Here is a 91,248-nt window from a genome sequence, read left to right as displayed (position 1 = left end):
ACCGGACCAACACCCAGAACCTGGCCACCGCAGCGCCGTGGACCACACCCTGGCTACCCGAGGGTTACGGGAAAGAACACTGGCCAGGGGCTTAGCGAAGACCGAGTCCACTGCGATCCCGCTGGGCGACGACCTGTGGATCGTGTTCATGTACATCGCCGGCGGCAGCCTCAGGCTCTACCGAGGACTGTCCGAGTCTCGAGGCGATCAGGGATTCCCCGAGCGGTGCGGTTCCGTTGTCCAATCGGTCATCGCCGACTGGAACCCATGGGGACCAACACCGCGACGCCGAACCACCCGGCAGTTCATCAAGGACATCGTTGGTGCTCGCTGCGGCGAGGTGTTGGATTGGCTGCCGACCGCGCCAGCACCGACCGGGCTCGATCCGCGATCGTTCCTGGACGGCGACCACGCCGGGATTCCAATCCAGAACGTGCTCACCGGCAACGCCCACGGGGACTTGAGCGCACGCAACATCCTGATCAAGGCCAGCCCGGGCGCCGCGGCCGGCGACTTCCGGCTCATCGACTACGACCATTTCGCGGCCGACGCGGCCCTGGCGAATGACCCGATGCATCTGCTGGTAGCGCTCGCACTCGACGAATACGGGGAGGTTCGCAGCAGACCCGGCAGCTACATCGACGTCATCGTCAACCCGGACGCTGCGGTCCCGCGCCAGCTGAACGACTTCCGCGACATCAGCCGGGCCATCCACGAAGCCGTCAAGTCCAGCCTCGACGAGGAGCTCGGGTTCGGCGGAGAATGGGCGCCACAATGCCAGCTCGCACTGGTCGGGGCCGCCCTCGTTCACCTCGGCCGCACCTTGCATCTCGACCCGCAACCGCACATCGCGTCCGAGGAACTGCAGCAGGAGGCCAAACAGTGGTGCTACGACCTCGCTGCCGCCGCGGCGACCAGATTCCTGGACGAGCACGCCGGCCACGGGCGCAGATCGGATTCGCGGGCCCTCCCGGCCCCGACCTCGGCCGCGTCGGGCAGATCCTTGAACACCACGGTCACAGATCGTGACCAGCCGCCGGTCGCGGTGACCGAGCTGCTCGGCCGCGACGAGCAGCACCGCAGACTGCACACACGGCTGACCGACGGCCGCTGCGGGATGGTGCTCCTGCGCGGGTTACCCGGCATGGGGAAGACGAAGCTACTCAACGTCACCCTCCGGGCCATCGAAACGGACAACCGGACCGCATCGGACGTACGGATCCGTGAGCACCTCGCCACCCGGGAACGGCGGCTGGACGTGCGTACCCTGATCGACCTCATCAGCGGCGAATCCCCGACGGCCGCACCGGCGGTCGGCATGTCGTCGCTGGTGCGGCTCGAGGCGGTCCTGAAAGATCTACGCCGGTCACCGGTCATCGTGGCCGTCGACTCCGCCGAGAACCTGCTCGACCCCCGCAACCGAATGATGGTCGACCGCGACCTCGACGAGGCCTTTGCGATACTCAGCGATGAACCAAACCATCGAGTGTCTGTCATTCTGGCGACTCAGCAGGAACCGGTCTCACCATCCGCGTTCGGCTGGCCCGAACACGAAGAGCCGATCGTGGTTGGCCGGGTACGACAAGACCAGTTCCTGGCCTTCCTGCACAGCCGAGATCACCACGGGATGCTCGAACTCGACCACCTGCCACCCGAACGGCAGCATCTGCTGTGGCAACGGCTACAAGGCAACCCTCGCCTCGGCGAACTGGTCTGCGCGATCGTCGGTGACCACGGCGCCGTTGATCTGCCGACCGTCATCGACGGGCTCCCACGCGGCACCGGCGACGCGGTGGCCGTGCATCTCATAGGACTTCTGACGGACAAGATCGACGGACGGCGGCGCGATGCCCTGCATGCCGTAGCCGCACTCGGCACACCGGTGCCGACCGATGCGGTCGCGGATGTGCTGATCGATTCCTGGCCGCCGGGCGAGGTAAGGCAGGCCGTGAAATCCCTCGTCCAGCGGCACGTGTGCCGCCGAAACGACCATGGCGACGTTTTCCTGCCACCCGCGGACGCCGGCATCATCATGGCTCGAATGGCGCCGGAAGCACGGCGTGAGCTTCGGTTCCGGGCGGCGGACGTGCTGACGGACCTGCGGACATCGACCCCCAGCAGCGTGGACGACCTGCGGTTTCACATAGCGGAACTCAACGCTCTGATCGACGCCGACGAAATGGATGCCGCACTCGGGCTGATCCACGAGATCGACGCGGTCCTGTTTCCCTGGAACTGCAGCTACCTGCTGCTGGAGCAGCGCCTGGCGGTGCGCGACAAGCTGAGCGAGCACGCGGACCAGCTGTCCAACGAGAACGCCCTGGCGGGCATCTACCTCACCATCGGCGAGTTGGAGGAAACCGACCTGGCCTACGGCCGCGCGCTGAAGCTTGCACAGAAGGCAGCCAGGGCATCCGACAGGGTGGCCTTGCAGAACAATCTTGGCCTGCTGAGTCTCGCGGCGAACCGAACCGAGTGGGCTCAGCTGGAGTTCGCGCACGCCCGCGATGAGGCGATCACGGCCGACGACCGTGCCGGTCAGGTCGGCGCCCTCGAAGGACTCGCCGACTGCCACCGGCATTACGGGGAGTATGAGGAGGCAATCGCCTGCGCGGTCACGGCTGTCGACCTTGCCGGGGACCAACCCTCACGGCGACTCATGCTCATCTTGAAGCTCGCCCGCTGGCACGCCGAACTGGCCGAGGTCGGCGCCGCGCGGAAGTGGCTGACCGTGGCGCAGCAGACAGCTGCCGGCCGGCGCGACGACACGCTGGCCGCGGCCTGCCTGGAAGGTGACGCGGACCTGCTACTCGCGGCAGGCCTCGACAACGGCGCCGTCGAGGAGGCGGTACGACGAGCGCACGAGGCCGTCGATCGCGCCATCAGCGTGGAGAACCCCTTCGTGCTGCGGCGAGCACGCACGACCTTGTGCGTCGCCCACCTGCGGCTGGGCCAGTTTGACGAGGCGGCGCGGCAGATCCGCCGCGCCTATCACTACCGCGGACCCAACCCGCCCCTGTCCGTGTTAGCCCTGCTCGCCCTCGTCACCCGGTTGACCGAACCCGTCGCGGCCGGGCCGTGGTTCGATCAGCTACTCACCCAAGCTACCGCACGCATCCGCGCCGACGCTCGAGACTTCTCCGCCCGAGATTTCCAGGGCTTCGCCCGATGCAGCCGCCTGCTCGAACGACGCGACGACATCGACTCGGCGGTCGAGTCGTTCCGGACCAGCGACCAGGACCGCGCTCACCGCCGGGCTCGCGGGCTGACCGCCCGGCTGAGGTTCATGCTGCGCACTCTCGATGCGTCCGGCGCGCCACCGGGACAGCTGGCACCGGTCATCGCGCACCTCACCGACGACACCTAGATCCAGCCCCATTCCCGCGCTCGCATGATGGCCTCGACCCTCGTGCCGGCCCCCATCTGCTGGTACAGCCCTCGCAGCAGGCGGAACATCGCTCGTTCCGAGTAGCCGCTCTGCACGGCGAGCTGAGCCACCGTCGTCCCCGACGCGAGTTGCCGAAGCCATGCCGCCCCGGCGCCCGGCGCTGGCGGCGTGCCAATTCCCGAACCCAGCAGCCCCGTCACTACCGCCGGCATCACCGACTGGCCGTCGATGGTGGCCTCAACTGTCCGCCGCAGTACCGGTGCGGGTGCTCCGCGCGGCAATATCGAACGAGCGCCAATGCGTATCGCCCGGGCGCCCAGCACCGCCGACTCACCGTCGGTCAGCGCAATAACCACCGGCGGGTCGGAAGTCTCGGCCAGCTGTGCCAGCAGACGCCAATCCTCCTCGCCGACTATGGTCAGCAACACCAAGGCGGACCTCCGCCGGGCCGACCACGCCACCAGGTCGGCCGGCATGTCGACCGTGTGCCCGGCGGCGGACAACACCGCCGCGACCCCGTGCCGAAACATCGGCAGCGGGTCGACGACCGCGACGCGGACGGCCACCGTGGCCCGATCCTCTCTTCCGCCGGATTGCACTCGGGAACAGGATCATCTCGTATCGTCCGCCGCCACGGACCGGCGCGACGCTGCCAGAACACGGCAGGAGCATGACCTCCGATCGGGCGTGGACCTGCGGCCACCCTGCTTCTTAGCGTCGTCGGTAACGACCGCGCAGGCGGAGGTGCTCATGGTTTACCACGGCGACCCATCCATACCCCAACCGCACGACATTCCGCCCGCGACACTTCAAGAGCTCGCCGACGGCAAGACAGACCCGCCCACCCCGGAGGCGGAGAAACTGATTCGCGAGCTCGCACACCGCCACCCGCAATGGGATGCTCGGCGTATCCATGCCAGAATCCGCGCGGACACCAACCGGCACGATGTCTCCATCGCCCAGGTCGCCTCGGTTCTGCTGGCGATGCGCGGGGACGGCGCGGCCACCGACGGTGCGAGTGCGCAGAGCCGGGCGGCCGATACTCCCCTCGAGTGACACCGCGCTGGCGCCGATGGTGGACACTAAAGGATGCCGACGCCGAACCCCCAACACAGCCCGCGTCCGGCGCACGAATTGATGAAAATCCGATGAGCCTCAGTCTCTCATGTGCCTCTCATGGCCCGCCTCAGTTCTCCCGTGCGATCCGCGCGTCCTCGTCGGCCGCCGCCAGCGGTCTCATCGGCGGCCGTGTCGTACTTCAGTGCGCAGCACACGTAGCACGCCGATGAGCAACGCTCGGATGCGTTCACAAGCTCGAGTGCTCGGCCAGGCAACGGCTCACCTCGTCCGCGTCAGGGTATTCAGGAGCACGGCGAGCATGCGTTCTCGTATGCGGTGGTAATCGTTCAGGTTCTCGCCGCTGCGACGTCGGCCCGAGACGAGACTGCTGACGGCATCGGCGGCCTGCACCGCAGTGGCCAGGCGCTCTTGGTCCACCACCGCGTTAACCTTCGCCTTGGCGCGGATGAGGCTGGCGGTGACCACGCGCACGACGGTGCCGGTGCGCTTGCGTCTCCTCCGGGGCCTCATCGGTGGTCGTGGCTATCTACGTCTGGCAGCGGAAGTAACAGGCATGGGCGGGTACGCCGAGCCTAGCGGCTGGCCTGCCCCGCCTTGGCGCCCCTCCGCCTTCCATGCATGTCCGGATTTCGCGAGGTTCGCGGCGGGGTGTCCGTCTGCATCACCAGTCGCGTGACTCGAGGAAGAGGCGGTCGTGACCGAGCTCGCCGAGAATCTCTGACTCCGCTGACCTGGCCAGCGCTTCGTAGAACTCGCGCCCGGCTGAGCCTTCAGTCAGCGCCGCGGCGACGGCCCGACTGCGATCCCGCTGTTCGAGGTGGTGGCGGGCCGGTGCACCGATCGGCCCGCCAAATCCGTCCTTGCGCACGGCGGCGTAGATGCCTCGACGCATCGCGCGCGAGCACTGGTCGCGATGCTCATCCGCAGCATCCAGAGCCTGGGTAACGAAGTCCGAATGGTCCCAGACGAACGTCCGGTGCGCGTATTCCAGAACCTCCCCGACAGCTCTGATGTAGTTCGCCGTTCCCGCCCCAAGTGCCCGACCGAGGACGACGAGGACGGCGTCGTCATAGGTCACCGCAACCGCCGCGAAGACGGCACCCGGCTCCAGCCCGCCGGTGCCGTCGAGGTTCTCGGCGACCCAGGTGATCGCGTCCCACAGAAGTTCACCAAACCGCGGCGAGCCACGGAATCGCAGCTCCTTGTGCCATCGATCGGGCAACGCGCGGTAGCCGGATATCCGTGGCCGGACCTCCGCCGCCGATCGATGCTTGAGCAGTTGCAGAACCTCGTCCGAGTAGGTCGCTGAGAGGTCGGCCAGGAAGGCCTGCACGGCGTATTCGTCGATCGTGGGAAGGCTTGCTATCTCGGCGAGGATGCGCTCGCGGTCGGTGTCCCCGAGATCCTCGTAGGGCAGGTAGCCGTGCTCGCCGAACGCGTAAAATACATGCTCTGCCACCGCTGGCGACTGGTCGAAGGAGACCGTCAGGAGCAGTTCGGTGGCCATCGGCCTGTCGTACTCGCTGATCTGGCGTACCACTTGAAGGGCTTGAAGCCGGACCACGTCGTCCTCGTACGCCAGCAACCGCTCCAGTATCGCCCGCTCCCGGGCATCGATGACCGCACGGCCGCCGCGGAATCGATGCAGGCCGGCGGCTGTCAGCCGTGTCAGCTCGAGGTCATCGCAGTCCAGGAGCGTTTCGATAGCCTCCCAGCCGGCGTCGGCGTCACTGAGCAGCAGCTCCCGCACAGCGACCGGTAGCAACCTGGTCAGCGAACCGGCCGGCTCATCGATAACGGCCCCTACCAGAGCTCGCGCGAGCGACGGCCGATCCTGCAAGAGGGCGTGGGCGAACGGCTCAGGGTTGGCGTCCCGGCCACTGAGCTCGGCGTCCTGCTCCGCGCGCAGGCCACGGCCAAGATTGTCCAGCATTTTGCTCTCCGCCCAGGTTGCGACGACCACACGAGCGAACGCCTGGCGCCTTTCGCTCCGGATCCGCACCGCCTCCCGAAAATCGCTCTCTCGTGGACCAGGTCTCCCGAGCCGTCGTGCAACGCCACCGCGAACTCGTGGTCGATGCCGTCCGGAAGAGCCTCCAGGACGGCGCGGGCTGCCGGCTTCGTCGCACCAGGGCCATGGCGGGCATGCCAGTTGAGGCTCTTCCTCAGGGCCACGCAGACGAGCGGGTCCAGGGTCACGGCGGTGACGACCTCGTGGAGCAAGCGCAACGTTTCCAGGAAGTCGAGCGTCCATCCGTCGAGCTGTTCGGCCGGGACGCTGTGCCCGGCAGCGGCAGGGGGGTATTCCAGCGCCTTCGCCACGACCTCGGCTGCGCGAGCGGCTACCCACCGGTCCGAAGATCGCAGCCCGTCCAGCACAAGGTCGACGGCGACCCGTCGCACGGCAATCACCGTCTCCCGAACCAGCAAGAGTCGCCTCACCGTCACGTTGAGCCCGTCGAAAGTCCTATCCTCGATCTGCGTGGCCAGCAGGGGCCGAAGAATCTCGAGCGGCGACACACTCGGACGGTGCTCTCGCCCCTCCGTCGTCCACCGCCCCACCGCGTCCACCATGGCGACGTTGAAGGCGACCGGCTTGAGCAGTTCGAATCCGGCAAGTTCCTTCAGTATCTCGGTGGGGTCGTCATGCTGCCGCTGACCGGTTTGCTGCGGTCGGCCAGTGAGTTTCCAGAGCAGATCAGCCGCGTCGGCGAGTTGATCGAACCCTGTTGCTGCCTTAGCCAGAATTGGCGGTACTGCCGCGAGGATTTCGCCACTGACACCGGGATCGATGTCGGCCAGGTGAGCGGTGCGGTAGGCACACTGGCTGATCCTCAGCAACGACGCTGGATGGTAGAAGTCGATCCGCCTCAAGCGTCGCAGCAGGATCAGCTGCTCTTGCGGATCAGCTGCTTCAAATGCTCTTGCGGATCAGCTGCTTCAAAGCGTTCGACCAGTGTTGCCCACAGCGAATCCACCAGCGAGGGCTGGACCCCACGTGCTGGATGGCGGATGTTCCAGTCGACACGGCCGGCGTTGCTTACCAGATGCAGCAGCGCGTCGCCGTCCACTACCTGGAGAATGCGGTCCAGGTAGCCGGTGGAGGCTCCGGACGGGAGTCGACGATGGCGTCGGTAAGGATGGCGTCGCCCAACAGATCGGGCACGATCCGCGCCGCGTCGACGCGGCGCAGCAGGATTCCGGAGTTCTCCAACTGCCGCACGTGAACCATCACCTGATCGAACGCTTGGCCAGTCAGCATCTCTGCCGCTTGCCGGAACTCTGGTTCGTTGAGTCTGCATGGCTGCAGGGCGGCAACAGTTCGTAGGACCTCACCTCGCACGGCGGGTTCGGCGATCGCCGGATCCGCGGTCAGTGCTCGCGCGAACCTCCTCATCACCTCGTCGCGCAACAAGCTGCTGTTGGTCATGAGGCTGGGATCGAGCTGGCCTTGCCGGATGAGTCCGCCGCCGACAACGATAATCAGTGGACAGTCGCGGCCGATCGCGGCGAGCCTTCGCACCACCTCCGGCTCGTGGCCCGTTCCCAGCACTGCTGCGGACAGATCGATCGCCTCCGCGAGCGACAGGTCGTCGAGCTGCAGGTGCGGAACGCTTGTGGGGTGCAGGCCGACGGGGTGGAGGTCGTTCATCAGTTGGTCGGCGCCGTAGGGTCGCGTGGCCAGCAAGATCTTCGTGGCCGGTCGTCGCCGGAGGATGCCGGTCACAGTGGTGCCGATGTCGGGCGACTCGTGGGCATCATCCACGACGACCAGAAGACGATCGGTCTGCGGGAGTACCTCGATGTCGGCTGGTTCCGCGGTGAACGACCGGTCGAGGAAACGCACCGTATACCCACGCTCGGCGGCGGAGTGCGCGAAAGCGCGGAGCAGCCGCGATTTGCCGATCCCGCCGCGGCCGTCGACCAGGGCGACGCTTTGTCTGTCGTGTGAGGTCTCACGAGATGCTTGACGGATTGGTCGCTGGAGATCGTTGACAGTCTCATGACATCGTTGACGGGTCGGGTTCAGATCCGTGGTGCGTGGATTTCGCTTTCCAGCGGGTGACTGGGTGCTGGCTGGTGCGGGGGTGGATGCAGAGTTCGGCGCCGTCGAGGGTGACCCGGAAGTGGGTGTCCTCGACGTGGACCGTGACGATGCTGCCGGCGTAGGTGCGTCCGATCCGCAGGGTCTGCCGGGCGACCATGACCTTCCCATCGTTGGGGACCTTGCGCTGGACGCTGGTCGGCCCGGAGGCCGGTGCCGGCAGCTGTGTGGTGGTCAGCCGGGCGCCGCGGAGGCTGGTGCGCTGGTCGGCGGGGATCGGCGCGGGAAGGGTTTTGACCAGGCGGCCGTCGTGGACGACATGCATTAGGTGGCCGTCCAGACGCAGGGTGATCTTGCGGCGATGCAGGTCCGCGCCGAGCCGCAGCCGGGTGCCGGCGAGGCTGGTGTATCCGTCGTTGTTGACGATGCGGTCGACCTCGACCACGGCCCCGGCGGGCAGCGCGACTGTAGTGGTCAGGGCCGGAGCGCTCGCTGGCGCGGGTCCGGCGGGGTGAGCGCCGCGCATCCGCAGTTCTTGCAGGTCGTCGGCGTTCAGGTTCGACGGCAGGGTTTTCACGAGGTCGCCATCGATGAGGATGTGGACGCTGTTCTCGTCGGCCCAGACATGCGCGTGCTGACCGCCCCGGGCAGCACCCATCTTGATGCGCTGTACCCGCGGCAGGACGCTGAGCAGGCCGCCCGCCGCGATGACGGTGTCGAACTCGACCGCCGGCGCCGAGGCGGGTAGCAAGACCGACGGTGCGCTCGTGGCCGGCGGTGAGACGTCGAGTGCCAGCGCATCCGCCCCGCGCGGCTGCGGGGACACGACGACGGCCGGGTTCGGTTCAGCGCCGGTGTTGGGCCTGAACAGGGTGGCCGGAGTAGCCATGTCCAGCGCCCGGGTACCCGCCCGCGCATGCTGCGCCTGACCGCCCGCTACGCGGACGCCTGGAACACGGCCTGGTACAGCGACCCCGACAAGCGCCTCACGCAGCAGCTGGCTGACATGCGCGACGCCCTGGACGCCGAAGGCCGCGAGCCGGCCACCCTGCGGCGTACGGTTGGCTTTGATTGCGCGCTGACCGAGCCGGACGCCCTCGCCCGCCGCCTCGATGCCTACGACGAGCTGGGCATAGACGACGTCATCATCGGCTTCGAACCCATCACCCGGGAGAAGCTCGACCTGGTCGCCGCCGCCACCGCTCTCCGCAACGGCTGACCAGCCGACGCCTCGGCCGATGCCCGGCCATCGGGGTCGACTCGGCGCCAGAGGGGACGGACCCTGGCCCGGATGCCGGTGGCGCCCGGCACGTCGACGGACGCCTGCAACATGAAAGTCGCTCGCCGAGCGTACGCGGAACAAGCGCTTGCGCGCTGTGCCGGGAATAGCTCCCCGATTAGGGCCCAGCCTCCTGGAAGGGTTTACGCAAACGCTTGCGCAAGAGATTGGCTGGGGTTACCTTTTCCGCGCTTCGCACGTGTGACGTGGAGTGACCCGACAGGGGTCGCGGCTGTGAAGGAGGTCAACGTGACGGTGAGCATCGGTGACGTCGCGGCCGCGGCCGGTGTCGCGCCGTCCACGGTCTCCCGCGCCCTACGCGGCCGCCCCGGCGTGTCCGAGCAGGTGCGGAGCCAGATCGCGCGCGTGGCGGCGGACCTCGGCTACACCGCCTCGCGCAGCGCGGCCAGGCCGGGCCGGTCCCGGTCTCCAAGCCCGATCTGCCCGTCGACGTTGAACCGGTGGATCCACGACCGCACCGTCCGCGGATGACAGCCGACACGCTCGCCGATCTCCGACACCGTCAACTGCTCCCGAGACAGTGCCACGATCGGTGCCCGCATCACCCAATCCCTCGGCGCGTGCCGCGCTGCCGCCAGCTTATGCACCTCGCCCGCTCGTCACCGTCCACAAGCAGGACGCGCGAACACCAGACGAGACATGACCACCCCGCGCCTTCCACGCGATGACCCCTACAACACAAATCATCACGTGAAGATGTCAATAACCGATAGTCATCCATTTGAGGTGCGACGCACCATTGCCCCAGTTTGGCTCGTATACCCGAGTTACGTCAATGTCAGCTGGGTAAAGTTGGCTACCACGATATCGGCGCCTGCCAGCTCAGTCTTTGAGTGAGAGGTGGATAGTCCAACTACTTTCATACCGGCCCTTCTTGCGGCTTCCACGCCCACCGGTGAATCCTCAAATACCAGACATGCTCGCGGCGCAACCACTAACTTCTCAGCGGTTTTCAGGAAGATCTCTGGATCCGGCTTCGCTTTCCCATGCTCCTCTCCTAACACCACATCGAAAACATCTTCGACTCCGAGTTCACGTAAGACCAGCTCCCTATTCTTCTGGGGCGAAGCTGTGGCGATGCCAAGCATTAACCCCCGCTGCTTCAACTGATCGAGGACGCCGCGCAGTCCCTTAACCTCACGAACACGCCCGGCGTGCATTTCCCGGTAAATGCTCTCCTTTTCATCAGCGCAGGCGGCAAGCTGGGTCCGATTCATTCGATCACCAAGGATGAGCGGTATGACTTGGTCGGTCCTCCGGCCCGAGAGTAGGTCCTGCAAATTGCTTTCCGACAACTGGACGCCGTGTCGTCGCAGGAACTCCCGCCATGCCCTTTCGTGGTAGTGAGTGTTATCTACAATGGTGCCGTCCATGTCGAATATCGCGGCCCGAATACCCGAAATTCTTATCGTTCGAGCTAGTGAAATGCGATCCATCGGACCTCCCCGAGTTGGCAGACGCCCGGTGTCGTCTCGATGCCCACGGTAGTCCGACGGAAGGCCGTCGAGAAAATTGAGGGCCTTCCCCCGATGATTGGCGAAGACCGCAGGATTTGAGTGCAACCCCTCCGCCGTTGATGCATCAGGAAGGATACGGCGCCGACAGCCAGCGCGAACACCACCTCCGGATTGCGGACAGCCGCAACGTTCGGTTGGCGAGTCGAGGTGCATACGCCGACGTTTGTACCTGCCGAGAATGCCATCCGGCGCGTCAGGCTGCGTGCTCGTACCCGCGGAGAAGGCCGCCGAGGCCGTCATGTCGGTGGATGGTCGGGTGGGCGAGCCGACCCGGGGCGGTGATTGGTCCGGCAGTCGTGCGAGTGGCCGGGCGTTGGCGATGGCCTAGTGCAGGCGGCGGGTGTGTGTAGACGACCTCGTACTCCGCGTAGCCCGTCGAGCGGGTGGCGGGTGTCTTGCCGACGCGGTAGAAATGGTGGCGCAGGAAACCTCCCTACGGGCTGCGCCGAGACGGCGGGCGGCATCCGGAGGTTTGAAAGCCAGCGCAGGCGGTGGCCGCCGGTACGCAGGTAGTTCGGTGAGTTTGTAGCTGTTGCCTGGATCAGACTTCGCGGCGGAGGCGCCCCAGCGGGGACGGGCTGCGTGAAAACGTGGGATGACCGGGAAGGCGGTGGCCTGCCGCGAGGAGTCGGTCCACGACGACGCCATCAGGGCGTTCCATGATGACTGGTAACTCGACAAATGCTTACCAGAACTCGGCATGTAGCGACCACAGACGGGCGAAGTCCATGTCGAGGCCCGCCGTGGTCAGCTTGCGGTGATACTCCTGGACCGCGGACCGCCGCTGGGTCTCGTTCCACTCGGGTCCTCCCCGGAGATGCCGGAGGGCGTCGAGAACCAGCGAGCGGAAACGTTCGACGCGCAGATAGACCTGGTAGTCCTCCCACCCGGTCTCGCCGTCGGTCCACTCGGGAATGGTGGCGAGCAGTGCGGACAGGACCTGTTTCTCCTGCTCCGGCGGAAAGCCGGCCCGGTGGACATGCGAGGCGACATCCCAGAGCGGGTCTGCCCAGATGGCGAGTTCCCAGTCGATCAGGGACAACTCGTCGCCCCGCGCCAGGATGTTCGTTCGCTGCAGGTCCCCGTGACAGAGCCGCGGCCGTCGATCGTCGCCGCGAATGACGTGGAGGGCGGGAGAGAAGGGCTGGTCCGGCAGGCCAACCGCACTCAGGAACGCTTGCTCGGCGGCGTCAGCGCCCTGATAGATCCGGTCCAGCCAGGAGAGCAGCCCGCCGAAGAAGTCGCCGTCGATCGCCGTCGCGGCCCAGGGCGACACCGGCAGCGGCTCGCCCAGATCCGCGGGATCCATGTCGTAGAGCCTCGTGAAGACCGTGGCGACGGTGCTGGCCAGGGATGCCGGCGCGGGAGTGTCCGGCGGCCGGATCGTGTCCAGCCGCTCCCCCGGGCACCAGCTCGTGACCAGGAAGTCCGGCTCGTCCGACTGGTGGACGAGCCTCGGCACCGGAAGACCGAACGGCAGCGCTTCGAGGATGGCGGCCTCACCGAACATGCGCGGTTCGACGTCGTACGACGGCGGCATCGGTCGCGGCAGCCTCAGGACATATCGCACGCCGTCGTGCTGGACAACGTAGTTGTCATGGTAGATGCCGGACAGTTTCGTGCCGCTGACGCACGATTCCTCGTAGAGGGAACGCCAGATCGCCGGCTCGATCATCTGTCCACGTCACTGATCGCCCTGGCGCGGATCCACCTGGATCTTGGGTCCCGGTCCCGCGTGCGCGGGGCGTTTCCCGGCCAGCACGTCCGCGACCTGGTCCAGCGCGACGGTGGCGCCGACCAGGAGATCGGTGGGAATCTGCCGGGTCGAGAACTCCCGGATCGTGGCGTCCAGTCCGGCGGACGCCGCGAGAATGCCGATCACCTTGATGTCCCCGATCACCACCTGCCGCAAGTCCACGACGCTGGGTGTCTCCGCGACCCCGACCAGCACGAGACGGCCGCTCGGGGTGACGTGACGCAGTGCCGTGCCGGGAACGTCGGCGCCGGTCGAGGTGTCGATGACCGCGTCGTACCGGGTATTCGGCTGCGATCCCGCGCGGTGGACCGCGTTCGCCCCCATCATGGTCGCGAGCTCCAGGGAGGTGGCGTCCAGCCCGACGACATCGACCGCCACCCCGCGGGCGACCAGGAAATGCAGCGTGAGCAGCCCCAGCGTGCCCGGGCCGTAGACGCATGCCGTGTTGCCGGGGCCGACGCCGGCCGCCTCCACCGCCCGCCACGCGCAACCGCCCGGCTCGACCAGGGCCGCGGCGGCGTCGTCCACACTGCCGGGCAGTTCGCGCAACGCCGTCGCCGGAACAAGAAGCTGCTCGGCTAGAGCGCCGGGCCAGTTGCCGCGGATGCCGATCTCGAAGCGGTCGTCGCACACGTGGTGCCGGCCGTTCCGGCAGCGGTCACACCGCAGGCAACCGAGCATCGTGTCACCGGTCACCCGCCGGCCGGGTTCGACCGTCGTGACGCCCGGACCGATCTGCGCAACCCGCCCGACCCACTCGTGCCCCGGAACCATCGGCGCGCGCTGGTCGCCGGACTGCAGATAGACCATGGTCCCGGCGAACAGCTCAACGTCGGTCCCGCACAGTCCGACCCGGGTCACATCGACGACGACCTGCCCGGGACCCGGCGTCGGCGGGTCGACCTCGGCGACCCGGCCGGATCGGGGTCCATCGATAACGAATGCACGCACGCTTCAGTATGGCGCCGGCCGCCGCTCGCGACGAACGCAACCATCGGAATGTCACCCCGCCGGGCGGGCGCCCTCATCGGGGCGAGGACTCTGCCGCGGGACCGGTGACTGCCGCGGGAGCATGGCGGCCGACCGCTCCTGCTCGGTCAGCTGCCGGAAGACGCGCGCCCGGGCTCGGGTGACGGCCGAGTCCAGGTCCGCGGAAGCGTCCCAGATGCGGACAGTCCGGTCGCGCGACGCGGTCACCACCCGCGTCCCGTCGGGCGACCAGGCGATGCTCTCGACCCAGTCGCGATGACCGTGCAGAATGGCCAGCTCGATGTGGTGCAGTCCGTGCCAGATGCGGGCGGTCCGGTCCTGGGAGCCGGTGGCCAGCCGGTCACCGGCGGGAGACCAGTCCACACACCGCACGTCGCTTTCGTGTCCTCGTAAGACCGCCACGGGATCGGCGCTCTCCGGGTCCCAGATCCGCACGGTGCGGTCCTGCGACGCGGTGGCCAGCCAGCGCGCGGCGGGCGCCCAGGCGACCGCGTTCACCTCGCCGTCGTGGCCATCAAGCACCCGCACCAACCGGCCGTCAGCCGTCCAGATCCTGGCGGTCCGGTCCCGGCCGCCGGAGGCGACCAGCGCGCCGTCGTGCGACCACGCGGTGCTGCGCACGTCGTCCTCGTGACCGAGCAGCACCAGGGGTTCCGGGGCGTCCTCCTCGTCGGTCGTGGGCAGCGTCCAGATCCGGACGCTCCCGTCCTGAGATCCGCTGACCAAACGGCGGCCGTCCGGCGACCAGGCGACGGCGAAGATCCACCGCTGGTGGCCGACGAGCAACCCGCGCGTCTCCCCCGTGTCGCTGTCCCAGAGCCGGATCGTCCCGTCGTACGACGCCGTAGCGATCATGGAATCGTCCGGCCGCCAGGCGAGCCCGCGGACGTCCTCGTCGTGACCTCGCAGGCAGTGCAACTCCGCGCCGTCCACCACCCGCCAGATCCGGGTGGTGAGGTCACGAGAGCTGCTGGCAATACGCGTCCCACCGGGAGCCCACCGTACGGCCTTGACGTCCGCGGTGTGCCCGCTCCATACCGCCAGCTCGTCGCCGTGGGTGGGGTCCCAGACCCGCGCGTAGCCGTCCTGCGAGGCGGTGGCGACGTAGCGGTCGTCGGGCGACCACGCGACCGTGAAGATCCAGCCGCGATGGCCCCGGAGCGTCGCCGTCTCCTCGCCGGTTCTGGCGTCCCAGATCACGCAGGACGCGTCGTACGATGCCGTGGCCAGGCGCGCGCTGTCGTTCGACCAGGCCACGCCGCGCACGCTGTCGGTGTGGCCGCGCATCACCGCGAGCAACCGGCCGTCGCCGGCGCTCCAGACCCGCGCGCAGCGGTCGCGGGAGCCGGTCGCGAGCTTCTCCCCGTCCGGCGACCACGCCACGGCGTCGACCTCGCGCTCGAGCTGCGCGAAGATGCCCAGAGGCGCGCCGTCCTTCGTCTGCCAGAGGCGCACCGTGTGGTCACGCGAGGCCGTTGCCAAGAGCTGACCGTCGGGGTGCCAGGCGACCGAGCGGACCTCGCGGGTGTGTCCGGTGAGAACCGCCGCGTCCCCGGCCAGGTCCCACAGCCGCGCAGTGTGATCGGATGCGGCGCTGGCCAGCAGCCGACCGTCCGGCGACCAGGCGACGCACTGCACCTCCGCCGTGTGACCCTGGAGCACCTCGGTGGGCATGCCGGTGGCCGCGTCCCAGACTCGTACGGTGCAGTCCCGTGACCCGGTGGCGATCCGCCGGCTGTCGGGCGTCCAGCTGATGCTCTGCACCTCGGCCTCGTGGCCCCGGCACACGACGAGCGGCTCCCCGCCGGTGGCATCCCAGATCCGCGCGGTGCCGTCCGACGACGCGGTCGCCATCAGGCGGCCGTCCGGCGACCATGCCACGGCGCGTACCCAGTCGTCGTGCCCGGCAAGCAGGCGGCGCGCCCGGCAGGCCGCCGCGGCGCCCAGCAGGGCGTGGTAAGCCATGCGCGTCGGCGCACACTCCTCGATGGCCGCCAGGGCGAGGAGCGCGGCCGTCTCCGGGTGCTGGTCGAGCTGCTGGAGCGCCTGGCGAGCCAGCGCCTCGGACCGGCGTTCCTGGGTGGCCAGGTCGGCCCGGCCGGACGCGTCGAGGAATTCCTCGACCTGCGGGTCGAGAAACGACGGCGGAAGCTCGCGCGCCCAGTGCTCGGCGAGCCGGAGCCGCTCCCCCGACATCAGGTACGTCGGAAGCCGGCCGAACCGCCGCCAGTCGGCAGCCAGGCGTTCGAGGCGGGCCATCTCGCGCAGCCGGTCCGCCGTGGCCTCCACCGCTCGACGCAACGGCGCCCACCAGCGGAGCAGCGCCTCGTGCGCCACGTCGACGATCGGGACCTCGCCGTCCACACCTGCCGTCAGCAGCCGACCGGCCACGAAGGCCTCCACCACACGCAGCTCCCGGGCGCCGAGATCGCTGCGCTTGAGCCGGCGGCGGGATGGCGTGTCGCGGTCCAGCGTGACGAACCGCAGCAGCGTCTCCAGCACCGGCATCGAGGGATCCTCGGCCAGCAGGGCCCTCCGGATCCGGTCGGCCCGGTTGCTGAGCGCGCCGGAGACGCCCTTGATCTCGCGGTAGTGATGCTCGGTGATCTCCCGGTGGGCGCCGGCCAGCACGACGAGCTCCCGCAGCGTGTACGCGAGCAGCGGCAGCGCGTCGCCGGTCGCCACGTCTTCGACCATGTGGTTGACCAGGTCGGGGGTGAAGGAGATGCCCGCCCGCTCCGCCGGCCGCTCGATGATCGCGAACAGATCTGCCCGCTCGAGCGGCGTGACCAGCACCGGCTGATGCATGAGCGGCCCGAACGGGCCGGACATCAGCTCGGTGAGGAAGTCCGAGCGCACCCCGCCGATGATCCAGAGGCGGTGGTCGGCGGCGAGAGCGCTACGGAGCAGGGCGGCGAAGGCGTCCCGGCGTTCCGGCGGGCAGACGGTGTGGAACTCCTCCAGCTGGTCGATGATGATCAGCACGGAGCAGCCGCGGCGTCGAAGCGCGGTCCGCAGCATGGCCACGGCCGGCGCCAGCCCGTCGGTCAGAGCGAAGTCCCGGCCGGCCGCGGCGGACTCCGCGCTCCGGCGTCGCAGGAAGCGGCGTCGCGGGGGCGGGTCGCCGAGCGCGGCCAAGAAACCGGCCTCCAGCGCGCCGACCGGATCGACGTCCGGAACGACCGGGGGAAGAACGATCCACTTACCGTGGCGCTCGGACAACGCGGGCACAACGCCCGCTTGAAGGAGCGACGTCTTGCCGACACCCGACGGACCCATCACCGTAAGAAAACGGCGACGGCTTGGCACCACAGGATGGAGCAACTCCAGAATTTCGCCAATCTCGACATCACGACCGAAGAAGACGGCGGCGTCCTTCTCGGTATGGGCTTCCAGTCCCGGATACGGTAGTCGGCGGCTATTCCACTCCGGTCGAGCCCGCCTGGGCTGCTGGGTGAAGCTCAGCATTACCTGCACGCCGACCAGGAGCACCAGAGCCGATAGCACGAGCGGAAGCGACCACGTGCGCAGATAGCGAAGCGGACCCTCGGGATCGCTGTCGGTCGCATAGTTCGTCGCGACCGCGAGCAGGGCGCCGAGCACCACGAACAGCACGTTCAGCGCAGTCGTGAGCGAACGACGTGACACCGTCCCTACCGCCCTCCACCCTCGCGTGTCGGCACGCTGCACATTATGCGCTGTGTAGTCAATCACGTACGATGAGACAGCTGCCGCTGTCGTCGGCGCAGGTAAGGACTGTGGCCACAGGGTCGCCGTTGGCAGGAAGGCTGACGTATGCGGGCATTGATCACGGGCATTACCGGCTTCGCCGGCAGCTACCTCGCGGAGCATCTGTTGGAACAGCCCGGAGTCGAGGTATACGGCTGGAAACGCTGGAACAGCCCGACGAGTAACGTGGATCATGTTCTCGAGCGGATACGCATGTTCGATGTCGACATCGGAGATCCCTACTCGGTACGGCAAAGCCTCGAGCAAACGCGCCCGGATCGGATCTTCCATCTCGCCGCGCGGTCATATGTGCCGATGAGTTTCCGAGCGCCGCACGACGCGATCCGGGTCAACGCGCTCGGCACGCTGGCACTGCTCGAGGCCGTGCGGCACAGCGATCTCGATCCGGTGATCCACGTCTGCAGTTCGTCCGAGGTCTACGGGCAGGTGCCTGAGGACGAACTGCCGATCACGGAGGACACACCGCTGCGCCCGCAGAGCCCGTACGGCGTGAGCAAGGTGGCCGAGGATCTCGTGGCGTATCAGTACCACATGTCCTACGGGCTCCGGATCGTCCGCAGCCGGGCGTTCACGCACGTCGGCGCCCGCGGCCGTGATCTGGTCGCGATGCCGGCGTTCGCCCGGCAGATCGCGGAGATCGAACTCGGCCTCAGAAAGGATCCGGTGATCCGGGTCGGAAATCTCGACTCGACACGGACGTTCGCCCATGCCCGCGACATCGCCTCGGCCTACTGGCTGCTCACCGAGCACGGGAAGGAGGGCGACGTCTACAACATCGCCGGCCAGCACACGTGCACAATCCGCGAGATGCTCGATGCCCTGATCGCCCTCTCGGACGTCCGGCCCCGCATCGAGGTCGACCCCGAACTGGTGCGCCCCTCAGACGTGACACGGCAGGTCGCCGACGTCAGCAAATTCCAGCGTGCGACAGGCTGGGAGCCAGAGGTGTCGTTCGAGAGCACCGTGGCCGAGGTTCTGGACTACTGGCGGGGTCAGGTCTCCCGCGCCGCCGATGGGCGGCGGTGAGATGCGGGCCGTGATCCTGGCCGGCGGCCGCGGCGAGCGTCTCCGCCCGTTCACCGACGACCGACCGAAGGCGATGGTTCCGATCGCTGGGAAGCCATTGCTGGCCTATCAGATCGACAGCCTCCGCCGCTGCGGACTCACCGACATCCTCCTGGTCACCGGTTATCGCGGTGAGCAGATCGCCTCGTTCTTCGGTGACGGGAGCCGGCTGGGTGTCCGGCTCGAGTATTTCGTGGAGCGTGAGCCGCTGGGGACGGCGGGCGCGCTTGTCCGGTTGCGCGCCGATCTGCCGGAGCAGATCCTCGTGCTTTACGGCGATCTAATGCTCGATGCCGACCTGTCCCGGTTCGTCGCATTCCATCGCGGTCATTCCGGGTCGTGCTCGATCGTTGTTCATCCCAACGGTCACCCGGCCGACAGTGACGTCGTGGTGCTTGACGCGAGAGACATGGTTCGCGACATTCTTCGCAAGAATGTGCCGCGTTCCCAGCCGTACTTTAATCGGGTGAGCGCCGGCCTGGTTCTGCTCGACCGTACCGCGCTGACGAATCTGCCTGAGGACCGCCCGCTGGATCTGGAATCGGATGTGCTGGTGCCCGCGATGGTTGCCGGCTCGCTCTACGGCTACCGCACTCCCGAATACATCAAGGACATGGGCACTCACGATCGTCTCGCGCAGGTCGAGAGAGATGTCGTGAACGGGTTGGTCGAGCGGCGCAATCTCGCGCACCCGCAGCGAGCCGTTTTCCTGGATCGCGACGGAACAATCAACGACCACGTCGGATTTCTGGTCCGGCCGGAGCAACTGCGCGTCCGCGACGAGGTCTACGAGGCGCTGGAACTGCTCAACCGCTCGGACTATCTCGCCATTGTGGTGAGCAACCAGCCAGTGATCGCGCGTAATCTGTGCTCGATCGAGCAGTTGAATGCAATTCATTGCCGTCTCGAGAGCATGCTCGGAGAGCGGCACGTCTATCTCGACGACCTGTTCTACTGCCCGCACCACGAGCACGCGGGATTCCCGGGGGAGAACAAGGCTTACAAGATCGTATGCGAATGCCGCAAACCCAAGACCGGAATGGTTAGGGATGCGGCGCGGCGCTATGGCATCGACCTCAGCGCGTCCTATCTTATCGGAGATACCACGGTGGACGTTCAGACCGGCAAGAATTCCGGGGTTCGCACGATCCTGCTCAGCACCGGCGAGGGCGGGCGCGACGGCAAGTATCCGGCCCGCCCCGACGCCCAGGCCGATGACCTACTCCAGGCGGTCACCCAGGTGTTGGCAGCTGCCGGCATGCGCCAATGAGTGGCCAGGATCGGGTGCCGAGGGCGGAGGACGCCACCGAACCGGAACGACTGGCGCATCTCAACGGCACCGTGCACGTGCCGCGTACCCGAGGCGACGAGGACCTGGAGCATCGCACCGAGGCCTACCTCGACGACCTCCGGGACGGGCTGGGAAACATCGGTGTCGCCGACGTGACGGCTGCTCTGCGCCGGCTGGATGGTCTGATGCGGCGCGGTGGCACGGGCTACATCATGGGCAACGGGGGCAGCGCCTCGACGGCCGCCCACTTCGTCAACGACCTCACCCGGGCCGCTCTGCTCGGCGGCCGGTCGAGTCTGCGGGTGTTCTGCCTGAGCGACAACGTCTCCACGGTCACGGCCGTAGCGAACGACTACGGCTACGAACACATCTTCACCGGTCAGCTGCGCAATCTCCTCGCCGGCTCGGACCTGGTCATCGGGATCTCGGCGCGAGGCAACTCCCCCAACGTCGTGGACGCGGTGCGTTTTGCCCGGTCCCGGGGCGTCGACACACTGGCGTTCGTCGGGTTTGACGGCGGAGTGCTGCGCCGGCTCGCGGACCACGTCGTCCACGTCCCGGTTCACGACGTGCGGCAGGTCGAGGATCTCCACCTCGCGGTCTGCCACATCATCTCGGCCCTGTTGGTGGAGGCGTGATGCTCGTCGTCACCAAGACCCCACTGCGGGTGAGCTTCTTCGGCGGTGGCACGGATCTGCCGTTCTACTACCGCGAGCATGGCGGCGCGGTGCTGACCTCGACCATCGACAAGTACGTCCACGTCTTCGCGCGGCCGCGCTGGGACGGCCGCATCGTGGTGCACGATGCGAGCGTGGACGTCGCACAGCGCGTCGACGACGTCGAGCACGCGCTGTCCCGGGAATGCCTGCGAGCGGCGGGATTCTCCGGCGGGATCGAGATCAGCTCGATGTCCGACGTTCCGACGGCGGGTTCGGGCCTGGGAGCGTCCAGCGCGTACACCGTCGGCCTGCTGCTCGCGCTGACGACCCTCCGCGGCGATCGGATGTCACCGGCAGACCTGGCCGAGCTGGCCTGCCACGTTGAGATCGACATGGTCGGATCGCCGATCGGCAAGCAGGACCAGTACGCCGCGGCGCTGGGCGGCTTCCGCGAGCTGCGCTTCGCCAAGGACGGCACGGTTTCCGCCACCCCGGTCGACGTCCAGGCCGGGCATCGGGCGGCCCTCGACTCGTGTGCGCAGCTGTTCTTCACCGGCCGGACCCGCCAGGCCGGCGCCGTGCTCCGCCGATGGCAACAAAGCCAGGGAGCCGGCATCACGTCGCTGCACACAATCAAGGCCGCGGTGCCGGCCGGACGCTGCGCCCTCGAAAGCGGGGACGTCGCGCAGATGGCGCGCCTGCTCGACCAGAGCTGGCGGCAGAAGCAACTGCTGTCCGGCGACGACGGCGATCCGGAGATCGGGGGCATGTACAAGCTGGCGTGTGAGTCCGGAGCGCTCGGCGGGAAACTGCTCGGCGCCGGGAACGGCGGGTTCTTCCTGTTCCTGAGCCCGCCGGACAGCCGGGAGAGCCTGCGGGCCGCGCTCGACGGGCACGATCCGATGCCGTTCACCTTTGTCGACGACGGCGCCACCGTGCTCGCCGACGAGAGAACGTCCGCCTGACATGGTCGCCGATCTCGTGATCGCGGCCAACCGCGGCCCCGGCGCGGGGCCCGGCGGACCGCCCGCGGCGGGCGGGCTCGCCGCGGTGATCTCCGGCGCAGTCAAGGACCGGGAGGCCGTCTGGATCCATGCGACGACCGAGGAGAGCCGATCCGGTTGGGGATGGACCAGGGAGGTGGTGCTCAGCCCGCACGATTACGAGACGTACTACAACCGCGTCTCCAATCGCGCCCTCTGGCTGTTGCAGCATCGGCTGGCTCACCTGTCCGCGAAGGAAGAATTCGACTTCCAGTTCCGCGAGGACTGGCGCGTCTATCAAGCGGTGAACTCGCGCTTCGCCGCCGCCTGCGACACCGAGTCGGCGCCCGGCGCACGCGTCCTGGTGCAGGACTACCATCTCGCGCTCGTACCGGCCCTGCTGCGTGACCGTCGCCCGGACCTACGGACGGCGCACTTCACCGCCTGCCCGTGGGTCGATCCGGAATACTTCGCGATGCTGCCCCGCCCCGCGCGCGCGGACCTCATCTCCGGCATGCTCGGCGCGGACCTGCTGGGATTCTCGGTGACGCGCTGGTGTGACAACTTCCTCGCCTGTTGCTCGGCAGCCGACCTCGACGTCGATCCCGGCGATCGCAGCGTGCTGGCTCCAGACGGCAGACGGGTGCCAGTGCGCGCCTTTCCGGTCGGTGTCGACGGCGACGATCTGCGGTCGCGTGCCCGCACACCGGAGGTCGACGCCCGCTGCCGCGAACTACGCGACCGCCTGGGCGATCAGCGGCTCTTCGTCCGCGTCGAACGGCTCGACCCGACGAAGAACCTACTGCGCGGCCTGGCCGGCTACGAACTGATGTTGGCGGCCGACCCGGCCCTGTGCGGCACGGTGACCTACCTGGTGCACGCGTATCCGTCCCGCCCGGGAATGCCGGAGTATCAACGGTACGCATCCGCGGCCCACGACCGAGTCCGGTACATCAACGACACGTTCGGCACGCCGGACTGGACGCCGTGCCTCCTCGATCTCGACGACGACCCGGCCGCCGCCCTGAGCGCACTGCGGACGGCCGACGTGATCGTGGTCAACCCCGTGCTGGACGCGATGAATCTGGTGGCCAAAGAAGGGCCGGTGATCGCGGAGCGCGACCCGGTGCTGATCCTGTCGGAGGGCGCGGGCGCGGCGGACGAACTCGGCCGGGCGGCATCCGTGGTCAACCCGTACGACACCGCCGAGCTCGCCGAAACCATGGCAGCCGCTCTGCGGGCCGACCCGACGGAGCGCGCACGCCGCGCCGCCGAACTCCGCGTCGCCGCGGTGGCGATGCCTCCCCGCGAGTGGCTCGCTGCCCAGCTTCGTCTGCTCCCGTCACACGGCTGACTTGGCTTCGCGGCGTTGGGCGGGATCAGCATCCGGCCGTCACGAACAGTCTCCGGTGTCGCGTCATGCCCCCCAGATGCCGCCAATGCCGCCCGGCCGACATCGTCCGGCTGCTCTGCGGCGGTGAAGAGTGCCAGGTGGGCGTCGCAGCTGTGACCAGGGACGACAGTGTCCTAGCAGCTGTCCGTCATGGTGTTGCGGACGACAGCGATCCTGATTCTCGGACTTGGTCCCTGCTCCGGACGCCATCGATATCGAGCTTGCGGTGCTACGCCATCAACCGATCGTGTTGCGTCGCCAGGTCGCACGGCCGCGTTACACCCCCGCCGACCGGAAGGTGCCGGCTCATGTTGGCGAGGCTGCTGCCCAGAGTGCGTTGGTCGGTCTTTCTGGTTACGCCAACGACGTGCAGCGCTGTCATCGCGAGTTCGTCGCTGGACGTATCGGCGGGTGGGTTCCCGTGGCTGTCGAGCTTGTCGGGGTCCAGGCCGCCGGCTCGGGGACATGTGCGCTAACTGGCCGAACACAGTGACCGTGCGCCTCTTTTCGGCAGCGGCCACGAACACCTACCACCACGAACACGGCGTCCTGGCCGGTGGCGGCGCGTTCCCATGTTGTACGGAACCCGCCTCGGATCGAGACCTGCGCTTCTGCTCCCCGCGTCTCCGGCGTGACCTGGGAATTCGTGACGCGGTAAGGAGCCCTCGATGGGCGCGCAGGCCCTCACGGTGGTTGACGGCGTCCTCTGGGAGGCGTTTACGGTTGCAGGTATGACGATTACCGACGGGGATCTGGCTGTCGCCGCGGCAACTGCGGGCGCGGCAGCCGTGCGGGCCAGGTATGGTGCGCCGCTTGAGCGCTACGCCAAGACCGGCACCGACTTCGCCACCGCCGCCGACCTGGAGGCCGAGCAGGCGATCCTGGATGTTGTCCGGGCGGCCCGGCCGGACGATGCGTTCCTCGGCGAGGAGGGCGGGCTGACCGGGTCGGGCGAACGGACCTGGCTGGTGGACCCGCTGTGCGGCACGCTGAACTTCGCAGCCCGTACTCCTCTGGTCGCGATCAACGTCGCGCTGCGCACCCCGGCTGGCGTCACCGCCGCGGCCGCGGTCGACCCGTTCGCCGAGGAGGTGTACTGGGTCGCCGAGGGCCGGGCCGGACTACGTCGTGACGGTGCGGCGGTGCCGCTGACGCCGTCGGCTGGGTCAAGCCTGGTCGACCTGGACCTGCCGGCCGCTGGAGCGCTCCGGTCCGTGACACCACGGCTGCTCACCGACCCGGCGTTCCTGGCCCGCTTCGACCCGCGGGTCATCTCCTCGACCCTCGCTGTCGTGTGGGTGGCATCCGGCCAGCGTGCGGCCTACGTCATCGACGGCGACGTGGTGGACAGCGTCCATTTCGCGGCTGGGATCGCGGTGTGCCGGGCAGCCGGGTGCGTGGTGACTGACCTACGCGGCGGGCCGGTCGGTGACGGACCGGGGCTGCTCGTGGCCGCCGACGAGGTGACGCACGCTGCGCTGCTGCCCCTGCTGGCCAGCGCCTTGACGGCCGCCTGATCGCCGATACAGTCCGAGCACGGTGACTGGGCTGCTCAGCAGCGGGCAGCCGTCGCGGGTTTGAAACGCACGCATTTCGGCGCGACCGAACGTCATCAGCCAGAGGCTCGCCGAGATCATCGCCGAGGAACGCATCACCCCGCAGACCATCGACAGATACACCGCCAGCCTGCGGATCGTCATCCGACCGGCCCTCGGCAAACTCCGGCTCCGCGAGTCCACCGTCGGCCGCCTCGACAAAATGCTCCGCACCGTCGCCGCAGACCGACCCTCACTAGCCAAGAACGCGAAAGTCGCCGCCGGCCAAATGTTCGCCCTGGCCGTACGCCGTGGCGCGCTCGGCACCAACCCGGTACGCGAAACCGGCCGCATCCGCAAACCCCGCCGCAAAGTGGTCGCCCTCGACCTGGAGCAGTTGGAAGCCGTCCGCGCGGCGATCCGAAAGTGGCAGCAGCCGACTCCCGGCAAGTCAGGACCTCGACACAACAGCGATCTGGCCGACATCGTCGACCTGCTGTTCGCCACCGGCGCCCGCATCGGCGAAATCCTCGCACTGCGGTGGGAAGACATCGATCTCGCCGCCAAGCACCCGACGCTGACCATCTGCGGCACGATCGTCTACGTCAAGAGCAAAGGCTTCTTCCGGCAAGAATGGCCGAAGACCGCAGCCGGCTACCGGACCGTCGTACTTCCCCGCTTCGCGATCGCCATGCTGCTCGCACGCAAGATCACCGCCGTGGACAACCCCCACGACGCGATCTTCGCCTCACGACGCGGCACCTGGCTGTCTCCGCAGAACGTCCGCCGCCAATGGCGCCAAGCCCGTACCGACACCGGCCTCGAATGGGTCACCCCGCACACCGCCCGCAAAACCGTCGCCACCCTCATCGACGAGGAAGCCGACGCCAAAGACGCGGCAGGCCAACTCGGCCACGAAGACGAATCGATCACCAAGAAGCACTACATCGTCAAACCGGCCGTCGCCCCCGACAGCTCCCACATCCTAGAGAAGCTCGCCCCCAAACACCCGAAACACGATCCCGGGAAGCCGTAGGCCGCCTAGCGACCCGCCAGCGCGACGCGCCGAATCTGATGGGTCCGGGCGTTTGCGGGGGGTTTTCGGGGGAGGATTCAAACACCCATAGATGACTATGAGGCCCTGATAGGCGTTGCGGCTGGTCAGGGCCTCATCTACGTAGCGGGGACAGGACTTGAACCTGCGACCTCTGGTTACCGAACAACTCCTCCGGACTTTGCATTGTCGGCAAGTCTGACGTTGAGCTGCTTGGATAACCCCGAGGTTAAGCATCCCTTTGCCACTGTCGATCAATGCTTGGGACTAGCTTTCGAGGGCTAATGGGGGTGCGCGGGTTCAGGCAACGATGACAAAGGTGCCCGATCTGCACAAAGCGGACCGATCGATAGTGGACCCGTTGAACGGGGCGGCTCGGTGGCCGACCAGCACCGGCGTCTTTCGGCAGGGAGGGCCGGTCGGCGGTCAGCGCCCTCCGAGGGAGCCTTGGCGAAAATCGCGTCAGGGCGAGCTTCCGTCGTGGGGCCAAGAAGCGGTGACCCCCTCCCGGTGTGCGCGATCCACGGTGCCCGTGTCGATAGCGCCTTGCCGGAGCAGCACGTGCAGGAGTTGCCCCATTGCCCCCGATGCTCCGGCGTTGACCTCGATACGGAGGTCAACGATGCGCTGGTGTTCGGCGAGCAGCGTTATGAGGCGGTTGACTGACGGGCCGTCCCCGTGCCCGGTCGTGAACGGGCGGAGAGTGTCGAGTGCGTCGTCGATGCGGCCTTGCTGAACGAGAAGGTCGGCCAGGTCGCTGGCGGCCAGGTCGGCACCTGGTCCGCGTTGGTCGCTGAGCCACTGGACGCCCTCGTCGAGGCGGTCGGTGGCGGCGAGGTACCGGGCCCAGCAGCCTGAGGCATACCAGGGGTCGGTCTGGGCGAGGCTTCGGAGTTCCTCCTCGCGGTCGGCTTTGACGAGCAGGGCTGGCAAACGGCCCGCCGCGAGATCGTCACCAACGGTGGCGCGGGCTTTCAAGTGGTCGATAGCGCTGCCGAGCTGACCCTGTTCGATCATCAGCTCGACAAGCTCCTGCGTTGCGAACCAGTTTCCCTCGGCCTCGAGTTCTCGAAGCTGGTCGATGTCGCCGCGCTCTGCGGCGAGAGTGGCGAGCCGCTGGTTGGAGGACCACTCACCAGTGGCCGCTCGATCCCGGAGTAAATCGATCCGGTCACATGTCACGAGTAGATCGATCAGGTAGTCGTCAGCGAGTTCGACGTGAGCCGCTGCGTGTGCTGTCACGATTGCGATCGCGGTGTCCGGGTCACCATGATCGGCGAGTGTGCCCGCAACCCGGCAGGCGATGTGTCCGCCACGGACGATCGTCAGGTCTCCAGCCGCCTCGGCCGCTTTGTCGCCTGCATCGGCGCGTTCTTGGAGTTCAGAGACTCGGCCGTGTCGGATCAGCAGGTCGACCAGATGGTATGGGGCGAGGCTGTCACCACGATCGGCGCTGGTCGCGAGCAGGGTGATCGCTTGGTCGACTTGCTGGCGGCTGGCCAGCGCTTCGGCGAGCCGACCGCGCGCCAGCCGGTCGCCGGCGTCGGCCCGGTCGCGGAGCTGCGAAAGGTGGTGGTCATCACCGTCGTGATCGATCAGCCAACCCACGGCGAGCTGGTTGCCGCGCCCTGCGGCGGCGCGTACCTGATCGAGGTCGGTTGCCCCGAGTAGCTCGACGAGCCGGCAGCCGGCGACCAGGTCACCGTGTTCGGCTGCCTGCCGTAGACCGGCAACATCATCGATGTCGGCCATCAGCTCGGTCAATTGGCCCAGAATGTAGGTGGTTTCCCTAAATGGGTGCAGTGCCGCGATCGCCTGCCGTGGACTTCGGTTGGCGACGATGTCGGCAAAGCGGCGGGCGGCGCCTTCGTCTCCGGCGGCGGCGAGTTTGCTATACAGCGGTATCGCATAGGTGTATCGCCAGCGCGTGTCCGCGCTGTACGCCAGCCGCCGGATGTCGACTGAGTCGGTGGGAAAGCTGACGAGCGCCTCCCAGGCAGTCTCGGGCAAGACCGCAGAACGGCGGGTCTCAAAGCCGCGTTGCAGCAGGTAGTCGGCGACACGGTAGCCGACCACTTGGCCCATCACGCCGCCGCTGTCTGGGATCAGCGCTGAGGCCGCGCCGCGCACCTTCGCGGTCGCGTAGGCCAGGGCCCGGTCCAGCCAATCGGCGGACGCGTCGGCCTGCTGGACAGAGGTGAGGTACCCCGGTACCGCTGCGGCCAGGTGTTCCCTCGCAAGCGGTGCCTGCATGCCGAGCCGACGAGCATCGACAGCGGCGGTAATCACAGCCTCTCCATACGGATCATCGGCGTGTTCCCAACGACGTTGCAGATCCGGACCCGCCGCCAAGACCTGAGTCACGCCAGGATCGCTCGCGCGTACCGCGAGGTCGAGCCGGCCATCGACACGGGCAAGGTCCCTGGCCCGAGCCATCTCTGTCTCCGTGAACGCAGCAGCAACGGCGACTGTCGTCGCCAGATCCAGAAGCGCCCGATTGTCAGCTTCAACCGCCACGCCCACGTCCGCCGTGGCCATCCGCGCGTCGTACTCCCGCGGCCAGATCGTGCCGACGACCACCACACCCGCCGCCAGAAGCGCCCGAACCGTCGCCGCAGTCAGTCGCTGCGGGCCGTCGAGGTAACGCTGCAACTCGTCAAGCCAGACCACGGTCCGCGCCGGTCGAGCCTGAACCAGGGCAGCCACCTCGGCACCGAGCGCTGGGTACAGCAACCACCAGTCGGCCATCCGCGACCTGAGCGCCTCGCACAGCATCCGAGTCTTCCCCACCGACGAACCACCCACCAGGAGCAGGAAACCACCGCTGCCGGCAGCTTCATCGAGGAAGGTGCGGATGGCGTCGTCAACGTCGCGGGCCACATACTCGGGAAGATCATTGTCCTGATTGCCAGCCACGATAGCTGCGTGGACTCCCAGCCGTCGCGGTTCAGCGTCGCGAACGCGGACCGCACTGGCCGGGCGCGGCAGATGCGCGGTGGACGCTCGTTCCCACGCGGCCAACCACCCTGGAATCGCGTCGGACGGCACCTCACAGACCAGCAGAAACGTACGGAACGTTTCCTGCTGCGGCAACGTCTTACCCTGCTCGATATCGCTAACGGTGCTGCGCGCGAGCCTGCCCGACCCCGGCGGAAGGCGGCCTGCCGCACGCGCCATCCGCTCGATGGACAGGCCACACCAATGCCGAAGCGCCCTCAACGCGGTGGCCAGCTCCGCGCGGGTCTCAACACCCGACGGGTCGAACGGGCCAGGGGCGCCGGGAAGCTCCTTCACCGTTGCTCACTGCCTCCTCTGCCGAGCGCTGGTCACTGCCAACCCAGCCTAAAGACTCACACGACGGACCCGACGCCGCCGGACCCCACCGCGTGGGGCGTATCGACTCCTCCGCGATCCTCCGGCGCTATCGCCGGAGGCCCCTGCCTCGCGGTGCCATGGAACCATCAACGGGAACCCGGCCGGTCCCCAACTCATCGCCCCAGAGGGGACCACCATGCACTGGCAGACCATCATCGCCACGACCGGGGACATCGCCAACCTGATCAACGCCATCACTGCGCTCATCCTGGTCATCACCAACCGCAGCGGCGACGGGACATCGCCTAACAGCAACCCGTCCGAATAGCCCGACCGGTACGCCGGTGTATGACTTGTCGGGGTCGACGACGGGCATCTGGACGGCAAACGAGCTCGACGGCTTGGTCGCCGTCGAGCTGGTGGACACCTACCGTCGCTCGTTGCGTGGTCACGCCAGCCCGTAGGTTGCTTCGATGATCAACGTGCCCCTGGCGGCGCACCGTTCTGTGACGTGTACCCAACCTGGCAGCATGCCGGCCCTCAAGCTGCGATTGAGGGCCCGACGTAGTCGCGATCGGGTCCACCGAAGGCGGTGGCCGGACATCCTGGCGATCGACGCGACGTCGGGGCAGGAAGCCAAGCTTCCTGCCCCGCTGGATGGGTGCGCCGACTACGCCGGCGCGCCGGTCAAGTCGCGATTATCGGCGCGGCTGGCGGGCTGTCCACATAGCCCGGCGGCAGCTCCACGCCGAGCGTGATCGCCTGCTGCCGCAACGCGCCCGAGGTTGCAGCATGGCGTACATTCCGGAGTTGCTTGGCCGTCAGGCCGTAGCGGCCGCGAGCATCGTCGTCGTTCAGCGGACCCAACGCAGACCTACCGTCGGCACACATCCGCAACCACAGAGCCACCCAGTCCCTGATCGTCGCGGCCGTCGCCGGCACCCGGACACCAGTACCTTGCGGCTCATCGCCATCCGCCTTGCCCGGCTTTGACGGCGCACGCGGCGTGGGCTCTACCGACAGGGGCGCAACGGCCCGCGGCAGCGTCGGAGCCTCAACCGGCCCGGCTGGAGCGCCCGACCACGGCCCAGGTGCGCTCACCGTCACAATCACCTCGCCAGCCCCGGACGTCGCGGCAGCGGCCGTTTCCGGCCGCTCCGTGGCCGCCTGCAGTTCCTGCTGCCGCTGCTCCGCCGCCAGGGCCTCCTGGTGGCGGCTGACGATCTCCGTGTCCCGGACTGCCCGCTTGAGCGCCCGGACCCGGTCGAGGTTGGCGATCGCGTTCAAGACCGTGGCCGGCGTTCCGTCGGCCGGCGGGTAGTTGCGCCAGGCCACCGCCGCGCAGAAGGTGTTCGTGGGCCAGGTGAGCCAGCGTGCCCCGAACTTCGGGTTGCTGCGCTTGACGTGAGCCGCGCCTTCCTCGAACTGCGCGAGGAACTCGTGCAGCATGAGCATGCCGAACAGGCTCAGCAACGCCACGTAGCCGCCCGCGACGACATTGTGATCGCTGTGGGTGTACTCGTAGGCGAAGTTCACCGTCGCCGAGGCGATCGCGGCGCCCCACACCACCCGGTAGCAGCGGTCCGGGGCCTTGCTCAGGGGCACCGCGCGGAACGCCAGGAACGCGAACGTCACGCTGACGCCGTCGAGGGTTCCCGGGACCAGGTATTCCCAGCCACCGCGCCAGCCCAGCACCTCACGCCCGAAGGCGATCAGGCCGTGGAAGGAGCCGGCCAGCACCATCGCCCAGAACAGCCCAGCAGGAATCAGCGCTGCCACCGTCAACACCGTATCCCTCGGCCGGGTGACACCGCCGGCAACCAGTTGCGGGTCGGCAGCGCGTTGACCCGCTCGGCGTATCCGCCGCCGCGTGGTCGACCACGTCATGAGGGTGGCGACGAGATTGGCGGCCACCAGGACCATCCAGACGCCCGACGGCACCTGCTCAGCGAGCGCCGCAACCCTCCCCCACGCGCTCATCGAACACCCGCCACCGAATTAGCCAAACTTTCAGCCGACACCAGCCGACGGCCCGTTACCGCTACCAGCACCACCGTCGGTACGGAAGCGTCCTGGTAACCGCAAGCTGCCAGACTCGCTGCGCGGGCATCTGACCGCCTGCGGTTACCAGACCAGCCGGCCGCGGCAGCAGGGCCGGGACAAAAAAACGGACATATGGTGGTTGTATGCATGATTGACCTCCATCTTGGAGGCCCCGAAGCGGCGCCGCTCCCCACCAACCTTGTTGGGGAAATTGTTGGGGAACGACGCCGGACCTATCCGTCCCAGGCCGGACCGAGCCGGATGCGCTCAATACGCAGCCGCAGCTCAGAGGCCCTTTTCACGACTGGAGCCGATCAAGCCGGATGAACTGAGCGGTTCTTCCAAACTGATTACGCGAGTTCGATTCTCGTCGCCCGCTCCACGAAGAAGCAGCAGGCCGGCTGCGGCAATTGCCGAGCCGAGTCCGGCGGCGATCAGAAAGACCTGGTCGGCGGCCGCCGAGAGCACTGCGAGGGCCACCGCGGAGCCCACCTGACTCGAGGTGTTCGCCAGTCCACTGGCGATTCCGGTGTCCGCCGGCGGCACCGCGGTGGTCGCCACCGCCATCAGGGCGGGAAAGACCAGGCCGATGCCGAACGCCACGATCAGGGTCGGTCCGAGCAGCCCGCCGAGATAGGTGCTGTGCGCATCGGCGGCCGCGAGCCACCCGAAGCCGGCGACGAAGGCGGCCCCGCCGAGCGGCACGCGCGGGCGCGCTCCGGCGGCGAAGCGCGCGACCACCACGAACGTCACCGCCGCGGGGGTCTGCCCCAGTCCCGCCTCCAGCGCGCTGTAGCCCAGCACGTTCTGCATGAACAGTGACGTGAAGAACCACATCGCGACGACGATCCCGCCGAACACGACCAGCACAGCGTTGCCGGCGGCCACGCCGCGGATCGCGAACAGCCGCAACGGCACCAGCGGATGGGTCACGAACCGCTTCTCCACCAGCACGAAGACGGCGAGCAGCAGCAGACCCGTGAACGCCGGCCCGGCGGCCCGCTGCATGACGCCGTAGACGAAGGCGGCCAGTCCCGCTGTTCCGGTCAACGCGCCCACGAGGTCGAGCGGCTCCCGGGCCCGGGCCGGCGCGGCCGCCAGTGACGTCAGCGCCATGGCGATCAGCGCCGCGCCGATCGGCACGTTGATCAGGAAGACCCAGCGCCACGACAGGCCGGTCGTGAGGATGCCGCCCAACACTGCTCCGACCATGCCGCCCACCCCGCCCGCCGCGGACCAGGCGCCGAACGCCCGGGCCCGCTGCGCGCCGGTGAACCGGAAGTTGATGACGGCCAGGGTCGCCGGGGCCAGCATCGCGCCGCCCAGACCCTGGGCGACGCGGGCGCCCACCAGCATCCCAGGGGTGGCGGCCAGGCCCGCGGCAAGGCTCGCCGCGGAGAACAGCGAGAGGCCGGCGACCAGGGTTCGGCGGTGGCCGAACAGGTCGGCGGCGCGGCCACCCAGCAGCATGAAGCCGGCGAAGGCCAGCAGATAGCCGTTCACCACCCAGGTCAGGCCGGCGGCGGAGAACCCCAGGTCGCGCTGGATCGAGGGCAGGGCGACGTTGACGATCGAAACGTCCAGGATCACCACGAACTGGCCGGCGCACACCAGCCAGAGAATCGGCCGTACGGCGGTCATGGTCATGTCGGACTCCCCGTTGCTAGGATTAGTTATGCGCATAATAGTTATGTGCATAACTAATTTCGTCAAGGGAGCGGTCATGGACTTCGAGCACGCCGGCGCCCTCAATCAGGCCATCCGGCTGCTGAGCCTGAGCCATCGCGCGCGGGCCGCGACGCTGCTCACGCCGCTCGGCCTGCACCCCGGCCAGGAGGCACTGCTGCTCGAGCTGGACCGGTCCGGTCCGCGGATCCAGGCGCAGCTCAGCGAGGCGCTCGGCTGCGAGCCGCCCAGCATCACGCTCATGACCCGCAAACTCGAGGCCTCCGGCCAGATCCGCCGGACGGCCTCCCCCGGCGACCGGCGCGCCAGCATCGTCGAGCTCACCGACAGCGGCCGAGCCCTGGTCGAGCAGATCAAGCAGCTCTGGCGCGGGCTCGCCGACGAGACCGTGGCCGGGCTGTCGCCCGAGATCAGGGCTGCGCTGCCGGGCATCCTGACGACGATGGCCGAGAACGTGAATCAGTCGCGCTAGGACCGCAGCTCGCGGGTGAGAACCGCGGGCGTGCGGCCGGTCTCCTGCCGGATCGAGCGGGTCATGTGCGCCTGATCGGCGAAGCCCGTGCGGACGGCCAGATCGGCGAGGTCCGGGGCGTCCGGCAACTCGTCCAGGGCGGCGCGAACGCGCAGGCGCCGGCGGTAGGTGCTCAGCGTGCAGCCGGTCGCGCGCCGGAACATGCGCGACAGGTGCCAGGGAGACCAGCCGACGGCCGCGGCCAGCGACGCCAGATCGTGGGCCGGGTCGGTGTGCAGCCGGGTGCGGACCTCGTCGATCGCCGCGGGCGGCCCCGACCGGCCCGGGTCGGCCGGGAGAAGGGCATCGATCAGCTCGGCGGTGAGATCGGCGCGGTCCGGCGCAGCCGCGGACACCATCCTGCGATGGAGCAGGTCGGCGACCGGGGAGACACGCAGTTCAGTGCCGGCGTGGGCGAAACGGTCGGCCAGGTCGCCGGCGACGGCTATCGACGTACAGACGTCGGGGCCTTGGGGGTGAGCCATCCGCTGGGTCTCCCCCGGGCGCTGGAGATAACCGGCGGTCACGTCGGCCACGGACGAGCGCCCGTCGGCGACGCGGAGAAAGACGCCCCGGCGGACGAGGACCAGAGAGGCGGCGCCGACCTGTTCCTCGGGACCCCAACCCGCGCGCGAAAACCCGGGACAGCGGACGGCAGCTACGCGGGCGAAGGACGTCTCCACGAGGACGCTGTGGTCGAGCACCGGTTCACGGTAGGCCGGGGGTACGACAGTTCGAGGACGGCAAGAACGTTCAAGACCGGGGCGGGGTTGCGGCCCCAGGCTGGTGGCATGACTTTGGCTGAGGAGCTTGTCGCAAGTGGACCCTGGGTGGGGCACGAGCAGGAGATGGACCTCTACGGGCGGCTGGTCGGGACCTGGGACGTGACCAACCGGTACTTCGTCGAGGAGCGGGACGAGTGGGTCAACGGGACGGTGGTGTGGACGTTCGGCTGGACGCTCGGCGGGCACACCGTGCAGGACGTCATGTGGTTCACCACGCCGGGGGCGGACGGCTATCCGCAGCGGATCACCGGCAGCACCGTGCGGCACTACGACCCGGGCGCCAAGAGCTGGGCGATCGTCTGGTTCTCCGGGCGCGGGACGGCCTTCAAGCTGACCGGCCGGGCCGGGGACGACGGCGGCATCTTCCAGGAGGGCACGCAGCCGGACGGGCGGCCGATCCGGTGGCTGTTCACCGACGTCACTGCGGAGAGCTTCCGGTGGGTGGGCCTGGTGTCCGACGACCACGGGGAGACCTGGCGCGTCAGCCAGGAGATGCTGGCTCGCCGGCGCGATTGAGTTGGGGCACAGCGCCGGGCCGCCACCCGGCGCTGTGCCGATTCAACACCGGCGAAGAGGAAGAACTCCGACGCCGGTGAGTTTCTGGCGCCCCCTCTGGTGGGGCGTGCCGGCGGATCCGGGAGCACTTCCAATCTTGAAGGTTTCCAGTAATCCGGCCGCCAACGTAACGCCCACCTTCGATGCGCGTCTATTAGCGGGTCCTTAAATCTGACCCGGGATTAGCAAGTCGTCACACAGGGCAATCAGCATCCATGACGCTGTCTCCGGAGGAGCGGCCGGAGCGAGAACTGCCGCCCCAGCCCCCGACCACACCCGCCGATCTGCCCCTGCCCGTGGACGGAACAGGCGGGGAGATTGCGCCGCCGCCCGGAGTCCGGCAGCCGTTCACCCGGGTGCGGGCCGCCTGGGTCGGCGTGTGGGCCGGGATCGTCGTGGTGATCCTGCTGATCATCTTCATCGGGCAGAACACGGCGCCCGTCGACGTCCACTTCCTCTGGCTGGACGGACAGATCCCGACCGCATTGGCGCTGCTCATCGCCGGCGTGGGCGGAGCGATCATCGCGGTGGCCGCCGGCGCCGCACGCATCGTCCAACTACGCCGCATGATGCGCCGCGACCACTGAAGCGGGACGAGAGCCCTTGACATGTGACCTTTTGGTCTCATAACTTGGCGTCATGGACGACGACGACCGGGTGTTCAAGGCGCTGGCCGACCCGAGCCGCCGGTTTCTGCTCGATCTGCTCTTCGAGCGCGACGGGCGCACCCTCACCGAGCTCGAGTCCGAGCTCGCGATGACGCGCTTCGGCGTCGCCAAGCACCTCAAGCTGCTCGAGGAAGCCGGTCTCGTCGTGACCCGCCGATCGGGCCGGGAGAAGCTGCACTTCCTCAACCCCGTGCCGATCCGGCTGATCCACGACCGATGGATCGACAAGTACACCGAGCACCACGTCACGACTCTCATCGATCTCAAGCACGCGCTGGAGGAAGAACCATGAGCGAGGCAACGCAGGTCTACCGGGTCTGGATCAAGGCGACACCGGAGCGGATCTGGGCGGCGATCACCGATCCGGAGTGGAACTCGCGGTATGCGTACGAGTCGCCCGGTTACTACGAGTTGCACCAGGGCGGCTCGTTCCGGCAGGCGGCGACCGACGAGATGAAGCAGTTCGGCAAGGCCGGCGGGTTCGAGGTGCCGGACACGATCGTCGACGGCAAGGTGCTCGAGGCCGATCCGCCGCGGCGGCTGGTGCAGACCTGGCGGATGCTGATGGACCCGACGACCGCGGCCGAGCCGTTCACGACTCTCACCTACGAGATCGAGGACGCGAAGATGCAACCGGGCGTGTGCAAGCTGACCGTCACGCACGAGCTGACCGGCGCTCCGGCGACCGCCGCGATGGTGGCGGGCACCGAGGACAGCGGAGCCGGTGGTGGCTGGGCGTGGATCCTCAGCGACCTGAAGACGCTGGTCGAAACGGGTAAGAACTTCACCGGATGACGCAGCTTTACCGGTCCGGCCCGCAGGCGTTGCGGAGCCGGGCCGGTAAGGTCCGGCGGATGACCTGGCTCTGGACCTCACTCATAGTGATCGGCGCTGCCATGATCGTGGCGGCCTTCTGGCCGAACCTGCGCCGCCGGAAGGACAAAAACGAAAACGAGGAAGGCGTCGACTAGCCATTTCCACCGGGCTGGCACACTACCAAGGGTGAGCGACGAAGAGCTGGAGACGTACAGCCTCGTCGAGCTTGCCGTCGACCGGCTGCGGCGGGACATCCTGAGCGGACGATCCGATCCCGGCGAGCGACTCGTCGAGGAGCAGCTGACCCGGCGCCTGGGCATCAGCCGGGCCCCGTTGCGCGAGGCCATGCGGCTCCTGGCCCAGCAAGGGCTGGTCGAGCACATCCCGCGCCGCGGCGCCCGGGTGGCGACCCTCTCCGACGAAGACGTGCGCGAGCTCTACGAGGTCCGCGACGTTCTGGAGCGGCACGCGGTGGCTGCCATGCCGAAGCATCCCGATCTGACCGGCTTGCGGGCCGCGCTCGAGGTGATGCGCAAGGCGACCGAGGCGGACGACCGCCTGGAGCTGGCCAACGCGCATCGCCGCTTCCACACCGAGGTGGTGCGGATCGGCGGCAACAAGCAACTGGCCGGCCTGTACGAGTCGGTCCTGGTGCGGATCCAGCTGTACATGGCGGTCAACATGCGCCGGGAGGCGGAGACCGCGCGGGCCGAGGACGGCGTGCTGCGGCACGAGCGGCTGTTCGCGGCGGTCGAGGCGGGTGACGCCGACGGCGTCGTCAGCGCGCTGACCGACCATGGGGCGCGCACCTATCTGACGTAGCGAAACCGCCGCGTTACAAGACCGGGCGAAGAACGAAACAGGATTGTCGACAATCGACGATGTGGACGTACACGAGGTCGTCGAGGAAACGCTCGCCCGGCTGAGCGATGGTGACGGGGTCTGGATCAGCTCCTTCACCGCCGCTGAGCTGCACGCCCGCGCCGACGAGATCGATCCGGCCCGGCCTCTCGCCGGGGTGCCGTTCGCGGTCAAGGACAACATCGACGTCGCCGGGCTGCCCACTACGGCCGCCTGCCCGGACTTCGCCTACCGGCCGGAACGCAACGCCCCGGTCGTCCAGCGCCTGCTCGACGCCGGCGCGATCGCGGTCGGCAAGACCAACCTGGACCAGTTCGCCACCGGGCTGACCGGGGCCCGCTCCCCCTACGGCTCGCCGGAAAGCGTCTTCGGCGGCGGGCTGATCTCGGGCGGATCCAGCTCGGGAAGCGCGGTCGCGGTGGCCAACGGCGCGGTGCGGTTCGCCCTCGGCACCGACACCGCCGGCTCCGGGCGGGTGCCGGCTGCCCTCAACGGCATCGTCGGGATCAAGCCGACCCGCGGCCTGCTCAGCACGCTCGGGGTGGTGCCGGCCTGCCGGTCCCTCGACTGCGTCTCGGTCTTCGCCCCCGATCTCGGGACCGCCGACCGGGTGATGCGCACGGCCGCCGGCCCCGTTGCCGGGGACCCCTGGTCCCGTACCGGAAGAAGGCCGTTGATCTCGGCGCCTCGGGTAGGCGTACCGGAAAGCCTCGATTTTTTCGGTGATGCCGGGCAGGAGAAGGCGTTCGCAAGGTTCACCGGCGACGTCACCGTCGACATCGGACCGCTGCTCGAGGCAGGTGACCTGCTCTATCGCGGCCCCTGGGTGGCCGAGCGCCTGGCCGACCTCGACGACTTCCTGAAAACCCACCCCGACTCGGTCCTGCCGGTCACCCGGCGCATTCTCGAGACGGGGTACGCCTTCAGCGCCGCCGACGCCTTCCGCGCGCAGCACCGTCTGCGGGAGCTGCGGATGGCCGCCGACTGGATCTGGCAGAAGACCGACGTGCTGGTGCTGCCGACGATCGGGACCACCTACACGCATGCGGAGATCGCCGAGGATCCGATCGGCCGCAACCTCAACCTCGGCCGGTACACGCAGTTCGCGAACCTGCTGGACATGGCCGCCGTGACCGTGCCGAACGGATTCACCGCCGACGGCCGGCCCGCCTCGCTGACCCTGTTCGGCCCGGCGTTCAGCGACGAGACCCTGATGCTCTTCGCCCGTTCCCTGACCGTCAACGACAGCACGGCACCGCCCAGGACATCACCGCCGGCGGCGGCCGGCGGAACTACCGGATGAGAGGAGCGAACTGATGACCGCGATGATCGGGCCGGTTCAGGCCAACCCGTACATGTGGCCCTACGACGGGGCGGTTCCCGTATCGAAGACCGCGCTGATCTGCATCGACTGGCAGGTCGACTTCTGTGGCAAGGGCGGCTACGTCGACTCGATGGGTTACGACATCGAGCTGACCCGGGCCGGGCTGCCGGCCACCGCCAAGCTGCTCGACCACGTCCGTGGCCTGGGCATGCTCGTCATCCACACCCGCGAAGGCCACGACCCGGACCTGTCCGACCTGCCGCCGAACAAGCGGTGGCGGTCGGCGCAGATCGGGGCCGAGATCGGCAGTGACGGACCGTGCGGCCGGATCCTGGTGCACGGCGAGCCGGGCTGGGAGATCGTCCCCGAGGTGGCGCCGGTGGCCGGCGAGGTCGTCATCGACAAACCGGGCAAGGGCGCTTTCTATGCCACCAACCTGGATCTGGTGCTGCGCACGCACGGCATCACCCACATCATCCTCACCGGCATCACGACGGACGTCTGCGTGCACACCACCATGCGGGAGGCCAATGACCGCGGTTACGAGTGCCTGATCCTCAGCGACTGCACGGGGGCCACCGATCCGTCCAACCACACCGCGGCGCTGCACATGGTCACCATGCAGGGCGGCGTCTTCGGCTGCGTCTCCACATCGGACGACGTGATCGCGGCTACGGAGGTTTGAATGCCTACAGTGGACGCCCAGCCCGGGCCCTTCTCCTTTGATCCGGACAGCACCGCGCTCGTCGTCATCGACATGCAGCGCGACTTCCTTCTCCCCGGCGGCTTCGGCGAGAGCCTCGGCAACGACGTCTCTCAGCTGCAGAAGACGATCGAGCCGCTCGCCGCGCTGATGGCGGCCTGGCGCACGGCCGGTCTGCCGATCATCCACACCCGCGAGGGCCACAAACCCGATCTGTCCGACTGCCCCCCGGCGAAGCTGAGCCGCGGCGCGCCGAGCATGCGCATCGGCGACCCGGGGGCCTTCGGTCGCATCCTGATCCGCGGCGAATACGGCCACGACATCGTCGACGAGCTCCAGCCGATCGAGGGCGAGACGGTCATCGACAAACCGGGCAAGGGCGCGTTCTATGCGACCGAATTGTCCGACATTCTGGAAAAGGACGGGATCAAGTCGCTGATCGTTACGGGGGTCACGACCGAGGTGTGTGTGCACACCACGGTCCGTGAGGCGAACGACCGCGGCTACGAGTGCCTCGTCCCGGCCGACTGCGTCGGCTCCTACTTCCCCGAATTTCAGCAGGTCGGCCTCAAGATGATCGCCGCCCAGGGCGGCATCTTCGGCTGGGTCGCCGAATCCCCCGCAGTGATCGCCGCTATTCAGGAGTAGATATGAGCACAGAAACGGCCGCCAAGCTGCCGTATTGGGTTCGCGGAGACACGAACGCCTTCTTCGGCTTCGGCGTCAACGTCCTGGTCAACGTCCTCACCCTCACCGGCCTGTGCATCGGCGTCATCAAGATGCCGCCCGGCGACGTCTTCGGCATCGTTCTCCCCGCGCTCGGCATCGCCCTGGTCGCCGGCAACATCTACTACACGTACCTGGCCCGGCGGCTCGCCGCCAAGGAGAACCGCACCAACGTCACGGCCATGCCGTACGGGCCGAGCGTCCCGCACATGTTCATCGTGATCTTCGTGATCATGCTGCCGATCTACCTGCGGACCAAGGACCCGATCCAGGCGTGGACCGCGGGCATCGCCTGGGCCTTCATCATCGGCGTCATCGTGCTGATCGGCGCGTTCGTCGGACCGTACATCCGCAAGTACGCCCCCAAGGCGGCGATGCTCGGCACCCTGGCCGGCATCTCGATCACGTTCATCTCGATGAACCCGGCCGGCAACATGTTCAAGGCCGCCTGGATCGCCCTGCCGGTCTTCGCCCTGCTGCTGATCGGCCTGCTCACCGACATCAAGCTGCCCTTCAACTTCCCGATCGGCCTGGCCGCGCTGCTGATCGGCACCGCGATCGGCTGGATCGGCGGGGCGATGAGCGCGCCCGACGTGACCGCCGCCGCGAAGGACATCGCGTTCGCCTTCCCGCACCTCAAGTTCGACCTGCTGATCGACGGCCTCAAGGACATGGCCCCGCTGCTGGCCACCGCCATCCCGCTGGGCGTTTACAACTTCACCGAGGCGATGACCAACGTGGAGAGCGCCGCCACCGCCGGCGACCGCTACAACCTGCGCAGCGTGCTCCTGGCCGACGGCGCGGGCGCGGTCATCGGCTCCTGCCTCGGTTCGCCGTTCCCGCCGGCCGTCTACGTCGGCCACCCCGGCTGGAAGGCGGCGGGCGGCCGCACCGGCTACTCGATGGCGACCGGCGTGGTCATCGCGCTGCTCTGCTTCTTCGGTCTGTTCGGCCTGCTCGGCGCGATCTTCCCGACTGCGGCGATCGTGCCGATCCTGCTCTACATCGGCCTGCTGATCGGCGCCCAGGCGTTCCAGGCCACCCCACGGGCGCACGCGGCGGCGGTGGTGGCCGCGCTCGTGCCGAACATCGCCCAGTGGGTCACCGGCATGATGGACAACGCGCTGTCGGCGGCCGGCACCTCGGCCGCGCAGGTCGGCACGGACGCGCTGGCCGGCGCCGGTGTCGTCTACGACGGCCTGAAAACGCTCGGCGAGGGCGCCATCCTGGCCGGTCTGGTGCTCGGCGCGATCGTCGCGTTCATCATCGACAAACGGTTCTGGCACGCGGCGATCTTCGCGGGCTCGGGCGCGGTGCTCACCTTCGTCGGCCTGATCCACGCCGCGAAGGTGCAGTGGAACGCGAACGGCCAGGTCACCCTCGGGTACCTGTTCCTCGCCGTGGTCTGCGTGCTGTTCGCGCTCACCAAGCCGGCGCCGCGCGAACCCGACGCCGAAGAACTGAAGCTCCTCGCCGAGGAGTTCGAAGGCAACACCTTCACCGAGGCGCCGGAAGGCGGCGTCCCGGTGCCGGCCAAGGCCTGACGTCCCGCGGCGGCCCGGCTCAGTGCCGGGCCGCCGCACCCGTTGCAACAGAGGGGAACGAGCGTGGAGATCGATCGGCCGGACGTCATCGCCGAGGTCGGCGCCGCTTTCGAGGCCTACGAACGCGCCCTCGTCGCCAACGACGTCGAGGGCATCCTCAGCTTCTTCGCACCCCGCGCCCTCCGCTACGGCATCGCCGACCAGCAGACCGGCCTCGAGGAACAGGCCGAGTGGCGGCATGCGCAGGGCGACCTGCCGCCGGGCCGTCGTCTCAAGGACACCGACATCCAGGCGTACGGCGTGAGCACCGCGATCGTGACGACCCTGTTCGGTTATCCCGGCAGCGACGTGCTCGGCCGTCAGTCACAGACCTGGGTGCGGTTGCCCGAAGGCTGGCGCATCGTGCACGCCCACGTCTCCGAGCCGCTCAGCTGATCTGACCGGCCACCCAGTGGTAGGCGTCCATCACCCATTGGGTCTGCTGCAGGTCGGCGACGCCGACGCCGGCCAGGAACAGCGCGGTGACCAGGTGCGAGCCGCGGGCGGTGCGGCGCCGGCGGCCGAACTGGCGCTCCAGCACCACGTAGCCGACGACGCGGGCCAGGCAGAACACGCCCACGGCGACGGCCAGGGTGACCGCGAACACGATCAGCGGGGTGCCGAGCGGACCGCCGCCGGACAACGCCCAGATGCCCCAGCAGACGAACGCGAACAGCACCGCCGCGGTGGTCCACTCGCTGCCGCGGCGCAGTTCGCTCCAGCGCCAGGTCATGCCGTGCGGCGCACCCGGCGCCTCGGCGCCCGGCCAGCCGATGCCGGTCGGCTCGTGCTCGGCGTAGCGCTGCGTGTGGTGCGGCTGCGGGTTGACCTGCGCGCGGCCCCGGCTGAACGGCGCCGGGTCGGCCGGCGGTGGCGGTGTCGGCACAGTGCCCGGCGCCGTGGGTTGGTCGGCCCACGGATCCTGTGGTGGCATGTCGAGCGTCCGCTCAGACCACTGCGGTTGCTCCGGCATACGGATCCCCCTCTTCGTTCCGGCCCCCACAACGAGAGTAGCGAGCCAACAAATCGTTCGCCGTAGTGCGCTCGGTCCGTTACACAGATGCGCATGGACGATTCCGTGCGCCTGCGTCAGGCCACCGCTGACGACCACTCCGCGATCGTCGGCATCGAGGGCTATGTCTTCCACCACGACCTCGACGACGAGGCCCGCGAGCTCGACCGCCGCCTGTTCGAACCGGAGCGGTCCCTGGTCGCCGACGACGACGGCACGGTTGTCGGGCACACGACCGCGCTGACCCGAGATCTCACCGTACCGGGCGCGGTCCTTCCGGCCGCGCACGTGACCGGCGTCGGCGTGCTGCCCACCCATCGCCGACGCGGCCTGCTCACCGCGATGATGCACCGGCAGCTGACCGAGATCGCCGAGGCCGGCCGCGAGTCGCTCGCGGTGCTCTGGGCCAGCGAGACCACGATCTACCCGCGCTTCGGTTACGGTCCGGCGGCGACCCGGCTCCAGCTCAACGCGATGACCCGGGAGGTGCGCATCACTCCCGCCGCGCCGGCCCCGCGGGGACGGCTGCGGCTCGTCGAGCCGGCCGAGGCCGTCGAAGAACTCAAGAAGGTGTACGAACGGGCCCGCCCCCGCCGGATCGGGTGGTCGAGCCGCCCCGGCGCGTGGTGGGACCGCCGTGTCTGGGACCCATCGGCCTGGCGTGACGGCGCCACCACCCGCAAGGGTGTGCTCTTCGAAGGCCCCGACGGCCCCGAGGGGTACGCGATGTGGCGGATCAAGGACGACTGGGACGACTGGGGCCCCAATGCCCAGGTCCGGGTCACCGAGATCGTCGCCGACGACCCCGGGGTCTATGCGGAGCTCTGGCGCTTCCTGTTCGGCATCGACCTGGCCCGCAGCGCCACCTACGACTTCGCCGCACTCGACGAGCCGCTGCAATACCTGGTCGACGAGCCGCGCCGGCTCGGCCGGGGCTACGGCGACGCCCTGTGGATCCGCCTGGTCGACCTGCCGGCCGCGCTGGAGGCCCGGCGCTACCTGACCCCGTTCGACGTCGTGATCGAGGTGACCGACCCGCTGATCACGTCGAACAGCGGGCGCTGGCGCCTGACCGCCGGCGCCGACAAGGCCACCTGCGTGCGCACCACCGACCCGGCCGACCTGGCCTGCTCGATCACCGAGCTGGGCGCCGTCTATCTCGGCGGCACCACGCTGGGCGGGCTGCACGCGGCCGGCCGGGTGCAACGGCTGAGCGGCAACTTCCCGGCGCAGGCCTTCGCCTGGGAGCGCCTGCCGAATCCCATCGAGGTGTTCTGAGTGACCCCCGCGGCGGTACCGTCGGCGACATGGCCGAGCCCGAACGCCGACGCCGCCGCGTGCGTCCCTCCTCGTCGTCCGCCCCGGCGGATGCCGGACCGCCCGCGACGGACACGCCCGCCGTCCCGCCCGCCGGGAGCGCGGCAACGAGCGCGGTAGCCGACCCCGACGAGGTGCCGGCGGCTTCGGACCGCCCGCGCCCGGACCTGATCGACCGCCCCCGGCCGGCGGCTGCGGACAACCGGCCGGATGGCGCCGAGCGGCCCCGCCCAGCCGGAAACGGCCCAGCCGGAAACGGCCCAGCCGGAAACGGCCCAGCCGGAAACGGCCCAGCCGGAAACGGCCCAGCCGGAAACGGCCCCGCCGGAAACGGCTCGGACGGCGGCGAGCGGTCCCGGGCGGCTTATCCCCGGCGGCCGGCCGGTGGGCCGCAGCCGGGCGGGAACGGGCCGGGCGCCGCCGGGGACGACCGGGAGTCCGAGCGGGGCCTGCGCGGGCTGGTGGGATCCGGGTCGTCGCAGGTGAGTGTGGGTGCGGCGCTGCGTGCCCGGGACGCGGCCCGGTCGAGCGACGAGCAGCTCGAGGACGCCGACCGCAACCTGGTGATCGTCCGCCGCAATTGGGTGCCCCGCGAGGAGCTGCCCCGGAACCGTTAGGGGTGTCGGCCGCGGGCCGGGTCAGGCCGGGCCGGCAGCCGGGTGGCGGGCTTGCCACGCACCCGGCTGTCCGTGCGCCACGGGACTCGTCCCGTGGCGTACTTCAAAAGGTCTTCAGGACGGCAGATCCGGCAGCTGGCCGGTTTTTTCCCACTCGGTCAGCTGGCTGATGCGGCGGGCGTGGCGCGGGTTGCCGGAGAACGGCGTGGCCAGGAACATCTCGACGAACTCGGTGGCCTCGTCGAGGGTGTGCTCGCGGGCGCCGATGCTGATGACGTTGGCGTCGTTGTGCTGGCGGGCCAGCTGGGCGATCTCGGTGCGCCAGACCAGGGCCGCACGGACGCCGTCGATCTTGTTGGCGGCGATCTGCTCGCCGTTGCCGGAGCCGCCGATGACGATGCCGAGTGAACCCTCGTCGGCGACCACCTTGGCCCCGGTGTGCAGGCAGAAGGCCGGGTAATCATCCTCCGGGTCGTAGACGTGCGGTCCCACGTCGACGACGTCGTGCCCCTGCTTGATCAAGTAGTTGACGAGGTGCATCTTCAGTTCGTAACCGGCGTGGTCCGAACCCAGGTAGACACGCATGTCCTGAGTCTGTCAGAAGGTCAGTGCGCTGCGCAGCGAGGACGCGACTTGGTCGGTCGCGGCGCGTGCGGCGTCGATCACCGCGAGCTTGCGGGCGAAGCCGTGATTGACGCCCATGTAGCGGGTGTGCACCACCGGGACGTTCGCGGCGACCAGCGCGTCGGCGTAGTCGGCGCCCTCGTCGCGCAGCACGTCGTATTCGGCCGTGATGATCAGTGTGGGTGGCATGCCGGCCAGGTCGGGGGTGGCGAAGATCGCCACGTCGGGGGTGAAACGGGTCATCCGGTCGGGGACGTAGGTCTCCCACGCCAGCTTCATCGAGGCGCGGTCCAGGCCGTATTCGCCGAGTTCGGCGTAGGACTCCGAGGCGGTCATCGGGTCCAGCGCCGGATAGATCAGGACCTGGTAGTCGAGCGGGGTGGCCGCGTCGCGCTGCCTTCGGGCCGCGATCGTTGCCAGCTGGGCGCCGGCGCTGTCGCCACCGATCGCCAGCCGGGTGGAATCCACCCCTAGGTCCGACTTGCGGGCATAGGAGATGACCGTCTCGACGTCGTCGAGCGCTGCCGGGAAGACATGCTCGGGCGCCAGGCGGTAGCCGACCGACAAAACGGAAACACCAGATTTATCGGCTATCCGGCGACAGACCCGGTCGACCGTCTTGATGCTGCCGTAGCACCAGCCGCCGCCGTGCACGTAGACGAAGAGCGGCGCATCCGGTTTCGTCGCGTAGAGGCGGCACGGGACGCCGTCCGCGTCCACGTCGGCCACCACCGGCAGCGGGAGGGCCGGGCCGCACTCCAGGTCGACCGACTCCTCCATCGCCGCCCGGGCGAACGCGAGCCGCTCGTAGGGGTCGTCGAGATCGGCCGGTGGCCGGCGGCGGATCGAGTCCGCCGCCGTCACCTGTGGATGCAACATCAGTCGAGCTGGGCCAGGACGAGACCGCCGCGCGCCTTCGGGGTGAACCAGGTGCTCTTGCGGGGCAGCTTCTGCCGCTCCAGGTTGACCGCCACGAAGTCGTCCACCGTGACCGGCGCGACCAGCACGGCCAGCTCGGCACGGCCCGCGTCGACCTCGCCACGCAGCCACTGCGCCGAATAGTCACCGCCGATGTAGGAGATCCGCTTGTCACCCGGGTCGAGGCCGAGCACGTCGCCGAGCAGCTCCCGCTCGACCAGCGCATGGTCGAGGTTCTCCACGTCGGGCAGATTCTTGTCGACCGGCAGGACCACCGCGAAGGTGCGGCCGTCCAGGTAGATCTCGACCGTGCCCTTGGCCACCGCGTTCGACCGCTCGGTCACCTCGGCGCCGCTGTTGCGCAGCCGGGTCAGGAAGTCGTCGGGCGGCATCGGCAGCTCGCTGACCAGCCGGTTGTAGGGCTGGATGGCGACCGAGGCCGGGGTGGTGACCACGGCCAGGAAGCGCGGCAGGCGGCCGGTCTGGGCGGCCAGGCTGCGGTGGTTGCCGTCGGCCACCACCAGTTCGCCGCCGCCGGCGAGCGCGGTGAGCTCGTCCTGCAGCGGGCCGGGCCCGATCGGCCAGATGGCGTGGGTGCGGCCGGTCTGGTCGGTGTCGGTCGCGGCGGGGTCGCCCGCGGTCTCGGTGGCGGCCGCGAGGGCCGCGTGCAGCTCGTCACCCTTGGCGGTCTGCAGCAGGAGCACGGGCGAGAGAAGCGTGCTGAGCGCACCCGCCAGGGCGACGCGCTCCCGAACCTTCTCGATGAAGACCTCTTCGTTGCGGATGACCAGGCCGGCCTCGTCGGCGCTGGCGGAGATCTGGTCGGTGTCGACCATGCTCCACAGGCCGTACGCGGGGGCCTCGCCGGGCGCGGTGATGCGGTAGAGCACCACGACGTGCTCGGCCTCGGCGTAACTGCCCTCGGCGCGCTCCAGCGCGAGCCGGGCCACCGCGTCGGGCAGCGAGTCGGTGAAGGACTTGCCCAGGCTGTCGGGCGCGAGGTGCGGCATCTCGACGGCGAGAGCGCTGTGCGGGTTGGCGGAGATGATGGCGGTGATTTCGGCGTCGTCGGCGAACTCGTCGTAGTTCTGCGCGCCGGTTGCCCCGGTGGTGAGCCAGGCCCGGCTGATCGAATGCACGACCGTCGTCATGGCGCGCAACCTACCTGGTCGGACGTTGGTGCCGGGCGACCGGCATGTTCCCGCGTGACCTGGCTAACTGTGCTTTTCGCCACGCCCCGACGGGACGCTCCAGGGGCGTCGCCGAAACGCTCACCGGAGGCGCCACCATGGCCGCCATCTCGGGCGCCAGATTGGCCCAGTCCCCGCGGTGCACCGCAAAGATCGACGACGCGACCGTCTCGGTCTCGGACATCTGCCTGCCTCCGGTCGTTCATGTGGGCTTCCTACCCCCATCCAACGACCGGTAGTCCGCCTCGGTGGTGCGTTTGGCGGAGAAGGCTGCACTCCGGGTGCGCCTCGACCGGGCCGGGCCGCATAGTCTGGCGTTGAAAAGCTTGATGCGCTCTTAAGGAGAGTGGCTGTGGCCGGAGTTCGAAACTTGACCCAGGTGGAGGCCGCCGATCGCGCCCGCCTGCTCGAGGTGACCGGATACGACATCGCGTTGGATCTCACCGACGGGCATGGCAATCCGGGCGACGGCACCTTCCGCTCCACCACGGTCGTGACATTCCGGTGCATCGAGCCCGGCGCGGACACGTTCATCGAGACCGCCGCCCAGTCGGTGCGGTCGGCCACGCTGAACGGCAAGCCGCTCGATCTGACCGGCTTCTCCGCCGAGCGGGGCCTGACCCTGCGCGGGCTGGCCGCCGAGAACGAGCTGGTGGTCGACGCCGACTTCGCCTACTCGGCGAGCGGTCAGGGCCTGCAGCGCAGCCCCGACCCGGTGGACAAGGAGATCTACCTCTACAGCCAGTTCGAGACGGCCGACGCGCAGCGGGTCTACGCGTGCTTCGACCAGCCCGACCTGAAGAGCGTCTACACCTGGCACGCGACGGTGCCGAAGCACTGGAAGGCCATCTCCAACATGCCGGTGGAGTCGGTGGCCGAGGCCGGCCCGGGCGCCAAGACCGTGCACTTCCGGACGTCGGAGCGGATGAGCACCTACATCACCGCGATCTGCGCCGGGCCCTACCACGAGGTGCGGTTCACCCACGACGGCATCGACATGGGTTACTTCTGCCGGGCCTCGATGGCGCAATATCTCGACGTCGACGACCTGCACCTGGTCACCACGCAGGGCTTCGACTTCTTCCAGGAGCAGTTCGGCGCGCGGTACCCGCTGCCGAAGTACGACCAGCTCTGGGTGCCCGACTTCAACGCCGGCGCGATGGAGAACTTCGGCTGCGTCACGCACGCCGAGGCGCACTACATCTTCCGCTCGCAGGTCACCGACTTCGAGTACGAACAGCGGGCCAACACGATCCTGCACGAGCTCGCCCACATGTGGTTCGGCGACCTCGTCACCATGCGCTGGTGGAACGACCTGTGGCTGAACGAGTCGTTCGCCGAGTGGGCCAGCCACTGGTGCAACTCGGAGGCCACCCGCTACACCGACGCCTGGACCACGTTCCTGTCGGTGCGCAAGAGCTGGGGCTACCGCCAGGACCAACTGTCCTCGACGCACCCGGTCTACACCGAGATGCCCGACCTGGAGGCCGTCGAGGTCAACTTCGACGGCATCACGTACGCCAAGGGCGCCGGCGTCATCAAGCAACTGGTCGCCTACGTCGGTCAGGACTCGTTCCTCACCGGCCTGCGGGCGTACTTCGCCAAGCACGCCTGGAGCAACGCCACCTTCGACGACCTGCTCACCGAGCTGGAGTCCGCTTCCGGCCGGGAGCTGCGCAAGTTCGCCGCCCAGTGGCTGGAGACGGCGCAGGTCAACACGCTGCGCCCACTCGTGGAGCTGGCCGACGACGGCACCTACGCGAGCGTGGTCGTGCAGCAGGAGGCCCCGGCCGACTACCCGACGCTGCGCACCCACCGCATCGGGATCGGGCTCTACGACGTCGACGGCGACCGGCTGGTCCGCCGCGACCTGCTCGAGATCGACGTCACCGGCGAGCACACCGAGATCACGGCGCTGACCGGGGTGCGCGCGGCCGACGTGCTGCTGCTCAACGACGACGACCTGTCGTACACGAAGATCCGCCTCGACGAGCGGTCGATGGCCGCCGTGGTCAAGCACATCGGCGGCATCGACTCGTCGCTGGCCCGGGCGCTGGTCTGGAACGCGGCCTGGGACATGCTGCGCGACGCCGAGATGGCCGCCCGCGACTACATCACCCTGGTCTGCTCGGGCCTGCCCCGGGAGACCGACATCAACCTGACCACCTGGACGACCCGGCAGGCGGGCAGCGCGGTCGCGCAGTACGCCGACTCGGCCTGGCAGCCGGAAGGCTGGGCCGAGCTGGCCGAGCTGGCCCGCACCCAGCTGATCAACGCCGAGGCCGGCAGCGGCTGGCAGCTCAGCTGGGCCCGCGCGTTCATCACCGCGGCCCGGGACGACAACGAGCAGTCCCTGCTGCGCGGCTGGCTGACCGGCGAGGAGGTCCCGGCCGGTCTCGTGGTCGACACCGAGCTGCGCTGGAGCCTGCTGCAGGCTCTCGCGGCGCTCGGCTCGGTGACGCTCGAGGACATCGAGGACGAGCTGAACGGCGACCGCACCGCCAGCGGCGAACGGGAGGCGGCGATCGCCCGGTCGCTCATCCCGACCGCCGAGAACAAGGCGGCGGTGTGGGCTCAGCTGACCGGCGAGTCGGACATCCCGAACTGGCTCAACCGGTCGCTGCTGTCCGGCTTCCACAGCGTCAAGCAGGTGGAGCTGACCGCGCCGTACACGACGAAGTTCTTCGACGTGGTCGGTGACGTGTGGGCCCGCTCGGACTCGGAGCCGGCCCAGGAGTTTGTCATGATGGGTTACCCGTACCTGCAGATCAGCGAGGAGACGGTGGCGCTGACCGACGCGTGGCTGGCCCGGGACGGCCAGCCGGCGTCACTGCGCCGGCTGGTGGCCGAGGGCCGGGACGGCGTGGTGCGGGCGCTGAAGGCTCGCGCCCGCGACATCGCCGGAAGTTAGCCAGGTCGCCGGGGCCAATCGGACCGGATAGGGGGCGTCGAGCTTGACCGGCTCGGCGCCCTCGATGCTGTTCTCGGCACGGTAGCGGGCGGCGCCCAGGGCGTAGGTGTGCAGGACCGGGCCGTCGCGGCCCGGCTCGACCCGCCAGAACGCCTTGATGCCGGCCTCCGCGTACAACGTGGGCTTGAGGACGCGGTCGTAGCGCCGGGTCGCCGCGGTCTCCACCTCGACCACCAGCGCGACGTCGGCCGGGTCGCTCCAGACCGCGCCGGAGGACCGCGGCCGCAGCACCGTGACATCCGGCACCAGGTTGCTGCTGTCCATCGCTATGCCCAGCCGCGCGCACACCCACCAGCCGGGCGGGGCGGCCGCGCGCAGGGCGGTCACGAGGGCACGGACGATCGTCTCGTGCGGCTCGGGCGGCGGGGGCGAGGCGTGCAGGCAGCCGTCGACGATCTCGTAACGATGGCCGTCCTGCGGGAAAAGGTGGAGATCGGGCTCGGTCCAGACGCCGTCGGGGGCACTCCAGCGGACCGGCGGGCTCACAGCCTGCGTCGTCATCACACCTCCGTCTTTGGGGTGTACGCGGAGTGCAAGCCTACTAACAGCCGGTTGTTGCCGCCCGGTTTCCGGTTGATTTGGCACACGAAAAAGAGGCCCCGGATGGGGCCTCTTTCCGCTGTTACGACTCGGTCAGTGCCGGCCGGCGTGCGAGGCCAGCTGGTCGATCCCGGAAAGCACTCCACCGGCCAGGTCACCACCGGCGAAGGCAGCGGCCATCGACAGGCCGGCCAGTTTCGCGTCGCGGTCCGAGATGCGCTTGCGCGCCTCGTTGCCGGTGACGATCTCGAGCTTGCGCTGGTTGGGCGAGACCGCGATGAGCACGACGTGGTCGTGGTTCTCGATCTGCTTCTGCAGCTTCTCGGCGTGCTCCCGGACCGGGGTCTCCAGCTCGCCGATGTAGACGCTGAAGGTCAGGCCGGTCTGCCGGTCGGCCGCCCGCAACGCCTCGTCGAGGCGAAGCAGTTGCCGGGTCGTGAAGGGACCGTCGGCCAGCTCGGCGGAAACGCCCGGGGCCTGCTCCGGCGCGGCCGAGAGGGTGTCGCCGCCCGGCTTCTCCAGCGCGGTCAGCGGCTGCTCCGCGTGCACGTCACCAACTGTCACTTGCGCCTCCTGTCGAGCCGGGCAGGACGCGGATGCCCTTGACGTCCTCGAGGTTTCCGGCCTCGATCGCCCCCTGGGCGCCGTGCTGGCCGGGAACGGCCGCCGCGGTCACCTGATCCGGCGAGGCCAGGAACCAGGTGGGCTGGAAGTCGTACGGCCGGCCGGGGCGGTAGCGACGCGTGCGCCGGCCGCGGTCACTGCCGGCGAAGACGAGCGAAGCCACCAGCAGGATGACACCCGCCGGGATGATCACAAAGACCAGAACGGTGCTTGATATCGACAACCTCAACGCCCCCAGGCGCCTGTATTCCCAGTTGATCCGAACAACTGTCACGGTAGCGGAGAGCGAGTCGTGCCGGACCGTCGGGTGTCGAAACCGCAGTATCCCGCCGTCGGGATCTACGCAGTAATGGCATGGAGATGCGAAAATCACCCTCACGCGCCGTTCGTGCCCTCGTGCTCGCGAACGGCAGGAGGGGGAACTCATGCGCCTGTCCGTCCCCGCCGCCCTGTCGGCGCTGCTCATGGGCCTGTTCGTCCTGTTCCTGGAGGCGCCCGCGGCCCACGCGGCGGCCATCTATCTGGAGATCAACCCCAGCACGGTGCCGGCCGGAGACCAGGTCGGACTGCGCGCCTCGTGTGATGACAACCTCAAATCGGCCACTGTCTCCTCCGCACTGTTCGGCAAGGTCACCGTGTCCCCGGATTACGGCCAGCTCACCGCGACCGTGCGGATCTCGTCGAGCACCCGCCCGGGTGACTACAAGATCGACCTGAGCTGCCCGGACGGCAAGACCGCCTCGGCCACGCTGCACGTGGTCGCCAAGGTCGAACCGGCCCGCGGCCCGGCCACCGGTGGCGGCGGCATGGCCCCCGGCCGCAACGCCCCCGTCCTGATCGCCTCCGGGCTGGCCGTCATCGGCGCCGGCTTAGCCCTCTGGATAGTGACCCTGCGACGCCGCCGCTTCGGCTGAGACCGCCGATGCCCCGCCGACCGACGCCGACGACCGGCGCGCGGATGCCCGACTCGGTGCTGCGCAAGCGGCCCGCCCAGGTCATCGCCGCGCCCCCGCCCGGAACCATCACCGGACCACTGCCGCCGCCACCGTCGGTGCCCGGCCGGCACCCGTTCCGGGCGCCGCACCCGCGCCCGAAACCCAAGGCGCCGCCCCGCCCCATCCGCGGCAAACGGCCCTGGCCGATCGGGCTGATCGTGCTCGCTCTGGTCTTCCTCGGCCTGTTCATCGTGGCGATGGGCATCGGGGCCGCGACCAGCATCGACCTGCCCGACCTGTTCGGTGGCAAGGCGGCCGAGCAGGCGCCGCCGCGCTCCTTCCCGGTGCTCGACCCGAGCCGGCCGGAACGGCTCACCATCCCGTCCATCAAGGTCGAGGCGCCGATCCTCGAGGTGGGCTTGTCCGCCGACGGCACGTCGGTGGACGTGCCGCCGCTGAAGCGGCACAACGAGGCCGGCTGGTTCGACGGCGGGCCGACGCCCGGCCAGTTCGGGCCGTCCCTGATCGTCGGGCACGCCGACACCCGGTCCGGCCCGTCGGTCTTCTACGAGCTGCCCAAGCTGAAGGCGGGCCAGCGCATCGAGGTGTTGCGCGCGGACAACTCGGTGGCCGTCTTCGAGGTCAACTCGGTCGAGCACTTCGACAAGGGCAAGCTGCCGTTGCAGCGGGTCTACGGCGATTACAGCCGGCCGTCGCTGCGGCTGATGACCTGCGGCGGCAAATGGGTCGGCGGCAAGACCGGTTACCAGGACAACGTCGTGGTCTTCGCGTCCCTGGTCGACACCCGGAAGGCCTAGAAAAAGCTAAGCCGCCTCGACCTGTACGGTCGGGGCGGCAGGGAGGTCCAGCCAGTCAGCCCAGCGCGGGTCTGGCGTGCGGTGTCCGAGGACCCGCCAGGCCACCCCGCGTGGCGCGGCCGGCACCGAATGGAGCCGCCACCCCAGCTCGGCGGGTGTCTTGTCGCCCTTGCTGTGATTGCACTTGGCGCAGGCGGCCACCACGTTGTCCCAGGCGTGCAAGCCGCCCCGGCTGCGCGGGAACACGTGGTCGATGGTCTCGGCCGAGCCGCGGCAGTAGGCGCACCGGCCGCCGTCCCGGGCGAAGATCGCTCGGCGGGACAGGCCGATGTGGGTGCGGTAGGGAACCTTCACATACCGCGTCAGGCGGACCACTGACGGGACCGGGAGGTTGGTGTGCACGGAGTGCAGGATGCCTTCGCCGTCGGAGACACACTCCGCCTTGGCAGTCAGGACGAGAATGGTCGCTCGACGCACAGATACGACGCACAGCGGCTCGTAGGTGGCGTTCAGTACCAACGCGGATGAGCCCACTGTAGGTCGTATGTCAGGCATCGCGATCACCCTTCGGTGTAGGTGCTAGCAACCGCTCCCGCTGCATCGTGTCCATGGTTCCGTGCGCCAATAGTCCCTGATGAATGACCAAATTGCGAGCCCAATCCGTAGCCGTCCGGTAAACGTCTGAGGTCAGCGAGCTGTGTGCCACCTGAAAGCCGGCCCAGGTTCGCCCGGTACGGTGGCTCCCCGTGTTACTGCTCGCCCCGAACCCCAGCCCCTCGTCATCGACGCCGAGCGTCTTCACATCGATCGACGTGAATCAGCTCTGCAGCACCGACGGCAGCGATGCGCTGTGCAGCCGCGTCTATGACTGGACCGGCAATCAATGGCTCGCCAACTCCAGCTACTGGGTCATCGTCAAGCCGCTGCGGATCCTCGCCATCGTCCTGATCGCGATGCTGGTCCGCTGGCTGCTGCACCGGGCGATCCAGCGGCTCGCCAACAGCACCAGCCGGGCCTCGATGCCGGCCCTGCTGAAGCCGCTGAAGGAGCGGGCCGCCGCGGCCGCCGAGGAGGGGCAGTTCATCCCGGAGCGGCGCCGGCAGCGGGCCGAGGCAATCGGCTCGGTGCTGCGCAGCTTCGTCACCGCCGTGGTCTTCACGATGGCGGTCCTGCTGGTCTTCGGCGAGCTCGGCTTCAACCTGGGCCCGCTGCTGGCCAGCGCCGGCATCGTCGGCGTGGCCCTCGGTTTCGGCGCGCAGAGCCTGGTCAAGGACCTGATAGCCGGTCTTTTCATGCTGCTCGAGGATCAGTACGGGGTGGGCGACACGGTCGACCTCGGCGAGGCGGTCGGCGTCGTGGAGACGGTCGGCCTGCGGATCACCACCGTCCGGGACATGCGCGGCGTGCTCTGGTACATCCGCAACGGCGAGATCGTGCGGGTCGGCAACAAGAGCCAGGGCTGGGCCCTCGTGGTGATCGACATCCCGATCGGCTTCATCAATTCGGAAGAGGCCATCCGGGTGCTGCGCGTCGCGGCGGAGACGGTGGCCGAGTCGCCCGACCACCAGACCGAATTCATCGAGCCGCCGGACGTGGTCGGCGTCGAGCAGCTGACCGTGGACGGCGCGGTGATCCGGACGATCGCCAAGACGACCGCCGACGGCCAGGGCGCCGTCCAGCGGGATCTGCGCCGCGCGCTGATGGAGGCCCTTGAGGTGGCCGGACTCTCCGAACGCATCGCCACCTCTCGATTGATGCCGCGCAGCGCGGTGCCGCCGGCTTATTTGCCGCCTTCGGAACCGGATGAGGCGCCGAAGGACGCGGGCTGACCAGGGATTAGTACTCCCGGGGGATGGTCGGGGTCGGCTGTTCGGCCGATAATCCCGCCGTACGCCCTAGCATCGACTCGGACGATCGGGCAGAATCCGCTTGAGCATCTGCACATGCGGCATCACGTTCCGCCGGGCTCACCGCGGACGTGCCCGGCAAATCGTCGCGACCCGGCGAGCGCCGAGATCGATGGAGGACCTGGTGTCCGAACACCCTGCTGCACGGGGGGCTCACCGAGCCGCAACCGTGACGCAGCGAGACAATCCGGTTACATTCCGGGATGTCCTCGCCGTGCGTGAGTACCGCGCGATCTACGGGTCGTTGCTGGTGAACTGGATCGGCGACTACCTGACCAAGGCCGCCGTCACGGTTCTCGTCTACCAGCAGACCGAGTCGGTGCTCCTGTCGGCGGCAGCGTTCGGGGTCTCCTTCATCCCGTGGATCATCGGCGGCACGCTCCTGTCCGCGCTGGCCGAGCGATATCCGTACCGCCGGGTGCTGATCGTCGCCGACCTGGCGCGGATGGTCACCATCGCACTGCTGCTGATCCCGCACACCCCGACCTGGCTGATGCTGGTCCTGGTGTTCCTGGCCAGCCTCGGCATGCCACCCACCCAGGCGGCCCGCTCGGCGCTGCTGCCGCAACTGGTCAGCCGGGACAAACTGGCCACCGCGATCACCATCAACCAGACGACCACCCAGGCTGCGCAGGTCGTCGGCTACCTGATCGGCGCGACCATCGCGACCGCGATCAGCCCGCGGGTGGCGCTCTCCCTCGACGTGCTGACGTTCGCGCTCTCGGCGATTTTCATCGCCCGCGGCATCCAGCCCCGGCCGCCCGCCAGCGCCCGGGCCGAGCGCCGCCATCTGCTGCGCGAGTCCGGGGAGGGCTTCCAGCTGGTCTTCGGCCGGCCGGTGCTGCGCGCCATCGCCCTGATGGTGTTCCTGTTCACCATGTTCACGATCGTGCCGGAGAGCCTGGCCGCCGCCTGGGCCGCCGAGGGCAGCGGCGACTCCGCCGCCCGCGGCCTCGACCAGGGACTGATCATGGCGGCCAACCCGGTCGGCTTCGTCGTCGGCGGCCTGCTCGTGGCTCGCCTGGCCGGCCCCGCCCTCCGCGACAGGCTGATCTGCCCGTTCGCGATCCTCAGCTCCCTCGCCCTGGTCCCAGCCCTGTTCGACCCGCCGGTGATGGTCGTGGTCGCGATGGTCGCGCTGTCCGGCGTGGCCGGTGGCGGGCTGTCGCCCACCCTCAACGGCAAGTTCGTGCTGATGCTGCCGCACGGTTACCGCGCCCGGGCGTTCGGCGTGATCCAGGCCGGCATGCAGCTCTTCCAGCTCGCCGGCATCGTGATCACCGGCGTGCTGGCCGACCAGTTCCGGTTGCCGCTGGTGGTCGGCCTGTGGAGCATCGCCGGCGTGGCCGTGATGGCCTTCCTGGCGGCCCGCTGGCCCAGCCGGCGGGCGTTCTCCCGGGCCGCCGAGGCGGCCGCCGCCACCATGCCGCCGGTCGACGAGCCGGCCAGGCCGGTGGTGCCCGCGCCCTCCCCCGCCCCCGACGCGGCCGCGGTGGCGAGGACGACCGTCACACCCGAGCCGACCTGACCGGCTGGCAGGATGGACGGGTGAGCGCACCCTCCCCCACCCCTGACGAGATCACCTTCTACGAGGCGATCGGTGGCGAGCCCACGTTCCGCCGGCTCGTCGACCGGTTCTACGAGGGTGTGGCCGGCGATCCGCTGCTCCGCCCGATGTACCCGGAAGAGGACCTGGGGCCGGCCGCCGACCGGCTGACGCTGTTCCTGATCCAGTACTGGGGCGGCCCGAACACGTACTCGGCGAGCCGCGGCCACCCGCGCCTGCGGATGCGGCACGCGCCGTTCGTGGTGGACACCACGGCCCGCGACGCCTGGCTCACCCACATGCGCGACGCGGTCGACTCGCTGGGCCTGGAGAAGCCGCTGGAGACGCAGCTCTGGGACTACTTGGAGCGAGCCGCGTACTTCATGGTGAACGCCTGATCGTTTCTAAGAGCGCTGGTGGATCGTTTGAGCGGATGACAAAAGCTCGATCATCCGCGCTCTGGAGCCGCCCGAAATGCGCCGTCGAACTCTCGCCGCCGTCATCCTCGTCGCCGCCGCCGTGGCGTGCGCGCATCCGGCCGAGGCCGACCCGGCCCAGTCGTCGGTGGTCTCGGCCAACCCGGTCGATTTCACCCCGCACGTCCTCGACGGAACCGTCTGGAGCATGGCTCTGGTCGGCGACACCGTCGTCGTCGGGGGCGCCTTCACCAAGGTCGCCGACTCGAGCCGCCGACACACGTACGCCCGCAAGAATCTGTTCGCTTTCGGGCTGAACGACGGGGAGATCCGCTCGTTCGCCCCCGAGGTGGACGGCGCGGTCTATTCGCTGGCCACCGGCGGGGACACCACGGTGTACGCGGGCGGCGCGTTCAAGTCGGTCAACGGCACCTCGCAGCGCGGCATCACCCGGCTCTACGTGGGCAGCGGCGAGCGGGTCTCGTCGTTCACCGCGACAATCAACTGGGGCGACGTGCGGTCACTGCAGGCGCGCGGATCCATGCTGTACGCCGCCGGCACGTTCTCGGCCATCGGCGGGGGGAACCGGGAGGCCCTGGCCCGGCTCAACGGGACCACCGGCGCGGTCGACACCGGCTTCGACGCGAAACTGACCGCGCCCGGCCTGAGCCGCACCCGGGTCGAGCACTTCGACATCTCCCCCGACGGCCGCCGGCTGGTCGCGGTCGGGGCGCTGCTGCGGGCGAGCGGCTACGACCGGACCCAGATCGCCATGTTCGACGTCTCCGGGCCGCACGCGATCCTGCTGAACTGGTACACCGACGCGTACAAGCCGGCCTGCATGAAGGGCTTCGACACCTACCTGCGGCAGGTCAAGTTCGCGCCGGACGGCTCGTACTTCGTGGTGGCGGCAACCGGCCGGGCCTCGTCGCCGACCTCGCTGTGCGACTCGGCGGCCCGCTTCGAGACCATCGGCAACGGCCGGCACAACCCGACCTGGGTGCAACGCACCGGCGGCGACTCGCTCTACGCCGTGGCGGTGACCGGCAGCGCCGTCTACCTCGGCGGTCACCAGCGCTACTTCGACAACCCCTACGGCACCGACGCGAAGGGCCCCGGCCCCGGCGCGGTCGCCCGCCCGGGCATCGGCGCGGTCAGCACGATCAGCGGCCGCGCCCTGACCTGGAACCCGACCCGCTCCCGCGGCGTAGGCGTCCGCTGCTTCCTGGTGGTCCCGCACGGCCTGCTGGTCGGCTCGGACACCGACCAGCTGGGCCACGAGTACCACGGCCGCATCGGCATGTTCCCGCTCTAGAGCAGAGCGCCCTCGTCATGGAGCCAGTCGACGAAAGAGGTGGCCACCGCGGCGCCGCAGTCGAGCATCTCCACGACGAGGGCGTCGTGGGCGCCGGCGGCCAGGGGGACCTGGAGTTCGGCGTAGATCGGGAGCTGGCCGCGTTCGGTCGGGTCGCCCACATACGCCTTGCAGAAGCGGCGGGTGTGGTTCCACTCGTTGACCACGCGGTAGGCCCGGTCGGCCCAGTCGGGCGGGACGGTCGCATGCGGGCGGGCCCGCATCACGAGAATCTCGTCGTCCGGGCCCTCGAGGGTGAACAGCACCGCGTGCCGTTCCCACATCGCCAGCAGGCTGCCGCCGCCGTCGGCGAGGAACCGGATGTCGAGCATGTCGAGCGCCTTGCCGATACGCGCCAGCGTCACCGGAGCGATCTGCTCGGACTCTTCGGTCTTGACTGCGTCGGACGGAACAACCACCCGGCTCGGCTCGCGCTGAGCCGGAACTCCGACGCGAACGGTGCTCCGCACCGCCGAACCGCTATCAGAATCCGGCGCGTTGCCCGCGGCCGAACCCGGACGCCATGACCACCACGGCATCGTTGCGCACCTCACTCCCCAGCAGACCCACCGCCGGACGTAGCGAAGTGGATCCGGCTGCCGACGGTACCCGTACAGGTCGCGGAGGTCATCCCCCCAACCGGAGGGCGCGACCGGACGTCCGATACGGCATCACCCTTTCGGGTGACTCCCTATAGGCATAACGGTCAATTTGCTGACGGCCTGTAGCCAGGCAACTCCATATGGTGCGGAAAGTCCCACCCAGCGACCGGCCACCCTGACTCGAGTGTCCGGCACGTCGGCGCCTTCCGGCCCAAGAAAACCCATTCGTGAGATCGCCTGGACGAGCCGCTGTGACACCTCGACCGATCTTCCGTCCGGCGGCGTCACAACCAGAGCGACGTGGTCGAGCAGCGCGTCGCGTACCGCCCGCTGACCCACCGCCCGGCCGCTCAGGCCGCCCGCCGTGACCTCCCGCAGGGTGCCGGCCGCCGCGGCGGCCAGGCGGGTCAGCTCCGAGGCCGACACCGACTCCACCGTCTCGCTCGCCGGCGGCGGCAGCGGCCAGCGCCATTGGGCGTCCCGCAGCTCGGGCAGCCGATCGCCGCCCCCGGCCAGCACCGACAGCAGCTCCGAGGCCGACACCGTGGCGTCGTCCGGCCCGCGGCCGGCCACCTCGCGGGTGACCAGCACGTCCCAGGGCAGGCGGGCCCACAGCGCGGTGCGCCCGGCCGAGCCTCGCAACCTCACGGGCGCGCCCGGATCGAGCCTGGTCAACCGGGCCAGGAAAGCTCCTGCGTCGGGGATCCCGAGCAGGCCGTGCCCGCTCATGACTCGCGATAGGGCTCGAGGAACTCTCGCTCGGCCTCGGTCAACCGGCGCGGATGGCTGTTGGCCAGGTTGTACGGCACGCAGACCGACTTCGCCCGGCTGGCCAGCACGCCGTCGTCGAACAGCTCGTAGGACACGGTGAACGACGCGGCCCGCACCTCGGAGATCCACATCTCGATCCGGACCCGCTCGCCGTAGTCGATCGGCCGGAGATAGTCGATCTCGTGTCGGGCGATGACGATGCCCTCCTCGAAGGAGCCCAAGCCGTGCTTGCGGGCCCCGACGAAGAACATCTCGACGCGCGCCTCCTCGTACAGCGTGAGGAAGCGCGCGTTGTTGACGTGCCCGTACGCGTCCAGGTCGGACCAGCGCACGGACACGTCCGACACAAACCTAGTCACGGGTCAGCTTGCGGTAGGTGACCCGATGCGGGCGGGCCGCCTCGGCGCCGAGCCGGTCGATCTTGTTCTTCTCGTACGCGTCGAAGTTGCCCTCGAACCAGAACCACTTGTCCGGTTCCTCGTCGGTGCCCTCCCAGGCCAGCATGTGGGTGGAGACGCGGTCCAGGAACATCCGGTCGTGGGAGATGACCACCGCGCAGCCGGGGAACTCGAGCAGCGCGTTCTCGAGGCTGGACAGCGTCTCGACGTCGAGGTCGTTGGTCGGCTCGTCGAGCAGGATCACGTTGCCGCCGATCTTCAGCGTCATCGCGAGGTTGAGCCGGTTGCGCTCGCCACCGGAGAGCACCTTGACCGGTTTCTGCTGGTCCGGCCCCTTGAAGCCGAACGCCGCCACGTACGCCCGGGACGGCATCTCGACCTTGCCGACCATCAGGTGGTCGAGACCGTCGGAGACGACCTCCCACACCGTCTTGGTGCCGTCGAGGCCGGAGCGGTTCTGGTCGACGTACGACAACTTCACGGTCTCGCCGACCCGCACCTTGCCGGCGTCCGGCTCCTCGAGCCCGACGATGGTCTTGAACAGCGTGGTCTTGCCGACGCCGTTCGGGCCGATGATGCCGACGATGCCGTTACGCGGCAGCGAGAACGACAGGTGGTCGATCAGCGTCCGCCCGTCGAAGCCCTTCTTCAGCTTGTCGGTCTCGATGACGGTGTTGCCCAGGCGCGGGCCCGGCGGGATCTGGATCTCCTCGAAGTCCAGCTTGCGGGTCTTCTCCGCCTCGGTGGCCATCTCCTCGTACCGGTCGAGGCGGGCCTTGCTCTTGGTCTGCCGGGCCTTGGCGTTGGACCGCACCCACTCGAGCTCCTCGGTGAGGCGCTTCTTCATCTTCGCGTCCTTGCGGCCCTCGACCGCGAGACGCTGCGCCTTCTTGTCCAGGTAGGTCGAGTAGTTGCCCTCGTACGGGAACGTGCGGCCACGGTCCAGCTCGAGGATCCAGTTGGCCACGTTGTCCAGGAAGTACCGGTCGTGGGTGATGGCGATGACGGTGCCGGGGTACTTCGCGAGGTGCTGCTCCAGCCAGCTGACGCTCTCCGCGTCCAGGTGGTTGGTGGGCTCGTCGAGCAGCAGCAGGTCGGGCGCCTCGAGCAGCAGCTTGCACAGCGCGACCCGGCGGCGCTCACCACCGGAGAGCTGGGTGACGTCGGCGTCCGGGGGCGGGCAGCGCAGTGCGTCCATCGCCAGCTCGAGCTGGGAGTCGAGGTCCCACGCGTTGGCGTTGTCGAGCTGCTCCTGGAGCTTGCCCATCTCTTCCATGAGCTCGTCGGTGTAGTCGGTCGCCATCTCCTCGGCGATCGCGTTGAACCGGTCGAGCTTGACCTTGGTGCCGGCGACCGCTTCCTCGATGTTGCCGAGGACGGTCTTCGAGTCGTTGAGCGGCGGCTCCTGGGCCAGCATGCCGACGGAGTAGCCGGGCATGAGCCGGGCCTCGCCGTTGCTGACCTGCTCCACGCCTGCCATGATCTTGAGAAGCGTGGACTTACCGGCGCCGTTCGGACCGACCACGCCGATCTTGACGCCCGGCAGGAAGCTCAGGGTCACGTTGTCGAGCACGACCTTGTCGCCGTGCGCCTTACGCGCCTTGTCCAGGACGTAGATGTATTGGGCCACGGTGTGCCCTACCTCCGTGATCATGATTTCTGGTGGCGGCCGAGGTGCCGAATGCAGGGGCAATCTTTCCAGGTCGCCTTCCGGCCACCTCCGACAACCCCGTCCAGGGCGTACGGATTCCCTCAGCCGACCGTCGACACGGCGTTGACCTGGGTCTTGCGCCCGTCCGCGAAACGCACCTCGAGCCGCTTCAGGCTGACCACGAACACGTTCCCGTTGGTCGCGGTCGCGCGATATTCGTCCTCGCCGTCGCGGACGACCTGGGTCAGGAAGAGCCCGTTGCGGCCCTGGATCAGCCGGCCGTCGTCCTGGTGGGTCTTCGACTGGAAATAGAGCGAACCCGCGCCGTCCTGGCAGATCCAGACGACGGTGTCGTTCTCCGTGGTCACCTTGAAGATCCGCCGCAGGTCGCTCGGAAGGCCCTTCTCCGTCGCGGTCTGGAGCGTCTCGTCCGGGCAGAGCGGCCCGGACGGCGCTGACGACTCATAGGTCCCGGTGACCACACCGGTGGTCGGAGTCTCCTGCGCCACCCGCAACTGATCGCGGTGCCGCTCGCCCAGCACGAAGCCGGAGGTCATCCCGATGATGGTCAGAAAAACGGTGGCAATGACCACAGGGAAGAAGATCGGCCGCCGCGGCGGGGAATGGTCATCGGACGATGTCACCGGCCCAGGATGGCACCCGGCAGCCACGTCGGTCCATCCCGGCCGCGCAATACTGGGCGCGCTCCGGCCTGCTACGCACAGTAGGCTCGGGGCGGGAACAGAAACGACCCGGAGGTGCACTCAGCGTGGCCGAACGAAGTTCCTTCGTCGTTGTCGCCAACCGTCTGCCCGTCGATGAGGTCATCAGCCCCGACGGCGAGAAGCAATGGCGTACCAGTCCGGGCGGGCTGGTCACGGCGCTGCATCCGGTCCTCACCGAGCACGGCGGCACCTGGATCGGGTGGGCCGGCGGCAACGGTGAGGCCCCCGAGCCGTTCGAGCTGGAGGGCATCCGCATCCATCCGGTGCCGCTGAGCGCCGAGGAGCTGGAGCGGTACTACGAGGGTCAGTCCAACGCGACGATCTGGCCGCTCTACCACGACGCCGTCGAGACCCCGGTCTACAAGCGCCGCTGGCGTGAGGCCTACCGGATCGTCAACCAGCGGTTCGCCGAGGCCGCGGCCGAGGTCGCCGCCGAGGACGCCACCGTCTGGGTCCAGGACTACCAGCTTCAGCTGGTGCCGGCCATGCTCCGTGAGCTGCGGCCCGACCTGAAGATCGGCTTCTTCCTGCACATCCCGTTCCCGCCGATCGAGCTGTTCATGCAGATGCCGTTCCGCGCCGAGGTGCTGCGCGGCCTGCTCGGCGCCGACCTGGTCGGCTTCCAGCAGCGGCTCGCGGCGCAAAACTTCGTCCGGCTCGCCCGGCACCTGCTCGGCCTGCGTTACGAGGGCCAGTCGATCCAGGTCGACGGCCGCAAGGTCAAGGCGGGCGCGTTCCCGATCAGCATCGACACCCGCGAGATGGAGCGGATGGCGGCCGATCCCAATGTGCAGGCCCGCGCCAAGCAGATCCGCGCCGAGCTGGGCGACCCGAAGACGGTGATCCTCGGGGTCGACCGGCTCGACTACACCAAGGGCATCGAGCTGCGCCTCAAGGCGTTCCGCGAGCTGCTGGCCGACGGCAAGCTCAAGGTCGGCGACGCGGTGATGGTGCAGGTGGCGACGCCCAGCCGGGAGCGAGTGGAGCACTACCAGACGCTGCGGGTGAAAGTGGAGCGCGAGGTCGGCCGGATCAACGGCGAGTTCGCCCGGGTCGGCGTCCCCGCCGTGCACTACCTCCACCAGAGCTACAGCAAGCAGGAGCTCGCCGCGATGTACGTGGCGGCCGACGTCATGATGGTGACGCCGCTGCGCGACGGCATGAACCTGGTCGCCAAGGAATACGTCTCGTGCCGCGCCGACACCGGTGGGGCGCTGGTGCTCAGCGAGTTCGCCGGGGCGGCCACCGAGATGCGGCAGGCGTTCCTGTGCAACCCGCACGACCCCGACGGGGTCAAGGACGCGCTGCTGCGCGCGGTCGCGGCCGAGCCCGCCGAGCTGAAGCGGCGCATGCGGGTCATGCAGCGGCACCTGCGGCAGCACGACGTGGCCGAGTGGGCGCGCACGTTCCTGCACGAGCTGGCCGCGGCGGCCGATCTGAAGGAGCCGGCCGCCGAGGCCGCCTCAGTCGAGGACTGACACGACGTCGCCGATGACGACCGTGGCCGGCGGGCGCAGACCCGCCGCCACGGCATCGTCGGCGACCTGCCCGAGCGTGCTGCGCAGCGATCGCTGATCGGGCGTCGAGCCCTCCTGCACCACGGCCACCGGGGTGTCGGCGGAGCGGCCCTCGGCGATCAGCCGGGCAGCGATCTTCGGCAGGTTCTTCAGGCCCATCATCACCACGATCGTGCCGCGCAGCCGGCCCAGCGCCGCCCAGTCGACCAGCGACTGCGCGCTGTCCGGGGCCACGTGGCCGGAGACGACCGTGAACTCGTGCGCGACGCCACGGTGGGTGACCGGGATGCCGGCCAGCGCGGGCGCCGCGATCGAGCTGGTCACGCCCGGCACGACCAGCACCGGGACACCGGCGGCGGCACAGGCCAGGACCTCCTCGCCGCCTCGGCCGAAGACGTACGGGTCGCCGCCTTTGAGCCGCACCACGAACTTTCCCTCGAGCGCGCGGTCGACCAGGATCCGGTTGATCTCCTCCTGCGCCGCCGACGGGCCGTACGGGATCTTGGCCGCGTCGACCAGCTCGACGTCCGGGCGCAGCTCGCCCAGCAGCAGCCCGGGGATCAGGCGGTCGGCCACCACCACGTCGGCCGCGGCGAGCAGACGGCGGCCCTTCAGGGTGATCAGGTCGGGGTCGCCCGGCCCGGCGCCGACCAGGGCCACCCCCTTGTGCTCGGGCGCCGCCTGCGGCGCGGCCTCGAGAGCGGAGGCAACCAGATCGCGTACGGCCATCGCGCGCCGCCGGTCGCCCCCATCGGTGACCGCCACCGTGACCTGCCCGTGCCGGGTGACGGCCGGGGTCCACGCGGTAGCCGCGTCCCGGTCGTCCGCCCGTACGCAGAAGATCAGGTGTTGCTCCGCGGCCTCGCTCACCTCGGCCGCCGCCGCGGGGTCGTCCACCGCCACCTGCACCAGCCAGGCGCCCTCGACGTCGGCCGGCTGGAAGCGCCGTTCGTGCCAGCCGATCCGCCCGGCATCCACGTGCCCGCGCAGGAACGGGGTCAGCTCGGGCGCCACGATCTCCACCCGGGCGCCCGCCGCGAGCAGCGCCGGAACCCGCCGGGTGGCGACCGCGCCACCCCCGACGACGAGGACCCGCCGGCCGGTCAGGCGCAACGCCAGCGGATAGAGGCTCATTTCTCGGACACTCCCGCCGAGTCGAACGTGGCGACCTCGTGCAGCACCCGCACGGCGGCCGCGACGACCGGCAGGGCGAGCACCGCGCCGCTGCCCTCGCCCAGACGCATGCCCAGGTCGAGCAGGGGCTCGAGGCCGAGGTGGGCGAGCGCGACGGCGGCGCCCGGCTCGGCCGAGAGATGCCCGGCGATCATGGCGGCGACGGCGTCCGGCGCGAACGCGGCGGCGGCGAGCGCGCCCGAGGCGGCGATGACGCCGTCGACGATCACCGGGACCCGGTGGGCGGCCCCGGCCAGGATGAAGCCGGCGATCGCCGCGTGCTCGAGGCCGCCGACCGCGGCCAGGACGCCGAGCGGGTCGGCGGGGTCGGGGGCGTGCCGCTCCAGCGCGGAAGCCACGACGGTGATCTTGTGAGCGTGCGTGGCGTCGTCGATGCCGGTGCCCCGGCCCGTCGCCTGCTCGGCGGTGCAGCCGGTGAACGCGGCGATCAGGGCCGCGGCCGGGGTGGTGTTGGCGATGCCCATGTCGCCGGTGAGCAGGATCTTCGCGCCGCCGTCGATGAGCTGCGTCGCGACCCGGATGCCGGCCTCGACGGCCGCCAGCGCCTCGTCGCGGGTCAGGGCCGGTTCGACGGTCATGTCGCGGGTGCCGCGCCGGACGTTGGCCTCGATGAGACCGGGGCCGGTCGACAGCGGCGTCGCCACACCGACGTCGACCACGGTCACGTCCGCGCCGGCCTGGCGGGCGAACGCGTTCACCACGGCGCCGCCGGCCAGGAAGTTGGCCACCATCTGCGCGGTGACCTCCTGCGGCCAGGGCGAGACACCCTGGGCGTGCACGCCGTGGTCGCCGGCGAAGACCGCGACGGCGGCCGGGGCCGGCAGCGGCGGCGGGCAGACCCCGGCCAGGCCGGCCAGCCGCACCGACAGCTCTTCCAGGGCGCCGAGCGAACCGGCCGGCTTGGTCAGGCGGCTCTGCAGCTCGCGGGCGGCGGCCAGGGCCGGCTGGTCGGCGGGGTGGATCGCCGCCACGGTCGTCTCCAGGGTCACGCTCGCTCCTCGATCACGTTGGTAAGGGTCGCCACGAAGGCGTCGGTGATCGCAGTGTCGCGCACCGCGATCCGCAGCCAGTCGGGGCCCAGCCCCGGAAAAGTATCGCCACGGCGTACCGCGTAGCCACGTTCGCGCAGCTCGAGACGTATTTTGTCGGCGCCGGGCAGGCGTACGGAAGCGAATGAAGCCGCCGGGGTCCCGGCAACCGTGAGGTTCGGCACGTGCGCGAGGCGGCGGAGCAGATGATGTCGCTCGGCCGCCACGCGCGCCGCGATCTCGCGTTCCGCGGCGATCGCGGTGGGTGACGCGCAGGCCTGTGCCGCGGCGAGCGCGGGGGTGGAGACCGCCCATAGCGGTTGCGCCGCGGCCAACGTGGGCAGCAGCTCGGCCGGGCCCAGCAGATAGCCGATCCGCAGGCCGGCGAGGCCCCAGGTCTTGGTGAGGCTGCGCAGGACGACCAGACCGGGAAGATCGCGGCGCTCGGCCAGGCTCTCCGGCTCGCCGTCGAAGCCGGCACGGAACGTGATGTCGGCGAACGCCTCGTCGACCACCAGCACGCGTCCGGGGCGGGCCAGCTTGGCAATCTCCGACGCCGGATGCAACACCGATGTCGGATTTGTCGGGTTGCCCAGAAAAACCAGGTCGGCGTCGTCGGGGATCAGGCCGGCGTCCAGCCGGAACCCGTCCTCCGCGCGCAGCAGGACCCGATGGACGTCGTGACCGGCATTGCGGAGCGCGGCCTCCGGCTCGGTGAACTGCGGGTGCACCACCACCGGCCGGCGCGCACCGCGCAACGCCTGCGCGAGCAGGACGAAGGCCTGCGCGGCGCCGGCGGTCAGCAGCACCTCGGACGGGTCGCGGCGATGCCGCGACGCCACCGCTGCCGTCGCTTCAAGATCCGAGGGGTACGCCCTGAGCTGGGTCAACGAATCGGCGATCGGCGACGACAACCAGGCCGGCATGGGCTCGTGCCGCACGTTGACGGCCAGGTCGATCAGACCGCCGCCCACTTCCGCGTCGCCGTGATGCCCAAGCTCGAACGCCATGGCTCCCAGGATGCCGCACGGTTTTCCTCGTCTCACTTCGGCCGTTTCGTGAGGACATGAACGCTTTTGTCATACCTTCGTGGGGTGGCTGCCGGAAAAATTGCTCCCCTGGTCCGAGCCGGCCTGATCGCGGGTCTCGTGATCGCCGGACTCGCCTACCCCCTCGCCGCCCTCGCCGGAATGGGTGTCAAGGCGGGCACCGATGCGCTCGCAGCCATGCCCGACGACCTCATCGAGGTCCCCACGGCACAAACCACTTATGTGTACGCCAACGACGGCAAAACCCTGCTCACGATGTTCTACGAGGAGCACCGCCGGCCCACCAAGCTGGCCGACATGTCCCCCTACATCGCGCAGGCGATCGTCGCGTCCGAGGACAGCCGCTTCTACGAGCACCACGGCGTCGACGCCAAGGGCGTGGCCCGCGCGTTCGTCGCGAACCGGCAGGCCGGCGGCGTCGCCCAGGGCGCGTCCACGCTGACCATGCAGTACGTACGGATGGCGCTGCGGGACAGCGCGCAGACGCCGAAGGAGGCGCTCGAGGCCACCGAGCAGACCACCCAGCGCAAACTCCGCGAGATGCGGCTCGCCGTCGAGCTGGAACACCGGCTCTCCAAGCAGGAGATCCTCGAGCGCTACCTGAACTCGGCGTACTTCGGTCACCGGGCGTACGGGATCTTCGCGGCCTCCCAGGTGTTCTTCTCCAAGGCCCCGAAGTACCTGGACCTCAACGAGGCGGCGCTGCTCGCCGGGCTGGTGAAAGCGCCGTCCGCGTACGACCCGGCCGGCGGCGACCAGACATCGGCGACCGACCGGCGCAACTACGTGATCGACCAGATGCTCAAGATGCACACGATCACGGCGGCGCAGGCGACCGGCGCCAAGGCCGCGAAGATCGAGCTGAAGCTGAGCACGCCACCGAACGACTGCCTGTCGATCCGGGAGAAGTACAACGACCGGGGCTTCTTCTGCGACTACCTCAAGGCGTGGTGGCGGGAGCAGCCCGCGTTCGGAGCCAGCCCCGAGGAGCGCGAGGAGAACCTGCGCCGCGGCGGCTACCGGGTGATCACCTCGATCGATCCGGCCATCCAGGCGTCGGCGATGAAGCACGTGCTGAACAAGGAGAAGATGCGCAGCCGCTTCGCGCACGGCCAGGTCATCATCGAGCCCAACACCGGCCGGATCGTCAGCATGGCGGTGAACCGGCACTACTCGCTGGCGCCGAACCCGAAGAAGAACACGAACTATCCGAACACGGTGAATCCGCTGCTCGGCGGCGGGCGGATGGCCGGTTACCAGGCCGGATCCACGTTCAAGGTGTTCACGATGCTGGCCGCGCTGGACGCCGGGATGCCGCTGAGCACCAGCTTCATGGCCCCCGAGCGGTACTACTCGAAATACATCACCGCACCCGGCCCGGCCACCTGCGGCACCCACTGGTGCCCGAAGAACTCCAGCAAGGCGATGACCGGCCGGCAGACCATGTGGAGCGGCTTCGGCAAGTCGGTGAACACGTACTTCGTGCAGCTGGAGGAGAAGGTCGGCGCGGACAAGGCGGTCGAGATGGCCGAGCGGCTCGGCCTGAACTGGCGCACCGACGTCGACCGCAAGCTGGCCAGCCCGGAACACGCGGCCGGGTGGGGTGCGTTCACGCTCGGCGTCAGCGACGTGACGCCGATCGAGATGGCGAACGTCTTCGCCACCCTGGCCGCCGAGGGCAACTACTGCGAGCCGCTGCCGGTCGACGCCATCCGCAACCGGGACGGCACCGACACCAAGTTCAAGGGACATGTGGTCGCGGCGCCGCGCTGCCACCGGGTGGTGAGCCCCGACGTCGCCCGCGCGGCGACGGACGCCGCCCGCTGCCCCACGGGCTACGGTTCAGCGCGCGGGTCCTGCAACGGGTGGGGAACTTCGCCGATGGTGTACGCCACGCTGAAGCGCCCGGTGGCCGGCAAGAGCGGCACCACCGACAGCAACAAGACCGCCTGGTTCTGCGGTTTCACCCCGCAGCTGGCCGGGGCGACGTTCGTGGCCGACCCCGACGATCCCAACGACTACGTGGGCACGAGCCGCTCCACGATCTCGAAATACACCTTCGCCGAGACGCTGAAGGATGCGCTGAAGGGTCAGCCGAAGCTCAAGTTCACGCCGCCGACCCGGGCGATGACCTACGGCGAGCGCGGCGGCCACCGATCCCGCTCGGACGACTCGGACGAGTCCCGGTCGGACTCCGATGCCGACTCCGATCGCGTCCGGTCGGAGGAGACCCACTCGGACGACCCGCGGCCGCGCCATCACCGATCGAAGAAGCCGCGGCCCGAGCACTCCCGGTCGGAGTCGCCGCGGCCGGAGCGCTCCCGCTCGGACGATTCCGGGACGGGTAATTCCGGCTCGGAAGATTCGCCCTGGGGCGGCGACTGAGCCCAGCAGTCGCTGGGGCCGGGCGGGGGCTCAGGCGGCCGGGGCCGACAGGATGCGGCGCCGGGGTGGGCGCCGCCAGTGCGGATCACGGCCGGCCAGGGCCAGCGCCTGATCGAGCAGGGTGGCCTCGCTGTCGGTGGGCACCAGCGGGCCGAAGAGGCCCGGGGTGCCATCGGCCGGCCCCTGGGACAGGAACTCGATCAGAACCTCGAGGGTGCGCGGGTCGGTCGCGTATTCCTGGCCGGTCGCCCGGGCCAGGTCCGAGCTGTGCATGACCAACTCGTTCATCGCGACGATGCCGAGGGACGCGGCCGGCATGGTCACGCCGCCCGCCTGGGACGTGCCGGTCCAGGAGGCCGGGTCTTTCCACGCGGTGGACAGCTCCTCCAGCAGGACCGGAAGACTGCTGCGCCAATGCCGGGAGAGGTGCTGGGCCGAGGGCGCCGGCGGCGGCCCGCCGGTGCCGGGCGCGTCGGTGCGTTTCCGGGCGGCCTGGGTGAACGCATAGGACAGGCCCATCAAATGATCGAGAAGGGCGGCCACGGTCCACTCGGGGCATGGAGTGGGCCCGGCCAGCTCAGCGTCGCCGATGCCCAGCAGAAGCGCTCGCAACTTACGAACCGGGGGGTCGAAATCCAGCGGCACACGATCGGCCACGGTCATCCTCCTTCGGGTCGTCGGTGTTAACTCCACGTTACGGGTGGGGTACGACACTTTCGGGCCCGAGGAGGGGCGTTTTCGCGGCTGAGCGGGTTTCCGATGCAACATTTTCCAAGCTCTTGACCACGGCGTGGATCAGAGTCCGGAAGATCGACGGATCAGGAAGCGATGATGTTCGCTGTGTCGGACAGGTCGGGAACGCTCCCCTGACCCGGCGCGGGCATCGGGGCCGGACCGGACTCCGGTGCTTGCCCAGGGCCGTGCCCGGGCCCGATGGCCGGCGGCCGCGGCCCGCTCGCCGGTGGCCTCGGGTGGCCGTGCGGCGCCCCGGGCGGTCCCGGCGGGAACGGCGGGCGCTGGCCGTGTGCCATCGGGGAGGCCGGCTGGGCGTACGCCACCGGCTGGTGCTCGTAGGACTCGTCGCCGGCGACCGCCGGGGAGGCCGGCTGACCATACGTTCCCGGCTGCTCGAACGGGCTGCGCGGCTCGAACGGGCCGTCGTCGAACGGGCCCTGCGCCTCGTTCGGCATCGCTGACGAGGCCGCCACCGGCACCGGGTAGGCGTGCGGGAGCGGGTGCGCGTGCGGGATCGGGTGCGGCATCGGCGCCGGCTGGGCATGCGGGTGCTGGTGCGGACCGTGCGACACCGGCACGGCCGGCCCGGCGATCGCGGCCAGCACCACCCGCTTGGCGATCTCGGGGGCGGCCGCCCAGTGCAGGCCCAGCTGGGAGGCATGCACCTGCCGCCAGACGAAGCCCTCGGGGTTGCCGCCCGACCAGGTCCACGCCGGCACCGAGCCGGCCCGCGGCGTGACGATCGCGCGGTGCTGCTTGTAGCCGGTGATCCGGGCGCCGGCCGGGGCCAGCAGCGAATTGGTCGGCGCGGTCGCCTCGCGGTAGCCGGCGACCGTCTGCTCGCCGGTGACCGCGGATGTGTCCAGCACCGCGCACATCGGCCGCCCGTCGAAGTCGCGGCCCAGCCAGGGCAGCGCCACGCCCTCGGCGACCACCGGCCAGCCGTCGTGCGCGAACTTCGCGACCGCGTTGCACAGCCGGCGATTGGCGGAGAGCTCCTCGGCGTACCCCTCGGGCAGGCCGGCGCCGATGATCAGCGCGCGCGTCCCGGCCGGCAGCGCCTCGTCGCGCAGCGGATCGACGACGGCCACGTCGGCGCCGGCCGCGGTGAGCAGCTCGGCGGTCTCGACGTACGTGTACGGCGCGCCCGGCCCACCGGCCAGCGCGACGATCGGACGGGGCCCGGCCACCTCGCCGCCCACCGCGTCGCCGGGCGTCCAGATCGGGCCCGGCAGGGCCGGCGCCCCGGCGGCCAGCGCCATCAGGCGCTCAAGATCGAGACCGGCGGCGATCGACTCGCCCAGCCGGCGCACCGCGCGGATCGCCTCGACCGTGCGATGCGCCACCGGCACCGGGCCGTGCGCCCGAGCGGGCAGAACGTTCGGCAGGTCGCCGCGGCGCAGCGCGCCCAGCACCGGCATGCCGATGTCGTCGAGCGCGGTGCGCAGCATCTCCTCGTGCCGGGGCGACGCCACCCGGTTGAGGATCACCCCGCCCAGGTGCACCATCTCGTCGAACATGCGGAAGCCGTGCACCAGCGCAGCCAGCGAGTGGCCCATCGCGGCGACGTCGACGACCAGCACCACCGGCGCGCGCAGGGCGGCGGCGACCGCGGCCGTCCCGTCCACCTCCGGCTGCCCGGTCAGCGAGTCGAACAGGCCCATGGCGCCCTCGATGACCGAGAGCTGCGCGCCCGACGCGCCGTGCGCGAAGAGCGGGGCGATGCGCTGCGCGCCCACCAGCCGCGGGTCGAGGTTGCGGCCGGGGCGACCGGCGGCCAGACCGAGGTACGCGGCGTCGGTGTGGTCGGGACCGACCTTGAAACCGGCGGCCGGGATGCCACGAGCCACGCATGCCGCGAGCAGTCCGACGGCGACGGCCGTCTTCCCGTGCCCCGACGAGGGGGCGCTCACGACCAGGCGAGGCTGGGCGCTCATCAATGCTTCTCCTGACGTGTATCGGCACGCACGTGAACAGCGCCGCCGATCGGGAGAGTACCCGGCTGCGGGAGCGGTCGCCCGGTGCCGGGTAGCCTCGCGGTGTGTACCGGTTCCTGCTGACGCCGCGCTGGCTGGGCGCCGCCGTGCTGACCGTCGTCGCTTCAGTGATCATGGTCATGCTCGGCAACTGGCAGCTGCACCGGTACCACGAACGCACTGCCATCAACGACCGGATCGACGCGGCCGACTCGACCCAGGCGGTCCCGCTCACGTCCATCCTGGCAGCGCCGTCCGGCGCCGGCACCGCGGGCGCTTCCCCTGGTAAAGGCCGGGCCTGGACGAAGGTCACGGTGTCCGGCCGCTACGACACCGCACACGAGATCCAGGCCCGCGGCCGCACCGTCGACAGCGACGTCGGCTTCGAGATCATCACGCCGCTGGTGCTGGCCGACGGCACCGCGGTGCTGGTCGATCGCGGCTGGGTGCCGGCCCCGCCGAGCGGCGCCAGCGCCGCGCCGACCGTGCCCGCGGCGCCGGCCGGCGAGGTCACCGTGGTGGGACAGGTTCACCTGTCGGAAAGCCGACCAGGGGCGATCGAGCACCGGGACGGCCGGCTGGACACCCGGCGGATCTCGGTCTCCCGGCTCGCGCACGAGATGCCCTATCCGCTGTACGGGGCGTACGTGCTCCTGCTGGAACAGACGCCGGCCAACGACGCGGCCTTCACCAAGATCCCGATCGACCACGAGGACGCCTGGCAGAACGGCGGCTACGCGGTCCAGTGGTGGCTGTTCTCGGTGATGGCGCTGATCGCCTACGGCGTGCAGGTGCGCAAGGAGGCGCAGGGCGACGGCAAGCCGAGGCCGGCGAAAAAGCCGAAGCTGCGCGACCGGGTCGCCGAGGCGGACCGCAAGCGCGAGGTTGCCCGGACCGCCGCGCTCCGCGAACCGGTGGACCGGGTCGAGGAAGCGGACCGGAAGGCCCGTCTCACCGCCCAGGATTAGGCCGTGTTTCAGAAAACGGTCGCGCTGCGGTGAGGTCCAGGTGTCGGCTGGGTGTGCGCCGGAATTGCCCGGATACCGGTGTTGTATCTGGGTGATTTCGGCGTGCGGCCAGGCGGCGGCTGGGCCACGCCGCAGCCCGGCCGTTTTCTGAAACACGGCCTAGGCTGCGCCGATCGACCGGACGGTGTCGATCGTGTCGGCCTCGCTCGCCGGCTTGTCGTCGCGGTAGCGCAGCACCCGGGCGAACCGCAGCGCCACCCCGCCCGGGTAGCGCGGCGAGCTCTGCACCCCGTCGAACGCGATCTCGACGACCTGCTCGGGCCGCACCCGCACCACCCAGCCGTCGTCGCCGGTGGCCAGCTCCTGGAAACGCGCGGTCTGCCAGCGCAGCAGCTCGTCGGTGAGCCCCTTGAACGTCTTGCCGAGCATCACGAAACCGCCGGTGGCCGGGTCGAGCGCGCCCAGATGCAGGTTGGACAGCCAGCCCTTGCGCCGGCCGTGCCCCCACTCGACGGCCAGCACGACCAGGTCGAGGGTGTGCCGGGGCTTGACCTTGACCCAGGCGGCGCCGCGGCGGCCCACGTCGTAGGGCGCCTCCAGCGCCTTGATCACCACGCCCTCCTGGCCGGCGGCCAGCGCGGCGGCGAAGGCCGCGGCCGCCTCCTCCTCGGTGGCGGCCGTGGTGCGCCCCACGAGCAGGTCGGCCGGCAGCGTGTCGGCGAGGGCCTGCCAGCGCACCCGGCCCGGCTCGTCGAGCAGGTCGGCGCCGTCGAGATGGAGGAGATCGAAGAAGTAAGGAACCAGGTGGGCGGTGGTCGCGCCCCGGGTGGCGGCCCGGCTCGACGTCTCCTGGAACGGGCGCGGGCGGCCGTCGGGGCCGAGCGTCATCGCCTCGCCGTCGAGCACGGCCTCGCGCAGCGGCAGCTTGCGGACGGCCTCGACCACCTCGGGCATCCGGCCGGTGATGTCGTCGAGGCTGCGGGTGAAGACGGCCACGTCGTCGCCGGAGCGGTGCACCTGGATGCGGATGCCGTCGAGCTTGACGTCGACCGCGGCCGGCGCGCCGGTGGCCAGCAGCGCGGCGCCCACGTCGGGGGCGCTCTGCGCGAGCATCGGGGTGAGCGGGGTGCCGACCCGCAGACGGATCTCGGCCAGCGCGGCCGCGCCGCCGGTCAGCGCGGCCACCGCGACCTGCTTGAGGTCGCCGGAGAGCAGCAGCGCCCGGCGCACCGCGACCAGCGGCACCTCGGCGGACCGGGCGATCGCGTCGGCGAGCAGCCCGGCCTGGGCGCCCTGCCGCAGCTCGCCGGAGAACAGGCCGATCAGCAGCCGCTGCTCGTCGGCGGTGGCCGCCCCGAACAACGCGCCGAGCAGCTCACGCCGCCGGGCCTGCGAACCGGCCCCGGCCACCACCGAGATCTCGGCGATCGCCGCGTCGACCGCGCCGACCGTGAGGGTCGGCTCGGCGGCCGGCGCCGGCCGGTCGCGCAGGCTCGCATAGCCGACGCCGGTCTGCCGTTGCCGCAGCTCACCGGCAAGATAGGCGGAACCGGCGGCGATCTCGTCGACGTCGAGCCGCCGGAGCGCGTCGGCCAGCAGCTCGATCTTGGCCTTGCGCCCGGAGGTTGCTGTAACGGCGGCAGAGGTGGCCGCCAGGTCTAGGAACCGCACGGGCCCATCCTGGCAGCCACCTCCGACATTTTCGCCCGCTCACGAAGCTCCCGACCCCCGGTCTCTTCGCGATGTGGGCGTTCCGCGCACTCCCCCCGTTGACAGGGCGCGAAAATCAGGCCGCGAGCGGCTCGGCGATGCGGAACCCGCGGGCCCGCACCGCGTCGGCGACGCGGGTCAGCTGGGCGTCGATGGCGCACAGTGTCTGGGAGATCTCGTCGAGGTGGTCGTTGAGGGCGGAGTCGTCCCATCCCGTCACGTCGACCTCGTCGAGCGCGCGCACGGCGGCGCGCAGTCGGACGATGGATTCGAGGCGGTCACGGGAGCGAAGTCGATCGATGGCGTGGCGCGGCCCGACGGGCATCGGACGCACCACCAGGGTCACCGAGGCAGGCACATCATTCGAACGCATGTTCGAGATCCTAACAGGATCGGCACCTACATCAAATGGCCGAACGCCTCCGTGGCGTCACCCGGAAGGGCCTGCGCGGCAACGAATCCGTCCGGCCGGACCAGGTACAGATGCCCTGGTCGCAGCGGTGTTTGCGGGGCCGCCGGGAAGATGTGGACCGGGATGCCGAGGTCGGGCGCCTCGGTCGCGGTCACTCCCCCGTAGGCGTGAACCTGCCACTGCAGCGAACGCAGCACGGCGAAGTTGTCGCCGGCCCACGGCAGGCGCCGGCCGACCACCGGATCACGCTCGCTCTTCGCGCCGGGAGTCATCGGGTAGTGGATCCGGATCTGGGAGACGTACTGGAAGAGGCGGGAGCCGCCCCGGGTCGACGGCACCAGGCGCACGCCCAGCGGCGCGGCCAGCGGCACGATCGCGCGGCGCAGAGCCCGCGAGACCCGCGACTGGGCGGTGATCGCGCCGAAGATCCGGTCGGTCGTGCCCACCAGCCGCTTCGCGACCGGGCGGCGTTCCGCCTCGTACCGGTCGAGCCAGGTGTCCTTGCGCCGGCCCCGCACCACGTCGGCCAGCTTGAAGGCGAGGTTGTGGGCGTCCTGCAGGCCGGTGTTCATGCCCTGGCCGCCGACCGGCGAGTGCACGTGCGCGGCGTCGCCGGCCAGGAAGAACGGCCCGTCCCGGAACTGCGCGGCGATCCGGTGATGCACCTTGTAGGTGGTGAACCAGCGGGCCTGGTCGTAGGTGACCGCGAACCGGCGCAGCCGCGGCCGGACGTCCTCCTCGGTGAGCGTGCCGTCGGAGTCGGAGTCGCGCACCAGGCCGATCAGCCGCCAGGCGCCGCGGCCACGCATCGGGAAGCCGAGCAGGAAGTCGTCGGTGCCGGGACGCACGTTGATCGCGCCCTCGACCATCCCGGCCGTAGCCAGCGCGTCGATCACGTAGAACCGGTGCGGGTTGGTGACGCCCTCGAAGTCGATCCGGCGCGCGCGGCGGATCGCCGAGTTGGCGCCGTCGCAGCCGACGCAGAAACGGGCCCGGATGGTGTCGTTGCCGGCCTTCGCCTCGACCCCGTCGTCGGTCTGCACCACCGCGGTCACCGGCGTCTCCCAGCGCACGCAGCCGCCGAGCTTCTGCAGGTTCTCGTGGAGGATCTCCTCGTTACGGCTCTGCTCGAGGATCTCGATATAGGGGTACGGCGTGACGCCGTGCCCGATCCGGCCGAGCGGCACCCGGCCGTAGACCCGGTCGAGGAAGCCGGGCGCGACCGCGTCGGCGCGCTGGGCCGCGGACAGCACGACGTCGCCGATCCCGAGCTGGTCGTAGATTTCGAGGCTGCGGGCCTGGACGACCAGTGCCCGGGATTCCCGGGTCGGGCCGTCCTTGCCGTCCACCACGATCACGTCGACCCCGAGTTTGACCAGCCAGTTGGCCAGCATCAGCCCGGTCGGACCGGCGCCCGCCACCAGCACGTCGCACGTCAGGTCGGCCATCGGCGACCCGCCTCCTTCAGCTCGTCAGCGCCTCCGCCACGTTTTTCAGCAGCAGGGCCTCGGCCACGCACACCCGCTCGAACTCGCCGAGGTGCAGGCTCTCGTCGGGGCCGTGCGCACCCGAGTACGGGTCTTCCACGCCGGTCACCAGGATCGCGGCCTGCGGGAACAACTCCTGGAAGGTGGCGATGAACGGGATCGACCCGCCGACGCCCATGTCGACCGGCTGGGTGCCGTCCCAGGCGGCGGCGAACGCGGCGCGGGCCGCGTCGTACACCGGGCCGGTCGCGTCGATCACGCAGGCCGAGCCGCCGGCCTCCAGGGTCACCTCGATCTGGGCGCCCCAGGGGACGAACTTCTCCAGGTGGGCGCGGACCGCCGCGTACGCAGACGTGGGGTCGTCGCCGGGCGCCAGCCGTACGCTGATCTTCGCCTTGGCACTGGGTTGAAGAGCGTTGGCCGCCTCGAAGGTGCGGGGCGCGTCGATGCCGAGCACCGAGATGGCCGGCTTGGTCCAGATCCGGTCGGTGATCGTGCCGTGGCCGATCAGCTTCACCCCGTCGACGACGCCACCCTCGTGGCGGAACCGGTCCTCCGGGTAGTCGACGCCGGCGCCCTCGCGGCCGACCAGCCCGTCGACCGCGACCTCGCCGTCCTCGTCGTGCAGGGTGGTCAGCAGGCGGGCCAAGGTCATCAGAGCGTCCGGCACGGGACCGCCGAACATGCCGCTGTGCACGGCACTCTTGAGCACCTTGACCTCGGCGAAGAGGTTGACGATGCCGCGCAGCGAGGTGGTCAGCGCGGGCTGGCCGATGTCCCAGTTGCCGGAGTCGGCGATCACGATGACGTCGGAGCGCAACGTGTCGAGGTGCGCGGCGATGATGTCGTTGAGCGAGTCGGAGCCGTACTCCTCCTCGCCCTCGACGAAGACCACCACCCCGACCGGCAGCTGGTCGCCGAACGCGCGCAGCGCGGCGACGTGCGCCATCACACCGGCCTTGTCGTCGGCGGCGCCCCGGCCGTAGAGCCGGCCGTCCCGCTCGACCGGCTCGAACGGCTCGCTCGTCCACAGCGCCGGATCGCCGGTCGGCTGCACGTCGTGATGCGCGTAGAGCAGCACGGTGGGCGCGCCGGCCGGCGCCGCCTTGTGGCCGATGACCGCGGGCTGCCCGCCGTGCCGCACGATCTCGGTCTCGAGCCCGCAGCCACGCAGCAGCTCGGCGACGGCCTCCGCGGACCGCTCGACCTGGGTGTGGTCGAAGCCCTCGAAGGCGATGCTCGGGATCCGGACCAGGTTTTCCAGGTCGGCACGGACCCCGGGCATCTCGCGCGCGATCGCGGCGCGCAGATCGGTTTCACTCAAGCTCATGGACCGATCCTAGGGGCTTATTCGGTGGAATCACGTCCTCGGCCGGAGGCCCAGTCGCGCGCTCCGCGGGCGGCCGAACCGGCCAGGTCGGCGGCGCCGCCACCGACCTTGCGCACCAGGCCGACGAGCGGGTCCTGCGAGTTGGTGAAGCTCTCCCGGTACGAGTTCGCGGCGGCCTTCACGTCGTCGGCGACCGAGGCGTCCCGGTCGTCGTCACGCCGCGGGTAGTCGCCCTCGAGGATCCGGGCGTAATCCCCGGCGTCGATCCATTTACGCAGGTCGGCGGCGCGGGCCACGGGCACCGGATGCGTGCTGCCGAGGGTCATGCCGAACTTGTGGATGCTGTCGCGCAGGTCGCCGCCGCTCTCGTATTCGGCGGCCTGCTCGAGGAACGCGGCCGTGTCGATCTGCGACAGGTCGCCGCCGCCGGCCAGCTTCATCAGCAGCCGCACCGAGGCGGCCGGGTCCTGACCGGCGAGCAGGCCGGCCCGGTCGGCGGAGAGCTCGGCCTTGCGCCACCACTCGAGCATCGCCGCGATGATGCCGCGCAGCGCCAGCGCGCCGATCGGCAGCCAGGCGATGTTCGTCGTCCAGGCGGTGAGGATCATCATGATCGTCTTGTAGACGGCATGCCCGCTGAGCACGTGGCCCAGCTCGTGCCCGAGCACCGCGCGCAGCTCGTCGTCGTCGAGTTTCTCCACCGCCGCCGTGGTGATCACGATGAACGGCTTGTTGAGGCCGATCGCCTGCCCGTTGATGACCGGTGACTGGCTGACGAACAGCTCGGGCAGCTCGGCCACGTCGAGGGCGCTCGCCGCCTCGGTGAAGCGCTGGTAGACGCGAGGGTATTGCCGGTGGTCGACGCGGATCGCCCCGGCCAGGAACTGGAGGCGGAAACCGCGCTCGTTCCACATGCCGAAGAACGCCTTCACCAGGTCGTCGAAGCCGCGCAGCTCACGCAGGGCAGTCAGCGCACCGCGGTCGGCCGGGTGTTCCCAGGCCCGCGAGCTGATCCCGGTCAGCGTGACCCGCCGCCGTACCGGACGGTTCTCCTCGTCGGTCATGTCCCCGCCTTTGCGAAAAAGTCGCCGCCGGTCGCCGCGGCGCCGTCGACGATCAAGTCGGCGGCAGCGGCGGTCTGGTCCTCGGCGAAGTGCCGGTCCTCGGCAGCACGCCACCGCTCAAGGTACGCCCGGAACGCAACGCTGTCGTCGCCGTCACGCTCCACGGCCCGCTGAAACCGCAGGTCAGGAGGGGCAACGACGAAAACGGCAAGGCTCAGCTCGGCCCGGATCCCGCGCCGCGCGGCGCTGACCCCCTCCAGGAGTACGGCGGGGGCCGGCTCGATGGTGATCTCGGGTCCGTCGAATGCTCGGCTGACCCAGTCGTACGGCCGGTATGTCGCTTTCGACCCCTGCCGCAGCGGCCCCAGCACCAGCTCCTCCAGTCGCTTCCAGAAGGTGAACTGGTCGTCCCACCCGTCGAGCAGGTCGTCGGTGTGCACGATCGGGGCGCCACCGAGCGCCGCGGCGAGCCGGCCCGCGAAGACCGTCTTGCCGGAACCGCTGGGCCCGTCGATCGCGGCCAGGCGGACCGGGCCGAGCCGCGGCGGCCGCGCGCACAGGGAGGCGGCCAGCTCCGCGAAGGTCTGCTCAGCCACCGGGCGCACCGGGCGGCACGAACGGCAGCCCAGCCGGCGGCCCCTGCTCGATGAGCCGCCACAGGGCGTCCGTGTCCAGGTGCTCCTCGACCAGGTCGCCGAGCACGTCGAGAGCGCGCTCGCGCACGTCCGCGAAGCGGGTGTCCGCCGCCACCACGAACCCACGCCGGCCGGCCAGCCGCGCCGCCGTGGTGAGGAACCGCCGCCGGAACTCGTCGTTCTCGAACGCGCCGTGCCAGTGCGTGCCGAACACGTTGCCGGCCACGGCGCCCTCCGGCCGCCCGTCGGCGTAGTGCAGCAGGGGTTCGGCGTCACCGGCCACGACGTACCCGTGATGGATCTCGTAACCACGCACCGGCGCACCCAGCCCGTCGCCCGTCGCTTCGGCCAGGGTCTTGCGGGCGGCGAACGCGATGTCCACCGGCAGCAGGCCGAGCCCGTCGACCAGGCCGGCGCCGCTCTCCACCTCGTCGTCGATGCGGCGGGCCAGCATCTGGAAACCGCCGCAGATGCCCAGCACCGGCCTCCCGGCCGCCACGTGCCCCCGGATCGCCTCGTCGAGCCCGCGCTCACGCAGCCAGCCGAGGTCGCTGACGGTGGCCTTCGAACCGGGCAGCACCACCAGGTCGGCGTCGGCGATGTCGCCGGGCTCGATCGTCAGCTGCACCCGCACACCCGGCTCGGCGGCGAGGGCCTCGGCGTCGGTGGCGTTGGAGATGCGCGGCAGCCGCACCACGGCGACCCGCAGCCACTCGGCGCCGTGCGGCGGTCCGGGGCGGCCGAGCGTGCGCCCGTAGGCGAGCGAGTCCTCGGCGTCGAGCCACACGTCGAGGTGGAACGGCAGCACCCCGTGCACCGGCCGCCCGGTGGCCGCGGTGATCATGTCGAGCCCCGGCTGCAGCAGGCCCAGATCGCCCCGGAACTTGTTGATGACGAAACCGCTGACCAGCGCCTGGTCCTCCGGACTGAGAAGCGCGACGGTGCCGAAGAGCGCCGCGAAGACGCCGCCGCGATCGATGTCGCCGACCACGATCGCGGGCAGGCCGGCCGCCCGCGCCAGGCCCATGTTCACGAAATCGCCGGCACGCAGGTTGATCTCGGCGGGGCTGCCGGCGCCCTCGCAGATCACCGCGTCGAACTCCTTCCTCAGGTCGGCGAGGGTCTCGAAAGCCGTGCCGGCGAGCCGCGCCCGCATCTCGCGGTAGTTGGTCGCGGTGACCGTGCCGACCGCCTCACCGAGCAGCACGACCTGGCTGGACCGGTCGCTGCCCGGCTTCAGCAGCACCGGGTTGAACCGCACGTCGGCCGCGATTCCGCAGGCCGCGGCCTGCATGGCCTGCGCCCGGCCGATCTCTCCGCCGCGCCCGTCGGCGCCGAGGACGACGGCCGAGTTGTTCGACATGTTCTGCGCCTTGAACGGCGCCACCCGGACCCCGCGCCGGTGCAGCCATCGGCAGATCCCGGCGGTAAGCACACTCTTGCCGGCATCCGACGTGGTTCCGGCGACCAGCAGCCCTCCGCTCATCGCGCGCCCCGACCGGCGGAATCCGACCGGCGACCGGAACGAGGCCGAAGATCGAGCGCGCTCCGCAGAGCGAGGTCGACCCGCCGGGCCGAACCGGCACGCGGAGTAAGAAAGCCTGATTGTTGAGCGGCCCCGAGATCGGGCGCCGATCCGAGGCGCCGAGCCCGGCCACCACGCCGGCCTGCCCGCCCGCTGAACCGAGCGGCATCTCCCCCGCGGACCAGCGCGACTCCCGCCGCGATCAGCGCGGCCGTCGCGCCCACCGCGCCGGAGATCCGCGCTGCCCTCCGCAGATGCACGGGTGATGGTTTGGGGCCGTCGCCCAGGAACGGGCGCACCTCGCTTCGTCCGAAATAGACGTTTCGGCCGCCGAGGCGGACCTTCAGCGCGCCCGCCATGGCCGACTCGCACTGGCCCGCGTTGGGCGACGGGTGGTCGTTCCGGTCGCGCCGCCAGACCCGCAACGTCTCGGCCGGCGTGCCCCCGGCCAGTGGCGACACCGCGATCGTCAGCAACCCGGTCAGCCGCGACGGCACCAGGTTGAGCAGGTCGTCGAGCCGCGCCGACGCCGTGCCGAACTGGGCGTAGCGCGCCGACCGATGCCCGACCATGGCGTCGAGGGTGTTGGCCGCCCGGTAGGCCAGCAGACCGGGCAGCCCGAGCAGGCCACCCCAGACCAGCGGCGCCACCACCGCGTCCGAGGTGTTCTCGGCGACCGATTCGACGGTGGCCCGGGCCAACTCCGGTTCGTCCAGTGTCGACGGGTCGCGCCCGCACAGGTGGTTGAGCCGGCCACGGGCGGACGGCAGATCGTCGGCGTCCAGGTGGCGCGCCATCACCCGGGACTCGTGCCGCAGCGTGCGCCCGCCGAGCACGGTCCAGGTGGCCGCCGCGACGAGCACGGCCCGCGCGGCCGGTCGCCCGCGGGTGGCCGCCGCCCCGGCGAGCCCCAGCAGTGCGGGCCCGCCGACGGCGACGGCCGTGAAGACGGCGCCGGACCGGCGATCCGGCGCGTACACCTTCTTCTCCAGCGCGCCGGCCGCCGTGCCGAAGCCGGCGACCGGGTGGAACCGTCCTGGGTCACCGAGCACGGCGTCGAGCAGAAAGCCGGCGATCAACCCGGCGGCATCCGCCTTGGCCATCCTCGATTTCCCCCTATGAACGGATATTACGGGCGCAGTTCGCACACCCAGACCGGGCAATCCTCCGCGTCGGGCGAAGGCTGGAACGGTACCGGCTCCAGTTGACCCCAGGCGATCGCGCCGGGTGCGCGATCCACCAGAAATTCGGTGACGATGGAGTGCAGGTCGCTGGTGGTCCGGTAGGGCGAGCCGAACGGCAGCTCACCCTGCCCGCACGAGCGGGTCGAGCAGCGCAACTGCCCGGCCTGCTCGTCATGCCAGACGTAGAACGTGGCCGGCCCCGCGAATTTCATGGCCACCACCTGGTCACGAAGCAGCTCTGCCGTCTCCTCGAAGGCGGCCACCACCTCGTCGGCCGTCATGCTTATGCGCTCGTGCGGCGGAGCGCCGAACCAGTTGGTGTTGACGTGCTCGGCGTCCTGGTCGTGCGGCGAGAGCACCAGCGTCTCGCCTGCAATCGCGCGGATCTCCTTCAACAGCACGGGTTCAGTCTGCCCGCCCCACTCGAGGCCGGCCCCACCGGGCACGTCGGCCGGGTGGCCCGATCCGGCGGGACGATCGGGCCACCCTGAACGAGTGAGTGAATCGGCGGGTCAGGCCGCAACCGGCTCCCGCTTCGTGCGGCGGGCGCGCCGCGGGGCGGCAGGCTGTTCCGCGACGAGCCGCTCCACCTCGAGCGTGAGCTCGTCATCGGACGGCTCGGCGGGCTCGGCCGGCTCCGGGAGCTCCGAGGGCCCCACCGGCTCGGCGAAGGTCGGCTCCTCCTCGGCCACGAGCGGCAGCCCGTCGCCGAAGCCGATCGGGGCCTCCTCGGCCGTGACCGGCAGCGACATCTCGCCGCCGATCAGCGCCTCCGACTCGGCGTCCTCGACGGCGCCGGTCGCCTGGGCGGACTTGTTGCGGAAGAACTGGCCCCGCCCGCGGGCCAGGTCGTGGCCGATCGAGAAGGCCTCCATCTCGTAGGCGACGCGTGGGTTGTTGTTCTCGTCGGTCCAGTCGCGGGTGTAGAGCCGGCCCGAGATGATCACCGGGTCGCCCACCGCGATCGACGAGGCGACCCCTTCGGCGAGCCGGCGCCACGCGGTGACTCGGACCCGCAGGTTGTTGCCGTCGACCCAGCGGTTGTTGTCCCGGTCGAAGCGGCGGGCCGTGGACGCGACTCGGAAGTTGGCCACCAGCGATCCGGAGCTGGCGATGCGCCGCCACTCGGGTGCCGTGAGCACGTTGCCCACGACGACGAGGTTGGTATCGAACACTGTTGCCCTCCTGTGTTGGACGGTTGCGAGGGCGAGCATGTCGGCTGCGGCGTACCGAAAGGGGATCTTGATCGGCAGCCTGTGGATTGGGGATATCGGCGCCGGGGCCGTTGGATCTGGTATGACGGCGGCCTACGCGTGGGTAGCCTGGGCTGGTGGAGATCGACGTGCTGGGACCGCCCTATGAGCGGCACACCATCGACCTGGGCAGTGACGACGAGGGGCCGGTGGTCGCGACCCTGGTGCGGCGCCGGGGCGAGCGGCCGAGCCGGCGTGCCGTGCTCTATGTGCACGGCTTCGTGGATTACTTCTTCCAGACCCATCTGGCTGACTTCTTCGTCGAGCGCGGCTGGGACTTCTACGCCCTCGACCTGCGCAAGTACGGCCGGAGCCTGCTCCCGCACCAGACGCCCAACTTCGCCCGCAGCCTCACCGACTACTACCCGGAGCTGGACGAGGCGGCCCGGATCATCCGTGAGGAGGACGGCCACGACCAGCTGCTGGTGGCCGGCCACTCCACCGGCGGCCTGATCACGTCGCTCTGGTCGCATTCGCGGCAGGGCCGCGGCATCGTCGACGGCCTGTTCCTGAACAGCCCGTTCTTCGACTTCAACATCCCCTGGCTGATCAAGCGCCCGCTGATGTCGGCACTGCTGAGCGTCAGCGGCCGCAGCCCCTATCGGAAGATCCCCACGGCCGGTCTGACGGTGTACGGCGAGAGCCTGCACAGCGACCACCGTGGTGAGTGGACATACGACCTGACCTGGAAGCCGGTCGAGAGCTTCCCGGTGACCGCGGGCTGGCTGACCGCGATCCGCCGTGGTCAGGAGCGGCTGCGGGCGGGCCTGCACATCGAGGCCCCGGTCCTGGTGGCCTGCTCCACCCGTACGTTCCGGGGTAAGGCTTGGTCGGAGGATGTTCGCCTCACCGACGCGGTGCTGGATGTGGAGCACATCGCGCGCTGGGCACCGGGCCTGGGCCCGCTGGTGACGGTGGCCCGCTTCGACGGCGGCATGCACGATCTGACGCTCTCCGGCAAGGAAGTGCGGGTGGCCGTGTTCCGCGAGCTGGGCCGCTGGGTGGACGCTTTCGTTCCCGCGCCGGGCACACCGGAGGTCGAGGTGCCGCCGGCGCCGGAGGACAAGGCGGACGACAACCAAACCGCGACGGCTTAGTATGTGGCTGGCCAGCGCTCGTAGCTCAGCGGATAGAGCAACGGACTTCTAATCCGTCGGTCGCAGGTTCGAATCCTGCCGGGCGCGCTTCTCAACCCACGACGGCACAGCGAGGCGGGGGGGGGGGCGGGGGCCCCCCCCCCCCCCCGCGGGGGGGGCCCCCCCCCCCCCCCCCCCGCCTCGTTGCAGTGCTGACCGCCCCAGCGTCAGCACTGCTTCCACTGGAACTGGACAATGGTGTAGACCTCGCCGTCGGAGGCCCGCATCGAGATGTAGCTGCGCTTCGTCGAGGTGCCGGCCGCGACCCGCAGTTCGGTGTTGATGTTAAGGCTGCGGGTGACGCCGCAGGGCGCCCACACCAGGTCGGCGACCTCGGTGATGTCGGTGGACCGCCACGTTCCGTCGTACGGCCCGGTGAACGCGTGGTCGACGTAGTTGTTGTCCGACGAGCCCTGGAAGTAGTAGTTGGCCCGTTCGAGCGCGGTGGCGCCGGACTCGAGGTGCATCTTGCCCCAGTAGTCGGCCCGCGCGATCGCGAAGGTGAACCCCTGCGGAATGTGCACGAGCAGGTTGACCTGGCAGTTCTTCCGGAAGTCGGTGGGGTCGGTGCTGCCGCCGTCCTCGGCCAGGTACTGCGAGTAGCTGATTTTGAAGCCCGTGTTGTCGGACAGCATCGTCGCCGACGCGGTGCCGGCCGGGCAGCCGGAGCCGTTGACGGTCTGCACGTCGAGCGTGACCTGACCACTGGGTGGGGTGAGTGCGGCCTCGGCCTGTGCCGGGCCGGACAGGGTCAGGGCGGAGAGCACGGTAACGGACGCTAGTGCGACCCATCTCGCGCCGGTCAGCCTGAAGGTCATCGGGGTTCCCTCCTCGGCGATCCAAGAGATTAGACATTGATCGATATTGATGAGACGAGCGAATGCTAGCGCCCCGAAAGGGGGCTAACAAGCGTCAATTATTGTAAGTTTGGCTGCTGAACAAAGTTCTGCTCGATCAACTTATCGATATCGCGCGCTCGATCCTGCCCGGATGACGGAAGAAAATCGGAGATTGACGCCTCTCGATGTAATAACTAGCGTGACCCCATCCCGAGAGGTCGCTGGGGCCTTTTCTGGAAGGAGTCCAAATGCGAAAGGCGTTGTACATTTTCTGCGCCATGCTGGGGGTGTTCGCATCGGCCTTGATAGCCGGTCCGGCATCCGCGGTCGGCTATCTCGATCTGCCCGTCCCACCACCTACCGACCGGATCGTCATCGACGTGGTGACGGTCAACGGCACCGGCTGCCCGGCCGGCACCGCGGCGGTCGCGGTCTCGCCCGACAACACCGCCTTCACGGTCACCTACTCGGCGTACACGGCGCTGATCGGGGTGGGCGCGACGTCCACCGACTGGCGTAAGAACTGCCAGCTCAACATCGTCGTGCACGTCCCGAGTGGCTTCACCTACGCGATCAGCAAGGTCGACTACCGCGGCTTCGCCTCGCTGGAAGCGGGCGCGAGCGCCATCGAGCGGGCCAACTACTACTTCCAAGGCCAGTCGCAGACCGCGTACGTGTCGCACACCTACAACGGCCCGTTCGGCGACGACTGGCAGTCCAGCGACGAGATCCCGATCGCGTCGCTGATCTACGCGCCCTGTGGCGCGCTGCGCAACCTCAATATCAACACCGAGCTGCGGGCGATGGCCGGCACCTCCGACCCGAAGAAGACCACGAGCTTCATCTCGATGGACTCGACCGACGGCGCACTGAACACCATTTACCACTTCGCCTGGGCGACCTGCCCCTAATTCACAATTGAATAGACGGATCGCCGACCGGAATTGTTAGTCCGGTCGGCGATCCGTCGTGTCCTCAGGCCGACGCAAGCGCCTCGGTCGGCGCCAGTCGGGCGGCCCGGATGGCCGGATAAAGGCCGGCGATCGCCCCGATCACCACGGTTGCCCCCACCCCGCCGGCAAGCGCCCACAACGGCACCACGGTCGGCCAGCTCTGTGTCGTCGAGTAGAGCCCGGTGACCAGATAGCCGAGCAATACCCCGGCCGCGCCGCCGAGCAGCGACAGCAGAAGCGACTCGGTGACGAACTGGGTGCGCACCTGTCCCTTGGTCGCGCCCAGCGACCGGCGCAGGCCGATCTCCGCCCGCCGTTCCAGCACCGAGATCACCATCGTGTTGGCCACCCCGATGCCGCCGACCAGCAGCGCCACCGCCCCCAGCCCCAGCAGCAACGCGGTGAAGGTGGCGTTCGCCGTCCGCTGCGCGGCCAGCGCGTCGGACGGCCGGGACACCTTCACCTCGTTCGGCTGCTGCGGGTTCGCGGTCGGCGCGAGCACCCCGCGGACCGCCTCCACCTGCGCCTCGACCGCCCGGGTGTAGACCGTGGTCGGATGCCCGTCGAAGCCGAGATAGGTGGCCGCCGCCTGCCATCCGACCAGCGCCGCCGAGTCCAGCTCCGGGGCCAGCGGCACCGGATCGAGCGTCCCGATCACGCTCCACAGCCGGCCCAGCATGAACACGGTGGGCGGGTTGCCGAGCCGCCGGGCCGCGTCCGAACCGAGCACCACCGCCGGGTAACGGGCGGTCGCCGCATTGAGCCAGATACCGTCGGCCAGCCTGGCGCCGACCGTCTTGAGCAGGTCCAACTGGGCGGCGAGAACACCCAGGCCGCCGGTCTGCGCGACCGGGACCCGGTCGGTGCGGTAGACGTGCGCGCCGTCCACCGCGCCGGTCGCGGTCGCCGACAGCACCGGGGCGATCCGCCGGATCATCGACACCGAATCGTCCGGCAGGTTCGACTCCTTGCCGAACATCGTCTGCCCGGGCGTCACCGTCAGCATGTTGGTGCCGAGCGCGGCCAGGGCGCGGTCGAGGTCGGCCTGGCTGGAGGCGGAGATGCCGACGACGGCGGTCATCGCGGCGATGCCGATGGCGATGCCGAGCGCCGACAGCACCGCCCGCAGGGGTCTCGCGCTCAACCCCGTGCCACCTAGCCGGAGCAGGTCCGACGGACGCAACCGTGCCGGGCGCAGGGACATTCAGACCACCTCCCCGTCGCGCATCGGGATCTGCCGCGGCAGGCTGCCGGCGATGTCGTGGTCATGCGTGATGACCAGCACCGTCGTGCCGCTCTCATGCAGCTCACGCAGCAGCTGCACCACCCCGGCCCCGGAGACCGAGTCGAGGTTTCCGGTGGGTTCGTCGGCGAGCAGCACCGCCGGATCCCCGGCCACCGCACGGGCGATGGCAACTCGCTGACGCTCGCCGCCGGAGAGCTCGTGCGGACGGTGGGTGAGCCGGTCACCCAGACCGACCCGGACGAGGGCGGCCTCGGCGCGCCACTCCCGCTCCTTCTTCGGTACGCCGGCGTAGAGCAACCCGTCGGCGACGTTGGCCACCGCGTTACGCCCCGGCGCCAGGTGGAACTGCTGGAAGACGAAGCCGATCCGGCGGGCCCGCAGCGCCGACAACTGCCGGTCGGACAGCGTCGCCACGTCGTGCCCGTCGATCCGCACGGTGCCCTGCGACGGCCGGTCGAGCGTGCCGATCAGGTGCAGCATGGTGGACTTGCCCGACCCCGATGGCCCGACGATCGCGACGAGCTCGCCGTACTCCACGGACAGATCCACCGACCGGACGGCGGTCACGCCACCGGCATAGCTCTTGGTCACCCCGGTCAGCTCGATCACCGGGCCCGGCTGGGCCGGGGCCACCTCGACCATGGTGCTCATGCCGGCATCCCGACCTTCAGGCCGGCGGCCAGGCCCGCGCCGGTGATCTCGACCTTGCCGTCGGCGAACAAGCCGGTCTCGACCGCGACGATCCGGTTCGTGCCGCCGTCGACGACCTGCACGCCGTACCCGCCCTCGGAGAGCGCGAGCAGCGCCGCGACCGGCACGGTGAGCACGTCCTTGCGTTGCGAGGCAGTGAAGTACGCGGTCACCGACGCCTCGTCCAGACCGGCCGGGGCCGGGCCGGAGAAGCCGATCGTGACCTCGATCAGCGTGGTGTCCTCCTGGTCGCCCTGCCCCTGCTGGACGGTCGTGGCGACCTTGACGATCTTCCCGGGGACGGTCTTGCCGTCGGGCATCTCGACCTGCACGGCGGCGCCCTGCTTGGCGAGCCGCTGCGAGTCCATCGTCAGGTCCACGGTCGCGACCAGCGTGGTGCCGGTGTATTTCAGCAGCTCGGTGCCGTTCGGTGCGGACGCGCCCTTCTCGGCGGTCACCGAGTCGACCCGGATGCTGGTCGCGGCGTACACGATCTGCCCGGTCGCCACCGTGCCGGTCTCGTCGAGCCCGAGATCGTCCTGCCATTGTTCGACCGCGTCGGCGGTAGCCGACGAATACGTGCTGTCCACGGTGAAGCCGCGGTAGCCGAGCGCCCACAGGTTCTTCTCGAACTGCTTGACGTCCGCGCCCTTCACCCCCGGAGCGAGGGTCCGGTACGCCGGGAGCGCCCCGTAGAGCAGCACCACCGGCTTGTTGTCGATCCGGTAGAGCGGCTGGCCCCGCTTCACCGTCGCGCCGGTGACCGGCAGCCAGGTCACCGTTCCCTCGGCCCGCGACGTCAGCGTCGTCGTGTCGCCGTGCCCGAGCGTCCCGTCGTGGGTCTCCCGGTCGACCAGCGTCTCCTTGCTGATGTCGATCGTCTTGACGCCGGTGCTGCCGGCCGCTCCGGCGCTCTCCGGCGCCGGATCGGGCAGGTTGAACACGATGACCGCGGCGGCCACCGCCCCGGCCGCCACCACGCCGGCCGCGATGCCCGCGGTTCGCCGGGCGCTCATCCGATCTGTCCCACGGTGGTGCCGCCACCCGAATGGTTCTCGGTGTGCTTCTCGCCCTTCGGCGCGTACTGCGCGCACGCCTTCTCGGCCTTGTCGAAGGTCGGGTCGCCGGGCTCGGCGCCCAGCTTGGACGCGTCGATGGCGAGCTCGCCGTTCGGGTCGGGGTCCGGGAAGTTCGGGATGCCGTTCTCCCGCATGCACTTGGCCATGTTGCGGGCCGCTTCGAGCTGCTCGGCGCTCAACTTCGGCGGCTCGCCGCCGTTCGGCAGGAACTTCTTGCACGCCTCCTGCGCGGCGTCCATCTTGGAGTGATCGGTGCCTTTCGGCTCCAGCACCGACATCTTCCCGTCGACCGGGTCGGGGAACCAGGTGATGCCCTGGTCACGCATGCACTGCGAGAAGTGCAGCATCGCGTCCGGGTCCTCCGAGGCGGTGGCACTGGCACTGGGTTTGGCAGTGCTCGTCTGCGCGCTCGCCACCTGCGGATCGTTCGCCCCGGCGCCCCCGCAGCCGGCGAGCCCCAACCCTCCGGTTCCGGCGAGCCCCAGCGTAAGAGCGAGCACCGCGACCGTCCGTGTTCGCATGGTCGTCCGTCTCCTGACCGGCGGCCGGGCGGCCGCCACGGAACGAAGTACAGCGATGGACGGGTTTCCTGGCCGTCACGGAAAATCGTGACGCCGAATTGACGCCCGCGCGCGGCACGATAGGTGCATGCGGATCCTGGTGGTCGAGGACGAGCCACTGCTGGCCGACGCGGTGGCGCAAGGCCTGCGCCACGAGGCGCACGCGGTCGACGTGGCGTACGACGGCGCCGCCGCGCTGGAACGGGTCGGCGTCAACGACTACGACGTCGTGGTGCTCGACCGCGATCTGCCGGCCGTGCACGGCGACGAGGTGTGCCGGGCGATCGTCGAGAAGGGCGAGACCCGGGTGCTGATGCTGACCGCGGCGGCCGGGATCGACGACCGGGTCACCGGACTGTCCCTGGGCGCCGACGACTACCTGCCGAAGCCGTTCGCCTTCCGCGAGCTGTCCGCCCGGGTGACGGCCCTGGGCCGACGGTCCCGCCCGGCCGCGCCGCCGATCCTGCGCCGGGCCGGCATCAGCCTCGACCCGCACCGGCGCGAGGTGCACCGCGACGGGCGCTACGTGCCGTTGTCCCGCAAGGAGTTCGCGGTGCTGACCGAGCTGCTGCGCGCCGACGGCATCGCGGTGTCAGCCGAGGTGCTGCTGGAGAAGGCCTGGGACGAAAATGCCGACCCGTTCACCCACGCCGTACGCATGACGATCCTGAAATTGCGCCGCAAACTGGGCGAACCGCCCGTGGTGCTCACCGAGCCGGGAGTGGGGTACCGAATCCCATGAAGCTGACCGTCCGCGCACGGCTGACCCTCGTCTACGGCGGCCTGTTCCTGTTCGCCGGCATGGTGCTGCTCGCCGTCACCTACGTCCTGGTGCAGGAACGGCTGCCGATGGCGGTGTCCGGCGAGCTGTCCTTCAGCAAAGTCGGCGACGGGCCGGGCGGCGCGGCGGCGCCCCAGACGGTGCAGAAGATCGTCGAAGGGACCCAGACCACCGCTCTGCACACCCTGCTGACC

Annotated in this window: 84 protein-coding genes, 1 tRNA gene and 4 pseudogenes (1 of these 89 running past the window's edge); 41 read left to right on the top strand and 48 right to left on the bottom strand. The window is 69.7% G+C overall.

The annotated features are described in order from the left end of the window. Positions 1-148 precede the first annotated feature (148 nt). Complete coding sequence (locus AB0E90_RS22170; RefSeq protein WP_360408514.1) at positions 149-3,367, top strand: AAA family ATPase; 3,219 nt, start codon at positions 149-151, stop codon at positions 3,365-3,367. Here AB0E90_RS22170 and AB0E90_RS22165 read toward each other — a convergent pair. Then, on the bottom strand, positions 3,364-3,954 hold the full coding sequence (locus AB0E90_RS22165; protein WP_360408475.1) for a DNA-binding response regulator: 591 nt from the start codon (positions 3,952-3,954) through the stop codon (positions 3,364-3,366). The genes AB0E90_RS22170 and AB0E90_RS22165 overlap by 4 nt on opposite strands. 184 nt (positions 3,955-4,138) lie before the next feature. Here AB0E90_RS22165 and AB0E90_RS22160 point away from each other — a divergent pair, with 184 nt between their 5' ends. Beyond that, positions 4,139-4,444, top strand: a complete 306-nt coding sequence (locus tag AB0E90_RS22160; RefSeq protein WP_360408472.1) for a helix-turn-helix domain-containing protein — start codon at positions 4,139-4,141, stop codon at positions 4,442-4,444. A gap of 282 nt (positions 4,445-4,726) precedes the next feature. On the opposite strand, the gene AB0E90_RS22155 is transcribed toward AB0E90_RS22160, so the two are convergent. The 4 genes from AB0E90_RS22155 to AB0E90_RS22140 form a co-directional block, all read right to left on the bottom strand. Next, entirely contained in the window at positions 4,727-4,933 is a 207-nt protein-coding gene (locus AB0E90_RS22155) for a hypothetical protein (RefSeq protein WP_360408469.1), read from the bottom strand. A 196-nt stretch (positions 4,934-5,129) separates the two neighbouring features. Continuing rightward, a complete protein-coding gene (locus tag AB0E90_RS22150) occupies positions 5,130-6,401 on the bottom strand; it encodes a hypothetical protein (protein WP_360408466.1) in 1,272 nt (423 codons plus the stop codon). A gap of 955 nt (positions 6,402-7,356) precedes the next feature. Continuing rightward, the gene (locus AB0E90_RS22145) at positions 7,357-7,539 is read right to left on the bottom strand and encodes a hypothetical protein (protein ID WP_360408463.1); all 183 of its coding nucleotides are present in this window, start codon (positions 7,537-7,539) and stop codon (positions 7,357-7,359) included. Next, a complete protein-coding gene (locus AB0E90_RS22140) occupies positions 7,539-8,234 on the bottom strand; it encodes a hypothetical protein (protein ID WP_360408460.1) in 696 nt (231 codons plus the stop codon). Before AB0E90_RS22140 ends, AB0E90_RS22145 begins: the two co-directional genes overlap by 1 nt. On the opposite strand from AB0E90_RS22140, the gene AB0E90_RS22135 reads away from it, so the two are divergent. Then, positions 8,220-8,420, top strand: a complete 201-nt coding sequence (locus AB0E90_RS22135) for a hypothetical protein (protein WP_360408457.1) — start codon at positions 8,220-8,222, stop codon at positions 8,418-8,420. The two genes, AB0E90_RS22140 and AB0E90_RS22135, sit on opposite strands and share 15 nt — an antisense overlap. A 49-nt stretch (positions 8,421-8,469) precedes the next feature. On the opposite strand, the gene AB0E90_RS22130 is transcribed toward AB0E90_RS22135, so the two are convergent. Then, positions 8,470-9,402 (bottom strand): hypothetical protein, encoded by a 933-nt coding sequence (locus AB0E90_RS22130; RefSeq protein ID WP_360408454.1) that lies wholly within the window; start codon positions 9,400-9,402, stop codon positions 8,470-8,472. Between AB0E90_RS22130 and AB0E90_RS22125 the strand changes: the two genes are divergently transcribed. Beyond that, on the top strand, positions 9,313-9,732 hold the full coding sequence (locus AB0E90_RS22125) for an LLM class flavin-dependent oxidoreductase (protein WP_360408511.1): 420 nt from the start codon (positions 9,313-9,315) through the stop codon (positions 9,730-9,732). The genes AB0E90_RS22130 and AB0E90_RS22125 overlap by 90 nt on opposite strands. A gap of 72 nt (positions 9,733-9,804) precedes the next feature. Further along, a pseudogene (locus AB0E90_RS22120) lies at positions 9,805-10,122 on the top strand (hypothetical protein); the annotation flags it as partial. A 53-nt stretch (positions 10,123-10,175) separates the two neighbouring features. Here the strand turns inward: AB0E90_RS22120 and AB0E90_RS22115 are convergent. The 5 genes from AB0E90_RS22115 to AB0E90_RS22095 all read right to left on the bottom strand — a co-directional run bounded on the left by AB0E90_RS22115 (position 10,176) and on the right by AB0E90_RS22095 (position 17,724). Further along, complete coding sequence (locus AB0E90_RS22115; protein WP_360408451.1) at positions 10,176-10,355, bottom strand: helix-turn-helix domain-containing protein; 180 nt, start codon at positions 10,353-10,355, stop codon at positions 10,176-10,178. A 225-nt stretch (positions 10,356-10,580) separates the two neighbouring features. Next, positions 10,581-11,249 carry an HAD family phosphatase gene (locus AB0E90_RS22110; protein ID WP_360408448.1) on the bottom strand — a complete coding sequence of 223 codons (669 nt, stop codon included), beginning with the start codon at positions 11,247-11,249 and terminating at the stop codon, positions 10,581-10,583. A gap of 766 nt (positions 11,250-12,015) precedes the next feature. Then, positions 12,016-13,005 (bottom strand): phosphotransferase, encoded by a 990-nt coding sequence (locus AB0E90_RS22105; protein ID WP_360408445.1) that lies wholly within the window; start codon positions 13,003-13,005, stop codon positions 12,016-12,018. Positions 13,006-13,014: 9 nt separating this feature from the next. Continuing rightward, the gene (locus tag AB0E90_RS22100) at positions 13,015-14,037 is read right to left on the bottom strand and encodes an alcohol dehydrogenase catalytic domain-containing protein (RefSeq protein WP_360408442.1); all 1,023 of its coding nucleotides are present in this window, start codon (positions 14,035-14,037) and stop codon (positions 13,015-13,017) included. 51 nt (positions 14,038-14,088) lie between these two features. Next, positions 14,089-17,724: an AAA family ATPase gene (locus AB0E90_RS22095; protein ID WP_360408439.1), complete on the bottom strand. Its 3,636-nt coding sequence runs from the start codon at positions 17,722-17,724 to the stop codon at positions 14,089-14,091. A gap of 147 nt (positions 17,725-17,871) precedes the next feature. Between AB0E90_RS22095 and AB0E90_RS22090 the strand changes: the two genes are divergently transcribed. The 7 genes and pseudogenes from AB0E90_RS22090 to AB0E90_RS22060 all read left to right on the top strand — a co-directional run. Beyond that, complete coding sequence (locus AB0E90_RS22090; RefSeq protein ID WP_360408436.1) at positions 17,872-18,852, top strand: GDP-mannose 4,6-dehydratase; 981 nt, start codon at positions 17,872-17,874, stop codon at positions 18,850-18,852. A 10-nt stretch (positions 18,853-18,862) separates the two neighbouring features. After that, on the top strand, positions 18,863-20,161 hold the full coding sequence (locus tag AB0E90_RS22085; RefSeq protein WP_360408433.1) for an HAD-IIIA family hydrolase: 1,299 nt from the start codon (positions 18,863-18,865) through the stop codon (positions 20,159-20,161). Further along, positions 20,158-20,820 carry an SIS domain-containing protein gene (locus AB0E90_RS22080; protein WP_360408430.1) on the top strand — a complete coding sequence of 221 codons (663 nt, stop codon included), beginning with the start codon at positions 20,158-20,160 and terminating at the stop codon, positions 20,818-20,820. The genes AB0E90_RS22085 and AB0E90_RS22080 overlap by 4 nt, the downstream gene beginning before the upstream one ends. Beyond that, entirely contained in the window at positions 20,820-21,806 is a 987-nt protein-coding gene (locus tag AB0E90_RS22075) for a hypothetical protein (protein WP_360408427.1), read from the top strand. Before AB0E90_RS22080 ends, AB0E90_RS22075 begins: the two co-directional genes overlap by 1 nt. Before the next feature lies 1 nt (position 21,807). Further along, entirely contained in the window at positions 21,808-23,178 is a 1,371-nt protein-coding gene (locus AB0E90_RS22070; RefSeq protein WP_360408424.1) for a trehalose-6-phosphate synthase, read from the top strand. Positions 23,179-23,948: 770 nt separating this feature from the next. Further along, entirely contained in the window at positions 23,949-24,734 is a 786-nt protein-coding gene (locus AB0E90_RS22065) for an inositol monophosphatase family protein (RefSeq protein WP_360408421.1), read from the top strand. Positions 24,735-24,840: 106 nt separating this feature from the next. Continuing rightward, a pseudogene (locus AB0E90_RS22060) lies at positions 24,841-25,788 on the top strand (site-specific integrase); the annotation flags it as partial. A 480-nt stretch (positions 25,789-26,268) separates the two neighbouring features. Here AB0E90_RS22060 and AB0E90_RS22055 read toward each other — a convergent pair. Then, positions 26,269-29,100 carry a helix-turn-helix transcriptional regulator gene (locus tag AB0E90_RS22055; RefSeq protein WP_360408418.1) on the bottom strand — a complete coding sequence of 944 codons (2,832 nt, stop codon included), beginning with the start codon at positions 29,098-29,100 and terminating at the stop codon, positions 26,269-26,271. 217 nt (positions 29,101-29,317) lie between these two features. Here AB0E90_RS22055 and AB0E90_RS22050 point away from each other — a divergent pair, with 217 nt between their 5' ends. Beyond that, the gene (locus AB0E90_RS22050; protein WP_360408415.1) at positions 29,318-29,449 is read left to right on the top strand and encodes a hypothetical protein; all 132 of its coding nucleotides are present in this window, start codon (positions 29,318-29,320) and stop codon (positions 29,447-29,449) included. A gap of 359 nt (positions 29,450-29,808) precedes the next feature. On the opposite strand, the gene AB0E90_RS22045 is transcribed toward AB0E90_RS22050, so the two are convergent. Further along, on the bottom strand, positions 29,809-31,101 hold the full coding sequence (locus AB0E90_RS22045; protein ID WP_360408412.1) for a hypothetical protein: 1,293 nt from the start codon (positions 31,099-31,101) through the stop codon (positions 29,809-29,811). Positions 31,102-31,449: 348 nt separating this feature from the next. Beyond that, on the bottom strand, positions 31,450-32,811 hold the full coding sequence (locus tag AB0E90_RS22040; RefSeq protein WP_360408409.1) for an MFS transporter: 1,362 nt from the start codon (positions 32,809-32,811) through the stop codon (positions 31,450-31,452). Between the two features lie 76 nt (positions 32,812-32,887). Between AB0E90_RS22040 and AB0E90_RS22035 the strand changes: the two genes are divergently transcribed. Beyond that, positions 32,888-33,322, top strand: coding sequence for a MarR family transcriptional regulator (locus tag AB0E90_RS22035; RefSeq protein ID WP_360408406.1), 435 nt, complete (start codon positions 32,888-32,890; stop codon positions 33,320-33,322). On the opposite strand, the gene AB0E90_RS22030 is transcribed toward AB0E90_RS22035, so the two are convergent. Continuing rightward, positions 33,319-34,065, bottom strand: coding sequence for an AraC family transcriptional regulator (locus AB0E90_RS22030; protein WP_360408403.1), 747 nt, complete (start codon positions 34,063-34,065; stop codon positions 33,319-33,321). The two genes, AB0E90_RS22035 and AB0E90_RS22030, sit on opposite strands and share 4 nt — an antisense overlap. 87 nt (positions 34,066-34,152) lie before the next feature. Here AB0E90_RS22030 and AB0E90_RS22025 point away from each other — a divergent pair, with 87 nt between their 5' ends. From AB0E90_RS22025 to AB0E90_RS21980, 10 genes are all read left to right on the top strand, one after another. After that, complete coding sequence (locus AB0E90_RS22025) at positions 34,153-34,662, top strand: hypothetical protein (protein WP_360408400.1); 510 nt, start codon at positions 34,153-34,155, stop codon at positions 34,660-34,662. 254 nt (positions 34,663-34,916) lie between these two features. Beyond that, complete coding sequence (locus AB0E90_RS22020; protein ID WP_360408398.1) at positions 34,917-35,288, top strand: lipopolysaccharide assembly protein LapA domain-containing protein; 372 nt, start codon at positions 34,917-34,919, stop codon at positions 35,286-35,288. 52 nt (positions 35,289-35,340) lie between these two features. Then, on the top strand, positions 35,341-35,661 hold the full coding sequence (locus AB0E90_RS22015) for a metalloregulator ArsR/SmtB family transcription factor (RefSeq protein WP_360408395.1): 321 nt from the start codon (positions 35,341-35,343) through the stop codon (positions 35,659-35,661). Further along, entirely contained in the window at positions 35,658-36,164 is a 507-nt protein-coding gene (locus tag AB0E90_RS22010) for an SRPBCC domain-containing protein (RefSeq protein ID WP_360408392.1), read from the top strand. The genes AB0E90_RS22015 and AB0E90_RS22010 overlap by 4 nt, the downstream gene beginning before the upstream one ends. Before the next feature lie 207 nt (positions 36,165-36,371). Beyond that, positions 36,372-37,007 carry a GntR family transcriptional regulator gene (locus AB0E90_RS22005; protein ID WP_360408389.1) on the top strand — a complete coding sequence of 212 codons (636 nt, stop codon included), beginning with the start codon at positions 36,372-36,374 and terminating at the stop codon, positions 37,005-37,007. A 61-nt stretch (positions 37,008-37,068) separates the two neighbouring features. Continuing rightward, positions 37,069-38,349 (top strand): allophanate hydrolase, encoded by a 1,281-nt coding sequence (atzF, locus tag AB0E90_RS22000; protein ID WP_360408386.1) that lies wholly within the window; start codon positions 37,069-37,071, stop codon positions 38,347-38,349. A gap of 13 nt (positions 38,350-38,362) precedes the next feature. Then, a complete protein-coding gene (locus AB0E90_RS21995) occupies positions 38,363-39,055 on the top strand; it encodes an isochorismatase family cysteine hydrolase (RefSeq protein ID WP_360408383.1) in 693 nt (230 codons plus the stop codon). After that, on the top strand, positions 39,056-39,721 hold the full coding sequence (locus AB0E90_RS21990; RefSeq protein WP_360408380.1) for a cysteine hydrolase: 666 nt from the start codon (positions 39,056-39,058) through the stop codon (positions 39,719-39,721). 2 nt (positions 39,722-39,723) lie between these two features. Continuing rightward, the gene (locus tag AB0E90_RS21985) at positions 39,724-41,343 is read left to right on the top strand and encodes a regulator (RefSeq protein WP_360408377.1); all 1,620 of its coding nucleotides are present in this window, start codon (positions 39,724-39,726) and stop codon (positions 41,341-41,343) included. Between the two features lie 63 nt (positions 41,344-41,406). Further along, positions 41,407-41,778, top strand: coding sequence for an AtzH-like domain-containing protein (locus AB0E90_RS21980; protein ID WP_360408374.1), 372 nt, complete (start codon positions 41,407-41,409; stop codon positions 41,776-41,778). On the opposite strand, the gene AB0E90_RS21975 is transcribed toward AB0E90_RS21980, so the two are convergent. After that, positions 41,771-42,355: a DNA-directed RNA polymerase II gene (locus AB0E90_RS21975; protein WP_360408371.1), complete on the bottom strand. Its 585-nt coding sequence runs from the start codon at positions 42,353-42,355 to the stop codon at positions 41,771-41,773. The two genes, AB0E90_RS21980 and AB0E90_RS21975, sit on opposite strands and share 8 nt — an antisense overlap. Positions 42,356-42,448: 93 nt before the next feature. Here AB0E90_RS21975 and AB0E90_RS21970 point away from each other — a divergent pair, with 93 nt between their 5' ends. Together AB0E90_RS21970 and AB0E90_RS21965 are read left to right on the top strand one after the other, a co-directional pair. After that, the gene (locus AB0E90_RS21970; protein WP_360408368.1) at positions 42,449-43,672 is read left to right on the top strand and encodes a GNAT family N-acetyltransferase; all 1,224 of its coding nucleotides are present in this window, start codon (positions 42,449-42,451) and stop codon (positions 43,670-43,672) included. Positions 43,673-44,145: 473 nt separating this feature from the next. Continuing rightward, positions 44,146-44,328 (top strand): annotated as a pseudogene (locus AB0E90_RS21965) (hypothetical protein); the annotation flags it as partial. A gap of 114 nt (positions 44,329-44,442) precedes the next feature. Here AB0E90_RS21965 and AB0E90_RS21960 read toward each other — a convergent pair. The 3 genes from AB0E90_RS21960 to AB0E90_RS21950 are packed head-to-tail and all read right to left on the bottom strand — an operon-like array spanning position 44,443 to position 47,021. Further along, positions 44,443-44,913, bottom strand: coding sequence for a ribose-5-phosphate isomerase (locus AB0E90_RS21960; RefSeq protein WP_360408365.1), 471 nt, complete (start codon positions 44,911-44,913; stop codon positions 44,443-44,445). 12 nt (positions 44,914-44,925) lie between these two features. Then, on the bottom strand, positions 44,926-45,816 hold the full coding sequence (locus AB0E90_RS21955) for an alpha/beta hydrolase (protein WP_360408362.1): 891 nt from the start codon (positions 45,814-45,816) through the stop codon (positions 44,926-44,928). A 14-nt stretch (positions 45,817-45,830) separates the two neighbouring features. Next, positions 45,831-47,021: a DUF1015 family protein gene (locus AB0E90_RS21950; protein WP_360408359.1), complete on the bottom strand. Its 1,191-nt coding sequence runs from the start codon at positions 47,019-47,021 to the stop codon at positions 45,831-45,833. Positions 47,022-47,412: 391 nt separating this feature from the next. Between AB0E90_RS21950 and pepN the strand changes: the two genes are divergently transcribed. After that, entirely contained in the window at positions 47,413-49,971 is a 2,559-nt protein-coding gene (pepN, locus tag AB0E90_RS21945; RefSeq protein WP_360408356.1) for an aminopeptidase N, read from the top strand. Here the strand turns inward: pepN and AB0E90_RS21940 are convergent. From AB0E90_RS21940 to AB0E90_RS21930, 3 genes are all read right to left on the bottom strand, one after another. After that, complete coding sequence (locus tag AB0E90_RS21940) at positions 49,888-50,532, bottom strand: Uma2 family endonuclease (RefSeq protein WP_360408353.1); 645 nt, start codon at positions 50,530-50,532, stop codon at positions 49,888-49,890. The genes pepN and AB0E90_RS21940 overlap by 84 nt on opposite strands. A gap of 132 nt (positions 50,533-50,664) precedes the next feature. Then, entirely contained in the window at positions 50,665-51,027 is a 363-nt protein-coding gene (locus tag AB0E90_RS21935; RefSeq protein WP_360408508.1) for a DUF5130 family protein, read from the bottom strand. A 94-nt stretch (positions 51,028-51,121) separates the two neighbouring features. Next, positions 51,122-51,388, bottom strand: a complete 267-nt coding sequence (locus AB0E90_RS21930; RefSeq protein ID WP_360408350.1) for a hypothetical protein — start codon at positions 51,386-51,388, stop codon at positions 51,122-51,124. Positions 51,389-51,620: 232 nt separating this feature from the next. Here AB0E90_RS21930 and AB0E90_RS21925 point away from each other — a divergent pair, with 232 nt between their 5' ends. After that, on the top strand, positions 51,621-52,109 hold the full coding sequence (locus AB0E90_RS21925) for a hypothetical protein (RefSeq protein WP_360408347.1): 489 nt from the start codon (positions 51,621-51,623) through the stop codon (positions 52,107-52,109). 8 nt (positions 52,110-52,117) lie between these two features. After that, positions 52,118-52,948 (top strand): class F sortase, encoded by an 831-nt coding sequence (locus AB0E90_RS21920; protein ID WP_360408344.1) that lies wholly within the window; start codon positions 52,118-52,120, stop codon positions 52,946-52,948. Between the two features lie 6 nt (positions 52,949-52,954). Here the strand turns inward: AB0E90_RS21920 and AB0E90_RS21915 are convergent, their stop codons facing one another. Then, a complete protein-coding gene (locus tag AB0E90_RS21915) occupies positions 52,955-53,503 on the bottom strand; it encodes an HNH endonuclease (RefSeq protein WP_360408341.1) in 549 nt (182 codons plus the stop codon). Positions 53,504-53,754: 251 nt separating this feature from the next. Here AB0E90_RS21915 and AB0E90_RS21910 point away from each other — a divergent pair, with 251 nt between their 5' ends. The 4 genes from AB0E90_RS21910 (at position 53,755) to AB0E90_RS21895 (ending at position 58,132) form a co-directional block, all read left to right on the top strand. Then, positions 53,755-54,777 (top strand): mechanosensitive ion channel family protein, encoded by a 1,023-nt coding sequence (locus AB0E90_RS21910; protein WP_360408505.1) that lies wholly within the window; start codon positions 53,755-53,757, stop codon positions 54,775-54,777. 292 nt (positions 54,778-55,069) lie between these two features. After that, positions 55,070-56,383 (top strand): MFS transporter, encoded by a 1,314-nt coding sequence (locus AB0E90_RS21905; protein ID WP_360408338.1) that lies wholly within the window; start codon positions 55,070-55,072, stop codon positions 56,381-56,383. A gap of 20 nt (positions 56,384-56,403) precedes the next feature. After that, on the top strand, positions 56,404-56,799 hold the full coding sequence (locus tag AB0E90_RS21900) for a globin (RefSeq protein ID WP_360408335.1): 396 nt from the start codon (positions 56,404-56,406) through the stop codon (positions 56,797-56,799). A gap of 76 nt (positions 56,800-56,875) precedes the next feature. Next, positions 56,876-58,132 carry a delta-60 repeat domain-containing protein gene (locus AB0E90_RS21895; RefSeq protein ID WP_360408332.1) on the top strand — a complete coding sequence of 419 codons (1,257 nt, stop codon included), beginning with the start codon at positions 56,876-56,878 and terminating at the stop codon, positions 58,130-58,132. On the opposite strand, the gene AB0E90_RS21890 is transcribed toward AB0E90_RS21895, so the two are convergent. The 5 genes from AB0E90_RS21890 to AB0E90_RS21870 form a co-directional block, all read right to left on the bottom strand. Beyond that, a complete protein-coding gene (locus AB0E90_RS21890; protein WP_360408329.1) occupies positions 58,129-58,710 on the bottom strand; it encodes a YbjN domain-containing protein in 582 nt (193 codons plus the stop codon). The genes AB0E90_RS21895 and AB0E90_RS21890 overlap by 4 nt on opposite strands. Positions 58,711-58,842: 132 nt before the next feature. After that, a complete protein-coding gene (locus AB0E90_RS21885; protein WP_360408327.1) occupies positions 58,843-59,502 on the bottom strand; it encodes a hypothetical protein in 660 nt (219 codons plus the stop codon). Beyond that, positions 59,499-59,903 carry a thioesterase family protein gene (locus AB0E90_RS21880; RefSeq protein ID WP_360408324.1) on the bottom strand — a complete coding sequence of 135 codons (405 nt, stop codon included), beginning with the start codon at positions 59,901-59,903 and terminating at the stop codon, positions 59,499-59,501. The genes AB0E90_RS21885 and AB0E90_RS21880 overlap by 4 nt, the downstream gene beginning before the upstream one ends. Next, positions 59,896-61,572, bottom strand: coding sequence for an energy-dependent translational throttle protein EttA (gene ettA / locus AB0E90_RS21875; RefSeq protein ID WP_360408502.1), 1,677 nt, complete (start codon positions 61,570-61,572; stop codon positions 59,896-59,898). Before ettA ends, AB0E90_RS21880 begins: the two co-directional genes overlap by 8 nt. A 122-nt stretch (positions 61,573-61,694) precedes the next feature. Continuing rightward, complete coding sequence (locus AB0E90_RS21870; RefSeq protein WP_360408321.1) at positions 61,695-62,237, bottom strand: hypothetical protein; 543 nt, start codon at positions 62,235-62,237, stop codon at positions 61,695-61,697. Between the two features lie 125 nt (positions 62,238-62,362). On the opposite strand from AB0E90_RS21870, the gene AB0E90_RS21865 reads away from it, so the two are divergent. Continuing rightward, the gene (locus AB0E90_RS21865; protein WP_360408318.1) at positions 62,363-63,796 is read left to right on the top strand and encodes a trehalose-6-phosphate synthase; all 1,434 of its coding nucleotides are present in this window, start codon (positions 62,363-62,365) and stop codon (positions 63,794-63,796) included. Here AB0E90_RS21865 and cobA read toward each other — a convergent pair. Genes cobA through cobC form a run of 3 tightly spaced genes read right to left on the bottom strand, consistent with a single transcriptional unit; the run spans position 63,782 to position 67,067 of the window. After that, positions 63,782-64,969 carry a uroporphyrinogen-III C-methyltransferase gene (gene cobA / locus AB0E90_RS21860; protein WP_360408315.1) on the bottom strand — a complete coding sequence of 396 codons (1,188 nt, stop codon included), beginning with the start codon at positions 64,967-64,969 and terminating at the stop codon, positions 63,782-63,784. The genes AB0E90_RS21865 and cobA overlap by 15 nt on opposite strands. Next, the gene (cobT, locus tag AB0E90_RS21855) at positions 64,966-66,018 is read right to left on the bottom strand and encodes a nicotinate-nucleotide--dimethylbenzimidazole phosphoribosyltransferase (RefSeq protein ID WP_360408312.1); all 1,053 of its coding nucleotides are present in this window, start codon (positions 66,016-66,018) and stop codon (positions 64,966-64,968) included. The genes cobA and cobT overlap by 4 nt, the downstream gene beginning before the upstream one ends. After that, complete coding sequence (gene cobC / locus AB0E90_RS21850) at positions 66,015-67,067, bottom strand: Rv2231c family pyridoxal phosphate-dependent protein CobC (RefSeq protein ID WP_360408309.1); 1,053 nt, start codon at positions 67,065-67,067, stop codon at positions 66,015-66,017. Before cobC ends, cobT begins: the two co-directional genes overlap by 4 nt. 84 nt (positions 67,068-67,151) lie before the next feature. On the opposite strand from cobC, the pseudogene AB0E90_RS21845 reads away from it, so the two are divergent. Beyond that, positions 67,152-69,236 (top strand): annotated as a pseudogene (locus AB0E90_RS21845) (transglycosylase domain-containing protein); the annotation flags it as partial. Between the two features lie 285 nt (positions 69,237-69,521). On the opposite strand, the gene AB0E90_RS21840 reads toward AB0E90_RS21845, so the two are convergent. Beyond that, positions 69,522-70,154, bottom strand: coding sequence for a TIGR03086 family metal-binding protein (locus AB0E90_RS21840; RefSeq protein ID WP_360408306.1), 633 nt, complete (start codon positions 70,152-70,154; stop codon positions 69,522-69,524). A 155-nt stretch (positions 70,155-70,309) separates the two neighbouring features. Beyond that, entirely contained in the window at positions 70,310-72,163 is a 1,854-nt protein-coding gene (locus AB0E90_RS21835) for a cobyrinate a,c-diamide synthase (RefSeq protein WP_360408303.1), read from the bottom strand. Between the two features lie 104 nt (positions 72,164-72,267). Here AB0E90_RS21835 and AB0E90_RS21830 point away from each other — a divergent pair, with 104 nt between their 5' ends. Beyond that, on the top strand, positions 72,268-73,170 hold the full coding sequence (locus AB0E90_RS21830) for an SURF1 family protein (protein WP_360408300.1): 903 nt from the start codon (positions 72,268-72,270) through the stop codon (positions 73,168-73,170). A gap of 159 nt (positions 73,171-73,329) precedes the next feature. Here AB0E90_RS21830 and AB0E90_RS21825 read toward each other — a convergent pair whose 3' ends face one another. The 10 genes from AB0E90_RS21825 to ssb all read right to left on the bottom strand — a co-directional run bounded on the left by AB0E90_RS21825 (position 73,330) and on the right by ssb (position 83,692). Beyond that, the gene (locus AB0E90_RS21825) at positions 73,330-74,841 is read right to left on the bottom strand and encodes an ATP-dependent DNA ligase (RefSeq protein ID WP_360408297.1); all 1,512 of its coding nucleotides are present in this window, start codon (positions 74,839-74,841) and stop codon (positions 73,330-73,332) included. A 115-nt stretch (positions 74,842-74,956) separates the two neighbouring features. Continuing rightward, the gene (locus AB0E90_RS21820; protein ID WP_239147220.1) at positions 74,957-75,145 is read right to left on the bottom strand and encodes a hypothetical protein; all 189 of its coding nucleotides are present in this window, start codon (positions 75,143-75,145) and stop codon (positions 74,957-74,959) included. 134 nt (positions 75,146-75,279) lie between these two features. Further along, positions 75,280-76,740 carry an FAD-dependent monooxygenase gene (locus tag AB0E90_RS21815; protein WP_360408294.1) on the bottom strand — a complete coding sequence of 487 codons (1,461 nt, stop codon included), beginning with the start codon at positions 76,738-76,740 and terminating at the stop codon, positions 75,280-75,282. A gap of 16 nt (positions 76,741-76,756) precedes the next feature. Next, positions 76,757-78,103, bottom strand: a complete 1,347-nt coding sequence (locus tag AB0E90_RS21810) for a dipeptidase (protein ID WP_360408498.1) — start codon at positions 78,101-78,103, stop codon at positions 76,757-76,759. A gap of 23 nt (positions 78,104-78,126) precedes the next feature. Next, the gene (locus AB0E90_RS21805) at positions 78,127-79,173 is read right to left on the bottom strand and encodes a M48 family metallopeptidase (RefSeq protein WP_360408291.1); all 1,047 of its coding nucleotides are present in this window, start codon (positions 79,171-79,173) and stop codon (positions 78,127-78,129) included. Beyond that, the gene (locus AB0E90_RS21800; RefSeq protein ID WP_360408288.1) at positions 79,170-79,769 is read right to left on the bottom strand and encodes a hypothetical protein; all 600 of its coding nucleotides are present in this window, start codon (positions 79,767-79,769) and stop codon (positions 79,170-79,172) included. The genes AB0E90_RS21805 and AB0E90_RS21800 overlap by 4 nt, the downstream gene beginning before the upstream one ends. Continuing rightward, positions 79,762-81,294: a cobyric acid synthase gene (locus AB0E90_RS21795; RefSeq protein ID WP_360408285.1), complete on the bottom strand. Its 1,533-nt coding sequence runs from the start codon at positions 81,292-81,294 to the stop codon at positions 79,762-79,764. Before AB0E90_RS21795 ends, AB0E90_RS21800 begins: the two co-directional genes overlap by 8 nt. After that, complete coding sequence (locus AB0E90_RS21790; protein ID WP_360408283.1) at positions 81,291-82,436, bottom strand: cobalamin biosynthesis protein; 1,146 nt, start codon at positions 82,434-82,436, stop codon at positions 81,291-81,293. The genes AB0E90_RS21795 and AB0E90_RS21790 overlap by 4 nt, the downstream gene beginning before the upstream one ends. A 26-nt stretch (positions 82,437-82,462) precedes the next feature. Beyond that, entirely contained in the window at positions 82,463-82,918 is a 456-nt protein-coding gene (locus tag AB0E90_RS21785) for a hypothetical protein (RefSeq protein ID WP_360408280.1), read from the bottom strand. A gap of 111 nt (positions 82,919-83,029) precedes the next feature. Further along, complete coding sequence (gene ssb / locus AB0E90_RS21780; RefSeq protein ID WP_360408277.1) at positions 83,030-83,692, bottom strand: single-stranded DNA-binding protein; 663 nt, start codon at positions 83,690-83,692, stop codon at positions 83,030-83,032. Positions 83,693-83,847: 155 nt separating this feature from the next. Here ssb and AB0E90_RS21775 point away from each other — a divergent pair, with 155 nt between their 5' ends. Beyond that, positions 83,848-84,867 carry an alpha/beta hydrolase gene (locus AB0E90_RS21775; RefSeq protein ID WP_360408274.1) on the top strand — a complete coding sequence of 340 codons (1,020 nt, stop codon included), beginning with the start codon at positions 83,848-83,850 and terminating at the stop codon, positions 84,865-84,867. Positions 84,868-84,881: 14 nt separating this feature from the next. Continuing rightward, positions 84,882-84,954: transfer RNA gene (locus AB0E90_RS21770), tRNA-Arg, on the top strand. A gap of 119 nt (positions 84,955-85,073) precedes the next feature. Here the strand turns inward: AB0E90_RS21770 and AB0E90_RS21765 are convergent. Further along, positions 85,074-85,673: a DUF4360 domain-containing protein gene (locus tag AB0E90_RS21765; RefSeq protein ID WP_360408271.1), complete on the bottom strand. Its 600-nt coding sequence runs from the start codon at positions 85,671-85,673 to the stop codon at positions 85,074-85,076. Between the two features lie 350 nt (positions 85,674-86,023). Between AB0E90_RS21765 and AB0E90_RS21760 the strand changes: the two genes are divergently transcribed. Further along, on the top strand, positions 86,024-86,656 hold the full coding sequence (locus AB0E90_RS21760) for a DUF4360 domain-containing protein (protein WP_360408495.1): 633 nt from the start codon (positions 86,024-86,026) through the stop codon (positions 86,654-86,656). A gap of 64 nt (positions 86,657-86,720) precedes the next feature. Here AB0E90_RS21760 and AB0E90_RS21755 read toward each other — a convergent pair whose 3' ends face one another. From AB0E90_RS21755 to AB0E90_RS21740, 4 genes are read right to left on the bottom strand one after another with little or no spacing between them, the layout of a single operon-like run. Beyond that, positions 86,721-87,902, bottom strand: a complete 1,182-nt coding sequence (locus AB0E90_RS21755; RefSeq protein WP_360408268.1) for an ABC transporter permease — start codon at positions 87,900-87,902, stop codon at positions 86,721-86,723. Then, complete coding sequence (locus AB0E90_RS21750) at positions 87,903-88,553, bottom strand: ABC transporter ATP-binding protein (RefSeq protein WP_360408492.1); 651 nt, start codon at positions 88,551-88,553, stop codon at positions 87,903-87,905. 38 nt (positions 88,554-88,591) lie between these two features. Further along, positions 88,592-89,650: a peptidoglycan-binding protein gene (locus AB0E90_RS21745; RefSeq protein WP_360408265.1), complete on the bottom strand. Its 1,059-nt coding sequence runs from the start codon at positions 89,648-89,650 to the stop codon at positions 88,592-88,594. Further along, positions 89,647-90,234, bottom strand: coding sequence for a hypothetical protein (locus tag AB0E90_RS21740; protein ID WP_360408262.1), 588 nt, complete (start codon positions 90,232-90,234; stop codon positions 89,647-89,649). Before AB0E90_RS21740 ends, AB0E90_RS21745 begins: the two co-directional genes overlap by 4 nt. Positions 90,235-90,361: 127 nt before the next feature. On the opposite strand from AB0E90_RS21740, the gene AB0E90_RS21735 reads away from it, so the two are divergent. Both AB0E90_RS21735 and AB0E90_RS21730 read left to right on the top strand, forming a co-directional pair. Then, complete coding sequence (locus tag AB0E90_RS21735; protein ID WP_360408259.1) at positions 90,362-91,015, top strand: response regulator transcription factor; 654 nt, start codon at positions 90,362-90,364, stop codon at positions 91,013-91,015. Beyond that, positions 91,012-91,248, top strand: partial view of an ATP-binding protein gene (locus AB0E90_RS21730; protein ID WP_360408256.1) — the 5' end (the start) only. The gene runs 888 nt beyond the window's last position; 237 of the gene's 1,125 nt are visible here — the first part of the coding sequence; its start codon is at positions 91,012-91,014; its stop codon lies off the right edge, out of view. The genes AB0E90_RS21735 and AB0E90_RS21730 overlap by 4 nt, the downstream gene beginning before the upstream one ends.

Origin of the sequence: Actinoplanes sp. NPDC026619 (assembly GCF_040638295.1) — a bacterium.
Classification (GTDB): domain Bacteria; phylum Actinomycetota; class Actinomycetes; order Mycobacteriales; family Micromonosporaceae; genus Actinoplanes.
Note: the sequence above shows the minus strand (reverse complement) of the source record. Positions and strands in the feature narration are given on the sequence as shown.

Coding starts and splice junctions, on each gene's coding strand:
- AB0E90_RS22015 (WP_360408395.1), top strand. CDS start 35,341: ATGGACGACGACGACCGGGTGTTCAAGGCGCTGGCCGACCCGAGCCGC.
- AB0E90_RS22040 (WP_360408409.1), bottom strand. CDS start 32,811: ATGACCATGACCGCCGTACGGCCGATTCTCTGGCTGGTGTGCGCCGGC.
- AB0E90_RS22045 (WP_360408412.1), bottom strand. CDS start 31,101: ATGAGCGCGTGGGGGAGGGTTGCGGCGCTCGCTGAGCAGGTGCCGTCG.
- AB0E90_RS21920 (WP_360408344.1), top strand. CDS start 52,118: ATGCCCCGCCGACCGACGCCGACGACCGGCGCGCGGATGCCCGACTCG.
- AB0E90_RS22025 (WP_360408400.1), top strand. CDS start 34,153: ATGACTTTGGCTGAGGAGCTTGTCGCAAGTGGACCCTGGGTGGGGCAC.
- AB0E90_RS21815 (WP_360408294.1), bottom strand. CDS start 76,740: ATGGCCGACCTGACGTGCGACGTGCTGGTGGCGGGCGCCGGTCCGACC.
- AB0E90_RS21745 (WP_360408265.1), bottom strand. CDS start 89,650: ATGAGCGCCCGGCGAACCGCGGGCATCGCGGCCGGCGTGGTGGCGGCC.
- AB0E90_RS22010 (WP_360408392.1), top strand. CDS start 35,658: ATGAGCGAGGCAACGCAGGTCTACCGGGTCTGGATCAAGGCGACACCG.
- AB0E90_RS22050 (WP_360408415.1), top strand. CDS start 29,318: ATGCACTGGCAGACCATCATCGCCACGACCGGGGACATCGCCAACCTG.
- AB0E90_RS21995 (WP_360408383.1), top strand. CDS start 38,363: ATGACCGCGATGATCGGGCCGGTTCAGGCCAACCCGTACATGTGGCCC.
- AB0E90_RS21760 (WP_360408495.1), top strand. CDS start 86,024: ATGCTGGGGGTGTTCGCATCGGCCTTGATAGCCGGTCCGGCATCCGCG.
- AB0E90_RS22075 (WP_360408427.1), top strand. CDS start 20,820: ATGCTCGTCGTCACCAAGACCCCACTGCGGGTGAGCTTCTTCGGCGGT.
- AB0E90_RS21925 (WP_360408347.1), top strand. CDS start 51,621: ATGCGCCTGTCCGTCCCCGCCGCCCTGTCGGCGCTGCTCATGGGCCTG.
- AB0E90_RS21790 (WP_360408283.1), bottom strand. CDS start 82,436: ATGGCCAAGGCGGATGCCGCCGGGTTGATCGCCGGCTTTCTGCTCGAC.
- cobA (WP_360408315.1), bottom strand. CDS start 64,969: ATGAGCCTCTATCCGCTGGCGTTGCGCCTGACCGGCCGGCGGGTCCTC.
- AB0E90_RS21960 (WP_360408365.1), bottom strand. CDS start 44,913: ATGCGTGTCTACCTGGGTTCGGACCACGCCGGTTACGAACTGAAGATG.
- AB0E90_RS22035 (WP_360408406.1), top strand. CDS start 32,888: ATGGACTTCGAGCACGCCGGCGCCCTCAATCAGGCCATCCGGCTGCTG.
- AB0E90_RS21950 (WP_360408359.1), bottom strand. CDS start 47,021: ATGACGACGGTCGTGCATTCGATCAGCCGGGCCTGGCTCACCACCGGG.
- AB0E90_RS21990 (WP_360408380.1), top strand. CDS start 39,056: ATGCCTACAGTGGACGCCCAGCCCGGGCCCTTCTCCTTTGATCCGGAC.
- AB0E90_RS21735 (WP_360408259.1), top strand. CDS start 90,362: ATGCGGATCCTGGTGGTCGAGGACGAGCCACTGCTGGCCGACGCGGTG.
- AB0E90_RS22150 (WP_360408466.1), bottom strand. CDS start 6,401: ATGCTGGACAATCTTGGCCGTGGCCTGCGCGCGGAGCAGGACGCCGAG.
- AB0E90_RS21795 (WP_360408285.1), bottom strand. CDS start 81,294: ATGAGCGGAGGGCTGCTGGTCGCCGGAACCACGTCGGATGCCGGCAAG.
- AB0E90_RS22110 (WP_360408448.1), bottom strand. CDS start 11,249: ATGGATCGCATTTCACTAGCTCGAACGATAAGAATTTCGGGTATTCGG.
- AB0E90_RS21975 (WP_360408371.1), bottom strand. CDS start 42,355: ATGCCGGAGCAACCGCAGTGGTCTGAGCGGACGCTCGACATGCCACCA.
- AB0E90_RS21985 (WP_360408377.1), top strand. CDS start 39,724: ATGAGCACAGAAACGGCCGCCAAGCTGCCGTATTGGGTTCGCGGAGAC.
- AB0E90_RS22090 (WP_360408436.1), top strand. CDS start 17,872: ATGCGGGCATTGATCACGGGCATTACCGGCTTCGCCGGCAGCTACCTC.
- AB0E90_RS21740 (WP_360408262.1), bottom strand. CDS start 90,234: ATGCGAACACGGACGGTCGCGGTGCTCGCTCTTACGCTGGGGCTCGCC.
- AB0E90_RS21915 (WP_360408341.1), bottom strand. CDS start 53,503: ATGCCTGACATACGACCTACAGTGGGCTCATCCGCGTTGGTACTGAAC.
- AB0E90_RS21885 (WP_360408327.1), bottom strand. CDS start 59,502: ATGAGCGGGCACGGCCTGCTCGGGATCCCCGACGCAGGAGCTTTCCTG.
- AB0E90_RS22105 (WP_360408445.1), bottom strand. CDS start 13,005: ATGATCGAGCCGGCGATCTGGCGTTCCCTCTACGAGGAATCGTGCGTC.
- AB0E90_RS22070 (WP_360408424.1), top strand. CDS start 21,808: ATGGTCGCCGATCTCGTGATCGCGGCCAACCGCGGCCCCGGCGCGGGG.
- AB0E90_RS22130 (WP_360408454.1), bottom strand. CDS start 9,402: ATGGCTACTCCGGCCACCCTGTTCAGGCCCAACACCGGCGCTGAACCG.
- AB0E90_RS21940 (WP_360408353.1), bottom strand. CDS start 50,532: ATGACGACGCAGGCTGTGAGCCCGCCGGTCCGCTGGAGTGCCCCCGAC.
- AB0E90_RS22160 (WP_360408472.1), top strand. CDS start 4,139: ATGGTTTACCACGGCGACCCATCCATACCCCAACCGCACGACATTCCG.
- AB0E90_RS22115 (WP_360408451.1), bottom strand. CDS start 10,355: ATGCGGGCACCGATCGTGGCACTGTCTCGGGAGCAGTTGACGGTGTCG.
- AB0E90_RS21895 (WP_360408332.1), top strand. CDS start 56,876: ATGCGCCGTCGAACTCTCGCCGCCGTCATCCTCGTCGCCGCCGCCGTG.
- AB0E90_RS21890 (WP_360408329.1), bottom strand. CDS start 58,710: ATGCCGTGGTGGTCATGGCGTCCGGGTTCGGCCGCGGGCAACGCGCCG.
- cobC (WP_360408309.1), bottom strand. CDS start 67,067: ATGGCGTTCGAGCTTGGGCATCACGGCGACGCGGAAGTGGGCGGCGGT.
- AB0E90_RS22170 (WP_360408514.1), top strand. CDS start 149: ATGTACATCGCCGGCGGCAGCCTCAGGCTCTACCGAGGACTGTCCGAG.
- AB0E90_RS22020 (WP_360408398.1), top strand. CDS start 34,917: ATGACGCTGTCTCCGGAGGAGCGGCCGGAGCGAGAACTGCCGCCCCAG.
- AB0E90_RS21970 (WP_360408368.1), top strand. CDS start 42,449: ATGGACGATTCCGTGCGCCTGCGTCAGGCCACCGCTGACGACCACTCC.
- AB0E90_RS21805 (WP_360408291.1), bottom strand. CDS start 79,173: ATGACCGACGAGGAGAACCGTCCGGTACGGCGGCGGGTCACGCTGACC.
- AB0E90_RS21835 (WP_360408303.1), bottom strand. CDS start 72,163: ATGAGCGCCCAGCCTCGCCTGGTCGTGAGCGCCCCCTCGTCGGGGCAC.
- AB0E90_RS21755 (WP_360408268.1), bottom strand. CDS start 87,902: ATGTCCCTGCGCCCGGCACGGTTGCGTCCGTCGGACCTGCTCCGGCTA.
- AB0E90_RS22080 (WP_360408430.1), top strand. CDS start 20,158: ATGAGTGGCCAGGATCGGGTGCCGAGGGCGGAGGACGCCACCGAACCG.
- AB0E90_RS21840 (WP_360408306.1), bottom strand. CDS start 70,154: ATGACCGTGGCCGATCGTGTGCCGCTGGATTTCGACCCCCCGGTTCGT.
- AB0E90_RS22065 (WP_360408421.1), top strand. CDS start 23,949: ATGACGATTACCGACGGGGATCTGGCTGTCGCCGCGGCAACTGCGGGC.